The 113,716-nt window shown below is 65.0% G+C and carries 97 protein-coding genes, 1 tRNA gene and 2 pseudogenes (1 of these 100 cut by a window edge); 48 read left to right on the top strand and 52 right to left on the bottom strand.

Annotated elements, in window-relative coordinates:
* Positions 1 to 675 carry the 3' portion of a pirin family protein gene (locus L0U84_RS04340; RefSeq protein ID WP_233848053.1) on the top strand. 36 nt of this gene lie to the left of the window's left edge, so 675 of the gene's 711 nt are visible here — the last part of the coding sequence; its start codon lies beyond the left edge, outside the window; it ends in the stop codon at positions 673 to 675.
* A gap of 153 nt (positions 676 to 828) precedes the next feature.
* On the opposite strand, the gene L0U84_RS04345 is transcribed toward L0U84_RS04340, so the two are convergent.
* Positions 829 to 1,362: a periplasmic heavy metal sensor gene (locus tag L0U84_RS04345; protein ID WP_233848054.1), complete on the bottom strand. Its 534-nt coding sequence runs from the start codon at positions 1,360 to 1,362 to the stop codon at positions 829 to 831.
* A 217-nt stretch (positions 1,363 to 1,579) separates the two neighbouring features.
* Between L0U84_RS04345 and L0U84_RS04350 the strand changes: the two genes are divergently transcribed.
* Positions 1,580 to 2,305 (top strand): response regulator, encoded by a 726-nt coding sequence (locus L0U84_RS04350; RefSeq protein ID WP_018419780.1) that lies wholly within the window; start codon positions 1,580 to 1,582, stop codon positions 2,303 to 2,305.
* Positions 2,289 to 3,605: an ATP-binding protein gene (locus tag L0U84_RS04355; RefSeq protein ID WP_233848055.1), complete on the top strand. Its 1,317-nt coding sequence runs from the start codon at positions 2,289 to 2,291 to the stop codon at positions 3,603 to 3,605. Before L0U84_RS04350 ends, L0U84_RS04355 begins: the two co-directional genes overlap by 17 nt.
* Positions 3,606 to 3,665: 60 nt before the next feature.
* On the opposite strand, the gene L0U84_RS04360 is transcribed toward L0U84_RS04355, so the two are convergent.
* Together L0U84_RS04360 and L0U84_RS04365 are read right to left on the bottom strand one after the other, a co-directional pair.
* Positions 3,666 to 3,932, bottom strand: a complete 267-nt coding sequence (locus tag L0U84_RS04360; protein ID WP_233848056.1) for a double-stranded DNA-specific endonuclease — start codon at positions 3,930 to 3,932, stop codon at positions 3,666 to 3,668.
* 228 nt (positions 3,933 to 4,160) lie between these two features.
* Complete coding sequence (locus L0U84_RS04365; RefSeq protein ID WP_233848057.1) at positions 4,161 to 5,852, bottom strand: sensor domain-containing diguanylate cyclase; 1,692 nt, start codon at positions 5,850 to 5,852, stop codon at positions 4,161 to 4,163.
* 781 nt (positions 5,853 to 6,633) lie between these two features.
* Here L0U84_RS04365 and L0U84_RS04370 point away from each other — a divergent pair.
* Positions 6,634 to 8,385 carry an ABC transporter permease gene (locus L0U84_RS04370; RefSeq protein ID WP_233848059.1) on the top strand — a complete coding sequence of 584 codons (1,752 nt, stop codon included), beginning with the start codon at positions 6,634 to 6,636 and terminating at the stop codon, positions 8,383 to 8,385.
* Between the two features lie 19 nt (positions 8,386 to 8,404).
* Positions 8,405 to 9,751, top strand: coding sequence for an ABC transporter ATP-binding protein (locus tag L0U84_RS04375; RefSeq protein WP_129958878.1), 1,347 nt, complete (start codon positions 8,405 to 8,407; stop codon positions 9,749 to 9,751).
* Positions 9,752 to 9,819: 68 nt separating this feature from the next.
* Here the strand turns inward: L0U84_RS04375 and L0U84_RS04380 are convergent, their stop codons facing one another.
* The 3 genes from L0U84_RS04380 to L0U84_RS04390 all read right to left on the bottom strand — a co-directional run bounded on the left by L0U84_RS04380 (position 9,820) and on the right by L0U84_RS04390 (position 12,334).
* Positions 9,820 to 10,356 (bottom strand): hypothetical protein, encoded by a 537-nt coding sequence (locus L0U84_RS04380; RefSeq protein WP_233848061.1) that lies wholly within the window; start codon positions 10,354 to 10,356, stop codon positions 9,820 to 9,822.
* Complete coding sequence (locus L0U84_RS04385; RefSeq protein WP_233848065.1) at positions 10,353 to 10,931, bottom strand: hypothetical protein; 579 nt, start codon at positions 10,929 to 10,931, stop codon at positions 10,353 to 10,355. The genes L0U84_RS04380 and L0U84_RS04385 overlap by 4 nt, the downstream gene beginning before the upstream one ends.
* A 344-nt stretch (positions 10,932 to 11,275) precedes the next feature.
* Positions 11,276 to 12,334, bottom strand: a complete 1,059-nt coding sequence (locus L0U84_RS04390; protein ID WP_233848068.1) for a sigma-54 interaction domain-containing protein — start codon at positions 12,332 to 12,334, stop codon at positions 11,276 to 11,278.
* Between the two features lie 393 nt (positions 12,335 to 12,727).
* Here L0U84_RS04390 and L0U84_RS04395 point away from each other — a divergent pair, with 393 nt between their 5' ends.
* The 6 genes from L0U84_RS04395 (at position 12,728) to otsA (ending at position 17,551) form a co-directional block, all read left to right on the top strand.
* On the top strand, positions 12,728 to 13,045 hold the full coding sequence (locus L0U84_RS04395) for a DUF883 family protein (protein ID WP_129958882.1): 318 nt from the start codon (positions 12,728 to 12,730) through the stop codon (positions 13,043 to 13,045).
* Between the two features lie 103 nt (positions 13,046 to 13,148).
* Positions 13,149 to 13,400, top strand: a complete 252-nt coding sequence (locus L0U84_RS04400) for a hypothetical protein (protein ID WP_233851931.1) — start codon at positions 13,149 to 13,151, stop codon at positions 13,398 to 13,400.
* 305 nt (positions 13,401 to 13,705) lie between these two features.
* Positions 13,706 to 15,106, top strand: a complete 1,401-nt coding sequence (locus tag L0U84_RS04405; protein WP_233848069.1) for a sigma-54-dependent transcriptional regulator — start codon at positions 13,706 to 13,708, stop codon at positions 15,104 to 15,106.
* Between the two features lie 128 nt (positions 15,107 to 15,234).
* Positions 15,235 to 15,483 (top strand): hypothetical protein, encoded by a 249-nt coding sequence (locus L0U84_RS04410; protein WP_442794024.1) that lies wholly within the window; start codon positions 15,235 to 15,237, stop codon positions 15,481 to 15,483.
* A gap of 197 nt (positions 15,484 to 15,680) precedes the next feature.
* Positions 15,681 to 15,893, top strand: a complete 213-nt coding sequence (locus L0U84_RS04415) for a hypothetical protein (protein WP_129958885.1) — start codon at positions 15,681 to 15,683, stop codon at positions 15,891 to 15,893.
* A 230-nt stretch (positions 15,894 to 16,123) separates the two neighbouring features.
* Positions 16,124 to 17,551 carry an alpha,alpha-trehalose-phosphate synthase (UDP-forming) gene (otsA, locus tag L0U84_RS04420; protein ID WP_233848074.1) on the top strand — a complete coding sequence of 476 codons (1,428 nt, stop codon included), beginning with the start codon at positions 16,124 to 16,126 and terminating at the stop codon, positions 17,549 to 17,551.
* Between the two features lie 156 nt (positions 17,552 to 17,707).
* On the opposite strand, the gene L0U84_RS04425 is transcribed toward otsA, so the two are convergent.
* The 5 genes from L0U84_RS04425 to L0U84_RS04445 form a co-directional block, all read right to left on the bottom strand.
* A complete protein-coding gene (locus L0U84_RS04425) occupies positions 17,708 to 19,126 on the bottom strand; it encodes an MFS transporter (protein WP_233848076.1) in 1,419 nt (472 codons plus the stop codon).
* Between the two features lie 110 nt (positions 19,127 to 19,236).
* Positions 19,237 to 19,740: a YbhB/YbcL family Raf kinase inhibitor-like protein gene (locus L0U84_RS04430; protein ID WP_129958887.1), complete on the bottom strand. Its 504-nt coding sequence runs from the start codon at positions 19,738 to 19,740 to the stop codon at positions 19,237 to 19,239.
* A 241-nt stretch (positions 19,741 to 19,981) separates the two neighbouring features.
* The gene (locus L0U84_RS04435; protein WP_233848077.1) at positions 19,982 to 20,428 is read right to left on the bottom strand and encodes a very short patch repair endonuclease; all 447 of its coding nucleotides are present in this window, start codon (positions 20,426 to 20,428) and stop codon (positions 19,982 to 19,984) included.
* A 30-nt stretch (positions 20,429 to 20,458) separates the two neighbouring features.
* Positions 20,459 to 21,775, bottom strand: coding sequence for a DNA (cytosine-5-)-methyltransferase (gene dcm, locus L0U84_RS04440; protein WP_233848078.1), 1,317 nt, complete (start codon positions 21,773 to 21,775; stop codon positions 20,459 to 20,461).
* A 314-nt stretch (positions 21,776 to 22,089) separates the two neighbouring features.
* Complete coding sequence (locus L0U84_RS04445) at positions 22,090 to 22,416, bottom strand: hypothetical protein (protein ID WP_233848079.1); 327 nt, start codon at positions 22,414 to 22,416, stop codon at positions 22,090 to 22,092.
* 204 nt (positions 22,417 to 22,620) lie between these two features.
* Here L0U84_RS04445 and L0U84_RS04450 point away from each other — a divergent pair, with 204 nt between their 5' ends.
* The 4 genes from L0U84_RS04450 to L0U84_RS04465 all read left to right on the top strand — a co-directional run bounded on the left by L0U84_RS04450 (position 22,621) and on the right by L0U84_RS04465 (position 25,240).
* Positions 22,621 to 22,812: a CsbD family protein gene (locus tag L0U84_RS04450; RefSeq protein WP_233848080.1), complete on the top strand. Its 192-nt coding sequence runs from the start codon at positions 22,621 to 22,623 to the stop codon at positions 22,810 to 22,812.
* Between the two features lie 229 nt (positions 22,813 to 23,041).
* A complete protein-coding gene (locus L0U84_RS04455; protein WP_233848081.1) occupies positions 23,042 to 23,263 on the top strand; it encodes a hypothetical protein in 222 nt (73 codons plus the stop codon).
* 129 nt (positions 23,264 to 23,392) lie between these two features.
* Positions 23,393 to 24,100 (top strand): glutathione binding-like protein, encoded by a 708-nt coding sequence (locus tag L0U84_RS04460; protein ID WP_233848086.1) that lies wholly within the window; start codon positions 23,393 to 23,395, stop codon positions 24,098 to 24,100.
* 300 nt (positions 24,101 to 24,400) lie between these two features.
* Positions 24,401 to 25,240 carry a hypothetical protein gene (locus L0U84_RS04465; protein WP_233848087.1) on the top strand — a complete coding sequence of 280 codons (840 nt, stop codon included), beginning with the start codon at positions 24,401 to 24,403 and terminating at the stop codon, positions 25,238 to 25,240.
* 63 nt (positions 25,241 to 25,303) lie between these two features.
* Here L0U84_RS04465 and L0U84_RS04470 read toward each other — a convergent pair whose 3' ends face one another.
* The 3 genes from L0U84_RS04470 to L0U84_RS04480 all read right to left on the bottom strand — a co-directional run bounded on the left by L0U84_RS04470 (position 25,304) and on the right by L0U84_RS04480 (position 26,955).
* Entirely contained in the window at positions 25,304 to 26,242 is a 939-nt protein-coding gene (locus tag L0U84_RS04470; protein WP_233848088.1) for a class I SAM-dependent methyltransferase, read from the bottom strand.
* A gap of 217 nt (positions 26,243 to 26,459) precedes the next feature.
* Positions 26,460 to 26,534, bottom strand: a tRNA-Arg gene (locus tag L0U84_RS04475).
* Between the two features lie 229 nt (positions 26,535 to 26,763).
* Positions 26,764 to 26,955, bottom strand: a complete 192-nt coding sequence (locus L0U84_RS04480) for a rubredoxin (RefSeq protein WP_129963243.1) — start codon at positions 26,953 to 26,955, stop codon at positions 26,764 to 26,766.
* A gap of 307 nt (positions 26,956 to 27,262) precedes the next feature.
* On the opposite strand from L0U84_RS04480, the gene L0U84_RS04485 reads away from it, so the two are divergent.
* From L0U84_RS04485 to L0U84_RS04505, 5 genes are all read left to right on the top strand, one after another.
* On the top strand, positions 27,263 to 27,664 hold the full coding sequence (locus tag L0U84_RS04485; RefSeq protein ID WP_233848089.1) for a DUF4399 domain-containing protein: 402 nt from the start codon (positions 27,263 to 27,265) through the stop codon (positions 27,662 to 27,664).
* Between the two features lie 166 nt (positions 27,665 to 27,830).
* Entirely contained in the window at positions 27,831 to 29,765 is a 1,935-nt protein-coding gene (locus tag L0U84_RS04490; protein ID WP_233851933.1) for an ATP-binding cassette domain-containing protein, read from the top strand.
* A gap of 475 nt (positions 29,766 to 30,240) precedes the next feature.
* A complete protein-coding gene (locus L0U84_RS04495) occupies positions 30,241 to 32,226 on the top strand; it encodes a DNA topoisomerase IV subunit B (RefSeq protein ID WP_233848090.1) in 1,986 nt (661 codons plus the stop codon).
* Positions 32,227 to 32,297: 71 nt separating this feature from the next.
* The gene (gene parC, locus L0U84_RS04500; RefSeq protein ID WP_233848091.1) at positions 32,298 to 34,622 is read left to right on the top strand and encodes a DNA topoisomerase IV subunit A; all 2,325 of its coding nucleotides are present in this window, start codon (positions 32,298 to 32,300) and stop codon (positions 34,620 to 34,622) included.
* Positions 34,623 to 34,919: 297 nt separating this feature from the next.
* Positions 34,920 to 35,378, top strand: coding sequence for a CopD family protein (locus tag L0U84_RS04505; protein WP_129963239.1), 459 nt, complete (start codon positions 34,920 to 34,922; stop codon positions 35,376 to 35,378).
* 56 nt (positions 35,379 to 35,434) lie between these two features.
* On the opposite strand, the gene L0U84_RS04510 is transcribed toward L0U84_RS04505, so the two are convergent.
* The 6 genes from L0U84_RS04510 to L0U84_RS04535 all read right to left on the bottom strand — a co-directional run bounded on the left by L0U84_RS04510 (position 35,435) and on the right by L0U84_RS04535 (position 43,112).
* On the bottom strand, positions 35,435 to 36,643 hold the full coding sequence (locus L0U84_RS04510; RefSeq protein WP_233848093.1) for a chromate transporter: 1,209 nt from the start codon (positions 36,641 to 36,643) through the stop codon (positions 35,435 to 35,437).
* Between the two features lie 37 nt (positions 36,644 to 36,680).
* Complete coding sequence (locus L0U84_RS04515) at positions 36,681 to 39,044, bottom strand: bifunctional diguanylate cyclase/phosphodiesterase (protein ID WP_233848101.1); 2,364 nt, start codon at positions 39,042 to 39,044, stop codon at positions 36,681 to 36,683.
* A gap of 376 nt (positions 39,045 to 39,420) precedes the next feature.
* Positions 39,421 to 40,320, bottom strand: coding sequence for a PhzF family phenazine biosynthesis protein (locus tag L0U84_RS04520; protein ID WP_233848103.1), 900 nt, complete (start codon positions 40,318 to 40,320; stop codon positions 39,421 to 39,423).
* Between the two features lie 196 nt (positions 40,321 to 40,516).
* Entirely contained in the window at positions 40,517 to 40,981 is a 465-nt protein-coding gene (locus L0U84_RS04525) for a RidA family protein (protein WP_233848104.1), read from the bottom strand.
* Positions 40,982 to 41,084: 103 nt separating this feature from the next.
* Positions 41,085 to 42,281: an aminotransferase-like domain-containing protein gene (locus tag L0U84_RS04530; protein WP_233848105.1), complete on the bottom strand. Its 1,197-nt coding sequence runs from the start codon at positions 42,279 to 42,281 to the stop codon at positions 41,085 to 41,087.
* A gap of 129 nt (positions 42,282 to 42,410) precedes the next feature.
* Entirely contained in the window at positions 42,411 to 43,112 is a 702-nt protein-coding gene (locus L0U84_RS04535; protein WP_442793973.1) for a VOC family protein, read from the bottom strand.
* Positions 43,113 to 43,335: 223 nt separating this feature from the next.
* On the opposite strand from L0U84_RS04535, the gene L0U84_RS04540 reads away from it, so the two are divergent.
* From L0U84_RS04540 to L0U84_RS04555, 4 genes are all read left to right on the top strand, one after another.
* Positions 43,336 to 44,793: an aminotransferase-like domain-containing protein gene (locus tag L0U84_RS04540; protein WP_233848106.1), complete on the top strand. Its 1,458-nt coding sequence runs from the start codon at positions 43,336 to 43,338 to the stop codon at positions 44,791 to 44,793.
* Between the two features lie 126 nt (positions 44,794 to 44,919).
* Complete coding sequence (gene htpG / locus L0U84_RS04545) at positions 44,920 to 46,818, top strand: molecular chaperone HtpG (protein WP_233848108.1); 1,899 nt, start codon at positions 44,920 to 44,922, stop codon at positions 46,816 to 46,818.
* A 198-nt stretch (positions 46,819 to 47,016) separates the two neighbouring features.
* Positions 47,017 to 47,730 (top strand): chorismate--pyruvate lyase family protein, encoded by a 714-nt coding sequence (locus tag L0U84_RS04550; protein WP_233848109.1) that lies wholly within the window; start codon positions 47,017 to 47,019, stop codon positions 47,728 to 47,730.
* Positions 47,730 to 48,206: a DNA-deoxyinosine glycosylase gene (locus L0U84_RS04555; RefSeq protein ID WP_233848110.1), complete on the top strand. Its 477-nt coding sequence runs from the start codon at positions 47,730 to 47,732 to the stop codon at positions 48,204 to 48,206. Before L0U84_RS04550 ends, L0U84_RS04555 begins: the two co-directional genes overlap by 1 nt.
* 167 nt (positions 48,207 to 48,373) lie before the next feature.
* Here L0U84_RS04555 and L0U84_RS04560 read toward each other — a convergent pair whose 3' ends face one another.
* The 4 genes from L0U84_RS04560 to L0U84_RS04575 form a co-directional block, all read right to left on the bottom strand.
* Positions 48,374 to 49,489 carry a succinylglutamate desuccinylase/aspartoacylase family protein gene (locus L0U84_RS04560; RefSeq protein ID WP_233848111.1) on the bottom strand — a complete coding sequence of 372 codons (1,116 nt, stop codon included), beginning with the start codon at positions 49,487 to 49,489 and terminating at the stop codon, positions 48,374 to 48,376.
* A gap of 334 nt (positions 49,490 to 49,823) precedes the next feature.
* Positions 49,824 to 50,300, bottom strand: a complete 477-nt coding sequence (locus L0U84_RS04565; RefSeq protein WP_233848112.1) for a GNAT family N-acetyltransferase — start codon at positions 50,298 to 50,300, stop codon at positions 49,824 to 49,826.
* An 8-nt stretch (positions 50,301 to 50,308) separates the two neighbouring features.
* Complete coding sequence (locus tag L0U84_RS04570) at positions 50,309 to 50,710, bottom strand: cupin domain-containing protein (protein WP_233848114.1); 402 nt, start codon at positions 50,708 to 50,710, stop codon at positions 50,309 to 50,311.
* 81 nt (positions 50,711 to 50,791) lie between these two features.
* Positions 50,792 to 51,619 carry an AraC family transcriptional regulator gene (locus tag L0U84_RS04575; protein WP_233848115.1) on the bottom strand — a complete coding sequence of 276 codons (828 nt, stop codon included), beginning with the start codon at positions 51,617 to 51,619 and terminating at the stop codon, positions 50,792 to 50,794.
* A 373-nt stretch (positions 51,620 to 51,992) separates the two neighbouring features.
* Between L0U84_RS04575 and L0U84_RS04580 the strand changes: the two genes are divergently transcribed.
* Entirely contained in the window at positions 51,993 to 54,233 is a 2,241-nt protein-coding gene (locus L0U84_RS04580) for an NADP-dependent isocitrate dehydrogenase (protein WP_233848116.1), read from the top strand.
* Between the two features lie 85 nt (positions 54,234 to 54,318).
* Here L0U84_RS04580 and L0U84_RS04585 read toward each other — a convergent pair whose 3' ends face one another.
* The 3 genes from L0U84_RS04585 to L0U84_RS04595 all read right to left on the bottom strand — a co-directional run bounded on the left by L0U84_RS04585 (position 54,319) and on the right by L0U84_RS04595 (position 57,147).
* The gene (locus tag L0U84_RS04585) at positions 54,319 to 55,005 is read right to left on the bottom strand and encodes an OmpA/MotB family protein (protein WP_233848117.1); all 687 of its coding nucleotides are present in this window, start codon (positions 55,003 to 55,005) and stop codon (positions 54,319 to 54,321) included.
* Positions 55,006 to 55,067: 62 nt separating this feature from the next.
* The gene (locus tag L0U84_RS04590) at positions 55,068 to 55,832 is read right to left on the bottom strand and encodes a flagellar motor protein (protein WP_233848118.1); all 765 of its coding nucleotides are present in this window, start codon (positions 55,830 to 55,832) and stop codon (positions 55,068 to 55,070) included.
* A gap of 64 nt (positions 55,833 to 55,896) precedes the next feature.
* A complete protein-coding gene (locus L0U84_RS04595; protein WP_233848120.1) occupies positions 55,897 to 57,147 on the bottom strand; it encodes a cyclic nucleotide-binding domain-containing protein in 1,251 nt (416 codons plus the stop codon).
* A gap of 433 nt (positions 57,148 to 57,580) precedes the next feature.
* Between L0U84_RS04595 and L0U84_RS04600 the strand changes: the two genes are divergently transcribed.
* The 4 genes from L0U84_RS04600 to L0U84_RS04615 all read left to right on the top strand — a co-directional run bounded on the left by L0U84_RS04600 (position 57,581) and on the right by L0U84_RS04615 (position 61,915).
* Positions 57,581 to 58,528 carry a spermidine synthase gene (locus L0U84_RS04600; RefSeq protein ID WP_233848122.1) on the top strand — a complete coding sequence of 316 codons (948 nt, stop codon included), beginning with the start codon at positions 57,581 to 57,583 and terminating at the stop codon, positions 58,526 to 58,528.
* A gap of 344 nt (positions 58,529 to 58,872) precedes the next feature.
* A complete protein-coding gene (locus L0U84_RS04605) occupies positions 58,873 to 59,115 on the top strand; it encodes a DUF3311 domain-containing protein (RefSeq protein ID WP_233848123.1) in 243 nt (80 codons plus the stop codon).
* Positions 59,112 to 60,662: a monocarboxylate uptake permease MctP gene (mctP, locus tag L0U84_RS04610; protein WP_233848124.1), complete on the top strand. Its 1,551-nt coding sequence runs from the start codon at positions 59,112 to 59,114 to the stop codon at positions 60,660 to 60,662. Before L0U84_RS04605 ends, mctP begins: the two co-directional genes overlap by 4 nt.
* A 128-nt stretch (positions 60,663 to 60,790) precedes the next feature.
* Positions 60,791 to 61,915, top strand: coding sequence for an FUSC family protein (locus L0U84_RS04615; protein WP_233848125.1), 1,125 nt, complete (start codon positions 60,791 to 60,793; stop codon positions 61,913 to 61,915).
* 54 nt (positions 61,916 to 61,969) lie between these two features.
* Here L0U84_RS04615 and L0U84_RS04620 read toward each other — a convergent pair whose 3' ends face one another.
* The 5 genes from L0U84_RS04620 to L0U84_RS04640 form a co-directional block, all read right to left on the bottom strand.
* The gene (locus L0U84_RS04620; protein WP_233848127.1) at positions 61,970 to 62,389 is read right to left on the bottom strand and encodes a VOC family protein; all 420 of its coding nucleotides are present in this window, start codon (positions 62,387 to 62,389) and stop codon (positions 61,970 to 61,972) included.
* A 254-nt stretch (positions 62,390 to 62,643) separates the two neighbouring features.
* Positions 62,644 to 63,597: a transaldolase gene (gene tal / locus L0U84_RS04625; RefSeq protein WP_233848131.1), complete on the bottom strand. Its 954-nt coding sequence runs from the start codon at positions 63,595 to 63,597 to the stop codon at positions 62,644 to 62,646.
* A 224-nt stretch (positions 63,598 to 63,821) separates the two neighbouring features.
* Positions 63,822 to 65,042: a benzoate/H(+) symporter BenE family transporter gene (locus L0U84_RS04630; protein WP_233848132.1), complete on the bottom strand. Its 1,221-nt coding sequence runs from the start codon at positions 65,040 to 65,042 to the stop codon at positions 63,822 to 63,824.
* A gap of 67 nt (positions 65,043 to 65,109) precedes the next feature.
* Positions 65,110 to 66,285: a vWA domain-containing protein gene (locus tag L0U84_RS04635; protein WP_233848133.1), complete on the bottom strand. Its 1,176-nt coding sequence runs from the start codon at positions 66,283 to 66,285 to the stop codon at positions 65,110 to 65,112.
* 23 nt (positions 66,286 to 66,308) lie between these two features.
* Complete coding sequence (locus L0U84_RS04640; RefSeq protein ID WP_233848134.1) at positions 66,309 to 67,151, bottom strand: AAA family ATPase; 843 nt, start codon at positions 67,149 to 67,151, stop codon at positions 66,309 to 66,311.
* A gap of 374 nt (positions 67,152 to 67,525) precedes the next feature.
* On the opposite strand from L0U84_RS04640, the gene L0U84_RS04645 reads away from it, so the two are divergent.
* Positions 67,526 to 67,894, top strand: a complete 369-nt coding sequence (locus L0U84_RS04645) for a c-type cytochrome (RefSeq protein WP_129959495.1) — start codon at positions 67,526 to 67,528, stop codon at positions 67,892 to 67,894.
* 46 nt (positions 67,895 to 67,940) lie between these two features.
* The gene (locus L0U84_RS04650; protein ID WP_233848136.1) at positions 67,941 to 68,321 is read left to right on the top strand and encodes a c-type cytochrome; all 381 of its coding nucleotides are present in this window, start codon (positions 67,941 to 67,943) and stop codon (positions 68,319 to 68,321) included.
* A gap of 146 nt (positions 68,322 to 68,467) precedes the next feature.
* Here L0U84_RS04650 and L0U84_RS04655 read toward each other — a convergent pair whose 3' ends face one another.
* The 3 genes from L0U84_RS04655 to rsxB all read right to left on the bottom strand — a co-directional run bounded on the left by L0U84_RS04655 (position 68,468) and on the right by rsxB (position 70,652).
* Positions 68,468 to 68,902 (bottom strand): DUF1841 family protein, encoded by a 435-nt coding sequence (locus L0U84_RS04655; RefSeq protein WP_233848138.1) that lies wholly within the window; start codon positions 68,900 to 68,902, stop codon positions 68,468 to 68,470.
* Between the two features lie 159 nt (positions 68,903 to 69,061).
* Complete coding sequence (gene nth, locus L0U84_RS04660; RefSeq protein WP_233848139.1) at positions 69,062 to 69,706, bottom strand: endonuclease III; 645 nt, start codon at positions 69,704 to 69,706, stop codon at positions 69,062 to 69,064.
* A 43-nt stretch (positions 69,707 to 69,749) separates the two neighbouring features.
* Positions 69,750 to 70,652 carry an electron transport complex subunit RsxB gene (gene rsxB, locus L0U84_RS04665; RefSeq protein ID WP_233848141.1) on the bottom strand — a complete coding sequence of 301 codons (903 nt, stop codon included), beginning with the start codon at positions 70,650 to 70,652 and terminating at the stop codon, positions 69,750 to 69,752.
* A gap of 240 nt (positions 70,653 to 70,892) precedes the next feature.
* On the opposite strand from rsxB, the gene L0U84_RS04670 reads away from it, so the two are divergent.
* The gene (locus L0U84_RS04670; protein WP_129959505.1) at positions 70,893 to 71,525 is read left to right on the top strand and encodes a TetR/AcrR family transcriptional regulator; all 633 of its coding nucleotides are present in this window, start codon (positions 70,893 to 70,895) and stop codon (positions 71,523 to 71,525) included.
* Positions 71,526 to 71,644: 119 nt separating this feature from the next.
* Here the strand turns inward: L0U84_RS04670 and L0U84_RS04675 are convergent, their stop codons facing one another.
* Positions 71,645 to 72,922 carry a polyhydroxyalkanoate depolymerase gene (locus L0U84_RS04675; RefSeq protein WP_233848143.1) on the bottom strand — a complete coding sequence of 426 codons (1,278 nt, stop codon included), beginning with the start codon at positions 72,920 to 72,922 and terminating at the stop codon, positions 71,645 to 71,647.
* Positions 72,923 to 73,102: 180 nt separating this feature from the next.
* Complete coding sequence (locus L0U84_RS04680) at positions 73,103 to 74,992, bottom strand: glycoside hydrolase family 15 protein (RefSeq protein ID WP_233848145.1); 1,890 nt, start codon at positions 74,990 to 74,992, stop codon at positions 73,103 to 73,105.
* Between the two features lie 244 nt (positions 74,993 to 75,236).
* Between L0U84_RS04680 and L0U84_RS04685 the strand changes: the two genes are divergently transcribed.
* Complete coding sequence (locus L0U84_RS04685) at positions 75,237 to 75,482, top strand: hypothetical protein (RefSeq protein WP_233848147.1); 246 nt, start codon at positions 75,237 to 75,239, stop codon at positions 75,480 to 75,482.
* Positions 75,483 to 75,782: 300 nt separating this feature from the next.
* Here the strand turns inward: L0U84_RS04685 and L0U84_RS04690 are convergent, their stop codons facing one another.
* Positions 75,783 to 75,935: a DUF3096 domain-containing protein gene (locus L0U84_RS04690; RefSeq protein WP_082194614.1), complete on the bottom strand. Its 153-nt coding sequence runs from the start codon at positions 75,933 to 75,935 to the stop codon at positions 75,783 to 75,785.
* A gap of 267 nt (positions 75,936 to 76,202) precedes the next feature.
* Here L0U84_RS04690 and L0U84_RS04695 point away from each other — a divergent pair, with 267 nt between their 5' ends.
* Positions 76,203 to 77,594, top strand: a complete 1,392-nt coding sequence (locus L0U84_RS04695; RefSeq protein ID WP_233848148.1) for a lactonase family protein — start codon at positions 76,203 to 76,205, stop codon at positions 77,592 to 77,594.
* A gap of 125 nt (positions 77,595 to 77,719) precedes the next feature.
* On the opposite strand, the pseudogene L0U84_RS44140 reads toward L0U84_RS04695, so the two are convergent.
* Both L0U84_RS44140 and L0U84_RS04705 read right to left on the bottom strand, forming a co-directional pair.
* Positions 77,720 to 79,288 (bottom strand): annotated as a pseudogene (locus L0U84_RS44140) (DNA translocase FtsK); the annotation flags it as partial.
* Between the two features lie 2,783 nt (positions 79,289 to 82,071).
* Positions 82,072 to 82,608, bottom strand: a complete 537-nt coding sequence (locus L0U84_RS04705) for an META domain-containing protein (RefSeq protein WP_129959517.1) — start codon at positions 82,606 to 82,608, stop codon at positions 82,072 to 82,074.
* A gap of 237 nt (positions 82,609 to 82,845) precedes the next feature.
* Here L0U84_RS04705 and purT point away from each other — a divergent pair, with 237 nt between their 5' ends.
* The 6 genes from purT to L0U84_RS04735 all read left to right on the top strand — a co-directional run bounded on the left by purT (position 82,846) and on the right by L0U84_RS04735 (position 90,216).
* Positions 82,846 to 84,060 carry a formate-dependent phosphoribosylglycinamide formyltransferase gene (purT, locus tag L0U84_RS04710; RefSeq protein WP_233848150.1) on the top strand — a complete coding sequence of 405 codons (1,215 nt, stop codon included), beginning with the start codon at positions 82,846 to 82,848 and terminating at the stop codon, positions 84,058 to 84,060.
* Positions 84,061 to 84,166: 106 nt separating this feature from the next.
* Positions 84,167 to 84,379, top strand: a complete 213-nt coding sequence (locus L0U84_RS04715) for a DUF6726 family protein (protein ID WP_129959521.1) — start codon at positions 84,167 to 84,169, stop codon at positions 84,377 to 84,379.
* A gap of 102 nt (positions 84,380 to 84,481) precedes the next feature.
* The gene (locus L0U84_RS04720) at positions 84,482 to 84,865 is read left to right on the top strand and encodes an MliC family protein (RefSeq protein WP_233848151.1); all 384 of its coding nucleotides are present in this window, start codon (positions 84,482 to 84,484) and stop codon (positions 84,863 to 84,865) included.
* A 377-nt stretch (positions 84,866 to 85,242) separates the two neighbouring features.
* Positions 85,243 to 86,895, top strand: a complete 1,653-nt coding sequence (locus L0U84_RS04725) for an acetolactate synthase large subunit (RefSeq protein ID WP_233848152.1) — start codon at positions 85,243 to 85,245, stop codon at positions 86,893 to 86,895.
* Between the two features lie 32 nt (positions 86,896 to 86,927).
* Positions 86,928 to 88,364: an aldehyde dehydrogenase family protein gene (locus tag L0U84_RS04730; protein ID WP_233848154.1), complete on the top strand. Its 1,437-nt coding sequence runs from the start codon at positions 86,928 to 86,930 to the stop codon at positions 88,362 to 88,364.
* 379 nt (positions 88,365 to 88,743) lie between these two features.
* Positions 88,744 to 90,216, top strand: a complete 1,473-nt coding sequence (locus tag L0U84_RS04735; RefSeq protein WP_233848155.1) for a DEAD/DEAH box helicase — start codon at positions 88,744 to 88,746, stop codon at positions 90,214 to 90,216.
* A gap of 119 nt (positions 90,217 to 90,335) precedes the next feature.
* Here the strand turns inward: L0U84_RS04735 and gluQRS are convergent, their stop codons facing one another.
* Together gluQRS and L0U84_RS04745 are read right to left on the bottom strand one after the other, a co-directional pair.
* Positions 90,336 to 91,220 (bottom strand): tRNA glutamyl-Q(34) synthetase GluQRS, encoded by an 885-nt coding sequence (gene gluQRS / locus L0U84_RS04740; RefSeq protein WP_233848157.1) that lies wholly within the window; start codon positions 91,218 to 91,220, stop codon positions 90,336 to 90,338.
* 79 nt (positions 91,221 to 91,299) lie between these two features.
* Positions 91,300 to 92,163 (bottom strand): sulfurtransferase, encoded by an 864-nt coding sequence (locus tag L0U84_RS04745; RefSeq protein ID WP_233848160.1) that lies wholly within the window; start codon positions 92,161 to 92,163, stop codon positions 91,300 to 91,302.
* A gap of 323 nt (positions 92,164 to 92,486) precedes the next feature.
* Between L0U84_RS04745 and dnaE the strand changes: the two genes are divergently transcribed.
* A complete protein-coding gene (gene dnaE, locus L0U84_RS04750) occupies positions 92,487 to 96,065 on the top strand; it encodes a DNA polymerase III subunit alpha (protein ID WP_233848161.1) in 3,579 nt (1,192 codons plus the stop codon).
* Positions 96,066 to 96,126: 61 nt separating this feature from the next.
* On the opposite strand, the gene L0U84_RS04755 is transcribed toward dnaE, so the two are convergent.
* Positions 96,127 to 96,888, bottom strand: a complete 762-nt coding sequence (locus L0U84_RS04755) for a glycosyltransferase family 2 protein (protein WP_233848162.1) — start codon at positions 96,886 to 96,888, stop codon at positions 96,127 to 96,129.
* A gap of 241 nt (positions 96,889 to 97,129) precedes the next feature.
* Between L0U84_RS04755 and msbA the strand changes: the two genes are divergently transcribed.
* Together msbA and L0U84_RS04765 are read left to right on the top strand one after the other, a co-directional pair.
* Entirely contained in the window at positions 97,130 to 98,923 is a 1,794-nt protein-coding gene (gene msbA, locus L0U84_RS04760; RefSeq protein ID WP_233848163.1) for a lipid A export permease/ATP-binding protein MsbA, read from the top strand.
* Between the two features lie 170 nt (positions 98,924 to 99,093).
* Positions 99,094 to 100,146, top strand: coding sequence for a glycosyltransferase family 2 protein (locus tag L0U84_RS04765; protein ID WP_233848165.1), 1,053 nt, complete (start codon positions 99,094 to 99,096; stop codon positions 100,144 to 100,146).
* Between the two features lie 43 nt (positions 100,147 to 100,189).
* Here L0U84_RS04765 and L0U84_RS04770 read toward each other — a convergent pair whose 3' ends face one another.
* A complete protein-coding gene (locus L0U84_RS04770) occupies positions 100,190 to 101,197 on the bottom strand; it encodes a glycosyltransferase family 2 protein (RefSeq protein ID WP_233848166.1) in 1,008 nt (335 codons plus the stop codon).
* Positions 101,198 to 101,383: 186 nt separating this feature from the next.
* Here L0U84_RS04770 and L0U84_RS04775 point away from each other — a divergent pair, with 186 nt between their 5' ends.
* Positions 101,384 to 102,478, top strand: a complete 1,095-nt coding sequence (locus L0U84_RS04775) for a glycosyltransferase (RefSeq protein ID WP_233848168.1) — start codon at positions 101,384 to 101,386, stop codon at positions 102,476 to 102,478.
* A 45-nt stretch (positions 102,479 to 102,523) separates the two neighbouring features.
* On the opposite strand, the gene L0U84_RS04780 is transcribed toward L0U84_RS04775, so the two are convergent.
* On the bottom strand, positions 102,524 to 103,825 hold the full coding sequence (locus L0U84_RS04780; RefSeq protein WP_233848169.1) for an O-antigen ligase family protein: 1,302 nt from the start codon (positions 103,823 to 103,825) through the stop codon (positions 102,524 to 102,526).
* A 279-nt stretch (positions 103,826 to 104,104) separates the two neighbouring features.
* Here L0U84_RS04780 and L0U84_RS04785 point away from each other — a divergent pair, with 279 nt between their 5' ends.
* Entirely contained in the window at positions 104,105 to 104,950 is an 846-nt protein-coding gene (locus L0U84_RS04785) for a glycosyltransferase family 2 protein (protein ID WP_233848170.1), read from the top strand.
* 53 nt (positions 104,951 to 105,003) lie between these two features.
* Here the strand turns inward: L0U84_RS04785 and L0U84_RS04790 are convergent, their stop codons facing one another.
* Positions 105,004 to 105,330: a hypothetical protein gene (locus tag L0U84_RS04790; RefSeq protein WP_233848171.1), complete on the bottom strand. Its 327-nt coding sequence runs from the start codon at positions 105,328 to 105,330 to the stop codon at positions 105,004 to 105,006.
* Between the two features lie 72 nt (positions 105,331 to 105,402).
* Positions 105,403 to 105,978 carry an ester cyclase gene (locus tag L0U84_RS04795; RefSeq protein ID WP_233848173.1) on the bottom strand — a complete coding sequence of 192 codons (576 nt, stop codon included), beginning with the start codon at positions 105,976 to 105,978 and terminating at the stop codon, positions 105,403 to 105,405.
* A 192-nt stretch (positions 105,979 to 106,170) separates the two neighbouring features.
* On the opposite strand from L0U84_RS04795, the gene L0U84_RS04800 reads away from it, so the two are divergent.
* Positions 106,171 to 107,106 carry a recombination-associated protein RdgC gene (locus L0U84_RS04800; RefSeq protein WP_233848175.1) on the top strand — a complete coding sequence of 312 codons (936 nt, stop codon included), beginning with the start codon at positions 106,171 to 106,173 and terminating at the stop codon, positions 107,104 to 107,106.
* Positions 107,107 to 107,109: 3 nt separating this feature from the next.
* On the opposite strand, the gene L0U84_RS04805 is transcribed toward L0U84_RS04800, so the two are convergent.
* The gene (locus tag L0U84_RS04805) at positions 107,110 to 108,108 is read right to left on the bottom strand and encodes a FecR family protein (protein ID WP_233848177.1); all 999 of its coding nucleotides are present in this window, start codon (positions 108,106 to 108,108) and stop codon (positions 107,110 to 107,112) included.
* 453 nt (positions 108,109 to 108,561) lie between these two features.
* Here L0U84_RS04805 and L0U84_RS44145 point away from each other — a divergent pair.
* Both L0U84_RS44145 and L0U84_RS04810 read left to right on the top strand, forming a co-directional pair.
* Positions 108,562 to 108,732 (top strand): annotated as a pseudogene (locus L0U84_RS44145) (hypothetical protein); the annotation flags it as partial.
* Between the two features lie 5 nt (positions 108,733 to 108,737).
* On the top strand, positions 108,738 to 109,403 hold the full coding sequence (locus L0U84_RS04810; protein WP_233848179.1) for an EAL domain-containing protein: 666 nt from the start codon (positions 108,738 to 108,740) through the stop codon (positions 109,401 to 109,403).
* A 168-nt stretch (positions 109,404 to 109,571) separates the two neighbouring features.
* On the opposite strand, the gene L0U84_RS04815 is transcribed toward L0U84_RS04810, so the two are convergent.
* From L0U84_RS04815 to L0U84_RS04830, 4 genes are all read right to left on the bottom strand, one after another.
* Entirely contained in the window at positions 109,572 to 110,792 is a 1,221-nt protein-coding gene (locus L0U84_RS04815) for an MFS transporter (protein WP_233848181.1), read from the bottom strand.
* 85 nt (positions 110,793 to 110,877) lie between these two features.
* Positions 110,878 to 111,354, bottom strand: a complete 477-nt coding sequence (locus tag L0U84_RS04820) for a VOC family protein (RefSeq protein ID WP_233848182.1) — start codon at positions 111,352 to 111,354, stop codon at positions 110,878 to 110,880.
* A gap of 68 nt (positions 111,355 to 111,422) precedes the next feature.
* Entirely contained in the window at positions 111,423 to 111,908 is a 486-nt protein-coding gene (locus L0U84_RS04825; protein WP_129959563.1) for a VOC family protein, read from the bottom strand.
* Between the two features lie 149 nt (positions 111,909 to 112,057).
* Positions 112,058 to 113,620 carry an SH3 domain-containing C40 family peptidase gene (locus L0U84_RS04830; protein WP_233848183.1) on the bottom strand — a complete coding sequence of 521 codons (1,563 nt, stop codon included), beginning with the start codon at positions 113,618 to 113,620 and terminating at the stop codon, positions 112,058 to 112,060.
* Positions 113,621 to 113,716 lie beyond the last annotated feature (96 nt).

The following is a 113,716-nucleotide window of genomic DNA, read 5'->3' on the forward strand; positions in this document are numbered from 1 at the left end:
GCCAACCACGGCTGGCTCGACTCGTATCACAGCTTCTCGTTTGCCGACTACCGCGACCCCGAGCACGTGCACTTCGGGCCGCTGCGCGTGATCAATGAAGACCGCATCGCCGGCGGTCAGGGTTTCGGCGCCCACGGGCATCGCGACATGGAGATCGTCACGTATGTGCTCGAAGGCGCGCTCGCACATCGCGACAGCATGGGCAACGGCTCGACGATCCGTCCCGGCGACGTGCAGCGCATGAGCGCCGGCACCGGCGTGCAGCATAGCGAGTTCAACGCATCGCGCGACGAACCCGCGCATCTGCTGCAGATCTGGATCATTCCGCGCCGCGCGGGCGATCAGCCCGGCTACGAGGAAAAGCGCTTCGACGCCGACAGCAAGCGCGGGCGCCTGCGCGTGATCGCGTCGCCCGACGGCCGCGACGGCTCGGTGACGATCCATGCGGACGCGTCGATCTACGCGGGATTGTTCGACGGCGCCGAACATGCGACGTTCGCGCCGCCGGCGGGGCGCCTCGCCTATCTTCACGTCGCGCGCGGCACGTTGAGCGTGAACGGCACGGTGCTCGAGGCGGGCGATGCCGCGAAGCTCAGCGACGTCGACACGGTGATGCTGGAAAAGGGCGACAACGCGGAAGTGCTGCTGTTCGATCTCGGTCAGTTGAACGGCTGATTCGCGCGGCCTGCCTGGAAGGCGGCGAGTAGGGGCCAACCCGCAGGGCCCAACCGCAGCGCCCAACAAAAACGCCACGGAAAACTTCTTCCGTGGCGTTTTTCTATTAGCGAGGCGCCCTCCCTGGCCCACCTCGCGGATGCAACATGCCGCTTACTGATTAGCGGCCGGCGCCGACGCCGCGCCCTTGTGATGCTCCCAGCGCTCGCTCATCTTCTCGTGACGCTGCTCCATTCGCGCGAAGCGCTGCTTCAGCGCCGTGCTGACGGTGGTCTTCTGCTGGTCGTTCAGGCCGTTATAGAACTTCAGCCATGCGTCGGTGGTTTGCTGACGCAGTTGCGCGTCCTTCTGCTCGATCTGCTGATGCGTGGCGGCCATCGCGTTCAGATCGAGGATCGGCTGCTGCTGCGCGGCCTTGAACTGGTCGTGAATCCGCTTGTGATTGGCGCGCATCGCTTCGTGGTTCTGCTTCATCGTATCGAGCGCGCTTTGCCACAGCTTTTCCTGATCCGCGTTCAGCTTCAGCTGGTCGTGGAGTTGGGTCAGTTCCTTCATGAAGTGGCCGTGCCAGCCGCCGGGGCCGCCGTGCGCCTGCTCGGCGGGTTGAGCGGCATAAGCGGCGCCCGCGCCGATGGCGAGAGCGGTGGCAGCAACGGCGAGAACGCGCGACATCTTTTTGGTGGACATATGAGGCTCCTTGTAATGGAATAGCCGACGATGCAACCGGTCTTTGGACTGCCTGCACTCGGTAAGGCACAGCGTAGAGAACCGAGTGCGCCGCTGTGTTACGCGCCCGAAAGCGGCTATTACCAGCAATTACGTGCGCCTTTCACCGTAACACCCGGTAACCCTTGAGGCGGTTCGGAAAACGAAATCCCTTTCTGCTGCGCGTTAAACTTCATTCATGGCTACTCAAATCCTGGTCGTCGACGACGACGTCGAACTGCGCGATCTGTTGCGCGACTATCTCGCCCGTCAGGGCATCGAAGTTTCGGTGCTGCACGACGCGGGCTCGCTCGAACGGCGCCTCGAACGCGAGCGCCCCGACCTCATCGTGCTGGACCTGATGATGCCCGGCGTGGACGGTCTCACCGCGCTGCGCAAGCTGCGCGCGTCGGGCGACGACATCCCCGTCATCATGCTGACCGCGCGCGCGGACGACGTCGACCGTATCGTCGGGCTCGAACTGGGCGCGGACGACTACCTCGGCAAGCCGTTCAATCCGCGCGAACTGCTCGCGCGCGTGCAGGCGGTGCTGCGCCGCCGCCGCACGCTGCCATCGGCGGCCGCGCCCGAGCAGCGCGAGCCGTTCAGCTTCGGCCGCTTCACGCTGGACTTCCAGTCGCGCACGCTGCATCTCGAAGACAAGCCGCTCACGCTGTCGGGCAGCGAGTTCGCGCTACTGAAGATTTTCGTCAATCACCCCATGCGCACGCTCACGCGCGAACGCCTGCTGGAGTTGCTGCACGGTCCCGAGTACGACGGCACCGACCGCGGCATCGACGTGCAGGTGTGGCGCCTGCGCCGCATTCTCGAAACCGATCCATCCACGCCGCGCTTCATCCAGACGGTGCGCGGCCGCGGTTACGTGTTCGTGCCGGACGGCGAGCAGCATGCGTCGGCCCATTGATTCGCTGTTCGGGCGACTCGCGCTGCTAGTCGTGGCGGTGCTGATGCTGTCGCATTTCGCGTGGTATGCGCTGATGCGGCTTGAACGTTCGCAACTGCAAACGCGCTACGCGGTCGAGGAAGCGACCTTCCTCGTCGACGCGGTGCGTCAGCACGTCGCCCGAACACCGGATCAACCGTTGCCGTCGCGCGTGAAGCTGGTCGACCCGGCGAGCCCGGACGTGCCGGCAGCCGGCGCGAACATGCCGCCGCCGCTCGAGCGTTTCGTCGAGGACGTGCGCGACCGCATGCCGGCCAACACCCAGGTGCGCATCGGTCCGCCCGGCGGTCCGCCCACGCTATGGGTGCGCGCCGCGTCCGATCAGAACTGGATCGTCGTGCCCGTGCAACCGCTGCGTATGCCGCGCTCGCTCGACCGCACGGTCTTGTGGCTCGTGATTATTTTCTCGTTCGCGGTGATGGCGGCACTGTTCGCCGCTTGGGCGCTGCAGCGGCCGCTGCGCTTGCTCGCGCAGGCGGTCGGGCGCTTCGGCCGCGGGCTGCCGGTGCCGCCGGTGCCCGAGCGCGGGCCGCGCGAGTTGCGGCAACTCACGCACGGCTTCAATCAGATGGTGCAGGAAGTCGCGCGCACCGAGAACGATCGCGCGGTGATGCTGGCCGGTGTCGCGCATGACCTGAAGACGCCGCTCGCGCGTCTGCGACTGCGCGCCGAAATGATGGACGACGCGAAGACGCGCGACGGCGTCGTGCGCGACGTCGATTCGATGACGCATATCGTCGAGCAGTTCCTGATGTTCGCGCACGACGGCGCGGACCGCAGCGAACCGGTGGAAGTGGATGCGCAGTGCGAACGTGTGGTGCGCAGCTATCGGGCCGTGGCCACCGGCGCGCCGACCGTCCACACGGAACTGAACGCCGGGCCGTCGTTTATGTTGCCCGCCGCCACGCTCGACCGGATCCTGTCGAATCTGCTCGACAACGCGCATGCGTACGGCGCGCCGCCGGTGGTCGTCGCGACCGCGCGCACGCCGCAGGGCTTTACGCTATCCGTCAGCGACAACGGCAAGGGCATCGCCGCCCAGGACCTGATCAACGCGAGCCGGCCGTTCGTGCGGCTCGATCCCGCGCGCGGCGGCAACGGCCATAGCGGGCTGGGCCTCGCGATCGTCGAGCGGCTCGTGCGGCGCGCGGGCGGTGAATGGGAAATCGGCAATTACGGCGGCCGCGGTCTGCGGGTGTTGATGAGCTTTCCGCTCGAAGTGCTGCCGCGGGTCGCGACGGCCTCGGAAAACGCCTGGTAGGAGCAGGGTGTTGAGGTCGCGATGCGGGCGCCGGGCGTCGACATCGCGAGTGGTGAGAGGTCAGTCCGAAAACAACGTATTCAACGCGTTTGCCGTTTCGCTATCCACCGTATTCCACGTCACCGATTCCGCCTCGAAAATATAGTGCGTCGTATATTTGCCGAGGCGCGCGAGAATTTCCTCCTGAATCAGTTCCGGTGCAACCTCCAGTTTCAGATACCACGCGGTCGACGACAGACGCGTCTGGAACGCGCCGTATTCGGCGAGCAGATGGTCGAACGCGTCAGCGTCCTGATCGCGACAGACGATCACCAGATTTCCCTTCATGCGAATCTCCCGTTAGAGCGGTAGTGACAATCCAATATCAGGATTGATGATACCTGCTTAGTTGCGGGAAGCTCGGCGTCGATTTCAGTGCGAGGAGGGTGCCGGCGTGGGGGTGCCGGCGTGGGCTGGCCGGGTAGAGGGGGGATATCGTCGCGCGCCGCGTGTTCGGGCGAGCGTCAGGCCATCATCGTTCGATTGCCGGACACTCACCGGGCAGTCACCAGGTACTCACCAGGCATTCATCGCCGTACGCGTAGGCGGCGCCGTATCGTCGGGCGGCAGTGCTTCGGTTCGGTCGCGGCCGCCGGTCTTCGCCGCGTACAGCGCGGTATCGGCGCGGCTCATCAGGCGCTCGGGCAGATCGTCGGGCGACAGCTCGGTGATGCCGATGCTCACGCTAAGCCCAGCCGACGCCGGAAGTTTCGGTGAGGGCAGCGCTTTCAACCGCAGCCGCAGACGCTCGACGACCTCGCGCCCGCTGGTGAGATCGGTGGACGGCAGCAGCAGGCCGAATTCTTCGCCGCCGAGCCGGCCGATCGCGTCGGAGCCACGCAGCTCGGCGCGACACGTATCGACGAAATGTTGGAGCGCGTGGTCGCCGGCGGCATGGCCGAAGCGGTCGTTGATCTGCTTGAAGTGGTCGAGGTCGGCGATCGCCATGCACAGCGGCTCGCGGCCCGCGTGCGCGCGATCGATCTCGTGGCGTAGCAGGTCGAGGAAGTAGCGCCGCGACAGCGCGCCGGTCAGCGCATCGTGCCGCGCCTCCGCCGACAGCAGCGTGTTGGCCGACTGCAATTGCTCGGCGAGATCGCGTGTCGCGCGATGGTGGCGCCGCTCACGCACGTAGGACACGGTAATCACCCACGCGAGCGCGACGGTGCCGGCCAGCGTCAGGAACACCAGCAGATGGTCGCGCTTGTGGTTGCGCAGTAGCTCCGGCCACGCGGCGAGCGGATCGACCAGATGCGCGGAGAGCCCCGAATTCAGTCCGCCGCGGTTCTGATAGAGCGCCGGGGCCGGCTGTTCGATCATGCCGAACAGCTGCGCGGCGACCGACGCCGGCACCCACGGCGCCTGCTCACGCACTTGCGTGTCTTCGCGGATCAGCATGTCGGGGAACGTGTCGCGGCGATAGATGATGCGCCGCTCGGCGGCGCTCATCTGCGTGACGCGCGAGTTCGGCAACGCATGGCCTTCGAGCGCGCTGTTGTGCGCCATGATGATGACGCCGTTGTCGTCGGACACGAAGGTGCCCGCGTGCGCGACCCAGTGGCGCAATCGCGCGATTCCCACCTTCGCGACCACCGCGCCGACCAGCAGCCCGTCCGAGTACACCGGCGCGGCGATGAAGATGCCCGGCTCGCCGCTCGATCGACCCACGCCGTAGGCTTCGGAGAATGCGCCGAGCAGCGCGTTGGTCAGATAGCCGCGTGCCCGCATGTCCACGCCGACGAACGATTGCTGCGCGCCCTCGGGGTTCGACATCGTGCTGCTCGACGCGACGCAGATGCCGTTCGCGTTGACGATCCAGACCTGATCGAGGCCGGAGAAGCCCTGCGCGTCGTGCAGGAACTTGCTGACCGCTGCCATCTGCTGATCCTTCAGCAACGCGGCTCGCAACGCGGGTTCCGCCGCCTCGCTGTTCGCGGCATAATTCTGCGATTGCACGAGGGCACGCTGGACCACGTCCATTTCGGCCATGGTTGCGGGGATGGCGCGGGACATCGCGAGGTCGCTGGCAATCACTTCGGCCATGTTGTCGACGATCGACGTGGACATTTGCCGCTGCGTGTGCAACGCCGCGTCCAGCTCTTGCTGTACCATCCGGTCCGCGACCATGCCAGCCACGAACCAGCAGACGAGTACGATCAGCACGAAGCTGATCGGCCCGGCTACCTGGCGCAGGGTTGTCCTGTTCATCGACCCTCTGATCCGTCTGGCTGTGACATGCAACTTGCTCGTTGGTGGGCAGCGCTCTCTCAACGCTGTGTCATTTCTTGTGCTGGCTGCGGTTTCGTCCGGTCACGCGCTTCGTGCGCTGCGCCGTCGCCATGTCCGGAATGAGCCGCTTATAAACAGGTACGACGTTTCCCGATTTTAACCGTCGCGGAGCACGTTGCCACCGTTATTGCTGGGATGCCGTCCGCATATGCCGAGCCGATCAGATTCTTAACGGCAGCCGCGCCGCATTCTTGATAGCTGTGCGGGCTAATGGGGAGATCGAGCGAGGACGGGCGGGGCGACGCGCCGATGTGGCTTGCGCGCCACGCCGCGAGACGGTGTCGCGACGTGTCACGCTGAAGTACGCGGGAGCAGGATACAGTGCGGCGCGGCGACGCGAGCGGAGGCTTGCTGGAGCCTTACGCCACGGCCTCGCGACGCCATATCACAATTTGCGGCGAAAGGTTGTGCCTGAAACACAGGATGGTGTAGTGTCGTGCCGTCCAAAACGAGGAAAGCCCGCCAGCCCTCGGGCGGCGCCCGCGGCGACAGGAGTCCGGCGTGATGGTTGCGGTCGTGGATGACGCGTCCACGAACATGCCCATTGCCGGCCCACGTGTCTCCAACACTAACGATTTTCCACGCACGCGCGTTTTGCCATGCCTGATTTCCGCTTTCCGGACCGACCCATAGACCGCCGCGCGGTAGCCGCGGCATCCTTCGAGCGTTCGAATGCCTGTTTCAATGGGGAGGGCATCTGATGGATTTCAGCTTCGACCTGAAGCGCACCGCCAATGCATCGGCATGGCGCGTACTGCCCAACCGCTGGGACTTCGTCGCGTTCCCGCTGATCATCTGTCTGATCGCGATGGCGTCGATCGGCTTTCACGAGACGCTCGCGCCGATGTCGACGTTAAAGACTCAGGCGATTTCGCTCGATCCGGCCAACCTTCCCGAGTACGCGATGCGCACCACGCTGCGCATGCTCGCGGCGATGGTTGCATCGCTGATCTTCACGCTCGTGTACGGCACGCTCGCCGCCAAGAGCCGCCGCGCCGGTCTCGTGCTGGTGCCGATTCTCGACATCCTGCAGTCGGTGCCGGTGCTCGGCTACATCTCGTTTACCGTCACGTTCTTCCTCGCGCTGTTCCCGGGCCGCGTGCTCGGCGCCGAGCTCGCCGCGATCTTCGCGATCTTCACGAGCCAGGCGTGGAACATGACGTTCAGCTTCTATCAGTCGCTGCGCACGGTGCCGCGCGATCTCGATGAAGTGTCGCGCGGCTTTCATTTGACCTCATGGCAGCGCTTCTGGAAGCTCGAAGTGCCGTTCTCGATGCCGGGCCTGATCTGGAACATGATGATGTCGATGTCGGGCGGCTGGTTCTTCGTGGTGGCTTCCGAAGCGATTACGGTCGGCAACAACACGATTACGCTGCCGGGTATCGGCGCGTATCTGGCGCAGGCGATCAGCGACAAGAACCTGCACGCGATCGGCTGGGTGATCCTCGCGATGACGGTCGTGATTCTGGCCTACGACCAGTTCCTGTTTCGTCCGCTCGTCGCGTGGGCCGACAAGTTCCGCATGGAGACCACCAGTTCAGGTAACGCGCCGGAATCCTGGCTGCTCGACCTGATCCGCCGCACACGGCTGATTCACCGTCTGCTCGTGCCGCTCGGCTGGATGCTCGCGCGTGCGGCTCGCCTGCGCTTCCAGCTGCCGGCGTTCAGCGCGCCGCGCTTTCACATTCCGCAGAGCGAGAAGAGTTCGAAGCTCGGCGACATCATCTGGGCGGCGATCGTGCTGGTGGCCACGGTGTACGTGGTGTACCGCGTGTTCCTGTATGTGCGCACCGGCGTGTCGATGGACGAAATTGGGCACGTGTTCGTGCTCGGCCTGATCACGCTGCTGCGCGTGGTGCTGCTGATCGCGATCGCTTCCGTGATCTGGGTGCCGATCGGCGTGCTGATCGGCCTGCGGCCAGCGCTCGCTGAAAAAGTGCAGCCGCTCGCGCAGTTTCTCGCCGCGTTCCCCGCGAACCTGCTGTTCCCGGTGTTCGTGATCGTGATCGTGCGTTTTCACCTGAACCCGGACATCTGGCTGTCGCCGCTGATCGTGCTGGGCACGCAGTGGTATATCCTGTTCAACGTGATTGCCGGTGCCAGCTCGTATCCGAACGACTACCGCGAGGCGGCCACCAATTTCCACATTCGCGGCTGGCAGTGGTGGCGTCAGATCATGTTGCCGGGCATCTTCCCGTACTACGTGACCGGCGCAATCACCGCGTCGGGTGGTGCGTGGAACGCGAGTATCGTGTCCGAGTTCGTGCAGTGGGGCGATACCAAGGTCGCCGCGCACGGTCTTGGCGCCTATATCGCGCAGACCACCGCCGCGGGGGATTTTCCGAAGATCATCGTGGGCATCGCCGTGATGTCCCTGTTCGTGACCCTGTTCAACCGTCTGCTGTGGCGTCCGATGTACGCCTACGCCGAAGGCAAGCTCCGTCTAGATTGAGAAATGAAGGCTTAACGCGATGCAAAATCCTAAAGCTGCTATGACTGCCGCGCCGATCCAGACGCCGCCGAAGCCTCCGCGCCTCGGCGAGGAAATCCTGCGCGTGAAGGACGTGTGCCGCGGCTTCAACAAGACGCAGGGCGAACTGCTCGTTCTCGACGACGCGAACCTGTCGCTGCGCGAGGGCGAGATCGTTGGTCTGCTCGGCCGTTCGGGCTCGGGCAAATCGACGCTGTTGCGTATCATCGCCGGCCTGATCGAGCCGACCGACGGCGAAGTCACGTACATGGGCAAGCCGCTCGCAGGCCCGGCAAAGGGCGTCGCGATGGTGTTCCAGACCTTCGCGCTGTTTCCGTGGCTGACCGTGCTGCAGAACGTCGAGGCGGGTCTCGAGGCGCAAGGCGTCGGCGCGTCGGAGCGGCGCACGCGCGCGCTCGCCGCGATCGACCTGATCGGTCTCGACGGTTTCGAAAACGCGTATCCGCGCGAACTGTCGGGCGGGATGCGCCAGCGCGTTGGTTTCGCGCGCGCGCTCGTCGTCGATCCGACGCTGCTGCTGATGGATGAGCCGTTCTCCGCGCTCGACGTGCTGACCGCCGAAACGCTGCGTACCGACCTGCTCGATCTGTGGACCCAGGGGCGCATGCCGATCAAGGCGGTGCTAATCGTCACGCACAACATCGAGGAAGCGGTGTTCATGTGCGACCGCATTCTGGTGCTGTCGTCGAACCCGGGCCGCGTGATCGCCGAGATCAAGGTGCCGTTCAAGCATCCGCGCAATCGTCTGGACCCGGCGTTCCGCCGCCTCGTCGACGAGATCTACGCGAAGATGACCGCGCGTCAGACCGACGAGAAGACCAAGAAGGGGCTCGAGCTCGGTAGCTGGCTGCCGCACGTGTCGACCAACCTGATGGCTGGTCTGATCGAGACGCTCGCCGCCGCGCCGTATCACGGCCGTGCGGACATGCCGGAAATCGCGCGCTCGCTGCATCTGGAGGTCGACGATCTGTTCCCGATCGCTGAAGTGCTGCAGCACCTCGGTTTCGCCGACGTGCGCGAGGGCGACATTTTCCTGACGCCGCCGGCGCGGGTGTTCTCCGAGTTCGGCACGCAGGAACGGAAGATGATGTTCGCCGAGCATCTGCTGCGGCACGTGCCGCTCGCGGCGCGGATCAAGAAGGTGCTGAACGAGCGGCCGGGGCATCGCGCGCCGCGGGTGCGCTTCGAGCAGGAGCTGGAAGACTTCCTGTCGGATAGCGCGGCGGAAGAGACGCTCGACGCGGTGATCAACTGGGGCCGTTACGGCGAAATCTTCTCGTATAACGACCAGACCGAAATCTTCAGCCTGGAAGACGTGGAGGCTTGACCCTGCGTTGCCGCGGACAACACTGCGGCTCAGACCAAAAAAGCGGCGAGGAAAACCTCGCCGCTTTTTTATTGCAGATTGCCCCAGCGTGCGACCGCCGGCTCGGCCGTCGCCCACTTCCAGCCCTTGTCCTGCTGGCACGCGCTCGCCGTGAACCACCTCTCGGGCGAGTTCGGGGCGTCGCCGTCCTGCACCGAGAACACGAAATCTTTACACAGCGCGAGCGCCGAGTTGATCGTGCGAGTCACGCGCACCTGGCCGTGGCCGTTTTCGATCGGCAGCGTGTGCTTGACCGACCACGGTTTCGTTTCGCCGACCGGCATCGTGCCGACCAGCGCCGCCATCAGATCCTGCTGATCCTTGTGCATGCTGCGCATGTAGCGCGCGACCGCTTCGTCGGTCGCGGCCTGCACGGCCACGCCGACGCCGAGCGCGACGGCCGGATTACTGGTGACGATGCCCGACGCGACACCCGCCGCCGCGCCGCTCGCGGCGCCGATCGACGAGCAGCCGCTCGCCAGCAGACTTGCGCCGACGCATAGCGCGCCTGCTGCGACGAGCCGCAGCCGATCCCCCATCGCAACGCCAGGCGAACGCAATTTCATTGCAGCGCACCCCAGCGCTCGGTGGCGGGTTCGGCCGATGCCCAACGCCAGTCCTTGCCATCACGGCAAACCGATGCGATGTAGAAGGCGCTGCTCGCGGGCTTGTCGCGCGTCGCGGTCTGGTCGACGGAGAAGACGATTTCCTTGCAGTCGAGCGCGCCGGTGCTGATCAGACGGCTGACGGTCACGCGGCCGTGCTCGTCGTCTTCGATCGGGAACGAGTGGGTGATGGTCCACGGGGCGACTGCGCCGACCTCGAGCGGACCGGCCGCCTGCGCGATGCTGTTCTGCGTATTCGTGTGGACCACGCGCTCCGAGTACTGCACGCCGGCGCGCGCGGCGGCGACCGCGCCGAGACCGATACCGGTCGCGACCGCGGCATTGCTGGTGACCTTGCTGGCGACCGCGGCACCCGCGATACCGGCGCCCGCGACCGCGCCTTCCGAGTACAACGAACTACAGCCGCTCAATGCCGACGACACCACCAGCGCCAGCGCGATCAACGTCGTTACGTGGGGGCGTTTGATTGCGACAACGGACTTCGCGTCGTCAGCCCACACCATGTTCTTTTGCATTTCTCCCGTCCCTGCCCGTACAGGTGCCTGCGTTCACGCGTCGCGCGTGTAAACGAAGGACACGTCGTTTATTACGCTGCCGCATTGTGCAGGATGCGTTTTGTAATTGGCAGCGAAAAAATGCAAGAAATTGCAAAACATCGTGCGCTGCGATGTTTTCTGTTGCATGGGTGGGCAGTTTTACCTGGCTGTGCCAGGTATTTGGGACGTGAGGCAAATTTGCCGCGGGTGCGAGAACTGGAGGAGGTGGATTCGGTGCCGCGAAAAGGGGAGGGGAAAAGATCACGGCGAACGGCGCGACGGCGGCCGCCGCCATCGGTGAACGGCCCGCCGTTGCAAGACGCCTAGGAGTCGGCTTCGTCTTCCCCGCTGTCGTCGCCGTATGCGCTCAGCCGGTTGTACAGCGTTTTGAGGCTTACGCCGAGCGCTTTGGCCGCACGCCGCTTGTCGCCGCCGCAGTACTTCAGCGTGCCGAGAATGATCTGCTTCTGAGCGTCGGCAAGCGGGGTGCCGATCCACACGCTCATCGCATCGCCTTGCGTGACCGCTTTCTTGACTCGCGACGCAAGATGCGGATGCGGCAATTCGACAGTTTTCTCCGCGAGAATGAACGCGCGATACACGGCGTTTTTCAGTTCGCGCACGTTGCCCGGCCACGACCAGGAGCGCAGCGTTTCGATCGAGCGTTTGCTGAAGCTCTTGCTGGTGCCTTCCTGCTGATTCAATTGCGCGAGGAAGTATTGTGCGAGCAGCTCGCGGTCGTTTTCGCGCTCGCGCAGCGGCGGCGCGCGCAGCGGAAACACCGCGAGCCGGTACATCAAATCCTCGCGCAAGCCGTTTTCCTTGACGGCCACCGCGGGGTCGCGATTGGTCGCGGCGATCACGCGCACGTTGCCGCTGATGAGCTCGTTGCCGCCGACTCGATAGAACGTGCCGGTTTCGAGCGCGCGCAGCAACTTGACCTGGCGCACCGGCGCCATTTCGGTGATTTCGTCGAGAAACAGCGTGCCGCCGTTCGCGTGTTCGAAGTAGCCGATGCGACCCTGCACCGCGCCGGTGAAGCTGCCTTTTTCGTGGCCGAACAGTTCGGCTTCGATCAGCTCATCGGGAATCGCGCCGCAATTCACGGCGACGAACGCGCCTTCCTTGCGGCCGCTGCGCTCGTGGATGGTGCGGGCGATCAGCTCCTTGCCGGTGCCCGATTCGCCGATGATCAGCGCGGTCGCGTCGGTATCGGCGACGCGTTCGATCTGTTCGTACAGATCGAGCATCACCGGCGACGAGCCGTACAGCAGGCCGTACGATTTCAGTCCCGCGACGGCGTCCGCGCCGCGCTGCTTCGCTTGTGGCGAAGCACTGCCGCCGGCGGACACGGTGGGCGAGTCCAGATCGATTGACGCCATAAAAGGGGGAGTCCTGTGCAAATGAAGTTCGTGTTGCGGCGCGCAGGCCTTGAATGCGATAGACCAGCCACTATCTCATAAAAGACGATTTAACCACTTCGACGCTGGTTCCGGCAATCGAACTGGCAGACGCTGAAATAGCCGGGCGCGAATTCGGTCGAAAGTGCTCGAAATTGGCCTTTTTCAGCGCACTAAAGCGGTAAATATACCGGGCACGTGCTTTGCAACATTGACCGTTTGATCGAGTCGTGCGAGCTTTCGACGGCTACGTCGGATCGCTATCGCCGAGGGCGAACCGGCAACCCGCATCGGGCGCCGAAGCCCGAACGATTGCGCCGGTCGACGCGCCGATTCCGCAATCGCACGACCGCCGAAACAGATGAGGAGTGAACGATGACTGACACCACGCAACAACTTGCACTCGGCGGGCAGAAGATCGTCGAGGATCTCCGGGTACTGCTGAGGGACTCGGAGGAAATGCTGCGGCTCGCCGCCAACGTGCCGGGTGAGGGCGTCGATGCGTTGCGCGACCGGCTCGGCACGCATGTGGAAACGCTGCAATCGGCACTCGGTGACGCGCAACGCAATGTGCATCGCCGCTATCGCGAGGCGACGGTCAGCACCGAGCATTATGTGCGCCATAACCCGTGGCGTTCGCTCGCGCTCGCGGCGGGGACCGGTTTTTTGCTTGGCGTGCTGGTCGCGCGTTAGACGCGGCGGCGCCACGAGCGATGCTCGCATCGGCTCGCTATAAGACGCGGCGCACGCCTCGCACGGCCTGCGCTCATCCGCATCACGATCCAAGGAGTTCATGATGACACGACCCACGATTGGCTTTTTCGGCGCATTGATGGCACTCGGCGGCTTTCTGGCGGTTCGCTACGTGCAGCACAAACGCGCGGGCCAGGTTTCCCCGGTGCGGGAGCTTAGCCGCTGGGAAAACGAGGGCGGCGCGGTGGCGGCGCCGACGACCTTGTCGAGCGAGTTGGCGCCCGCCTCGAGCAGCACCAACGGCTCGGGACAGGTCAATGGCGAAAACCGTGCATGGCCGTTTCCGCGTGGCTGACGCGGCGTGCTCGCAGGCAAGGCCGGCGGCGGCCGCGGGCGCCGGCGCCGGTGCCGCCAGATTGGCGGTCGGCGCCGTGAAAGGGATTGTTAAACGAATCCTATAAAGCCGTATAATAGGTAAATAGACAACAATGACACGGAAATGTGCCGATTATTACCTGTTATTGTTGCATTTTTTCATTAAATAGTCGGCCGGGACGGGAGCACGTGGATTCCGCGTCATGCGGCCGACCTGACCAGCGGCATGCCGATTGGCATGTTCCGTATATTTTCTGACCCACGCTTGCAGGCTTTCGAAACGCGATGCCACATGTACTGATTGTCGATGACGACGCAGGTACCCGCGAGGCGCTTTCCGCCATCATCGGGGAAGACGGGCTGACCACCGCCACCGCGGGCGATCTGCGCGAAGCGCGTATTCAACTGATCCGGCAGATGCCGGACGTCGTATTCACCGACCTGAAACTGCCTGACGGCAGCGGGGTCGATCTGTTCGAAGATCTCGATCCGCGCTCCGGCGTCGAGGTGATCGTGATCACCGGCCACGCGACGGTCGAGTCGGCGGTCAGCGCCTTGAAAATGGGCGCGGCCGACTACCTCGTGAAGCCGATCAACATGCAGCGCGTGAAGGCGATCCTGTCGCGCCTGCCGCGCGCCGGCGACCTGAAGGCCGAGATCGGCACGCTGCGCGGCGAATTGCGCCGCATGGGCCGCTTCGGTCTGATGCTCGGCAATTCGCCGGCGATGCAGGAGGTCTACGACCAGATCAGCCGCGTCGCGCCGACTGCCGCCTCGGTGATGCTGGTCGGCGAATCGGGCACCGGCAAGGAAGTCGCCGCGCAGACTCTGCACGAGCTGAGCCTGCGTCGCAAACATGCGTTCCTCGCGGTCAACTGCGGCGCGATTTCGCCGAATCTGATCGAATCGGAAATGTTCGGTCACGAGCGCGGTTCGTTCACCGGCGCGGACCGGCAGCACAAGGGCTATTTCGAGCGCGCGAACGGCGGCACGCTGTTTCTCGACGAAATCACCGAGATGCCGATCGAGCTGCAGGTGAAGCTGCTGCGCGTGCTCGAGACTGGCATGTTCATGCGCGTCGGCACGACCAAGGAAATCGAAACCGACGTGCGCTTGATCGCGGCCACCAATCGCGATCCCGAACAGGCGGTGCTCGAAGGCAAGCTGCGGCTCGATCTTTACCACCGGCTGAACGTGTTTCCGATCAGCCTGCCGCCGCTGCGCGAGCGCGGCAAGGACGTCGAGCTGCTCGCGCAAGCGTTCCTCGACGACCTGAACGAGCGTCACGGCACGAAGAAGCACTTCCCGGCCGCGGTGAAGGAGATGCTGATGTCGTATCCGTGGCCGGGCAACGTGCGCGAACTTAAAAATTACGTGCAGCGCGCGCACATCATGTCGAGCGCGGACTCGGATAGCACGGCGAGCGTGCCGTTGCAGATCACGCTGTCGAAGCCCGCGGCCGGCACCGCGATCACGATCCCGTTCGGCACCTCGCTCGCGGAAGCCGATCGCCAGCTGATTCTGGCGACGCTCGAGCAGTGCGGCGGCGTGAAGACGCGCGCCGCGGAGATTCTCGGCATCAGCCTGAAGACGCTGTACAACCGGCTCGTCGAGTACGGCAACGATGCGCGCGAAGACGGCGATCCCGCCGACGAATCGCGTGCGCTCGGCGACGCGGACGCCTGATCCGCGCCCGTTCGCAGGTCGTCCTCAGTATCAGCGAGCTCCCGCCCGGGCTTCCGGGCGGGCAGACTGACGGCACGGGCCTTGCTGCGCTCCCATGGAACGCAAACGAGGTCCCTGACATGCCGCACTTGCCGCATTACGCTGCCGTTTCCGTGCCTTCCAGGCCACTGCACGCTCACCGGCCCGAACCGGTCGAGCCGCCCACCGCGCCCCCTATCGCGCCGCCGGATCCGGCCGAGCCCGACACCATCCCCGGCCCGACACCCGATCCGATCGAACCCATCGAACCGGTCGCGCCGCCGATCGGCGATCCCCCGCCGCAGCCAACCCAAACGCCTCAGGCCGCCGACCGTCCGTCGCGACCGTTGCAATGCTGATGCGACCCTGCATACCGGCCGCCCCGCACCCGATGCGACCACACCGGCACCGCACGCGGCCAATTGCCCCGTTCCGGTGCAGCGCCTTGCTGTACTTGTTACAAAGCCGGCGCATGTTTTACCGGCAATTTACGGTTTCGCCCCCTAGACTGTAGGGATGCCGCAACAAGCGGCAGGCTTCCCCCGGAGGCACGATCATGAGACACCCCGCATTGCGACGTTCCGCGCGGCACACGAAGCGCGGGCCCCGGCCGGCCGACGTCAAGACTGAGCCGGCGGAGTCGCCGGACCCGGCCGCGCAGAATCGGATCGCGCCGCATACGCCGCCGGACGGCGAGCACAACCAGGGCGGGGTGCGTCAGGAAGGCCTCGAATACCAGCGCGATCTGGGCTCGGAGCAGGACGCCTGAAGCAGCGTCGTACGGGCGGGGTGCCCCGACGGCCGGGATGCCGGTAAGAAAGACCTCCGCTATCGTCGGATTTAACAGAAAAATTTTCTTCGCGATCTGTGATGATTGCGGGGATTCGCTCGTTCGTCACATTTTCATACAACTTTATTTCCGCCATCTCAAATATCGGCACGGGGATTGCATGCACCGTTTTGGCACATTTCCGCATACAACGAAACAATGGAGCACTGATGAGCAGATTGATCGTGGTATCGAATCGTGTCGCACCGATTCAGGAAGCGCGCCCGGCCGCCGGCGGGCTCGCGATCGGCGTGCTGGACGCGCTGAAGGAGACCGGCGGCGTCTGGTTCGGCTGGAGCGGTGAAACGGTCAGCGAGCCATCCGCACCCGTGATCGAGAAGCAGGGCAACGTCACCTACGCGACGGTGGGCCTCACCAAGCGCGATTACGACGAGTACTACCGCGGGTTTTCGAACACCACGTTGTGGCCGACTTTCCACTATCGCAACGACCTGTCCCGCTACGACCGCGAGGACTATGCGGGCTACCAGCGCGTCAACGCGACGCTCGCGAAGCAGCTCAAGGAACTGCTCAAACCCAGCGACATCATCTGGGTGCACGACTACCATTTGCTGCCGTTCGCGCGCTGCCTGCGCGAGCTCGGCGTGAAGAACCCGATCGGCTTTTTCCTGCACATTCCGTTTCCGGTGCCCGAAGTGCTGCGCACGATCCCGCCGCACGAGGAACTCGTCAAGGCGATGTGCAGCTACGACGTGATCGGCTTTCAGACCGAGGCGGATCGCCAGTCGTTCGTCGACTATATCGAGCGCGGTCAGCACGGCACGTCGAGTGAAGATGGCATGGTGCACGCCTATGGCCGCTTCCTGAAGGTCGGCGCGTACCCGATCGGCATCTATCCCGATGCGATCGCCAAAGCCGCCGAGCAGTTCACCGACCGCAAGGCGGTGCGCAGCCTGCGCGACGGCATGCGCGGGCGCAAGCTGATCATGAGCGTCGACCGGCTCGATTATTCGAAGGGACTGGTCGAGCGCTTCCAGGCATTCGAGCGGCTGTTGCAGAACGCGCCCGGCTGGCATGGCCGCGTGTCGCTCGTGCAGATCGCGCCGCCGACCCGCGCCGACGTACAGACCTACCAGCGCATCCGGCAAACGCTCGAAGGCGAAGCGGGGCGCATCAACGGCCGGTTCGCGCAGCTCGACTGGACGCCGATCCAGTATCTGAATCGCAAGTACGAGCGCAATCTGCTGATGGCGCTGTTCCGCCAGTCGCAGGTCGGCTATGTGACGCCGCTGCGCGACGGCATGAATCTGGTGGCCAAGGAGTACGTCGCGTCGCAGGATCCGGCCGATCCGGGCGTGCTCGTGCTGTCGCAATTCGCGGGCGCCGCCGAGCAGTTGCCGGGCGCGCTCGTCGTCAATCCGTTCGATCTGTCGCAGATGGCCGAAGCGCTCGAGCGCGCGCTATCGATGCCGCTCGCCGAACGTCAGGCGCGTCACGCGGACATGATGGAACCGATGCGCGAGAACAATCTGTCGGTATGGCGCGATACGATTCTCGACGATCTGCGCAACGTCGCGACCGCCGCTTCGGTGACGGCCAAGGCGGTAAAGCTCGCTGACGTGACGGCATCGTCCTGAGCGGACAGGCGCGGCCCGCGCGTGCGGGTGGCGCCAGTGCCGGTCACGTCGTGACTGGAGTGACAGGGAAGATCGCAGCAAAAAGGGCGTGCATCGCGTCGTGCGATGCGCGCCCTTTTTTTCGTATTTGCCTTGCGCGTGTAACGACCACCACTCTCAGGCGGGCTGCGCCACCTTCTGCATGACCCGCATCGTGCTGACGACCGCCGCGACCGCCGAGAACCCCGCGGCCACATACAGCGCGACGATCGTCCCGCTCTGCGGCGCGATGCCGAAGATCAGCGCGACCAGCGCCGCGCCGAGCGTTTGCCCGGTCAGGCGCGCGGTGCCGAGCATGCCACTTGCACCACCGCTGCGTTCGCGCGGCGCGGACGACAGCATCGTGCGATTGTTCGGCGACTGGAAGATGCCGAAGCCCGCGCCGCACAGCGCCATGCGCCACGAAATCTGCAGCGCGTCGGGGTGAGGCCCGAGCGTCGCGAGCAGCAGCAGGCCGAGCGTCATTGCGGCGAGCCCGACGCCGCCGAGCCAGCCGGCCGATATCCGGTCCGACAGCACCCCCGACACGGGCGCTGCGATGATGATGATCGCGGGCCACGGCGTCATCAGAAGACCCGTTTCGACCTGCGACATGCCGAGCGTTTCCTGCAGCAGGAACGGCAGCGACACGAACGCCAGCATCTGCGCGCAGAACGAGCAGACCGACGTGCCGATCGACAGCGCGAACACCGGAATCCGCAGCAGGTCGATCGGCAGCAGCGGGGCGGGTCGCGTTAGCTGCCGGCGCACGAAGAAGTAGCCGATCACGAGTGCGCCGAGCGCTTCGAGCGTCACATAGCCGAAACGCTCGCCGTGGCCGAGGCCATCGACCGCGAAAATCAGCAGGCCGAACACGAACGCGTTCATCACCGCGCTCAGATAGTCGTACGGCGATTCGTGGCCGGGGTTCATCGGCAGCGCCCTGAAGCCGCCGACGATCGCCGCGATGCCGATCGGCACGTTGATCGCGAACAGCCACGGCCACGTCGCGATCGCGAGCACGCCGGAGGCGACTGTCGGCCCGACCGCCGACGACACCGCCACCACCATCGCATTGATCGCGACGCCGCGCCCGAGCTGCGAGGGCGGATAGATCATGCGCACGATCGCAGTGTTCACGCTCATGATGCCGGCCGCACCGAAACCCTGGACCACGCGCGCGAGCGCGAGCGTTGCCAGCGAGTTCGACAGCGCGCAGCCGAACGACGCGACCGTGAACAGGATCAGGCCCGACAGATAAATGCGCCGGTAGCCGATGCGGTCGCCGAGCGACGCGAGCGGCAGCAGCGTGATCGTGATCGCGAGCTGATACGCGTTGACGACCCAGATCGACGCGGCGGCGCTGGCGTTCAGGTTGCGCGCGATCGTCGGCAGCGCGACGTTGGCGATCGCGCTGTCGAGCACCGCGAGGGTCAGCGACAGCGCGATGACGAGCATCGCCCAATACCGTTGTGGAACCGGTAGGCCCAGTTCCTTGCCTTCGAAGCGGGGAGTGGAGGGCACAGGGCCATCCGTGGGCGGGGAGGGTGCGTGCATTTGATTTGTCGGAGATGTTGGCGCGCCTGTGCGCGGCTCACGCGCTGGCCGCTGCGGCGTATCGGTCGGCGCGGCGCCGGCTTGACCAGGGCGCCGGCGCCGCGTGCGCGTTATTTGAGTTCGTAAAGGCCCGTGTGGGTCGTCGAATCGATTTCGTTCAGGTGAGTCATGAAGCGCGCGACCGCATTGGTGGTGTCCGCGCTGACCGGCAGATGCGGCACCTTCAGCGCATGCAGCCGGAAGATGTAGCGATGCGTGCGATCGCCGCGCGGCGGCGCGGCGCCGCCGAAGCCGACCGTCCCGTAGTCGTTGCGCACCTGCATCGCGCCTTGCGGCAGCAGCGAGCCGTCGGCTTTGCCGGCGTTGCGCGGCAGCGAGCGAGCGTCGGCCGGAATGTTCACGATGACCCAATGCCAGAAGCCGCTGCCGGTCGGCGCGTCGGGATCGTGAACGGTGAGCGCGAAGCTTTGCGTGTCCGCGGGCGGCGCTTCCCATTGCAGCGACGGCGAGATGTTTTCGCCGTCGACGCCGAACGCCTTGTCGTCGTACTCGTGGGCTTTCGGCATGAAGCCGTTGGTGGGAAAGTCGTCGGACCAGAGACGGAAGTCAGCCATGATGTGCCTCCCTTGTTGATTGGTTCTGGGTTCGTCGGAGTGCGCGATGTCGCTGCGGGCGAGGCGCATCTCGCGGCATGCCGAAGCGGGTGAGAAGATGCCGTGATAGCGCCGGGAAAGCACCCGGAAAACGCCGCCGGAGCGTGCCTCGAAGGCATCTCGAAAGCGCGCCCGATGAGCTTTTCGAGTGTATCACCAGCGGCCGCGAGTCTCGCGCGAGCCGGGCAGCTCGCACGTGGTTTCAGCCGCATTCCTCGAACTCCGGCGCGTCGCTTCTGATCCAGGCGACGAGCCGCTCGATCACGCCCGCGATATCGCGATTCGCGCCCCGCAAAGCGCATTCCCACACGACCGCCACGCGCCAGCCGCTCGCGAGCAATGCGGCGCGCACCTTGTCGTCGTTGCTGCGATTGCGGCCGATCTTGTCGCGCCAGAAGTCGGGCCGCGTCTGCGGCCATTTGAACAGATGACAGTCGTGGCCATGCCAGAAGCAGCCGTGCACGAGCACCACCGCGCGATGACGCGGCAGCACGATGTCGGGGCGGCCTGGCAGATCGCGCGCGTCGAGCCGGAAGCGCAGGCCCTGGCGATGCAGCAGGCTGCGGATCAGGATCTCCGGCTTGGTGTTGCGGCCGCGAATGCCGGACATCATCCGGCTGCGCGTCGCGCTATCGACGATATCGACCATCGTCAGCGGGCCAACGCGTTGCGCGAGCGCTCACGCGTAGAGCGGCAGGGAGTGTTTCGACGCATCGCGGGTCGGATGGGCAAGCAGGGTTTGCACATGCGGCAGCATGATACGCGCCACTTCGCGCATCACCGGCATCACGACGCTGTTGCCGAACTGACGGTAGGCCTGCGTATCGCTGACCGGAATCCTGAAGGTGTCGGGAAAGCCCATCAGGCGCGCGCATTCACGCGGCGTCAGACGGCGCGGGCGCAGCGCCTCGCCCTGATGGACGAGAATTTCGGAGCCGTCCTTGTGATAGCGTGCCGACAGCGTGCGCGTCACGCTATCCGGATACGCCATGCCGAAACCGAAGCCGTTGCCCGCCGCGCGATGCTTGGCCGCGTAGTTTTGCAGATATGCCCACAGCTTCGGCGTGAGTGTGTATTTCGGCTGCACGCGGTGCGAGGTGTGGTCGAAGAAGCGGTCGTGGTCCCATGGCAGCACCGGCTCCGTGCCGTCCGTGCGATGCAGGATCGCGCCGAGCCGCGGACCCTGTTCGGGAAGGCGCAGGTCGTCCCAGCTGAACGCGGTCTTGCCGCGAAAGCCGACGATGATGATGCGCTCGCGATGCTGCGGCGTGAAATGCTGACCATCGATCACGCGGTAGTGCACCTCGTAGCCGAGCTCGTCGCGCAGCGTTTGCAGGATCACGTCGAAGGTGCGGCCCTTGTCGTGCGACAGCAGGTTCTTCACGTTTTCGAGCAGGAACGCGGCTGGGCGCTTCGCGGCGATGATGCGTGCGACGTCGAAAAAGAGCGTGCCCTGGGTCGTGCATTCGAAGCCGTGCGGCCGGCCGAGCGCGTTCTTCTTGCTGACGCCGGCGATCGAAAACGGCTGGCACGGAAAACCGCCGAGCAGCACGTCGTGGCTCGGCACGTCTTCGGCGGGAAACGTGACGATGTCGCCGATCAGCGCGTGCGCGCCGTCGCTCGCGGAGTTGTCGGCGTAGTTGTCACCGTAGTTGTCACCGTAGTTCTCACGATAAGTCCGCGTCGAAAACTCGTTCCACTCGCTCGTGAACACGCATTCGCCGCCGTGCGCCTCGAAGCCCATACGAATTCCGCCGATACCCGCGAACAGGTCGATGAAGCGGAAGCGCGCCGGGTCGCCCGCGTGTTGCGCTTCACGCGCGCCTTGTCGCAGCAGATCGCGCAACGCGGGTTCCAGCATCGCGGGACAAGGCGTTTCACCTTTTTCCCAGCGACGTACCGTCTTGATGTCCTTGCCGACATGCGCGGCGATTTCGCGTTGGGTGAAACGGGCGCGCGCCTGCTTGAGCAGGTCGAACGGGGCGACGAGGGTCACGTGGCGTCCTTGCTGGGAATTTTTGCGGACATTATGACCTAAGGTCGTCCCCTTTCCCTACTTTTGGTGCCGAATGATCGGGAATTTTTCGCGATACGTCGCGCGGCTGTGTTTGTCTGCGGCGAAACGTGCTTGTCACGAATGCGCAGGTACGCTCGTCGAGTGACGCTCGCTTCCCGCGTTGCGACGTGTGTTGGCGGCCGCGACCTGGTGCGCGGCCGTTTATTGCGGCACGTGTGCGGGTGGAGCGGGCGCAGCGCGCTCAGCGGGCGCAGAGGCGTTGAGGTGTTGAAGCAGTGTGCGGGTCGGCGAAATCAGGCCGACTTCGCCTTCTTCACTGGGCCAGCCGGCTCGAACCGCGTGGTCGGGGCGGGCGCGAAGCGTTCCCACTCGGGCGGTGGCGTCGAGGCGAGCCGATCGAGTTGCAGCAGCAGGCCGTCGACCTTGTCCAACTGGGCGGAAGAAAGCTGGCCGCCGTCGAGTAGCGCGGTCAGCCGTTTGTGCCAATAGGTGGCGGGCAGGATCGGACCGCCGAAATCGCCACGCAGCGATAGGTGCATGACGCGCGCGATGTGCGCGATGTCGTGGTCGATCAACGCAGCCTGCGATGATCCAGAAATCGTGGTCCCCGTGTGGTCCATGGCTCCTCCCTGAACGCTTTTACGGCGGTCCGCGGCAAGACTTTAGGCCTTTTGAATAAAAAATTTGCCGGATCGCGCGCCGGCGTTCATCGATGGCGCGGCGCCGCGCGCGGAACAGCCCCCGGGAACAGCCGTTGCTGCCTCCCAGATACCGGCGAAATACCGCGCCGGCATCTCTGTCGACTACGTATATGGGAGCCGAGCATGAACAAGGATCAAGTGAAGGGCGTTGGCGAGCAAATCAAGGGCAAGGTCAACGAGGCCGTCGGCAAGGCCACGAACGACCCTGCGAAGGAACTCAAGGGCGACATGCAGCAGGGCGCCGGCAAGGTGCAGAAGGCCTATGGCGATGCGAAGGAAGCCGCCAAGGACAATGCAAAGCGCGGTCATCACTGAACCTGTGCGGTATAGATGGCCGTAACGGCGGAGGCGTCGCGATCGTCGCGGCGCCTTTGATTTTTGCACGGCGCAGGTCGGGCGCGACACGTCCGATTTCACCATTTGGGTCGGGGCTGAGGTTCACGCGGCGGCCGGCCTGGGAGTAACCCGTGATCGCGATCATCGGCATTCCGCACCCGCGGTGAGCCCTTTAGACTTGGCGCAATCCCACCACGAGGTCGCGCCAATGACACCCGAAAAGATACTTTCGATGTTCGAACGGCAGTACCTGGAAGGCAAGGCGCCGCCCGATCTCGAAGTGACCTGCGCGAATCTCGCGACGTGGCTCGCCACCGCGTGGGAACTGCTCGACGGCACCGAGAAGGCGCTGCTGCTGACGGTCGGCGCGGCGCTGTGGCGTGAAGGCTTCAACGTGCGCGCGGGCACGGCGACGAAGGACTTGTGGTGAAGCGCCGATCGTGAACGGCGCTGTGGCCGCAGCGTTTGTAAGGTCTTCTCGCGGCGTCGCACGCGTTGCGGCGAGTCGGTTTATATTGGGCGGTCTTGTAATTTCTGTCCGTTAGGGCGACCCGAACCCATGACCGATTTATCCACTTTCGCGATCACGAAGAAATGGCCGGCCGAGCATCCGGACCGGATTCAGCTCTATTCGCTGCCGACCCCCAATGGCGTAAAAATCTCGATCATGCTCGAGGAGACCGGCTTGCCGTACGAGCCGCATCTGGTGCGCTTCGACACCAACGATCAGATGACGCCGGCGTTTCTGTCGCTGAACCCGAACAACAAGATTCCGGCGATCCTCGATCCCCACGGTCCCGACGGCAAACCGCTGCCGCTGTTCGAATCGGGCGCGATCCTGATTTATCTCGCCGACAAGAGCGGCAAGCTGATCCCGCAAGACGCCGCTGGGCGCTACGAGGCGATCCAGTGGGTGATGTTCCAGATGGGCGGCATCGGTCCGATGTTCGGCCAGGTCGGCTTCTTCCACAAATTCGCCGGCAAGGAGTACGAGGACAAGCGTCCGCGCGATCGCTACATCGCCGAATCGAAGCGGCTGCTCGGCGTGCTGGAGCAGCGGCTCGAAGGACGCGCATGGGTGATGGGCGATCAGTATTCGATCGCCGATATCGCGATCTTCCCGTGGGTGCGCAACCTGGTCGGCTTTTACGAGGCGGGAGAACTCGTCGGCATTCAGGACTTCCCGAACGTGCGGCGCGTGCTGGCTGCGTTCGTCGAGCGGCCGGCAGTGGTGCGCGGCCTGAATATTCCGCCGCGTCCGGCCTGATCGACCTTAGCGTTTCTCGAGCTTGAGCGCTCGGCCGGCGGCGAGAGCCGGCCGCCCCCGGGCCGCCCCCGGGCCGCGCCCGGGCCGCGCCCGGCCGCGCTGCATCGTGCGACGCCGGATTGCCTTGGGGAAATGCGGTAGCGCAAGCGAAGCGGTAAGCGCGCTTTGACGGTTTTTCGTGTCCTTGAAATCAATATCGCTCACCGCGTATAACCTTTTAGGTAAGTAAAGTTCCTGGCGGTTTTTCGGGCGAGTTTCGCGCGGCAGCGCTGTGATGCGACAGGACAGAAAGGTGAAGCAATGAGCGCCGTTACCTTGTTCGCATGGTCCGTTCCGGCGTACTTCCAGGATTCCGTGGTCGACCACACATGGGTGACGACCTACGACAGCCGCGTGAAGATTTACCCGGCGCTGGCGGATGTTCTGATCGCTGGAGAGCACTATTGGTACAGCTGGGGCAGCTTCCACGCCCAAGGCGGGACGCCGGTCAGCGCGGATGGATTTTTGGCTTCCGCCGTGGCAAATCTACTTTATGCTGGTTGTCTATGTAAGCCCGATGTGGACTCGAGCATCGATCCGGCCGCTCGGGGAACGATATTCAGCTATGGTCGCGATGGCGTATGCCATCAGCTGTCGAACCAGATTCTTTGGGCGACCGGCGGCGGTGGAGTGGCTCCGGTTACGGTCCGCCTGTCCAGGGGTTACTGGTTGAGCAACGCGATCTTCGGAACATACGGCAAGCAGCATGCTGCATGGGCGAGCAAAATGATTCAGTGCTCGACACCAGGCGGGAGTAACACCATGAAGCCAGGACATCAGGAGTCCGATGTCGACGATTTTCAGCAGCATCTTCAGGCGACCTTGAAGGGGCCTGACGCGGACGCGAAGATCAAGGCGTTGATGACGCATCGGCGCGCGTTCATGGTGCAGGTCGAGCGCTTGCAATACGCCCCGCAGGGCAGCGATGCTCCGTCGGCCTCGGAGCTGAACCAGGCCTATTCGTCTTTTCTCCGCGATGCTGCCGACATTCTGGGTGCCGAAGACTTCGAGCGCGTCTTCGGCGAACGCCCGAAGGATCAGATGAACGTCGTCGATCCTTCGGTATACGAGCAAAGTGTCCATCGGCCGCTGCCAAAATGATCGAGCCATGGTTGGACTTGCGCGTTCTTCGCGGAGGAAGTTGGCCGCTTCGGGGAGCGCGTCTCAGACGCGTTTTGCAATCACGGTCGTCGAACTCGCAATGTCGAGATTCTTTTTTGCGCTTAGCTGCTTCACGAACGATCGATTCAGCAACGTCGGCGGTCCCTGCAGAATTTCTTCGACCGTGAGCGCCTTGAATTCCTTCAGGGCATCTTCGTCGAGACCTTCCGCCCATTCGCTCATGATCCAGTAAATCGACCAAATGGCCGTGGTCGATTCCGGCACGTACACGCGTTCAGCTTTGATCGCGGATCCGAAGAGATTGAGAATCCCCTCCGCCGTCATGTTGTAGTAGTGATGCGGGTAGCCGTGAGTGGGTTGGGTGAGCGGAACGACCACGACGAGATCGCCTCCCGGCTTCAACACGCGAAGAATTTCTTTGGCCGCGGTGAATGGGTCCTTCACATGTTCGAGCACATTCAGCGACAACAGGCCATCGAACGATGCGTCTTTGAATGGCAGAACTTCGCCGACCCCTCGCACATCAGTTGAGGGATAGTTGGTGATATCGAAATTGATCACATTTTCGTAGACCGCGGGACGGCTGCCGGCCCCACAATCCAGAATGATCCCCGACGGATGGCGCTCGATCATGCTCAGCGCGTCCTGGTCGTACAGATTGCTTCCAGCCAGCTCAGAGTCATAAATGTCGAACTGGGAGCGCAGATCGGGCGACAAGAAATCGAAGAACTTTCCGTCGTCACTGAATGGCATATCGGTGCGAAGGACAGACTCGATTCTTTTCCTTCGTTCCAGCCTGGACTGAGCGGCCACCTGCGCATCTTGCCTGCGATGACTTTCGGAGATGCCGAACACTTCGAAATGCGATCTTCCCGATCGTAATGCGCCGAGCCTGATAGCCTCAGCGACATCCGGATTTGCGGCGAGATAGGCCTGCTCGCAAAAATTCAACGCGGTAACGCATTCAAGCGCTTGATCCATGTCGGTCCTCGGAAACGTTTGGAATTCGGCTCGCCGATTATAGCGATGTGAGATTTCCGGGAGCGGCTGGTTTTTTGTCGTTGTCGAACGGGGTGGTTCGAGGGAAGTGCGGGGCGCTTTGGTCCCGCATGGAAGGCAGATAGGCAACAAAAAGCCCCGCAGCGCGACGCGTACGGGGCTTTTTATGAGCGAACCTGGGAGCCGGTTGGGCTCTGCTTGGTCCCCCTGACAGGAATCGAACCTGTATCTAGCGCTTAGGAGGCACTTGTTCTATCCATTGAACTACAGGGAGAGGGCCGGACAGCTCGGCGAGAACTCGTCGAGTCCAGACTGACCAGCGAGCGCAGAGTATATCAAACCGGCGCGGGCAAAAGGAGAGCCACGCCAGGGGCCGCCCGCGCCTCCCACGAATGCCAGAAAAACAAACGGCCCCGCAGACATCGCCTGCCGGGCCGTGCAAACCACCTGACCATCTGGCGAAGCGCTCGCAACCGCGCCCATCGCCCGATGTCATCCCAACTTTAAAACTCCACCACCGCGAACTCCGCCTTGCCCACGTCGCACAGCGGGCAGCGCCAGTCTTCGGGGATGGCGGCGAAACGCGTACCCGGCGCGATGCCTTCTTCGGGCAGACCGTCTTCCTCGTTATAGATCCAGCCGCAAATCAGGCAGACCCAGCTCTTGTATTCCGTCACTTCGATTACTTCGCTCACGACACACTCTCTCGTTCAATGCAATGGCCGGCTTACTCTGCCCCTTTTTGGGGCGCGCGGCGACCCGCAATATTACCGGAATTTGTCAAATCAGCCGCAGACGACCGACGCGGCTCCGCCGCAACGCATCGGCGGCGTGCCCGCGCTCGCGCGACGGGCCTCGTCACACAAGGCGTGTACGCTTCCATCTGCAAGCTAACTGATTGGACAGAAGTGGCGCCCGGCTGGCATCTATTGCGACCATCGGTCTCAGGCGAGGCCGCTGGCGGCGCCGGATCGCCGGATTTCGTTTCCAAAGGAGAAAACCATGTTTAAAAACAGGTGGTTGGTCGGCATCGCGGCAACTGGGCTGCTCGCCGCGTCGGGCGTGGCGCAGGCGGCGGGTGTGTACTTCGTGCAGCCGGCGGACGGCGCGACCGTCAGCAATCCGGTGCACGTCGTGTTCGGCCTCGACGGCATGAAGATCGCACCCGCCGGCACGATGACGGAGGGCACCGGCCATCATCACCTGCTGATCGACGGCAAGCCGCTGCCGAAGGGCGAGGTCGTCCCCGCCACCGACAAGTCGCTGCACTTCGGCAAAGGCCAGACCGAGACCGATCTGACACTGCCGCCGGGCGACCATACGCTGACGCTGCAATTCGGCGACGGTGCGCATCGCTCGTATGGCCCGGAGATGAGCAAGACGATCACGGTGCACGTCAAGTAAGCCGCTGTCCGAAAGGCGGGCGCGCGTCGCTCGCCCACGCCGCACGCGTTGCCCGTCGCGGCGCGGGCCGCATTGTGCGCGTGTGTTCCCGCCCGGCGTACAGGCGAGCGGCGCCGCGCCCGGTACAATGAGCAGTTCCGACTCATTGCTGTCTTCTTCCATTCCCATGTCGCTTTACACCATTACCGGAGCCCAGCTGGCGTTCGGTCACGTCGCGCTGCTCGACCACGCGGACTTCTCGCTCGAAGCGGGAGAGCGAGTCGGGCTGATCGGGCGCAACGGCGCGGGCAAGTCGTCGCTGTTGAAAATCGTCGCCGATCTGACCAAACCCGACGACGGCCTCGTCACTCGTCAGCAGCATCTGAGCACGGTCTACGTGCCGCAGGAGCCCGAGTTCGACGCCGACGACACCGTGTTCGACGCGGTCGCCGCCGGTCTCACCGAGGCGCGCGCGCTGCTCGACGAATACGACGCGGTCGCGCATCAGCTCGCCGACACACCCGAGGGCGCCGAGCACGACGCATTGCTCGCGCGCATGAACACGCTGCAATCGTCGCTGGACGCTGCGGACGCATGGAACTGGAGCACCCGCGTCGCGACCACGCTGCAGCAGATCGGCCTGAACGGCGAAGCGCGCGTCGGCTCGCTGTCGGGCGGCATGCAGAAGCGCGCCGCGCTCGCGCGCGCGCTCGTCGTGCAGCCCGATGTGCTGCTGCTCGACGAGCCGACCAACCATCTCGACTTCGACGGCATCCGCTGGCTCGAAGATCTGCTGGTGTCGCTGCGCGCGGGGCTGCTGTTCATCACGCACGATCGCGCGTTTCTCGACCGCGTCGCGACGCGTATCGTCGAACTCGATCGCGGGCGGCTGCTGTCGTATCCGGGCAATTTCTCCGCGTACCAGACGCGCAAGGCACAGCAGCTCGAAGTCGAGCGCATCGAGAACGATAAGTTCGACAAGCTGCTCGCGCAGGAAGAAGTGTGGATCCGCAAGGGCGTCGAGGCGCGCCGCACGCGCAGTGTCGGCCGGATCGCGCGGCTCGTGCAGATGCGCAACGATCGCGCCGAGCGCCGCAATGTGCAGGGCAACGTGAAGCTCGACGTCGGCCAGGGCGAGAAGTCCGGCAAGATCGTCGCCGAACTGACGGACGTGACGAAGCGCTACGGCGAGCGCACGGTGGTGGACCGCTTCACCGCCACAGTGATGCGCGGCGACAAGATCGGCTTCGTCGGTCCGAACGGCGCGGGCAAGACCACGTTGCTGAAGCTGATCCTCGGCGCACTCGCGCCGGACGAGGGCAACGTGCGTGTAGGCACGAATCTGCAGGTCGCGTATTTCGATCAGATGCGCGCGGCGCTCGATCTGGAAAAGAGTCTCGCCGACACGATCAGCCCGGGCAGCGAGTGGGTCGAAGTCAACGGCCAGAAGAAGCACGTGATGAGCTATCTGGGCGACTTCCTGTTCGCGCCGGAGCGCGCGCGCTCGCCGGTCAAGTCGCTCTCCGGCGGCGAGCGCAACCGGCTGTTGCTCGCGCGGCTGTTCGCGCGCCCGGCCAACGTGCTGGTGCTCGACGAACCCACCAACGACCTCGACATTCCGACGCTCGAACTGCTCGAAGAATTGCTGATCGACTACGACGGCACGGTGCTGCTCGTCAGCCACGACCGCGCGTTTCTCGATAACGTGGTGACGTCGGTGATCGCATCGGAAGGCGGCGGCAAGTGGCGCGAATACGTCGGCGGCTTCACGGACTGGCAGACGCAGCGCGATCGCTCCGAGCAACTCGCGCGCGAAGCGCAGAAAGAGGCGAGCAAGGAAGCGCCGAAAGAAACGGCAACGAAGGAAAGCACGGCGGGCCGCAATGCGCAGCGAACGGTGAAGCTGTCGTTCAAGGAGCAGCGCGAACTGGAGGCGCTGCCGAAAATGATCGCCGACCTCGAAGCCGAGCAGAAGGCGATCGGCGCGCAGCTCGAAGACGGCTCGGTGTTCGCGAAGGATGCACGCGAAGGTGCGCGTCTGACCGAGCGCTATGCCGAAATCGACGAAGAGCTGATGCTCGCGCTCGAACGCTGGGACGAACTGGAAAACCGCGTCAAGTGATGCAACGCGGTGCGGGCGCCGCGCTCTGCTCGCATGATCCGACGCGGCGTGCGCGGCCGGCACAAAAACAACAGAAAACGCCGCCGCGCACTGCACGGGAATTCGGCGGGCGCACGCCCGTGCAATTCCGCCGACACCTATCGCGCCGCCATCCCGCGCGCCTTCCATCCTTCGGCGCGTGTCCTGCGGCGCTCGCCGCGCCTTATCCGGTCGGCCAATTCAGCGCGACGTCAATTGCCGCCGTGTTCTAAATCAGTACAATACCCCGCGAACGGGCTTCCCCAGCGGGCTGTGCGTCTACGTCCGGCCTTCGAGCGCGTCAGCGCAAGCCGCACGACAAAACAGCTTGCCCGCATCGTGGGCGCCCCACCTAACCCCGTTGTTTCGTTTCGCTTTTTTTGAAAACTCAACGCATTGTCCACGGCCCTGTCCACAGGACCTGTGGACAACGATGAACCGACGCACCGAGTCAATCATGTCTACGAAAAAGCCAAACGCCGCGTATAGCGAAGCGTCGATCAAGGTGTTGAAGGGTCTGGAGCCGGTCAAGCAACGACCCGGCATGTACACCCGCACCGAGAATCCGCTGCACATCATTCAGGAAGTCATCGACAACGCATCGGACGAAGCCCTCGGCGGCTACGGCCGGCAAATCACGGTCACGCTGCACGCGGACCATTCGGTCTCGGTCGACGACGACGGCCGCGGCATTCCGTTCGGCCTGCACCCCGACGAGGGCGTGCCGGTCGTCGAGATCGTTTTCACGCGCCTGCATGCGGGCGGCAAGTTCGACAAGGCCGCCGGCGGCGCCTATACGTTCTCGGGCGGTCTGCACGGCGTCGGCGTGTCGGTCACGAACGCGCTGTCCACGCGGCTCGACGTCACCGTGTGGCGCGACGGCAAGGTCGCCGAATTGAGCTTTGCGCACGGCGACGTCGCGAAGCCGCTCGAAGTGCGTGCCGCCACCAGGGCCGACAAAAAATCCGGCACGCGCGTGACCGCGTGGGCCGATCCGAAATACTTCGATTCGCCGAACCTGCCGCTCGGTGAATTGCAGCGTCTGTTGCGCTCGAAGGCGGTGCTGCTGCCGGGCGTCGAAGTCACGCTCGTCAACGAGAAAACCGGCGAGCAGCAAAGCTGGAAATACGAAGACGGCCTGCGCGGCTATCTGCTCGAAGGCATGAACGGCAGCGATCTGCTGATCCCGCTGTTCGAGGGCGAGCGCTACGCGGAAAGCTCGCGTTCGAGCGAAGAGACGTTCGCCGAAGGCGAGGGCGCGGCGTGGGTCGTCGCGTGGAGCGAGGAAGGGCCGCTCATGCGCGAGTCGTACGTGAACCTGATTCCGACGCCAGCGGGCGGCACTCATGAGTCGGGTCTGCGCGACGGTCTTTACCAGGCGGTCAAGAGCTTCGTCGAGTTGCACAACCTGCAGCCGAAGGGAGTGAAGCTGCTCGCCGAAGACGTGTTCGCGCGCGTGTCGTTCGTGCTGTCGGCAAAGGTGCTCGATCCGCAGTTTCAAGGGCAGATCAAGGAGCGCCTGAATAGCCGCGATGCGGTCAAGCTGGTGTCGTCGTTCGCGCGGCCGGCGCTCGAACTGTGGCTGAACCAGCACGTCGAGCACGGCAAGAAACTCGCGGACCTCGTGATCAAGCAGGCGCAGGCGCGCACGCGCGCGGGGCAGAAGGTCGAGAAGCGCAAGAGCTCGGGTGTCGCGGTGCTGCCCGGCAAGCTGACCGATTGCGAATCGACGGAAATCGCGCGCAACGAACTGTTCCTCGTCGAGGGCGACTCGGCGGGCGGCTCCGCGAAGATGGGTCGCGACAAGGAATACCAGGCGATCCTGCCGCTGCGCGGCAAGGTGCTGAACACGTGGGAAACCGAGCGCGATCGCCTGTTCGCGAATAACGAGGTGCACGACATTTCGGTGGCGATCGGCGTCGATCCGCACAATCCGGACGACAAGGTCGATCTGTCGAATCTGCGCTACGGCAAGATCTGCATTCTGTCGGACGCGGACGTCGACGGCTCGCACATTCAGGTGCTGCTGCTCACGCTGTTCTTCAAGCATTTCCCGCAGCTGATCGAGCGCGGCCATGTGTGCGTCGCGCGTCCGCCGCTGTTTCGCGTCGATGCGCCCGCGCGCGGCAAGAAGCCCGCGCAGAAGCTCTACGCGCTCGACGAAGGCGAGCTCGAGGCGATTCTCGACAAGCTGCGCAAGGACGGCGTGCGCGACAACCAGTGGTCGATCAGCCGCTTCAAGGGTCTCGGCGAAATGAGCGCCGAGCAGCTGTGGGACACGACGATGAATCCCGACACGCGCCGCCTGCAACCGGTCGCGCTCGGCGAACTCGACTACGACGCGACCGTCGCGCGCATGACGATGCTGATGGGCAAGGGCGAAGCGGCGTCGCGCCGCAGCTGGCTCGAAGAGAAGGGCAACGAAGTGGAAGCGGACATCTGAGCGCGTTGCGCCTCGGTTTCAACTTCATGCGGCATACGACACTTCAAGCCAAACACGGACACGGAATCTAGATGGACGACGATAACACTCTCGACCTTTTCAACGAGCCGCCTCCCCCGGAAGGCGACTATCTGACGCTCGGCAACTACGCGGAGCGCGCGTACCTCGAGTATGCGGTCAGCGTGGTCAAGGGCCGCGCGCTGCCCGATGTCTGCGACGGCCAGAAGCCGGTGCAGCGCCGCATCCTGTTCGCGATGAACGAGATGGGTCTCGGCGACAACGCGAAGCCGGTCAAATCGGCGCGCGTGGTCGGCGACGTGCTCGGTAAGTATCACCCGCACGGCGACCAGTCCGCATACGACGCTCTCGTGCGTCTCGCGCAAGACTTTTCGATGCGCTATCCGCTGATCGACGGCCAGGGCAACTTCGGCTCGCGCGACGGCGACGGCGCGGCGGCGATGCGTTACACCGAAGCGCGCCTCACGCCGATCGCGAAGCTGCTGCTCGCCGAAATCGACCAGGGCACGGTCGACTTCATGCCGAACTACGACGGCTCGTTCGAAGAGCCGAAGACGCTGCCGGCACGTCTGCCGTTCGTGCTGCTCAACGGCGCATCGGGTATCGCGGTGGGTCTCGCAACCGAAATCCCTTCGCACAACCTGCGCGAAGTCGCGGGCGCGGCAGTCGCGCTGATCCGCAATCCGAAGCTGTCGCATGCCGAGCTGATGCAGCATGTGCCCGGTCCTGACTTCCCCGGCGGCGGCCAGATCATTTCGAGCGAAGCGGAAATCGCCGCGGCGTACGAAACCGGCCGCGGCAGCCTGAAGGTACGCGCGCGCTGGAAGATCGAAGACCTCGCGCGCGGTCAATGGCAGCTCGTGATCACCGAACTGCCGCCCAATACGGCCGCGCAGAAGGTGCTCGAGGAAATCGAAGAACAGACCAATCCGAAGATCAAGCTCGGCAAGAAGGCGCTGACGCCCGAGCAGTTGCAGACGAAGCAAACGCTGCTCGCGCTCGTCGACGCGGTGCGCGACGAATCGGGCAAGGACGCGCCGGTGCGCCTCGTGTTCGAGCCCAAGTCGAGCCGCATCGATCAGACCGAGTTCGTCAACACGTTGCTCGCGCATACGAGTCTCGAATCGAACGCACCGTTGAACATGGTGATGGTCGGCGGCGACGGCCGGCCGCGTCAGAAGGGCTTGAGCGAAATCCTGCACGAGTGGATCGCGTTCCGTTTCGCGACGGTGACACGCCGCACGCGGCATCGTCTGTCGAAGGTCGACGACCGGATCCATATTCTCGAAGGCCGGATGATCGTCTTCCTGAATATCGACGAAGTCATCCGCATCATTCGCGAATCGGACGAGCCGAAGGTCGCGCTGATGGCCGCGTTCGGCCTCACCGACCGCCAGGCCGAAGACATCCTCGAAATCAGGCTGCGTCAGTTGGCGCGCCTCGAGAAGATCAAGATCGAGAAGGAACTGGCCGAACTGCGCGAAGAGAAGACCAGGCTCGAAGAGTTGCTCGGCAGCGAGTCGGCGATGAAGCGCCTGCTGATCAAGGAAATCGAAGCCGACGCGAAGCAGTACGGTGACGAGCGTCGCACGCTGATCCAGCAGGAAAAGCGCGCGACGTTCGAAGCGCGCGTGGTCGACGAGCCGGTCACGGTCGTTGTATCGCAGAAGGGCTGGGTGCGCGCGCTGAAGGGCCACGGGCTCGACACCGCGGGCTTTACCTTCAAGGCCGGCGATGGCCTCTACGCAGCGTTCCAGTGCCGCACGCCGGACACGCTGATCGCGTGGGGCAGCAACGGGCGCGTCTATTCGGTCGCGGTCGCTCAACTGCCGGGCGGACGAGGCGACGGCGTGCCGGTCACGTCGCTGATCGAGCTCGAATCGGGCAGCCATCTGATGCACTACTACGCGGCGTCGGCGGAACAGGCGCTGCTGCTCGCGTCGAGTAACGGCTTCGGCTTCATCGCGAAGGTCGGCGACATGGTGAGCCGCGTGAAGGCCGGCAAGTCGTTCATGACGATCGACGCCGGTGCCGCGCCGCTCGCGCCGATGCCGATGCTGCCGGATGCCGCGCAGGTTGCGTGTCTGTCGTCGGGCGGGCGTCTGCTCGTGTTCGGCCTCGACGAGATGAAGACGTTGTCGGGCGGTGGCCGTGGCGTCACGCTGATGGCGCTCGACGACACCGAAACGCTCGTGCAGGCGCTCGCGATCAACAAGGCCGGCGTGATGCTGATCGGCACGCGCCGTGGCGGACGCGTCGACGAGGAGAAGCTGGCCGGCGCCGAGCTTGCGGCGCATGTCGGCAAGCGTGCGCGCAAGGGACGCGCGCCCGACAGCAAGATGAAGCTCGACGGCATGCGTCCGGTGCTGCCGGCTTAGTCGTAAAGTGGTGTCGATTTAACGAAGTTTGACGCTGTAAAACCACGGGCGCCTGCTAGCATGCGGGGCACTCGCGGTCTGTCGCAATAAAGTCCGTCGCGCGAAGGGTGTGGAAGCAAACGGGGCGCGGCGGCCTCGCGGTCGGATCATGGTGCCGCGATCACCACCACAAAATACGACGCAATAGACGTCGATACCCGGAACTGCCTGCATCACGTATGGTCGAACGCGCTCAGTTGCTGCTGAGCGGGATCAAGTGTCCTAAACGGTGTGGCGTCGTCGGGAGAGGAAAACTATATGAACAAGGCTATCGAAGTCGCGCTTTTTCTACATCTGCTCGGGGTGGCGGTGTGGGTCGGCGGTATGGTGTTCGCGCATTTCTGCCTGCGCCCGGCGCTCGGCGATCTGTCGCCGCAACTGCGCCTGCCGCTGTGGGAGTCGGTGTTCGGCCGCTTCTTCAACTGGGTCGGGGTGTCGGTACTCGTGATCCTGATCAGCGGCGGCTTCCTGCTGATGCAGTTCGGCGGCGGTCATGCTACCTGGCCGCTGCATGCGATGGCCGGTCTTGGCATCGTGATGATGCTGATCTTCGGGCATATCCGCTTCGCGGTGTATCCGCGCATTCGCCGCGCGGTGCAGGCGCAGAAGTGGCCCGATGGCGCGCAGGCGGTTGCTACGGTCCGCCGTCTGGTGCTGATCAATCTCGTGCTGGGTGTCGTGACGATCGGCGTCGCGGTGCTGTCGCGCGGATTCTGATCCTCTGATCGCCTGACTACGAACGGCGCATCAGGCGTCGTGCGGCCCGCGACGCGTCACGTCGTGGCGCCGTACGCGAGCCACAAGCCGCACGCCACCGCCACCGTTCCGTACACGGCATACACCGGCACCTTCAGCTTCGCGAAGCACATCGCGGAGAACGTCGCGGTCAGCAGATAGATCGGCTCCAGCGGTACGCGCACCGCAATGCGCAGTACCGCGACCGCGAGAAACGCGGTCGTGACCGCGCGCAGAATCCTCATGCCGTGCTCGAAGCGCGGGTTCGCCTTCAACTGATGCAGATGCCGCTGCGCGAGCACCACGAGGCAGCCCGACGGCACGAACAGCGCGAGCGTCGCGATCAGCGCGCCGAGCCAGCCATCGACGAGATAACCGAAGAACGGCACCACGTTCAGCAAGGGTCCAGGCGACAACGGCGACAGCGTAAACGCGAGCGTGAAGTCGTTATCGGATACGCCGATCGCGGGCGTGACGAATAGCGTCTTCAACACCGGCAACGCCGAGAAGCCGCCGCCGAACAGCGTCATGCCGGCGCCCGCGAGGCGCGGCCACAGCAGCGCGAGGTCATAGCGATGCGGCAGCGGCAGCGCAAACAGCACGAGCAGCGCGCCAAGCGCGGCCAGCAGCCGATAGTCGCCGCGTTGGAACGACAACGCGAGTCGCGAGTCGCGCTCGGGACTCGCGACCCAGCCGGTGCCGAAGGCCGCGCCGAGCATCATCACATACGCCGCGGCGCTGTGCGCATAGAACAGCGCGACGCTGCCGAGCAGCGCCGCCGTCCATTCGAGCTTGCCGCGCACGAGCGCGCGCGTCTGCTTGTACCAGGTGACCGCGATCAGCGTCGCGAGCACGACGCTGAAGTGATGCAGCAAGGTTTGCGATGCGATCGTGTGCACGATGGGCGTGCGGTAGAAGATCGCGAACAGCGTCATCAACGTGAAGAAGGGCAGCACGCTCGCGACGCCGGCGACCCACGCGCCCGCGCGTCCGCGCAGCGCGTGCCCGAGTTGCACGGCGACGTTGCAGCCGACGGGTCCCGGCACCATCCACGCGAGCGCGATCAGATCCGAGAACGCCATGCGCGACAGCCGCCCCTCGCGTTCCACGTAGTGATGCTCGAGCTGCGCCATCAACGCGAGGCCGCCCCAAGACAGCGCCGACAGGCCGCACACGACCCGGAACAGCGTCCATAGCGGCTCCCGTTGCCCCCGGCGGGCAGCTTCCTCGCTGGTGATGGTTTGCATCGGCGCTGCGGGGGCCCACGGCGCGGGCGCCCGTCCTTTAATTGTTGGTGCTGGATACGCTGCTTGCGCTGTCGGCTTCGTGCGTGGCGCGGCGGCCGCTGACGTTGTTCATACCGCATACCCCGAAGCGTTCAAGCAGTGCCGGGATCGCCTCCACCGGCACCGGACGGGAGAACAGGAAGCCCTGCGCCTCGATATGGCCGAGCGCGGCCAGCCACGCAATCTGCTCTTCGGTCTCCGTGCCTTCGACCACCACCGTGAGCCCGAGCGAGCGCGCGAGGTTGACGATCGCGGTGACCATCACGCAGACGCTGCGGTCGCCCGGAATCGCCTGGACGAATGAGCGGTCCACCTTCAAGGTATCGACGGCGAAGCGGTTCAGATAGGAAAGCGAGGAGTAGCCGGTGCCGAAATCGTCGAGCGCGATGCGTACGCCGAGACGCTTCAACGCGAAGATTTTTTCGGAGACGACTTCTGGAAATTCCATCATCGCCGTCTCGGTGATTTCGAGTTCGAGGCGGCGCGCGGAGATGCCGGTTTCCTCGATCGCGCGCGAGATCGTTTCGAACAGGTCGCCGCGCCAGAACTGCACCGCCGAAATGTTCACCGCGAGCGACAGCGTGTCGTAACCCTGCTGCTGCCATTGCGCGAGCTGACGGCAGGCGGTCTCGATCACGAAGTCGCCGATCGGCACGATCAGGCCGGTCGACTCGGCCACTGGGATGAATTCGTTGGCCGGGATCAGTCCGTGCTGCGGATGATTCCAGCGCACCAGCGCTTCGAAGCCGGTGATGCAGCGGCGCGTCAGATCGATTTTCGGCTGATAGGCGAGAAACAGTTGCCCCTCGGCCAATGCGACGCGCAGCTGCTGTTCCCACTTCATCAGATGGTCCGCGCGATGCGACAGATGCGGCGAATAGAACTGGTAGCAGTTCTTGCCGGCGTCCTTCGCGCTGTACATCGCGAGGTCGGCTTTCTTCAGCAGGTCGATCTCGCTTTCGTTGACGACCGAGTACAGCGCGATGCCGATGCTCGCATGCAGCACGAAAGAGCTGCCGCGCACCTCGAACGGCTTCGAGAACGCAATGCCCGCGGCTTCGGCGAGAGTGACCGCGCGCTTCTCGACATCGTCGCCCTTGATCACGACGACGAACTCGTCGCCGCCGATGCGCGACAGCGTGCCGTTGTCGCCGACCGCGGTGGCGAGACGCGAGGCCGTCATCTGCAGCACGATGTCGCCGGCGTTGTGGCCGAGCGTGTCGTTGACGGTCTTGAAGTTGTCGAGGTCGATAAACAGAATCGCTAGGCGGCCCAGATTGAACGGCTGCGCGACGTCGTGGCGCAGCGCCTGCAGCGTCGCATAGCGATTGCGCAGGCCGGTCAACAGATCGTATTCGACGAGGTGGGTCATCTCGCGCTCGCGGCCGAGCAGCTTGCCGATCAGGCCGGTTGCGACCGCGAAGAAGCTGAGCATCGCGAGCGAGATGAAGCCCGCCATCAACAGATAGACGTTGCGCGTGTGGTTGTAGTCGGCGAATTCTTCGCCCTGCGAAAGACCGACGAGCACGCCGAGCGGATAGCCGTCGATGTGCCTGTACGACACGATACGCGTGACGTTGTCGATCGAATCGACATAGGTGCCCGACACGTGCTCGGAGGTCGGATACGTGCCGCTCGCGGTGAACGTGCCGCTCGCCTTGTTGGCGTTGCCGGTGCGCCGCGCGAGCACGGTGCCGTTGTCCGAGATCACCGCGATCACGCCTTCGCGGCCGATCGCCGCGTTGTTGTAGAAGTCCGACGTGAAGTAGCTCGGGTCTTCGGAGACCACCACGACGCCCGCGAACGAGCCGTCGGCATGGTTCAGACGCCGCGTCATCTGCAGCGTCCAATGACCCGACACGCGGCCGAGCACGGGCTTGCTGATATACAGCTGGTCGTCGTTCTCGTGCTCGTGAACCTTGAAGTGCTCGCGGTCGGACAGGTCGATGTGAGCGGGGTTGAGTTCGGCCGTATTCGCGATCAGTCTGCCGTGCTCGTCGATCAGCGACACCTGCACGAGCGTTTCGCTTTGCACGACGCCTTTTTCGACCGTGCTCGCGAGATCGAAATGATTGGGCGTCTTTTCGAACTCGTACTTGACGAAGCGCGTGATCTGATCGACCTGGTGAATCGCCTTGATGGTGTGCTGTTCGAGCGCGGCGGAAAGAATTGCGGAAGACGCCATCGCTTCGCGGTACGTCGCGTCTTTCTCTACCGACAGACGCGCGAAGATCACGGTCCACAGCAGGATCAGCACGAGTACGCCGAGCGCCGGAATGACGAGCAACGCGCGTCGGCGCGTGATCATCGGATCGCGTCGCGGCCTGGCTTCGCGCGGGTCGGAGAAGCGGGACTGCGTCATCGAGCAGCCCTTGGCTGAGTGCGGGCCGCTTGCAAATGCACGGGCATCGACTGCGCGAAATAGATGGATGGCTGCATGGTGACCAAGGTGCCAAAGCTGCTGCGCGGGAGGAGAGGGCGTGGCGCCGCGGCGGACCGTCCACAGGTCATCGGATACGGTTCGATATTACTTAATGCCACTGGATTAAGGAAGCGTCCGGGCATGGGGTATACGCGGGCGCGGCGGGGGCGCTGTCCGGCTATTCATGAGGCCGGTAGGGCCGCCCCGATGAATTCGGACAACCAGGTATGGCGACGCAATAGTGCTGCGGCTTTTTGTGGTGCGAAGCGGCGACATGCGGCATTTCGCCGTGCCTGGTGCGCGAAGCCGGGTCCGCTTACGCGAGCCGGCACGTGCCGTCGACGATCGTCACCGAAGGGCCGCCGATCCAGATCTTGCCGCGCGCATCGTCGTAGTGGACCGACACGTCGCCCGCGCGCCCGAGCGCGGTGCCCTGACGTGCCGTGTAGCGCGCACCGGGCCGACGTTGCTGCAGGCTCAAGAGACCCGCGAGCGCGGCATTGGCGCTGCCCGTCACCGGGTCTTCACCGACGCCGAAGCCGCCGCCCGCCATCAGGCAACGGACCTCGAACGTTGCGGGGCCGTCTGCGTCGTGCGGTCCGTACACGGCGACGCCGTGCGTGTCGACCGCATGCACGAGCTCCGCGAGCGCCGCCGCATCAGGTTCGAGCGCGAGGCAGGCGCGCGCCGAATCGAGCCGCACGACGAGCCACGGCGCGCCGTTGTCGACCGCGCAGGGCGGCGCGCTGAAGTCGATCGCCTGACTACGTAAAGCCGTAGACAACGCCTCGTAACGATGCTCGGCGAGCGGCGTCACGCGTGCGGGCGGCGCGGCGAACGCCCATGCGCCGTGCGTATTTTCTGCGCCGTCGAGCGCTTCGAGTTCGACGAGACCCACACCGCATTGCTGGATCAGCTTGCCGGTCTGCTTCGGCTGGTAGCCGCTTTCGCGCAGAGCGTGCGCGGTGCCCAAGGTCGGATGACCCGCGAACGGCAACTCGCCGCCCGGCGTGAAGATGCGCACGCGATAGTCGGCGGCCGCATCGGTGGGCTTCAGCAGAAAGGTGGTTTCGGACAGATTGGTCCAGCGTGCGATGGCCTGCATCTGCGCGGTATCGAGCGCATCGGCGTCGAACACGACGGCAAGCGGATTGCCCTTGAACGGTGTCGACGTAAACACGTCGACCTGTTTGAAACGAACGGTGTGAGCGGACATCGACTGGCCCCGGCGCAATGGACATTGAGGGAGTTCGCGGATTCTATCCGCCCGCGCGGCGGCGATCCACCGTCGCCATAAAACAAAAACGCGCCGCCGGTGCGTGACACCCGACGGCGCGTTTGAGTCGCAATGCGTCGTGAATCACGGATGAATGTCACGCGAATTCACATGCAATGCCAAACCACTGCAAAGCTTATTCGACCTCGGCGATCAGTTCGATCTCGACGCACGCGCCGAGCGGGATCTGCGCGACGCCGAACGCCGAGCGTGCGTGCTTGCCGCGCTCGCCGAACACGTCGGCGATCAGTTCCGACGCGCCGTTCGTGACCAGATGCTGCTCGGTGAACTCGAGCGTCGAGTTGACGAGGCTCATCAGCTTGACGATGCGCGTCACGCGGTTCAGGTCGCCGACGTGCGCATGCAAGGTGGCGAGCAGATCGATCGCGATCGACCGCGCGGCAGCCTTGCCTTCGTCGGTGCCGAGCGTCGCGCCGAGCTTGCCGACCCACACCTTGCCGTCCTTCTTCGCGATGTGGCCCGACAGGTACACCGTGTTGCCGCTTTGCGCGCTCATCACATAGGCCGCTGCCGGTGCACCCGCCGTCGGCAGTTCGATGCCGAGTTCCTTGAGCTTGTCGTACACATTCGATTGAGCCATGTCGTGTCCTCGTTTCGGTGAGATTGCATGAATGCAGGCGGGGCGAAGTCCGCACGCAACACGCGTGCAAACTTCGCCCCGATGACAGTGCGGCTAACGCCGTTCAGATTTTCGCGCGCACGAGTGCGGCGAGACGCGCCACGCCTTCGTCGATTTTAGCCGGTGGCACCGTGACGAACGACAGACGCAGCGTGTTGTGCTGCGGCTCGCTCGCGAAGAACGGGGCGCCCGGCACGAACGCGACGTTTTGCGCGACCGCTTCCTCGAGCAGCTTCATGGTGTCGATCCCCGCCGGCAGATTGACCCAGATGAACATGCCGCCTTCCGGACGGTTCCAGCTGACGCCTTCGGGCATATATCGTTCGAGTGCGGTCAGCATCGCCTCGCACTGGTTGCGATACAGCTCGCGGATGGTCGGCACGTGCGTGTCGAGGAAGCCGTCCTTGATCACTTCGTGCACGATGCGCTGCGTGAAGCTCGGCGTGTGCAGGTCGGTGGCCTGCTTGGCCTGCACGAGTTTGAAGATCAATTCCTCGGGCGCGATGATGAAGCCGACGCGCAGACCCGGCGCGAGCACCTTCGAGAACGAGCCCAGATAGACGATGTGATCGGGCGCCATCGACAGCATGGTCGGCAGCGGTTCGCCCGCGTAGTCGAGTGCGCCGTAGGGGTCGTCCTCGATCACCGGGAACGGCGCGGTCTTCGCGAACTCGGCGAGCGCGCGGCGGCGTTCGACCGGCAGACGGCGGCCCGTCGGATTCTGGAAATTCGGCTGCGCGTACAGCAGACGCGCGCCCTTGATCAGTTCCGGCTGCAGACCTTCCGGGATCAGGCCCTGATCGTCGGTCGGCACCTGCACGTAGTGCGGCTCGTACATCGAGAACGATTGCAGCGCGCCGAGGTAGGTCGGCGTTTCGACCAGCACCGGGCTATCGACGCAGACGAGCACCTTGCCGAGCAGGTCGAGCGCCTGTTGCGAGCCGGTCGTGATCAGCACCTGCGACGCGCGGATCTGCGCGCCGTTGGTCGAGTAGCGCTGCGCGACCCATTCGCGCAGCGGCAGATAACCTTCGGTCGCGCTGTACTGCAGCGCCGCGGCGGGCGTGTCGCGCAGGATGCGGTCGGACGCCTCGCGCATGCGCTCGGCCGGGAAGGTGGCCGGCGAGGGCAGGCCGCCGGCGAAGGAGATGACTTCGGGCCGTTCCGTGACCTTCAGGATCTCGCGGATCGCGGAGCTCGTGAGCTTGCGCGCGCGTTCGGACAATTGCCACGTCGGGGCTTTCAGGTCGCTTTGGTCCATGATCTCCTCTGCTGGTGTTTCTGGAACCGGTCAAAAACTTCAATTATCGCGCGACTGGGCTACTGGTGCCGCTGGGGGGCCATCGGGGTTGCCACCAGGTTGCCACTGGAGCGCCCAATCACGCGCTGCTTATCCGAGGGTTCGCGGACCCTCGGGTGTTTCAAATTCGGCGACGAGCGCCGCGGCGCCGTCGGTCGGCTGAACATCGAGCAGGTGCGCGGCGCCGAGCCAGCGCAGTTGCTCGCCGATCAGTTCAGGCCGTGGATGCACGGCTTTCAATGCTTTCAGCGCGAGGTTCGTCGGCGCCAGCGACTGCGACGGATGCCGCGTCGAATCCCATTGGATCAGCGAAGGCAGCACGCCGTCGCCGGCGCCTTGCCACGCGGGGAACGACCCGTCGTCGGGCACCGTCAGGCCCCACGTGAAATCGCCGCGCGTCATCGGCACGACCGGCGCGATGCGCTGCGGATACTGCGCCTGCCACGTCGCCAGATGCTTCGGCCGCTCGACGCGCGCGACCCAATGCGACAGATACGGCCCGTTTTCGAGTCGTGCCCGCGTCGCCGGGTCGTCGAGCGCGAACAGGCGTGGGCGCGGTGCGACGCCGTCGGCTGCGTCGGCCGAGGCGCGCGGATCGATCGCGATCACTTCCAGGTAGACGCCGCCCCACAGGCCCAGCAGGCGATTATGGGTGCGCATCAGCGGATGCGCGCCGCCGCCGGCCGGGGTGACGCCGAGCGTATCGGCGACGTACTGGACGCCTTCGTCCAGCGTGCGCGCGGAGACGACGAGATGATCGAGACTGAGCGATTGGGCTGTCAGGGCTGTCATGACGGATCGACGGAAAACGCTGTTCTGCGCAGGGGCCGGTTGCGCGCCATGCTTGAAGGTTGCGCTGCCGGGGCCGTAAGCATAACCGTTTGCCGGATCGGCGGGCCATGCGGATGGTTCCGCGTTGCGTCACCACCCTTCGCTGGATTCAAATGTAACGGCCGTGACCTGCACAGTAACGGTACAATCGACGCGATACTGTTCGGTACAGTTGGAGCCCGTCATGTCCGTCCCGCTTGCGCAGATTCCCGCCCCGCACGACACCGCGTCGCTGACGCTGGTCGAACAGCTGGTCCAATGGGCGCGACGCCGCATCGAGGAGCGCGTGTTTCGCCCCGGCATGCGCATGCCGTCGATCCGCAAGCTCGCGCTCGACAAGGGCGTGTCGCGCTTCACGGTGGTCGAAGCGTACGAGCGGCTCGTCGCGCAGGGTTTTCTGGAGTCGCGGCGCGGCTCCGGCTTCTATGTGCGCGAGCGCCAGGGCGGCGCGGCGACGGTCTCCGAGCTGCGTCCGCGCGCCGAGCCGCTGCCCGCGCCGGCCAATATCGATGTCGTCTGGCTGCTGCGCAACATGCTGCACACGGGTGCCCGGCCCGAGCGCAGCCCGGGGCTTGGCTACCTGCCGGCGCGCTGGCTCGACGGCGACCTGATCACCAACGCGTTGCGCACGCTCGGCCGGCAAAGCGGCATGCAGATGCTCGGCATCGGCACCGCGCAAGGTTTCCTGCCGCTGCGCCAGCAATTGCAGACGCGGCTCGAGGAGCTGGAAATCGGCGCGTCGCCCGAGCAGATCGTGATGGTGTCCGGAATCACGCAGGCGATCGACCTGATTTCGCGCATTTACGTGAAGCCGGGCGACGCGGTGATCGTCGGCGATCCGGCCTGGTTCCAGATGTTCGGCTGCTTCGCGTCGCAGGGCGCGCGGCTCGTCGGTATGCCGTACACGCCGGACGGCCCCGATCTCGACGCGCTCGAAGCGTTAGTTCAGGAATGGCGCCCCAAAATGCTGGTGATCAACTCGGTGCTGCAGAACCCGACCGGCACGTCGCTGAGCGCCGCGCAGGCGTTCCGCATCCTGCGGCTTGCCGAGGCGTACGACTTCATCGTCGTCGAGGATGACATCTACGGCGACCTGTGCCCGCCCGGCTACCCGGGCACGCGGCTCGCGAGCCTCGATCAGTTGAAGCGCGTGATCTACCTCGGCAGCTTCTCGAAGACGCTCGCGCCGAATCTGCGCGTCGGTTTCATCGCGTGCGCGCCGGAAGTGGCGATGGTGGTCAGCAATCAGAAGATGCTGGTCGGCATGACGAGCCCCGAGTTGAACGAGCGCGTGATCTACAAGATTCTGACCGAGGGCCACTACCGGCGGCACGTCGAGCGCATTCGCGCGCGCCTCGACGGCGTGCGGGAGAGGGCCGTGCGGATGATCGAAAAGACCGGCATGAAGCTGTTCCTGACGCCAACGGCCGGCATGTTCCTATGGGCCGACACCGGCGTCGACGCGGGCGCGCTCGCCGCGGCCGGGCACGAAGCCGGCTATCTGCTGACACCGGGCGGCCTGTTTTCGCCGCAGCAGTCGCCGAGCACATGGATGCGCTTCAATATCGCCAATTGCGGCGATCCTGAATTGCCGGCGTTTCTGAGCCGCTATCTTGACGGCGTCGCGCGCCGCGCCTCTTGAAACCGCGCCGGATCGTCCCCATTTGCGCGGACGATCCGGCGAGCCGGCACGGCAGGTCCGAAGCGCGGTTCGAATCCGCTTCGGCCGCCGCCAACCCCCCATTCGCAACAGAGAGGAAGTCCGACCATGGCACAAGAAACCATGAGCTTTCAGGCAGAAGTGAAGCAACTTCTGCAACTGATGATCCATTCGCTGTACAGCAACAAGGAAATCTTTCTGCGCGAGCTGATCTCGAACGCGTCCGACGCGGCCGACAAGCTGCGCTTCGAGGCGATCGAAAACAGCGCGCTGTACGAAAACGATCCGAACCTGCGGATTCGCGTGTCGTACGACAAGGCCGCGCGCACCGTCACGATCGACGACAACGGCATCGGCATGAGCCGCGACGAAACGATCGCGCACCTCGGCACGATCGCGCGTTCGGGCACCAAGGAATTCTTCGGCAAGCTGTCGGGCGACCAGCAGAAGGACGCGGCGCTGATCGGCCAGTTCGGCGTCGGCTTCTACTCGGGCTTCATCGTCGCGGACAAGATCACCGTCGAGACGCGCCGCGCCGGCCTGGCGGCCGCCGAAGGCGTGCGCTGGGTCAGCGCGGGCGAGGGCGATTTCGCGGTCGAGACGATCGAGCGCGCCGCGCGCGGCACGACCATCACGCTGCATCTGCGCGCCGATGAGGACGAACTGCTGTCGTCGTATCGGCTGAAGTCGATCATTCAGAAGTACTCGGACCACGTCGCGCTGCCGATCCTGATGCAAAAGGAAGAGTGGGACGCGGAAAAGAGCGAGATGGTCACGAAGGACGAGGACGAGACCGTCAACCAGGCGAGTGCGCTGTGGACCCGTTCGAAGAACGACATCACCGACGATCAGTACAAGCAGTTCTACCAGCACATCTCGCACGACCATCAGGACCCGCTGACGTGGACGCATAACCGCGTCGAAGGCCGCAGCGAATACACGCAACTGCTGTACGTGCCGGCGCACGCGCCGTTCGATCTGTGGAACCGCGAGCAGCGCGGCGGCCTGAAGCTGTACGTGAAGCGCGTGTTCATCATGGACGACGCCGAGCAACTGCTGCCCACGTATCTGCGCTTCGTGAAGGGTGTGGTCGATTCGGCCGATCTGCCGCTCAACGTGTCGCGCGAAATCCTGCAGGAAAGCCGCGACGTGAAGGCGATCCGCGAAGGCGTGACCAAGCGCGCGCTGTCGATGCTCGAAGAACTGGCCAACGCGGACAACGACGCCGATAAGGAAAAGTACGCGGGCTTCTGGAAGGAATTCGGCCAGGTGCTGAAGGAAGGCATCGGCGAGGACTTCGCCAATCGCGAGCGCGTCGCGAAGCTGGTGCGCTTTGCGACGACGCATACGGGCACGGCCGAGCAGACCGTGTCGCTGGCCGACTACGTCGCTCGCATGAAGCCCGAGCAAACGAAGATCTACTACGTGACCGCCGACACCTGGCAGGCCGCGTCGAACAGTCCGCATCTCGAAGTGTTCCGCAAGAAGGGCGTCGAAGTGCTGCTGCTAACCGATCGCGTCGATGAATGGATGCTGTCGTTCCTCAACGAATTCGACGGCAAGCCGCTGCAAAGCGTTGCGCGCGGCGACCTCGATCTCGGCGCGCTGAACGACGAAGAAAAGCAGGCGCAGGAAAAGATCGGCGAGGAGTTCAAGCCGCTCGTCGAGAAGATGAAGGAAGCGCTGAAGGACAAGGCGAAGGACGTGCGTCTGACGTTCCGCCTGACCGACTCGCCGTCGTGCCTCGTCGCCGACGACGGCGAAATGAGCGGCTACCTGCAGCGCATGCTGAAGGCCGCGGGCCAGCAGGCACCGGAATTCCATCCGATCCTCGAAGTGAATCCCGAGCACGCGCTCGTGAAGGGTCTGCATGCCGATAGCGCGAATTTCGACGACTGGTGCCATCTGCTGTTCGATCAGGCACTGCTCGCCGAAGGCGGCGCGCTGGAAGATCCGGCGAGCTTCGTGAAGCGGACCAATGCGTTGCTGCTGTCGCGCGCGGGTTGAGCGAGAGCGAACGTGAGCTGGGAGCGTTGATGACGTGGTTCGATTGACGCTTCGTGGTTGAGAAATGCGCTGCTTCGGCAGCGCATTTTTTTTGGCCGTCCGGTTTGCGCCGGCTTCTTGCCCGGAGCAGCGCGCACGATGAGCGCAAACCTTGCCGCGAAAAATTGCCGTCGGAGCGCGCCGCTATAATCCGACACCATGCCTATCCGTTTCGATCCCGCCGACGCCCACTGGCGCGTCGCGCCTTTGCCCACTTTCAGCGCTGCCCAGAAAGACTGGCTGACCCGCGGCGGTTCACTGACCGCGCATCTGCGCGCGCTCGGCGCGGTCGCGGTGCGCGTGACGCGCGAAGCGGTCGCGCTGCCCTGGCCCGACGAAGCCGCCGCCCTCGCACTCGCGCCGCGCGCGCCCGTGTGGGTGCGCGAAGTGGTGCTGTCGGTCGATGGCGTGCCGTTCGTCGCCGCGCATAGCGTGACGCCGCGCGCCGCGAGCGTGGGCATCTGGCAGGCGACGCGGCGGCTGCGCACGCGGCCGCTCGCCGAGTTGCTGTACAGCGATAGCAGCGTCGCGCGTTCGTCGCTGGTGAGCCGCAGGGTGGGGGAGCGCCATCCGTTGTTTCGGCTGGCCGCGCGTGAGATCGGCGGTGGTGTGGATGCGCCGCATGCGCTGGTCGCGCGGCGCTCGGTGTTCGAGCGGCATGGCGCGCCTTTGATGGTGACCGAATGCATGTTGCCGGCACTGTGGGAGCATCTGGCCCGGCGGACCCAGGCGGAGCGCTCGGGCGCCGCGACCGAGCCGGTTTCAGGCGCGCATGTCGCGCACGCGCGGATACGCGAACACGGCCGTCCGCTCGATCACACCGCGTCGCGCGCACATGCCGCGCCGCGCACGTCGGACGACCGGAGCCGCTGATGTTGCGCGGCTTTCCCCCGGTCGTCGCGGCCGACACGCACACGCTGATACTGGGCAGTTTTCCCGGCGAAGCGTCGCTGGCTGCGGCGCAGTACTACGCGCATCCGCGCAACCAGTTCTGGAAGCTTTTGGGTACGGTTCTAGGTGAACCTGAATTGCATGAGCTTGCTTATGACGCACGTCTCGAACGCGTGCTGAAGCACGGCATCGGCATCTGGGACGTGCTCGACGCATGCCATCGCGAAGGCAGTCTCGACTCGGCGATCCGCCATGCGCAGCCGAACGACTTCGAATCATTGAGAGAGCATGCGCCGTTGCTGAAAAAAGTTTGCTTCAACGGCAAGAAGGCGGGGCGCTTTGCCGACGTCATTGGAGAGGCAGGGTACGAGACGCTCGTATTGCCTTCGTCGAGCCCCGCGAATGCGACGCTGTCGTTCGAGCAGAAGCTCTCGTGTTGGCGGGAGATTCTTTCCTGACGACATTCGGATGGAGGGTGGCGCAACGTTGCGCGGCATGCGTTGCGATCCATGACGAATCCGATCATCCGATGACGGAAGGGCGTCGAGTCGCCCCTCCCGTTTCTCCAGCGTTTCGGACGCAGACCAATAATCGCCGGTGCGCCGGGCCGCTTCACGAAAACCGCTTAGTTCGGCAGCAGCGAGCCGCTCCGAATGGGCTCGGCTCCAGCGACACACGCGAGCTCCAGCCCCGCCGTGGCGAAGCGCGCGCGTTGCCGCGCATATAGCACGCCGGCGACGGAGTTCGTGATCGTGACGACGCGACCGGTCAGCGGGTCGACGATATCGGCGATTGCCTCGCCAGGATCGACCCAGACACCGAGCGGCGCGCGGAACACGAGCACGCCGGAGATCGGTGCCACGAGCGGCTCGCTGCCGGAGAAAGGTGTGGCCTTGAACGCGAGCTCCGGCAACGGCGCGGGTGTGCCGTCGATGACGCCGCGAAACCTCAGGTATTCGACGATTGCGTTCGCGTCGCGCTCGGCGAACGCGTAGCTCACATCGGCCTGGCCGCGCAGCTCGATCGTTACCGAGATCGACCCGTTCGGAATCGGATAGCGCTCGCCGTAGCGGGCACGCAACTCGGACCAGCTGAAGCTGTGAATCTCGTCGAACGGATTGCCGATCGAATTGAGCGCGAGCAGCGAAGTCTTCGCGTCGAGGTAGCGCGCGAGTGGCTCGACGTCGGGCCAGGTGTCGGGATTCGTGAACAGATGCATCGCCGCTTCGAAGTCGCAGTGCAGGTCGAGCACGACGTCGGCATCATATGACAGGCGCTGCAGCGCGAGGCGCTGCGATTCGAGCTCGGTGGTCGGCGTTTGCTCGGCGAGCGCCTCGCGCATGGCGGCGCGCACGGCGAGCAGGTTCTGTTGCGCGTCGGCGGTCAGATGAGGCTCGATGCGCGGCATCACGAGCTCGGCCAGATTATGGAAGTTGCGATTGAAGTTCGCCGCGGTGCCGCTTTCGAAGCGGCCAACCATGTGTCCGAGCACCCGCTGGTTGAGGCCGATCGGATTGGGTACCGGCACGATGACGATTTCGCCGCGCAGCCGGCCCGCCGTCTCGAGGGCGGCGAGGCGTTTGCGCAGTTCCCATGCGACCAGCATCCCCGGCAGCTCGTCGGCATGCAGTGACGACTGGATGTAGATCTTCTGTCCGCCCGTCGGGCCGTAGTGGAAGCTCGTCAGGTACCGCTCGGTGCCGAGCGACGGGGAAATCAACGGATGGGTTTGTGTTTGCATGATGGTGTGAATGTGCCGGACGCCGTACGGGCGCGGGATGCTCCCGCGCCATTGCCTGTCAGCCGCCGTACACGTCGAAGCTGAAGTAGCTGGCTTCGATCTTCTTGTACGTTCCTTGCGCAGGCCCATGGCGGCGCCGCTGCCGAGTGCGCCCTTCGGATCGCTGAGGTAGTTGTATAGACAAGATAACGAATTGAAGATGGTGGCGGAAGTAGGGTTTCCGCTGACGACGTACGGCTCGCCTTCAAAATAGGCGGGATTTTCGCGTGAAACGAAGTTTCAACGAGAAATCGAAGCGAGCGTTGCAAGAAATAAATGTATATGCAACTTGCCGTCAAAGCTCGAGCGCAAGAAATCGCGTGCCCTCGACCGGATTTGCGTAGTAGGGCGCAGTTTCGACGAATCCCAGGCGCTCGTAGATGCGCTGTGCGAAAGCGGTTTTCGGTACCGAGTCGAGGACCAGCTTCGAGAAGCCCAACGATTTTGCTTTCCCGATCACCGACGTCACCAGCGTTTCGCCGAGACGCATCCCTCTGAATGCGTCGCGAACGAAGAGCCGCTTGATTTCCGCGGTCCCGGTGCTATGGCGCAGCAGCCCCGCGCAACCGGCGAGTTCGCCACCGGCATCGGCGACGAAAAACATGCCGGACGGCAACGTGTAAACCTCCTCGAACGCTTCCATTTCGGCATCGAATCCACGGTACGACAGATCCAGATCCAGCCAGTGCACGTATTCGCGGATCAGGGCGACGAGGCCGCGCGTATCGGCGGGGAAAACGGCTTCGCGAATGACAGGCTGTGGCGTTTGCATGGCGGCTCTCAGATCCATACGTCGTTTTCGGCCGTTCTTTCGTTGACGGTATCGCCGGTGTTGACGACGCCACGCGGTTCGATCAGCAGCAGCTTCACTTCGGACCCGGCATACGGCTTGTGCTCGACTCCCTTAGGAACCACCGCCATTTCTCCAGCAGCCAGTTCGATCGAGCGGTCGCGGAAGTCGATGCGCAACCGGCCATCGAGGACGATGAAGGTCTCGTCGGTGTCGGCGTGCTGGTGCCAGACGAAATCGCCCACAATCTTGACGACCTTGAACTGATAGTCGTTCATTTCGGCAACGACACGCGGCTGCCAGTGGTCGTCGATCTGACGGATCTTGTCGAGCAGGTTGATCGTCCTGTATTGGCCGCGTTGCTCGGGTGTCGGCTCGGAATCGCTGTGCATGGTGGCGCCATTCGGGTGATACCTCGAACGGAGCTTAGTCCGGCCGCCAGCGCGTGTCTTGAACGATCGTGCAAGCTTGCGCTAGCCGGCGCGTCGATCGCGCATCATCGCGAGCCAACGTGCGGGAGGGATGCCGTATGCGTGGCGAAAATGTCGGGTCATGTGGCTCTGGTCGGCAAAGCCGGCGGCCGCCGCCGCATCCACGAGTGAAACGCCGCGCAGCATCATCGCGCGCGCGGCTTCGAGCCGTCGCATGACGAGGTAGTGATAGGGGCTGGTACCGTAGAAAGTTCGGAAATCGCGCGACAGGCTCCAGCGGTCCTGTCCGCTGACGGCGGCGAGTTCGTCCAGCGTGACGACACGGGTGCTCGAAGCGTGCAGATATTCCCGTGCCCGCTGCGCCGCCGCGAAATCCGCGGACTTGCGCGCCGCTCGCGCGCCCGCCGCGCTATCGAGCGCGAGCGCGAGGCCGGCGAGCGCGTCGTCGCGTTCGAGCGGTTCCGCGTCGCCGCGCATCTGGCGCAGCGCTGTCTTCGTCGCTTCGAACAGCCGTGAGTCGTTCGTGACGCCGCCTTCGACGAATGGCAACGGCCGGCCGCCCAGCACTTCCTGAATTGCGGCGGGCTGCACGTAAATCATCTGATAACGGAATCCATCTTGCGTGCCGGCCTGACCGTCGTGCACTTCGTCGGGATGCAGGACCATCGTCTGTCCGGGCAGGCTGGTGCGCAAACCGCGCCGGTAATGGAAGCACTGAACGCCTGCAAGAGTCAGGCCGATCGCGTAGGTGTCGTGCCGATGCAGTGAATACGCGTTGCCGTGGAAAAACGCTTCGATGCGTTCGACTCCACCGCTGGATTCCGAACGGGAAATCCAGTCGGATTGGGCATTGCTGGTATCGCCGTCCATTACGCTCTCCGGCTCCGTTTGGCAGTTCTGCGGGAATCTCCGTATCGGATCATTGTATCGGTGTGGACGTTCGACGCACCGTATGACAGCCTACCGGCAAATTGCACCGCACCACGAACGCCGACTAAACGCGGCGAAGTCGCACGCTTTTCCGTCGGCCCAAAAATAAGGCAGAATCCAGACGTGCGATCCGCCGCGCGACGCGGTCCGCCGTGTTCGCTTAAACGTTGCGCTTTGGCGTTCCAGGACCCCGCATCGCCATCCGCCGCGCACAGCGTTTGTGTCCTAGTGTTGTCGTTTTCCTGATCGACGTTTGCGCATCCTGCCGTCTCACGTGCGAGATGCCTTTCAACCGCCCGCCCAGAGCCTAGCAATGACGACCCAGCAACCGACCATCATCTACACCCTCACCGACGAGGCCCCGCTGCTCGCGACCGCCTCGTTCCTGCCGATCATCCGGACCTTCACGAGGCCGGCCGGCATCGAGGTCGAGACCAGCGACATTTCGGTCGCGGGCCGCATCCTCGGCGAGTTCCCGGAGTTTCTGACCGAAGCGCAGCGGGTGCCGGACAATCTCGCGCAGCTCGGTCGCCTGACTTTGTTGCCCGACACCAACATCATCAAGCTGCCCAACATCAGCGCATCGGTGCCGCAACTGACGAGCGCGATCAAGGAACTGCAGGCGAAGGGCTACAAGGTGCCCGACTATCCGGAAGATCCGAAGACCGACGAAGAGAAGGCGATCCGTCAGCGCTACTCGAAGTGCCTCGGCAGCGCCGTGAACCCGGTGCTGCGCGAGGGCAACTCGGACCGTCGCGCGCCGGCCGCGGTGAAGAACTACGCGCGCAAGCATCCGCACAGCATGGCCGAATGGAGCATGGCGTCGCGCACGCACGTCGCGCACATGCGGCACGGCGACTTCTATCACGGCGAAAAATCGCTGACACTCGATCGCGCCCGCGACGTCAAGATGGAACTCGTCACGAAGAGCGGCAAGACGATCGTGCTGAAGCCGAAGGTCGCGCTGCAGGACGGCGAGATCATCGACAGCATGTTCATGAGCAGGAAGGCGCTGCTCGCGTTCTATGAAGAACAGATGGAAGACGCGCGCAAGACCGGCATGATGCTGTCGCTGCACGTGAAGGCGACGATGATGAAGGTGTCGCACCCGATCGTCTTCGGCCACGCGGTGAAGGTGTTCTACAAGGACGCGTTCGCGAAGCACGGCAAACTGTTCGACGAACTCGGCGTGAACGTCAACAACGGCCTCGTCAATCTGTACGAGAAGCTCGAGACGCTGCCGGAGTCGAAGCGCGAGGAAGTGATCCGCGATATGCACGCGTGCCACGAACATCGTCCGGAACTGGCGATGGTCGATTCGGCCAAGGGCATCTCGAACCTGCACGCGCCGAACGACGTGATCGTCGATGCGTCGATGCCGGCGATGATCCGCCTCGGCGGCAAGATGTGGGGCGCGGACGGTCGTCCGAAAGACACCAAGGCGGTGATTCCCGAGAGTACGTTCGCGCGCATCTACCAGGAGATGATCAACTTCTGCAAGACCAACGGCGCTTTCGATCCGGTCACGATGGGCACCGTGCCGAACGTCGGTCTGATGGCGCAGAAGGCGGAAGAATACGGCTCGCACGATAAGACTTTCGAAGTGCCGGAAGATGGCGAGGCGCGCATCGTCGATCTCGCGAGCGGCGAGGTGCTGCTCACGCAGAACGTCGAGCAGGGCGACATCTGGCGCATGTGCCAGGTGAAGGACGCGGCGATCCGCGATTGGGTCAAGCTCGCGGTCACGCGCGTGCGCAACTCGGGCACGCCCGCGGTGTTCTGGCTCGACCCGTATCGTCCGCACGAAGCGGAACTGATCAAGAAGGTCGAAGCCTACCTGAAGGATTACGACACCACGGGCCTCGACATCCAGATCATGTCGCAGGTGCGTGCGATGCGTTACACGCTCGAGCGCGTCGTGCGCGGGCTCGATACGATCTCGGTCACCGGCAACATCCTGCGCGATTATCTGACCGACCTGTTCCCGATCATGGAACTGGGCACGAGTGCGAAGATGCTGTCGATCGTGCCGTTGATGGCGGGCGGCGGGATGTACGAGACGGGCGCGGGCGGTTCGGCGCCGAAACACGTGAAGCAGCTCGTCGAAGAGAACCATCTGCGTTGGGACTCGCTCGGCGAATTCCTCGCGCTCGCGGTGTCGCTCGAAGAACTGGGCATCAAGACCGGCAACAACCGGGCGAAGATCCTCGCGAAGACGCTCGACATCGCCACCGGCAAGCTGCTCGACAACAACCGCAGCCCGAGCCCGAAGACCGGCGAGCTCGACAATCGCGGCAGCCAGTTCTATCTGGCGATGTTCTGGGCGCAGGAGCTGGCCGCGCAAACCGACGATGCCGAGCTTGCCGCACAGTTCAAGCCGCTCGCGACGCAGCTGACCGCCAATGAGCAGGTGATCCTCGCGGAGCTGGCGGCGGTGCAGGGCACGCCGGCCGACATCGGCGGCTATTACAAGCCGGACTTCAACAAGCTCGACGAGGTGATGCGGCCGAGCCGCACGCTGAACGAGGCGCTCAAGGCGGTTCGTGTCGAGTGAGATGAGATGAAGTGACAACGAGCCGCTCGTTGCGTGCGGGCGGCTCGTGGCAGGCAAGGGCGGCGAACGCTACCTGCGAACGCGTTCAATACTGCACGACGATCGCGACGCGCCGGTTCGCCGCTCTTGCCGCCGCGTCGTCGCCGGCGACCAGCGGGAAATTATCGGCCCGGCCGATCGCGGCCAGCCGATGCGGCTCGATCCCGCGCTCGACCAGATACCTGACCACCGCCCCCGCGCGAGCCGACGACAGCTCCCAGTTGGACGCATACTTCGCCGTCGAGATCGGCACGCTGTCGGTATGTCCTTCGACGAGCACATTGCCGGTCGTATCCTTTTGCAGCACTTGCGCGATCCGGTTCAGGACGTCGAACGAATCGGGCAGCAGTCGCGCATCGCCGGCGTTGAACAGGATCTTCGCGTTGACGCCGATTTCCAGGCCGTGCGGCACGTCCGTCACCGTGATCAGCCCTTCTTCGCGCAGCGCTTCGAGCCGCGCGCTCAGCTGCTTGCGCGCATCCCGTTGCGCGCCGTCCGCTGGCGCGGGCGCGCTCTGCAGCGCCGTTCTCGTTTCGAGCGTCTGATAGCGGAGTTCGAGCTGCTTCGATTTCGCCAATTGCATCACGTACAGCGCGAGAAACAGCACCATCATCGTCGTGATGAGGTCCGCGTACGAGATCAGCCAGCGGCCGCCTTCCGTGCCTTCGCCGCCGTGCCCGTCGCGCTCGTCCGCGCCACTCGATGCGCGTTTGCTGCCAGACGTCGTTTGCATACTTGATTAGTCCGCTTCCAGATGACAGCGCGGCGCTCCGCGCTCGCGCTCTACCGCGAGGCTCAGGCCAGCGACTCCGCCGCCCGCCCGCGCATTTCGCCCGTCAGGCGCGTTTCGATCATATGCGGCGACTCCTTGCGCGAAATCGCGAGCAGTCCGTCGAGATAAAGCCGGCGAAACCGCACCTCGCTGTCGACCTGCGCCTGCAGTTTGCCGTATAGCGGCAGAAACACCAGATTCGCGAGCGCGAGGCCATACAGCGTCGCGACGAACGCCGTGGCGATGCCCGAGCCGAGTTGCCCCGGATCGAGAATGTGATTGGTGACCTGGATCAGCCCGAGCACCGAGCCGAGAATACCGAACGTCGGCGCATAGCCGCCCGCCTGCTGCCACACGCGCGCCGCAGCCATGTGATTGCGCTCGTACGCGTCGAGCTCGCGCTGCAGCGCATCTTCGAGCACCGGGGTCGAGACGCCGTTCGCGAGCAGTTCGAGTCCCCGTCTGGCGAACGGATGTGTGCCGCTGACGTCCATCGATTCGAACGCGAGCAGGCCGTTGAGCTTCGCCTGATCGCCCCATTCGAGCAGGTCGGCGAGACTCTTCTGGTCGACCCGCCGCGCGCGCGTGAACGCGAGGCCGAGCAGCTTCACCGCATCGAAAAAGCGTGCCCACGTGGTCTGGATCATCACCGCGCCGAGCGTGCCGCCGAGCACGATGACGAACGCCTCGTACTGGAACAGCGTCAGAAAATGCCCGCCTTCGAGGGCGAAGCCAAAAACGATTGCCGCTCCACCGAACAGCACACCAAATAGCGTCAACAGATCCATGCTTTTCCTCGAACGGCGCCGCGCTCACGCTGTACGCGTGAGCAGCGTCGCGCAGTCAAACCGCTCAGTGCGCGGCGTTCTGCAGCGTCGCGTGCGGCGCGGACGGTGTCTTCAGTGCTTTCACCGCATCGAGCAGCCGTTGCTCGATGTCGCCGACTTCGATCGCATCGATCTTGATGTCGCGCCGCATGACCCACGACACCTCGTTGCGGCGTACTTCGGTCATCACCGACAGCAGGCGCTCGGCCACCGGTTGTCCTTCGACGCTGACGAGCAGCTTCGCGAGATCGTAGGTATCGAAGCCGCTGACGACTTCGAACAGCGTGCGCTGATCGACGGACGCGAGATCGTCGAGCGAATCGAGGGCGCCGCTGCGGCGCGTATTGCGACGCGAGAAATAGGCGACGCCTTGCTGCTCGACATAGGTCAGCACTTTCGACTTGCGGAACGCGAACACTTCGTCGGCAATTTCGCCGTGCGACAGCTTGTTGAGGATCAAGGTCCTGTCGACGCCGATCAATGCCTCCAGATCGGTCAGCTCGATCAGCTCGAGCTCGCCGCTCACGGCGATATCGAGGTCGCCGTCCGCGACCTGCTGCGCGCGATCGACGATGCGCGCAGCGTCGAACGTGACGACCTGGCGCGCGGCCGCGCCGTCGTACGCTGAGTATTCGGTCGAGACGTTATTCAATTGCCCGGGCTGCGCGGCCTCGATCGTCACGAGGTTGAGCTTCTCCATGCGCTTGAGCATCGCCATCACGTGAGGACGCGAATGGCCGGCAATCGCGCGGCACTTCTTGATCACTTCGACGAGCGGCACCGAGGTTTCCTCGGCCTGCGCTTGCAATGGACGGCGGCCCCAGCTGTCGCCCGCCTCGCGCCGCTCGCCATTCGACATCAACGTGAGCACGTGCGCGTACGACAGCACGCCCGGCAGAAAGTCGGCGTGCGTGTAGGTGGCGAGCAGATCGTCCTTGCGCTTCACGCGACGAATCAGCGTGCGCGTGATGTGACGCAGCAGCGGCGATACGCGCTCGATTTCTTCGTCGAGCATGCCAGCCGGCACAACGCTCAGCTGACAGAACGTCAGCGCCTTCGCGGTGTTGCTGCGCGGCTCGGCGGGGAGCAACGCGGCCTCGCCGAAGAATTCGCCCCGGCCCAGTGTCGCGACGACGACCTTCTTGTCGTCGCAGCGAGTGGAAAGTTCTACCTTGCCTTCCGTGATCAGGAAAACGACGGGTTCACCCGAGTAGCCCTCGGAGTAGATGATCTCGCCGGGCGCTGCTGTGCGCGTCCACGACTGTTGACGATTCAAAGTAGTTCCCCTGCAGCGCTGTTTTGTTTTCGCGGCCATGCGATGCGATGCGATGCCTTGCATCGCGTGATCGACGGCCATTACCCGTACGCCCGTTTACGTCATCGCGCAGGGACTCTTTAACGGCCAGGAGCGTGGCGGACCGGGGCGAAATGCGCTGCCGGCCGTGGCCAACGAAGAGAACGGCGATAAAGCGATCAGTGAATCGTTTGCGCACGATGTGATCACGCATAAATGACGCGCCGTAGCCACCCAAAATTTTTTTATCGACACGGCTCGGCAGCGTTTGCGCGACGTTGCACGCAAGGCGTTTCAAATCGTCCGATCGTTCGATAACGGCTCGTGCCGTCGCGCGCGCTGAATGGGCGAGCCCCGGCGAATGCTATGCTCTCGCTCGACTGAATATATGGCGCCTGCGGCGCGACATCCACACATGACGAAACTGATCAAGCGCGCTTCGGCCGAGGCGCGTGCTTTCCGTAACCGGGACGCCGAAGGCATCGGCGGCAGGCAGAAAATGGCGCCCAAAAAGACGCGCAACAACACGCGCAACAACACGCGCGACGCGAGCGCCGCCGTCGAGCACGACGCGCACGACGCGCCGCAAATCGAAGCGCCGCGCAAGCCGCGTTTCGCACCGGTGACGTTCTCCGAAGAAGGCGGCGTGCGCTACCTCCATTTCGGCACGGAATGGGTGCAAGGCGCGATGCGTCTGCGCAAGCCCGATCACATCGAACTCGAATACGCGCAGCAGATGATGGCCTGGCTGCTGTTTCTCGAAACGCCGAAGCGCATCGTGCAGCTCGGGCTCGGCGCGGCGTCGCTGACCAAGTTCGCGCACCGCTTTCTGAAGAGCGCGAAGGTCGAGGCCGTCGAGCTAAACCCGGCGGTCGTGGTGGCCGCGCACACGATGTTCGAGTTGCCGCCCGACGACGCGCGTCTGACCGTGCACGAAATCGACGCATGGGACTTCGTCAACGAGAGCGCGAACCACGGCACCATCGGCGCGCTACAGATCGACGTGTACGACGCGACCGCGCGCGGTCCGGTGCTCGACAGCGTCGGCTTTTACCGTGCGGCGCGCGCGTGTCTGACCGACGCGGGCATCGTCACGGTGAATCTGTTCGGCGATCATCCGAGCTTCGTGCGCAACATGAAGTGTCTGAACGAGGCCTTCGACGGCCGCGTCGTCGCGCTGCCCGAAGTGCACGACGGCAACCGCATCGCGATCGCGTTCTCGGGCCCCGCGCTCGACGTGCCTTTCACCGCGCTCGACGCGCGCGCGAAGCTGATCGAAGCCGAACTCGGCTTGCCGGCTCGCAAGTGGATCAAGGGCCTGCGCGAATCGACGGGGCAGACGGGCGCCTCGTTCGCGATCTGAGCGATGGCTCCATTTCGCTGAAGCGAAGCGCCGAGCGCTGAGTGCAGATCAGCGCGGAGAACGAAGCGGCCGTGCCGACGTATCAGTCGGCCCGGCCGTTTCACTTCCGGAATATTCTTCATGTCCACGCTGCAACGTCATTCAGCCTGCATCTTTGGCGCTTATGTCGTGTCGTTGGACGCCGATGCGCCTCGGGTCCGCCCTGCTTGACCGGGCGTTCGCCACTCCTATACTCTTTCGAAGCTTTCGGGGCGCCCGTGGCCGATCGCGGGACGACCACCCGCTGAGTTCCACCTCCCGTCGACCACGGGCAGACAAATTCTAAATAGGAAACAGGAGACGTCATGGCTCACGACGCCGACGTGAAGAAAGCCAGCAAGCACTGGCTCTGGCTTTTGCTGCTACCCTGGATCGCGATGATCTGGGTACCGTCCTACAACCGGATCGAGCCGCAACTGTTCGATTTCCCGTTCTTCTACTGGTATCAGCTGCTGTGGGTGCTGATTAGCGCCGTCATCACCGCGCTTGTCTACGTGAAGACCAAGTCCCGTTATACGGGTCGCACGAACGGGGGCGCGCAACGATGAACCCGATTGCAACTTTCGTCTTCGTTCTGTTCTTCATCGGCGTCACGATTCTCGGTTTCGTCGCGGCCCACTGGCGGCGCGGCGACCTCGCGCATATCGAAGAGTGGGGTCTCGGCGGCCGGCGCTTTGGCACGATCGTCACGTGGTTCCTGCTCGGCGGCGACCTGTACACCGCCTACACCTTCATCGCGGTGCCGGCACTCGTGTTCGGCGCGGGCGCAACGGGCTTTTTCGCGCTGCCTTACACGATCCTGATCTATCCGTTCGCGTTCGTCGTGTTCCCGAAGCTGTGGAGCATCGCCAAGAAGCACGGCTACGTGACCTCGGCGGACTTCGTGTCGGCCCGTTACGGCAGCCGCATGCTCGCGCTCGCGATCGCGGTGACCGGTATCGTCGCGACGATGCCGTACATCGCGCTGCAGCTGGTCGGTATCGAAGTGGTGATCGGCGCGCTCGGTTTCGACACGACCGGCTTCGTCGGCGATCTGCCGCTGATCATTGCGTTCGCGATCCTCGCGGCCTACACGTACACGTCAGGCCTGCGCGCGCCGGCCATGATCGCGGTCGTCAAGGACATCCTGATCTACGTGACGATCTTCGCCGCGATCATCGTGATTCCGCCGCAGCTGGGTGGCTTCGGGCATATCTTCGGCGCGGTGCCTCCGGCCAAGCTGCTGCTGAAGTCGCCGGACGTGTCGAGCCTGAACGGCTATAGCGCGTACGCGACGCTCGCGGTAGGTTCGGCGCTCGCGCTGTTCCTGTATCCGCACTCGATCACCGCGGTGCTGTCGTCGAAGTCGGGCAACACGATCCGCCGCAACATGGCGTTGCTGCCGGCCTATTCGCTGGTGCTCGGCCTGCTCGCGCTGCTCGGCTTCATGGCGCTCGCGGCCGGCGTGAAGGACATGCCGGAGTTCGCGCCGTACTTCAAGGCCTTCGGCCCGAACTTCGCGGTGCCGGCGCTGTTCCTGCACTTCTTCCCGTCGTGGTTCGTCGGCGTCGCGTTCGCGGCGATCGGTATCGGCGCGCTGGTGCCGGCGGCGATCATGTCGATCGCGGCGGCGAACCTGTATACGCGTAACGTGCACAAGGAGTTCATCAACCGCACCATGTCGCACGAGCAGGAGACCAACGTCGCGAAGCTGGTGTCGCTGATCGTCAAGGTCGGCGCGGTCGCGTTCATTCTCGGTCTGCCGCTCACGTACGCTATCCAACTGCAATTGCTCGGCGGGATCTGGATCATCCAGACGCTGCCGGCCATCGTGCTCGGTCTCTACACGCGCGTGCTCGACTACCGGGGTCTGCTGATCGGCTGGGCGGCCGGCATCGCGACCGGCACGTGGATGGCGATTTCGCTGAAGCTGGCGAGCTCGATCTTCACGATCCATCTGTTCGGCATGGCGATTCCGGGCTATGCGGCGGTGTGGTCGCTGATCGTGAACCTCGTGGTGTCGGTGGTCGTGAGCCTGATCGTGCGCGCGGTGGGCATGCAGCGCGGCGAGGACCGCACGCATCCGGAAGACTACCTGGACGTAGTCGAAGGCTGATCCGGCTGCAACTTCACGCTTTGAAAAACGCAACGCCCGCCGACGAAAGTTGGCGGGCGTTTGTGTTTGCGGGGCACTCCAGGGCACGATAGCGGAACCGTCCTCTCACGCGTTCGCCGCGCGCCGCCATGGCTGCTGCCGATACCCCCAACGTGATCCCCCGCCTCGCGGCGCTCAGCCGGATGGTGCGCGCGGTCACCTCGCCGTATTACCGCTACCGGCACGCGAAGATGCTGCACAGCCTGCGCGTCGGCCTCGCGATGCTGGTGTCGATTCTCGCCACGACCGGCATCGATATTCCGCACGGCATCTGGTCGTCGGTGACGCTGCTGGTGGTGATCGGCGGCTTGCAGCATCACGGCAATATCCGCAAGAAAGCGGCCGAGCGCGCGGCCGGCACGCTGCTCGGCGCATCGATCGGGCTCCTGCTGATCGTGCAGCAGAACTTCATTGGCTCGTTGCCGCTCACCTATGTGCTGATGGCGATCATCGCGTCGATCTGCGCGTGGTTCGCGATCGGCTCGTCCGGGTATATCGGGCTGCTGACCGCGATCACGATGTGCATCGTCGCGGGTCACGGCGACAATCTGATCGACGTCGGCCTGTGGCGCACGCTGAACGTGCTGATCGGTATCGTGATCGCACTGGCGTTTTCGTTCGCGTTTCCGCTGCACGCGACGTATTCGTGGCGCTACGGGCTCGCGGCCAATCTGCGCGAATCCGCGCGCATCTACGCGCGGCTACTCGGCGGCGAGACGATCACCGAGGAGGAGCAGGTCAAGCGCTTCCTGCAGATCAACAGGCGGCTCGTGCAACTGCGCTCGCTGATGCCGTCGGTCGCGAAGGAAATCGATGTGCCGCAGACGAAGCTCGAGGAGATCCAGCGGCTGCATCGCTCGGTGCTCAGTTCGCTCGAACTGCTGGCGACGGGCCCGCTGATGAACGCCGATGCCGCCGCGCGCACCGCTTATGCGGCGTATTGCGGCGCCGAGGTGCGCGCCGTGCGGGCGATCCTGCTGTCCACCGCGCGCGGGCTGCGGTTTGGCCGTCCGTCGCGCTTCGGCATTCCGGCCGCGGCGCCGTTCGCGAGGGGGCATGGCGACGTGGCCACCGCGTTGCCGCCCGACTGGCAAGGACCGTACTGGCTCGGTCAGCGGCTCGCGGAGCAGGTGGACCGGTTGCGCGCGATATTGCTGGAGACCGAGCCGAACTGGAATATCGAGCGGCACGAGCGGGCGACGCGTGGTGGGTAGGTGGTGGGGCTGGCACGGGCCCCAAGCGTCAAACCTAAGCGTCAAACCTAAGCGTCAAACCTGCGGCGGCAGCGTGATCATCCACATCAGGCCGAAGCGGTCCACCACCATGCCGAAGCCCTTGCTCCAGAACGTTTGCTGGAAAGGCATCACGACCTGGCCGCCATCGGCGAGCGCGTTGAAGCATTTTTCCGCCGCCGCGCCGTCTTCCACGGTCAGCGACAGGCTGAAGCCATTGAACGGACCGGCCGCTGGATCGCAGTTGCCGTCGGAAGCCATCCACGTGCTCGAGCCCAACTGCACGTTCGCGTGCATGATCTTGTCGGCGAGTTCGGGGCGCGGCGGGTTGTGCGCGTCGGGTGGGGCCTCCTTGAACAGCATCTTGAAGGTCACCTGGGCGCCGAGCTTGTCGGTGTAGTAGTCGAGCGCTTCCTGGCAACGGCCGTTGAAGAACACGTAGGGCTGAACGTACATGATCGTCTCCTGGGGCAGGCGTTGAGCGGGCGCCGTCGTTCCTCGCCGGCGGAGGCGGGGAGGGGCGTGGAGTCGATTGTAGTCGGCGGCGGCGCGTCGATTGTGACGCTATGTCGTCAGCGGCGGCGCAAGGTATACGGAAAGCGGCGCTGAATCGTGAGATTCAGCGCCGCCTGTCATGGATGGCTCTAGCGCGGATGAGCGCAGCGAGCGTGAGCGTCACTCAGCAAGCCACGCACACCGCCCGCAGCACCTCAGCGCAGCGTGTCGATCAGCTTTTCCAGCTTCACGGCGTCAGCGGCGAACGTGCGGATGCCTTCGGCGAGCTTCTCGGTCGCCATCGCGTCTTCGTTGACGAGGAAGCGGAACGACTTCTCGTCGACCGGGACGCGCTCGATGTCCGCGTCGTGCGATGCCTCCGGCGACAGCTTGCGCTCGATCTTGTCGGTGCTGTCTTGCAGCTTCTGCAGCAGGTCGGGGCTGATCGTCAGCAGATCGCAGCCGGCCAGTTCCAGAATCTGCGAGGTCGAACGGAAGCTCGCGCCCATCACCTCGGTCTTGAAGCCGAACTTCTTGTAGTACCCGTAGATGCGGCGCACCGACTTGACGCCCGGATCGTTGGCGCCGCCGTCTTTCGCTTCGTCCCACGCGCTGCCGGCGCTTTTCTTGTACCAGTCGTAGATGCGGCCGACGAACGGCGAGATCAGTTGCGCGCCCGCTTCCGCGCAGGCTGCGGCCTGCGCGAGCGAGAACAGCAGCGTCATGTTGCAGTGGATGCCTTCCTTCTGCAGCACTTCGGCGGCGCGCACGCCTTCCCACGTCGACGCGAGCTTGATCAGCACGCGGTCGCGTTCGATGCCGTGCTCCTTGTACAGCGCGATCAGCTCGCGGCCTTTCGCGATCGAGCCTTCGATGTCGAACGACAGGCGCGCGTCGACTTCGGTCGACACCCGCCCCGGGATGATCTGCAGGATTTCGGTGCCGAACGCGATCAGCAACTGGTCGATGATCGCACCGACCGGCTTCGACGCATGCGCCTTCACGGTCTTTTCGAGCAGCGGCCGGTAGTCGTCTTTCTGCACGGCCTTCAGAATCAGCGACGGATTGGTGGTCGCGTCCCGCGGCTTGTACTGCGCGAGCTGCTGGAAGTCTCCAGTGTCGGCCACCACGGTGGTGTATTGCTTGAGTTGGTCGAGTGCGGTTGTCATGTTCGGGCCTTCAAAGCGCGTGTGCGCCATGGTTCAGGAGAAATGAGGACGCCGCCGCGCCGGCTGGACAAAACAGAGGAATCAGCCGGCGCCGGCGGCCGCGGGTCAAGCCGCAGCGCGTCCCGCGATGGCGCCGGGAAACGCTGCCGGATGCATCTATTCTATGGCGGATCGCCGGGGACGGTGCGAACACCGGGTATCGACACCAGCGCGCGGCGATCCGTTCACGTGCGCCGCGCGTTCAGCACGACTTGCGTCACCACGCCGGCGACCAGCCCCCAGAACGCCGAGCCGATCGACAGCAGCGTGAGCCCCGAGGCGGTCACCATGAACGTGACGAGCGCCGCCTCGCGCTGCCGCGTGTCCTGCATCGCATTGGCGAGCCCGCTCATGATCGAGCCGAACAGCGCGAGCGCCGCGACGGATACGACCAGCTCCTTCGGGAACGCCGCGAACAGCGCGGCGATCGTCGCGCCGAACACCCCCGCGAGCAGATAGAAAATGCCGCCCCATACCGCCGCCGTGTAGCGCCTCGCGGGGTTTTCGTGCGCTTCGGGGCCGGTGCAGATCGCCGCCGTGATCGCCGCAAGATTGATGCCGTGCGAACCGAATGGCGCGAGCAGCAGCGACGCGACGCCGGTCGTCGCGATCAGCGGCGCGGACGGGGTCGTATAGCCGTCGGCCCGCAGCACCGCGATGCCCGGCACGTTCTGCGAGGCCATCGCGACCACGAACAGCGGAATCCCGATGCTCACGCACGCCGCCACCGAAAACGACGGCATCGTCAGCACCGGATGCGCGAGCGCGACGTGAAAGTGGCTGAAATCGAGCAGCCCGAGGCCGCCGGCCGCGGCCGTGCCGGCCACGAGAGTGGTCGGAATCGCGTAGCGCGGCACGAACCGTTTGACGATCAGGTAGGTGAAGAACATCGTCAGCACGAGCGCGGTCTGGAACTGCGCGGCGCGGAAAATCTCGATGCCGATCTCGAACAGGATGCCTGCGAGCAGCGCCGACGCGAGGCCGGACGGAATCCGCTTCATCAGCGCGTCGAACCAGCCGGTGACACCGACCAGCGTCAGCAGCGCCGCGCAGAAGATGAACGCGCCGATCGCCTGCGCGTACTCGACATGCGGCAGCGACGAGACCAGCAGCGCCGCGCCCGGCGTCGACCACGCGATCACGATCGGCGCGCGAAAGCGCAACGACAGGCCGATCGTGCAGAGGCCCATGCCGATCGACAGCGCCCAGATCCACGACGAAATCTGCGCGTCGCTCAGATGCGCGGCCTGGCCCGCCTGGAACATCAGCACGAGCGAGCTCGTGTAGCCGGTCATCGCGGCGACGAAGCCGGCGACGATCGTCGACAGCGACGTATCGGCGAGCGGATTGAAGCGCCTGGGCGACGTAGTGGCGGGGGACAACTGGGGCGACGGGGACGAACTCATGCGAAGACTTTGTTGTTGTGGAAGTTAAAGCGTCAGGACGTGGATGACGTCAGGAACGAGGGCGGGGTTACTTGCTCAGCACCCGCATGGCCGTCTCGAGGCCCGCGAGCGTCAGCGGATACATGCGGTGGCCCAGCACTTCGCGGATCGCGCTGACCGACTGCCGGTACGGCCACAGGGCTTCCGGCTCCGGGTTCAGCCACGCGAAGTGCGGGAAGTGATCGGCGAGCCGGCGCAACCACACCGCGCCGGCCTCGGCGTTGTTGTACTCGACCGAGCCGCCCGGCTGCAACACTTCGTACGGGCTCATCGTCGCGTCGCCGACGAAGATCAGCTTGTAGTCGGGCGTGAACTTGTGCAGCACGTCCCACGTCGGCGTGCGCTCCGCGTGGCGGCGGCGATTGTTCTTCCACAGGAAGTCGTACACGCAGTTGTGGAAGTAGTAGAACTCGAGGTGCTTGAACTCGGCCTTCGCGGCGGAGAACAGCTCCTCGGTGCGTTTCACGTGATCGTCCATCGAGCCGCCGACGTCGAGCAGCATCAGCACCTTCACGTTGTTGTGCCGCTCGGGCACCATCTTCAGATCGAGCCAGCCGGCATTCGCGGCGGTGCTGCGGATCGTGTCGGGCAGGTCGAGCTCTTCCGCGGCGCCTTCGCGGGCGAAACGGCGCAAGCGCCGCAGCGCCACCTTGATGTTGCGCGTGCCGATTTCGACCTGGTCGTCGTAGTCGCGATACGCGCGCGCTTCCCAGACCTTGACGGCCGTGCGATTGCCGGCCGCGTCGCCGCCGATGCGCACGCCCTCGGGGTTATAGCCGCCGTTACCGAACGGCGACGTGCCGCCCGTACCGATCCATTTGTTGCCGCCCTGGTGACGCTCCTTCTGCTCGTCGAACAGTTCCTTCAGGCGCTCCATCAGCTTGTCGATGCCGCCCAGCGCCTCGATCTGCGCCTTTTCCTCGGGCGACAGATCGCGTTGCAGCTTCTTCTTCAGCCAGTCGAGCGGGATGTCGAACGCGAGCTCGGAACTCGCCGCGACACCGTTGAAAAAGGCGCCAAACGCCTGGTCGAACTTGTCGAAGTACTGCTCGTCCTTCACGAGCGTGATGCGCGACAGGTAGTAGAACTCGTCGAGCGACGGCGCGATCACGTTGGCCTTCAGCGCTTCGAGCAGCGTCAGGTATTCCTTCACCGAGACCGGCAGTCTGGCGGCGCGCAGCGAGTAGAAAAAGTCGATCAGCATGCTGGATGTCCTGCGGCGCCCGCTCAACGGTTGTTGCGGTTCATGAACAGCAGCCGCTCGAACAGGCTCACGTCCTGTTCGTTCTTCAGCAGCGCGCCGTGCAGCGGCGGCACGATCTGCTTCTGATCGGCCGAGCGCAGCGCTTCGGGCGGAATGTCTTCGGCGAGCAGCAGCTTGAGCCAGTCGAGCAGTTCGGACGTGGACGGCTTCTTCTTCAGCCCCGCGACGTTGCGCAGTTCGAAGAAGCTCTGCAGCGCCGCGGCGAGCAGATCCTTCTTGATGCCGGGGTAGTGCACGTCGACGATCTGCTGCATCGTCGTCGCATCGGGAAACTTGATGTAGTGGAAGAAGCAGCGGCGCAGGAACGCGTCGGGCAATTCCTTCTCGTTGTTCGACGTAATGATCACGAGCGGGCGATGCTTCGCGCGCACCAGCTCGCGCGTCTCGTACACGTAGAACTCCATGCGGTCGAGTTCGCGCAGCAGGTCGTTCGGGAATTCGATGTCGGCCTTGTCGATCTCGTCGATCAGCAGCACGCTCTGCTCGTCCGATTCGAACGCCTGCCACAGCACGCCCTTGACGATGTAGTTGCGAATGTCCTTCACGCGCTCGTCGCCGAGCTGCGAATCGCGCAGACGCGACACAGCATCGTATTCGTACAGCCCCTGCTGGGCCTTGGTAGTCGACTTGATGTGCCATTGCAGCAGCGGCATGCCGAGCGCGGCGGCGACTTCCTCGGCGAGCATGGTCTTGCCGGTGCCGGGTTCGCCCTTGATCAGCAGCGGACGCCTGAGCGTCATCGCGGCATTGACCGCGAGCTTGAGGTCGTCGGTGGCGACGTACTGCGATGAGCCTTCGAAACGCATGGCGAGATGCTCTTATGCTGAAAAAACCCAGTATAAGTCAGAAGACCTGTTGGCCTGAAACCCGCTCACGTATGGTGTCAGCCGCGGGTGTCAGCCGCGGGTGTCAGCCGCGCCGTGATGCGGCGATGGTGCCGCTGTGGTGGCGCTACGGCGTTGCCATGGTGCCGCGGCGACGCTGTTGCGAAGCCGCCGCGGGCACGGCGTGGGGCCCGCCCCGGCGGGCGTTGCGCGGCTCCCGTGTCTGGTGGACGTTCGGCGTGGCGTCGCGGTACAATGAGCCCGATTTTTTTGGCCTGCGTGGCTACCCTACAAGAAGAACGGCGCGGACCGCTGCCTTTGTGGGCACCCGTTTCCCCTCAAGCCAGGTTACATCTATGAATAAATTCGTCGGCAAACACGTCGTGATCGCAGCGCTGTCGGTGCTTGCGGGGTATGTGGCCAGTGCGCAGGCAGCGGATGTCGTAGGCAACGCCAAGGCGGGCCAGGGCAAGGTCGCGATGTGTATCGGCTGCCACGGCATCCCTGAATACCGCACGGCTTACCCGGAGGTTTTCCGCGTGCCGAAGCTTGGCGGCCAGAATCAGCAGTACCTCGAAAACGCGCTGCACGCCTACAAGAAGGGCGACCGCCATTTCGACACGATGCACGCGATCGCGGTGACGCTGTCGGATCAGGACATTGCCGACGTCGCCGCGTACTACGCAGCGCAAAATGCCGCTTCGAAAAACAATCCCGACAAGTGATCGGCGTCGGTCACCAGCACATCCAATTCGCGGGATAGGAGATTTCATGATCAAGCCCCAACAGGCACTCCACACGGTATTCAAGGCGGTCGGCGCGGCGGCGGTAATCGGTCTGGCCATGGCCAACGCGGCGCACGCGGCCGACGCCGGCAACGGCAAGGTGCTCGCCGACAGCCACAACTGCTCGGCCTGCCACGGTGTCAACCTGAACAAGCCGGTGAGCCCGGAGTATCCGAAGCTGGCCGGTCAGCACTCTGACTACGTGTTCTGGGCGCTGCGTCAGTACCAGATGGGCACCGGCAATCCGCACTTTGGCCGCAATAACGCGATCATGCAGGCACAAGTGCAGAGCCTGTCGCTGAGCGACATGAAGGACATCGCCGCTTACGTCGAATCGCTGGACGGCGACCTCGTGCAGAAGAAGTAAGCGTCGGTCGCGGTTTTTCGCGCCAAAGCTTCAAAAGCAAAACACCCCGCCTAGGCGGGGTGTTTTGCTTTGCGGCATCGTACCCAGGGCGTGCCTCGGGTGGCGCGGCGCTGGGCTTGTCATCCGCGCTGGTCGCTTCAGTCGCTTCAGTCGCGTGTCGCGCGCCGTTCGATGCGCTGCAGATACGCGTCCGTGTCCGGTGGCGTGCCGGTGCGTTGCGCTTCCCAGATGGTCTCGCCGAGGCAGTCCATGATCGCGTGCTGTGCCTCGTGCGTCGAGCCGAGGCGCGCGGCGAGTCGCTCGTGCGCGGCGCGAATGCCGGGCGGCTGGTCGATCGACAGCTGCTCGGAGATCGCCAGATGCATCGACAGGTGCAGGAAAGGATTGGTCTGGCCGCGCTCCGGCGAATAGTCCTGCGCCTGGGCGGCAGGGCCGTCTGAGAGCTCGGCGTGATACTCCGGATGCTCGACGATCCAGTCGGCGGCGATCGCCTCGAGCGGTGTCAGAATCTCGCCCTGGCGCTGTTTGCGCCAGGTGTCGGTGAAAAAGAGGCGAACTTCGTCGCGGCTGGGATTGAACATCGTGGAACCGGTACGTGGGAGTAGGGCGCGCGCGGAGCGCGTTGGTGCGTGTACGCAGTGCGCACTGCGGGAAACCACTATTTTACGCGGCGGCCGCGCGGGCTGCAGGCGGCGGCCTCAGTCTCGGGCTTTGAGCTCGGGGTTTGACCTGGCCCGCGCTTAGAGATCGGGAGGCGGCGTCTTCGGCCGGAACTCGCACAGCGGCTCGATCACGCAATGCCAGCATTCGGGGCGGCGCGCCTTGCACACGTAGCGCCCATGCAGGATCAGCCAGTGATGCGCGTCCTGCCTGAACTCGGCGGGCGTGAATTTTTCGAGGGCCGCTTCGACCGCGCGCACGTCCTTGCCGGGCGCGAGGCCGGTGCGGTTGGCGACGCGGAAAATGTGCGTGTCGACCGCGATGGTCGGATGGCCGAACGCGGTGTTCAGGATCACATTGGCGGTTTTGCGGCCGACGCCCGGCAGCCCTTCGAGCGCCTCGCGATCCTCGGGCACCTCGCCACCGTACTGGTCGAGCAGGATGCGGCAGGTCGCGATCACGTTCTTCGCCTTCGTGCGATACAGACCAATCGTCTTGATGTAGCCCGCGACACCTTCCTCGCCGAGGTCGAACACCTTCTGCGGCGTGTTCGCCACCGGGAACATCCTGCGCATCGCCTTGTTGACCGACACGTCGGTCGCCTGCGCCGACAGCAGCACCGCGATCAGCAGTTCGAACGGCGTCGTGTACTCGAGCTCGGTGGTCGGATGCGGATTCAGGCTCTGGAGCGTTTCGTAGATCGCGCGGCGTTTGTTCGCGTTCATGCGGAGCGGGTCCGTGTGGGGTGGGCGGGCTGCGCCGGCGTGGTCAGCGCGCGGTCGGCGGCGAATTGGACGGCGGGTTCGACTCGCTGGACTCGTTGGACGATTGCTCCGAGTCGCGCGTGTTCTCGCCGCTGGCAAGACCAAGACGGTGGCGGCGCGCTTCGGCGGCGTCGATCTGTGCCTGCACATCGGCGCTGACGTTCTCCGTATTCAGTGGTCCCTCGCCTTTCGCGGCCAGTTCTTCCTTCTTTTTGCGCGCGCGTTCGAGCGCGGCCTGGATGATCGCGCGCTTCTTCGCCGCGGCATCGTCCGCAACCGGGGCGGCAGAGATGTCGGACGGCGCGGTTGCGCCGGTGGCCGGTACCGCGCCCGGCGCAGCCGTCGGCACGCTCGCGCTCGCGGCTCGCCGCGCCGCAGCACGCGCTTCGGCGGCGTCGCGCTCGCGCGTTAGACGGGTCTCGTGGCGGTTGTGACGCGCCCGCGCCGCCTCGGCCAGGCTCTGGTTCCAGGCGTCCCAGCCGGTAGCCTCCCCGGTCACTGGCCGCATCGCGATGCAGTCGACCGGACAGGGCGGCACGCACAGGTCGCAGCCGGTGCATAGCTCGGCGATCACGGTGTGCATCTGTTTCGGTGCGCCAACTATCGCGTCGACCGGACACGCCTGCATGCACAGCGTGCAGCCGATGCACACCTGTTCGTCGATAACCGCCAAGGGACGCGGACGTTCGATGCCATTGGCGGAATTGAGCGGAATCACCGGTTTGCCGAGCAGCGTGGCAAGACGCGCGATGCCCTCGGCACCGCCGGGCGGGCATTGGTTATAGTTCGCCTCGCCGCTGGCGACGGCTTCGGCATACGGACGGCATGCGGGATAACCGCACTTCGTGCATTGCGTTTGGGGTAGCAGATCTTCGATGCGATCCGCGAGTGTTTTGACGTCTGTCACGGTTACGGCGCGGGGGTTTGCCGTGCGATCGCACGACCTGAACTAAATAGCACATTATCGCCGATTTCCCGGATTGCCATTCGCAATCCATGTGCCATAATCGAAGCGCTTCATTCGAAAGACCGCAGAAAAGGGTGTGTTTCCCAACCACGACGCGCCCGCTAAACGCCGCCACGCAAAGGCTCGAGGAGAGGCCGGCGGCGCGATCCGGACAACGCGGCTCACGAAGACGATGCCACCATGAATCAGCCGAAAATCAAAAGAGATCCTGAAGGCACGAGGCGCCGCATTTTGCTTGCGGCGGCGGAAGAGTTTGCAAATGGAGGACTGTTCGGCGCGCGAGTCGATCAGATCGCCCGCCGCGCGGAAACCAATGAACGGATGCTCTATTACTACTTCGGTAGCAAGGAGCAGCTATTCACCGCAGTACTCGAGCACGCGTTCAGCGCGCTCAACGAAGCGGAACGCACGCTCGAACTCAATGGAATCGCGCCCGTCGAGGCGGTTACGCGTCTCGCGCATTTCGTGTGGGACTACTACCGCGATCATCCCGAGTTGCTGCGACTCATCAACAACGAGAATCTGCATGAAGCACGCTATATGCAGAAGTCGACGCGGATACGCGAAATGATCTCGCCGATCGTCGCCACGCTCGGCGGCATTCTCGAACGTGGGCAACGCGCGGGACTGTTTCGCACCAACGTCGACCCGCTGCGTTTTTACGTCACGCTGTCGGGCATGGGCTACTACATCGTATCGAACCGTTTCACGCTCGAGGCGACGCTCGGCCGCGATTTCAGCAGCGCGGCCGAACGCAGCGAGGTGATCCAGATGAATACCGAATTGCTGCTCGCGTATCTGTTGAGAAAGTAACGGCCGGTGCCGCACTGTTGATGCGGTAAAAGATCAGTATCACGAACAAAGCGCGATAAAAAAGCCAACGGCCTCGAAGGAGGCCGTTGGCTTTTTAAATGCTATTGCAAGTTTAATGCTCAGGCTTCGACCTTTTCTTTCGTCGGTCTTGCTGCCTTGTTGTGCTCGAGAATGAAGTCGCGCAATTGCGGATAAATGATCGTGCGCCAGCGGCGGCCCGAGAAAATGCCGTAGTGGCCGCATTTTTCCGCGGTGAAGTGACGCTTGTTCTTCGCCGGAATGCCGCCGCACAGGTCATGTGCAGCATAAGTCTGGCCGTCGCCGGAAATGTCGTCGAGCTCGCCTTCGATCGTAAACAGCGCGGTCGTCTTGATGTCCTGCGGCCGCACCGGCTCGCCGTTGACGACCCAGGTGCCCTCGGCAAGACGGAATTCCTGGAACACGACGCGGATCGTGTCGAGGTAGTAGTCGGCGTCCATGTCGAGCACCGCGTTGTACTCGTCGTAGAAGCGGCGGTGCGCTTCGGCGTCGTCTTCGTCGCCGCGCAGCAGGCTCTGGTAGTAATCCCAATGCGACGCCGCGTGACGCTCCGGATTCATCGCGACGAAACCGGTGTGCTGCAGGAAGCCCGGATAGACCTTGCGGCCCGCGCCCGGATAGTTCGGCGGCACCGTGAAGATCACGTTGTTCTCGAACCACTCGTACGAGTGCTGCGTGGCAAGCGAATTGACCGAAGTGGGGCTCTTTCGTGCGTCGATCGGCCCGCCCATCATCGTCATCGTGCGCGGCGTGTCCTCGCCGCGGCTCGCGAGCAGCGAAATGGCGGCGAGCACCGGCACGGTCGGCTGGCATACCGAGATCACGTGCAGATTCTTCGCGCCGATATGGCGAATGAATTCCTGGATATACGCGATGTAGTCGTTCAGACCGAACTCGCCGGCCTCGAACGGCACCATGCGCGCGTCGATCCAGTCGGTGATGTAGACCTTGTGGTCTTGCAGCAACGTGCGCACGGTGTCGCGCAGCAGCGTGGCGTGGTGTCCTGACAACGGTGCGCAGACGAGCACGACCGGCTCGTCTTTCAATTGGGTGACAGCGTCGCTGTCGTCCGCGAAGCGCTTGAAGCGCATCAGACGGCAGAACGGCTTCTCGATGAACGTCTGCTCGACGATCGGAATGTTATGACCGTCTTTGACAATCTGGTGAATGTTGAACTCGGGCTTTTCGTAATCCTTGCCGAGCCGGTAGAGCAGTTCGTAGCCGGCGGAAAGGCGCGTGGCGCCCGGCACATAGGCTAACGGACTGGCCGGATTCGCAAATGACTTCGATGCGGCCTGAGCCCAGGCGGTGAGGGGGCTCAACATCGCCCGCTGGAATTCGTGAAATTGATAGAGCATGTTTGCTCCGTTTTAAGCGGTTCGCATTGGGCTTCGCAAACACGCGTGAGGCGTTGCGGCGGGCCATTGTGGTTGTGGGCACATTGTTGTTGGCCGACAGTCGGATTCGATAATATCGAACAAAGCAAATTTGTGCAATGCAACAATTCTCGCATTCAGTGTACGCAAACTGTCACGGCGTCATGCTAGAGGCGATGCTGCTCCGCCGCTATCAGGGGTTGCCTGAACCTCAAGCTCCATCGCGTGAATGCCGTTATGCACCGGATGGCCGGTCGCCTGCGCCATTTCCTGCTCGTGCTTCATCAGGTTCAGGCCGGTGTGCACCAGCGCCACGTGCGAAAACGCCTGCGGAAAATTGCCGACCAGACGTTGTGCGGCCGGATCATACTCCTCGGACAGCAGGCCGACGTCGTTGCACAGCGCGAGCAGCCGCTCGTACATCTCGATCGCTTCCTGCACGCGGCCCTGCAGCGCGAGGTTATCCACCATCCAGAACGAACACGCAAGAAAGGTGCCTTCGCCTGGCGGCAAGCCGTCGTCGAATTCGGTGGTGCGGTAGCGCATCACGAAGCCGCCGTGCATCAGATCCCGCTCGATCGCCTCGACGGTCCCCTTGATGCGCGGGTCCTGCGGCCGCAAGAAGCCGACCAGCGGCATCAGCAGCACGCTCGCGTCGAGCTGGTCGCTGCCGTAGAACTGCGAGAACGCGTAGAGCTGCGGATTCCACGCCTTCTCGCAGACCTCGGCGTGGATCGTATCGCGCGTCGCGCGCCAGCCGTCAAGCGGACCTTCGAGGTTGAACATTTCAGCCGAGCGGATCGCGCGGTCGAACGCGACCCACGCCATCACCTTCGAGAACGTGAAATGCTGGCGGCCGCCGCGCGTCTCCCAGATGCCTTCGTCGGGTTCGCGCCAGATCGTGGTCAGATGCTCGAGCATCGCGCACTGCACGCTCCACGCGGTCACATCGGCCTGCAGGCCGCCCACGCGCGCGAGATGCAGCGCGTTCATCACTTCGCCGTAGACGTCGAGCTGACGCTGCCCGACTGCGTTGTTGCCGATGCGCACCGGTTTCGCGCCCTCGTAGCCGGGCAGCCAGTCGATTTCGGATTCGGGCAGGCGCCGCTCGCCGCCGATGCCGTACATGATCTGCAACTGGTCCGGCGCGCCCGCCATCACGCGGCCGAGCCAGCTGCGCCAGGCGCGCGCTTCGTCGTAGTAGCCGCCGCGCATCATCGCGAGCAGCGTGATGGTCGCGTCACGCAGCCAGCAGTAGCGGTAATCCCAGTTGCGCGTGCCGCCGAGCTGCTCGGGCAGCGACGTGGTGGGCGCCGCGACGATGCCGCCGGTCGGCTCGTAGGCGAGCGCGCGCAGCGTGATCAGCGAGCGGCGGATCGGTTCGGCCCAGCGTCCTTCGACGGTGCCGCGCGCCGCCCATTCGAGCCAGTGGTTCTCGGTGCGCGCGAGCGACGTGTGCGGATCGCGCGCGGGCGGAATGCGCAGATGCGATGCCGCGTACGCGAGCGAGAAGGGCACGCGCTCGCCTTCGGTCACGGTGAATTCCGCGACGGTCTTCATGTCTTCGCCACGCAGCTCGACCGGTGTGCGCAGCACCGCGTTGTCCGGGCCGACGATCGCCTTGATGCCGCTGTCGTGCTTGAGCTTGTCGACCCACGGAATCGAAAAGCCGTAGTCGAAGCGCAGCACCAGTTCCATCTTCATGCGCACGGTGCCGCGCTTGCCGACGACGATGCGAATCAGTTCCGACCAGCCGTTGCCAGGCGGCATGAAATCGATCAGCGTGACGGCGCCGTCGGGCGTTTCGAAGTCGGTTTCGAGGATCAGCGTTTCGCCGCGATAGCGCCGCGTGATGGTCGGCGCGGCGTCCTCGCCCTGGGTGGCGGGGGCGATCAGCCAGCGGCCATTCTCGGGCGTGCCGAGCAGCGCGGCGAAGCAGGCGCCCGAGTCGAAGCGCGGCCAGCAGAGCCAGTCGACGGAACCCTCGCGGGAGATGAGCGCGGCGGTATGGCCGTCGCCGATGAGTGCGTAGTCTTCGATGTGGGCAGGCATGGAAAGCGTGTCGGAAAACGAGTCGTTATTACGGACGGCGACAGCAGCCGCGCTTCGAGTGGGTGTTATTACCGGACCACGAGCAGCATTGTTTGGTTCACCGCACACTGCGGCAAAACGCTGGTTGGAAAATTGTCAAATCCATGCATACAATCAAACTTCATGCCGATGTTCGGCGACCTGCCGGACTGCTAATTGGCCTTGCTCATGGCGCATGCAGACGCCGTTTCCGAGGACGAAAGCCATGCTGAACCCTTCGAAATCCGATTGCATCACGATTCTCTCGGCCGCCAGCCAGCTTGCCGGCGACTCCATGTTGCCACTCGATCATGGCCGGCTCGGCCTGAGCCGCAATGGTATGCTGGCCGCCGCGTCCTTTCTGGTCGAGCGGGCCTGCTTCCGGCGCTATCAGCAGGATGCCGACCATTATGCGGTCGGCGCGCTGTCGCTGCAGGGGCGGCTGCGGCTCGACCAGCTGGCGAACGGTTGACAGGTAGCGCCGGGCGTTCGCAGCGCAGGTTCCTCGCGTATCCGCGCCGCGCAGTCGACGCATTGCTTCATACCGCGCCTTCGCATTCCGTACCCTATCTTTGTCCTGCGTCGCGTCACGTCGATGGTTCGCGTGGCGCGGTGCGCTCGCGCGCGTCTATCTTGTGCGCGACGTCCCTGCCCGCGTATGTCACGACGTGACATTTGCCGCGGCGCGGGCATCTCCGCGAACCATCCCTTCGGGCGAATCCACCTCGACACCGGACGCAACGGTTGCGCCCGGTGTCGCGCCGCCTGTCGCTCACAGATGCGACGAGCCCACGCCGAAGATGCCGATGATGCCGATGATGATCAGGTAAAGCGCGACGATGTAGTTCAACAGGCGCGGCATGACCAGGATCAGGATGCCGGCGATCAGCGAAACGAGCGGGCCCAGACTGAGAGTGACGTTCATGGAGACTCCGTGGTTGAGACGCGTGATGCGCGATTGAGAAAACGATTGAAAAAAGTCCCGGCGCGCGAGACCAAAGCCGCTGCCGCAGGTCGCGCGGCAGCGGCGGATTCACTGCATGATCCGACGTAACGCTCTTATACTCACTTCGACAACAACAACGCGGAACGACGCTCGATTCGCGGCGCGGCAGACCAGACACCGTTACCACCGTTCGTACCCAGGCTCGTACGCGAGCCCGTACCAGACAACCGATGTCGAGGAGGTCTCATGCTTCACAGTCGCCGTGCCGTCGGGCCTGCTGCCGTGCGCCCAGTGCCGACTTCCGTTTTTACTTCTGTTCTTGCCAGTGTTGCCGTTCAGGGTTCCCGTCCGCATGGCGCTGATCACACCGCTCGCTCTGCCGCGGATTGCAGGGCGCAAAGCACCGCGCGGCGCGCGAGGCGGCCAGCGCCCTTGCGGGCCGCCCATTCGATAATAAAAGGTTTCGTGCTCATGGTTTCGATTGTTGCTTCGCACGCATATGCGCAAGATTCCGGCCCGGTCCCCGCGGACGGCGTCTATACGATGCTGGTCGGTACTTACACCAGCGGCAAGAGCGAGGGCATCTACGTCTTTCGTTTCGATACGAAGACCGGCGCGGCGACCCAGGTGTCGGTCGCGCAGACGGTCAATCCGTCCTATCTCGTGGTGAGCCGCGACCGCCGCTTCGTCTATTCGGTCAACGAGCTGCCCGGCGACGACGGCCCGGCCACGCAGCGTGGCGGCATCAGCGCGTTCGGCTTCGATGCCGCGCGCGGGCAGCTGACGTTTCTGAACAAGGTGTCGTCCGATGGTAATGATCCGTGCTACCTGAGCATCTCGCCGGACGGCAAGTATCTGCTGAGCGCGAACTATTCGGTCGCGTCCGATCCGGGCGGCAGCTTTGCCGTGTTTCCGCTGCAGGGCAACGGCCAGGTCGGCACTTCGGTGCAGACCGTGCATCACGAGGGCGGCGGTCCGGTGAAAGGGCGGCAGGACAACTCGCACGTGCATTCGACCGTGTTCTCGCCTGACGGCCACTATCTGTTCGCGCAGGACCTCGGCGCCGACAAGCTGTACTCGTACCGCTACGCACCGCTGAGCAGCGCCGGCGCGGGCCCATTCGTCGCGACGGACTGGGGCTACACGCAGCAGAAGGCCGGCACGGGTCCGCGCCACCTCGTTTTCAGCGCGGACGGCAGACACGCGTATCTGACGAGCGAACTCGCGGCGACCGTCAGCACGTTCGACTACCACGACGGCAGGCTGAAGCTCGTGCAGACGCTGCCCTTGAGCGAGCCCGGCTTCAAGGGGAAAGTGGGCGCGGCGGCGATTCATATGTCGCCGGACGGACGTTTCGTGTATGCGTCCAATCGCGGCGACGCGAACGAAATCGTGATCTTCTCGGTCGATCCCGCCAATGGGCATCTGAAACAGATCGGCCGGCAGTCGAGCCTCGGCAAATCGCCGCGCGAGTTCACCATCGATCCGACCGGCAACTGGCTGATCGTCGGCAATCAGTTGAGCGACACGGTCTATGTGTTCAAACGCGATCCGCAGACGGGGCTGCTCGATCCGAATCCGAAGCAGCACTTCGAACTCGGCTCACCGGTGGATTTCAAGCTGGTATCACCGTCGTGATGCACGGCCGGCGCGGGTAAATAAAAACGGACAGCTCACATCGTGAGGCTGTCCGCTTTTTTCATCCGCGGCGCGCGGCAGGTCATCGTGCCGGTGACGACCCACCTCGCCGATTCACCGGCCGCTCATTCCGCCGGCCCCGGCGCCAACACTTCGCGGCTGCCGTTGATGCTCATCGCCGAGACGAGTCCGGCCGTCTCCATCTGCTCGACGAGCCGCGCCGCGCGGTTATAGCCGATGCGCAATTGCCGCTGCACCGACGAGATCGACGCGCGCCGCGTGCGCACGACGAACGCGACCGCTTCGTCGTACAGCGGATCGGCTTCCGCGTCCGGCGCCTCGCCGAACAGGTCCTGGGCCGCGCCGCCATCGGCGGCCGGGCCATCGAGAATGCCTTCCTCGTACTGCGGCTCGCCGAACTGCTTCAGATACTCGACGATCGCATGCACTTCCTCGTCGGCGACGAACGCGCCGTGCACGCGCTGCGGGTAACCGGTGCCCGGCGGCAGGAACAGCATGTCGCCCTGGCCGAGCAGCGACTCGGCGCCCATCTGGTCGAGAATCGTGCGCGAGTCGATCTTCGACGACACCTGGAACGCGACGCGCGTCGGAATGTTCGCCTTGATGAGACCGGTGATCACGTCGACGGATGGCCGCTGGGTCGCGAGGATCAGGTGGATGCCGGCCGCGCGCGCCTTCTGCGCGAGCCGCGCGATCAGCTCCTCGATCTTCTTGCCGGCGACCATCATCAGGTCGGCGAGCTCGTCGATCACGACGACGATCAGCGGCAGCGGTGCGAGCGGCTCGGGTGCATCGGGCGTCAGCGAGAACGGGTTGCCGAGCTTCTTGCCCTTCGCTTCGGTGTCGCGGATCTTCTGGTTGAAGCCCGCGAGATTGCGCACGCCGACCGCCGACATCAGCCGGTAGCGCTTCTCCATTTCGCCGACGCACCAGTTCAGCGCGTTGGCCGCGAGCTTCATGTCGGTGACGACCGGCGCGAGCAGATGCGGAATTCCTTCGTAGACCGAAAGCTCGAGCATCTTCGGGTCGATCATGATCAGACGCACTTCCTCGGGTGTCGCCTTGAACAGCAGCGAGCAGATCATCGCGTTGATCGCGACCGACTTGCCGGAACCGGTAGTGCCGGCCACCAGCATGTGCGGCGCCTTCGCGAGATCGGCGACGACCGGGTGTCCGGTGATGTCCTTGCCCATCGCGAGCGTCAGTTGCGAGTGCGAGTTCTGGTAGACGCTCGCTTCGAGAATTTCCGACAGGCGGATCGTCTGGCGCTTCGCGTTCGGCAGTTCGAGGCCCATGCAGGTCTTGCCCGGAATCGTTTCGACCACGCGGATCGACGTGAGACCGAGACCGCGCGACAGGTCCTTCATCAGACCGACGATCTGGCTGCCGCGCACGCCGAGCGCCGGCTCGACTTCGAAGCGCGTGATGACCGGACCTGCCGACGCGCCGACCACCGTCACCGGCACCTTGAATTCCTGCAGGCGCTGCTCGATCAGCTGGCCGGTCTCGCGCAGCTTGTCGTCCGAGATCGGTTCGACGTCGGCATCGGCGGGGGCGAGCAGATCGAGCGTGGGCAGTTCGACCATCGATGCGGCCGGCGCATGGAACTCGAAGCCGTTGACCGGCGTGTGACCTCGCATCGGCGCGCGGGCGGCGGCGGGCTCGGTGGAGGGTTGGTCCGCGGGTTGGGCCTGCGGTTGCGGTGCCGGCGCGGGTGAAGGTGTCTGAGCGGGCGACGGTTCGGTGGCCGGCAGGTTCGCGACGGGCGTTGCGTTTGCGCCTACCGGAGGCTCGCTGCCCGCCGGCGCGGCGAAGCCCGGGAAGCGGACTACGTTCGAGACGACCGGCGGTGCGGATGCCAGCGCAGCGGGGTTCGCCGCGCTCGTTGAGGTCGACGATGGTGAGGCGTTCGTCGGCTCGTTCGTCGACTGGTTCGCGGGCTGGGTCGCAACGGGCAGGGCAGGGGCCTGCGGAGTCACGGGCTCTGTTGCAACGGGCAGGGCATCGGCGTGCAGAGTTGCGGTCGTCGGCCGCGGTGCGGCCTCGTCCGGGAGCGTGCTTGCGCCCGCGGCGTCCGATGGCCACGCGTCAGACCACGGCGGCACGCTTGCGCTCGACGGTGCGGCGGTCTCGGACTGCGGCGAGTGCGACGGCGCCGCAGCGCGTTGAGCCGCTGCGGGGCCGAGCTTGCTTTCCCACGGCACGAGCGTTTTGTCGATGACGATTTCGGTGACCGGCGCCAGCGCTTGCAACGGCGTCGCGGTGTCGGCGGGGGCCGGTTCGGCGGAGCGCGCGGAGTCGTCCTTCTGCGATGCGGGGACGCTGGTGGTCGTGGCTATGGGCGTCGTCGCTTGCGCAGTGGTGACCTCGGTTTGCGCCTGGCTGTCGACCTGTGGCACCGTCCGCGTCGAATCGCTTTCGATCGCCGGCGCGTCTTCGTGCTGGGCATCTTCCTGCAGGCTTGCTGCGAAGCGCTGGAACGGCGTCGCCGTCCGCGTTTCATGTTGCGGCGCGCTGGCGGCAGATATCGACGGCTCGACAGCCGCGGGCGTGGCGGGTACGGGATCCGCAGGCGCGGCTTCGGCCGGCATTTCGGCAACAGCAACCGACTCTACAAACTCGGATTCAACAGCAGCTTCGACCGCCACGTCGGCCACCGACCCGATCGCAGCCGTACGCGGCGCATGAATGACTGGCGGTTCGGTCGGCCATTGCGCAACCGCTTCGTTGCCGCCCTCGGTAGGCATCTCGGCCCCGGCCTCTGCATGCTCAGCCGGCAACTCGACCGGTGTGCCTACTTGCTCCGACTGCGCCGGCGTCACCACCCGCGCCGAACTCCCCACGCTCGGCGCATGAGGCGCCGCAACCGTCTCGCCGGTTTCGACAGGCAGCACATCCCGTTGCGCCGGCGGCACATCGAACGCCGTCGTCGCACGCTCCACGTCGCCGATCCTCGCACTATCGGCGCCACGGCTGCGCGCGAGGCTCACGCCGGCCATGTCGGTCCAGCGCGCGGTGTTTTCCGCGATGCTGCGCAGCGTTTCCTCGACGCTCGCGGGCGGCGCAGCCGCCGACGTGTTCGCCATCGTTCGCGTGAAGTTCGGTGTAGACCCGCCCACGGTCGACGGCAATGTCACGCCGTTGGCGCGCGCAGCGGCCGGGAACGGTTGACGCGAAGCGGCGCCGCGATTGAGCGGCACGCTGCCGTCGGCCGGACGTTGCAGCGACACCGGACGGCTGCCGCGGCCCGCGGCATTCATCGATCCCGCCGTCATGCCGATACCGGCTCCCGACGCGGCGGAGCGACCCGCCATCGCCTGTGCCGCTCGCGCCGACACGCCGGACGCGGCGGCGGCCGTCGCCGCCAACGCGGCACTCGAGCCGAACGGCGCGCTCGAGCGCTGTTCGCCGACCGAGCGCCGACCGACCTGCGCCGCGCCATCACGAGCCGATGTGACCGATGCACCCGATGCACTCGTCGCACCCAGCAATCCCGTCGCCGTCGCCGCACGCGGCTCGGCCGTGCGCAGCCAGCCGGCCGGCGCGACCGGCTCGGTCGGCACGAACGGAGCGGCGGATCTGTCCGCGGCTTGGTCGAGCTGCAGCGCCTGCGTTGACGTCGGCGCTGCCGGACGCGCCGGCCCGCTGGCTGCGCCCGACCCCGTACGCATCACCGGCTCGATCTGCTTGACCGGCCCGCGCGCCGCGCCAGCGGCCGCATCGGCCCGCCAGCTTGCGCCGGCACCGCGGGCGGAAGCCTCCTTGCTACCCGCGATGCCGGCCGCCGCGGCGCCCGCTGCAGCGGCGGAGTTTGCGGCGCGCCCGCTCGCAGGCGGACGCCAGACCGTCGGCCGGGCGTAGCGACCCTTGCTGTTGCGCGGCGCCATCGTGTTGGTAGCTGGTGAAAGATGCGTCGGCGCGCCGTCGTCGACGGTGCGGTGGCGGCGCGCATCCTCGTCGCGCTTCGCGAGTCCGCGCGACAGACCGAGGCCGAACGCGCCGTCGGCCCAGGCGGCGAGCTCGCTCCAGCGGAACTCGATCAGCCACGGCAGGCTGATCACCAGCAGCGCGAGCGCCGCGAGCGGCGTGCCGATATGGCCGAGCAGATGACCAAGCCCCGCGGCGAGCGCATGACCGAAACCATTGACGCCGGCGATGCCGATCAGCGAACCCTCGAGCGTGCAACTCGCGATCAGCACGCAGACGAAGCCGAGCCACAGCCGGATCGTGCCGGGGCCGCGCAGACCCGCGCCGCCCGGCAGCATCGACTTCACGAGGCGCCACAAAAGAGGAATGAACCAGACGGCCGACCCGCCGAACCAGCCGAAAACTACCGTGTGCATACCAGACATCTACGAATGACGGAGCGCGCGAGAGGCGCAATCCGTCGAGTTTAAACGGCGCAGCGCTCGGCTCCGAAGGCCGGCGTGGAGCGCGAACGCAGCGCGAGCTCGCATCATTTGTCGCTGCGATCGAACGTCAAGGCGTCGCCGTTGTCGAGGATCAGCTGCATCTGCTGCGGCGGCCGCATCTGCACGCCGGTGCGATCGATGCGTTCGAGCGCGGCGAGGAACGGCTTCTCGATGTCGCCGCCCGGTGACACGCATGCCTTGCGCGTGCCGGCCAGGGTACCGAAGCTCAGCTTGCCGTCCTTCAGCATGTACGAACCCATGAAGCGGTTGCAGCCGGAAAAACCGCTCGCATGCCGCTGGCCGCCTTCGGTCGACAACGTCAGCGTGAGCGGCCCCTGATCCTGCGCCGGCACCGCGCGTGCCGTACCGTCGGCGTTCTTCCACGAGCTCAGCACCCAGCTGGTGTCATCGAGCAGTTGCGCGGCGGCGGGATTGAACGGGTCGGGCGGCGGCGCCGACGCGTCCGGATGCTTCGGGATCGCGCAGGCACCGAGCAGCGCGGCGATGCTCAACGCGGCGACGGCGGTGCGCAGGCACGGAGTGATGCGCGCAAGACGTCGCGGGCGGGAGCGGATGAGCATGGCGTCGTTCCTGTTCAAACTGGCGAAGGCGTAAGGGTAACGTACTAAGCTTGTCGTGCGCGAGCGATGCGCGCGGCGACGTGATCGCGGGTGCGAACGTCGAAGCGGCGGCGCGGTTCCGATCGACCGCCATGGCCTCGTGAGCGCACCCGTCACCGCCGCGCGGCAAGGGGGCCGCATGTTAACATCGCGGTCTATCCAATCCCACTCTCATCCCGACTTTTATCTGGAGTTCCCATGCAGATCGGCCAACGGATCGGCACGCCCCTTTCTGAATCCGCGACGCGCGTGATGCTGCTCGGCGCCGGCGAGCTCGGCAAGGAAGTGATCATCGCGCTGCAACGGCTGGGCGTCGAAGTGATCGCCGTCGACCGTTACCCGAACGCGCCGGGCCATCAGGTCGCGCATCGCGCCCACGTGATCGACATGACCGACCGCGCCGCGCTGCGCGCGCTGGTCGAGCAGGAGCGTCCGCATCTGATCGTCCCCGAAATCGAGGCTATCGCCACCGACGAGCTCGCCGCAATCGAGACCGAGGCGCTCGCCGAGGTGATCCCGACCGCGCGCGCCACCCAACTGACGATGAATCGCGAAGGCATCCGCCGCCTCGCCGCCGAGGAGCTCGGCCTCGCGACGTCGCCGTACGCGTTTGCCGATTCGCTCGACGAACTGCGCGCGGGCATCGCGAAGGTCGGCTATCCGTGCGTCGTGAAGCCGGTGATGTCGTCGTCGGGCAAGGGACAGTCCGTGCTGCGCAGCGACGCCGACGTCGAACCCGCATGGCAGTACGCGATGGCGGGCGGCCGGGTGAATTTCGGGCGCGTGATCGTCGAGGGTTTCATCGACTTCGAATACGAAATCACGCAGCTCACCGTGCGCGCGATCGACCCGGCGAGCGGGGCGGTCAGCACGTACTTCTGCGATCCGATCGGCCACGTGCAGGTCGCGGGAGACTATGTCGAATCGTGGCAGCCGCAGCCGATGAGCCCGCTCGCGCTCGAGCGTTCGCGCGAGATCGCGCACAAGGTGACGACGGCGCTCGGCGGCCGCGGCCTGTTCGGCGTCGAACTTTTCGTGCGCGGCGACGACGTATGGTTTTCGGAAGTCAGCCCGCGTCCGCATGACACCGGGCTCGTCACGCTATGCTCGCAGCGCTTCTCGGAGTTCGAGTTGCATGCGCGCGCAATCCTCGGCCTGCCGGTGGATACTTCGCTGCGTGCGCCGGGCGCGTCGGCGGTGATTTACGGTGGTCGCGACGAGGCCGGCATCGCTTTCGAGGGTGTCGCCGCAGCGTTGGCTGTACCGAACGCGGATCTGCGCCTGTTCGGCAAGCCGGAGAGCTTCGTCAAACGACGCATGGGCGTCGCGCTCGCGACCGGCGAGAACATCGACGAAGCACGCTCGCGCGCGAAGCAGGCCGCGGCGGCGGTGCGGCCGGTGTCGGGCAAGTAAGAGGTGAGCGGCGACGCGCGGCGTGCAAGTGTGCGGGACGCACACGGTCGCGCCCGCCGCATTCGTTTTGCCTTATCGAAGCAAAACAATCGGAGTAGAGGATCGTATGGCGCCTGAATCGCGCAGCAATCTGTGGCGCGGCGCGCTCGGCCGTGCCGGCGCGCTCGGTGTGGTGTTCGCGCTGTGTGCCGGCATCAGCGGCTGCGGGCTCGCGGCCGCGCCGTGCCGGATCGCCTCGGCGGGATTGAAGATTGTGCCGGTCGTCGGCCACGTCGCCGCCGCGCCAACCGATGCGTGCGCCGGCGTGATCGATCCTTGAGCCGTCGTCGAGCTGTCCACGAATTGCCTGTGACCCGTCTGTGACCGGCGTGGCGGCCGGTCTGCCTTCCCTGCCTGACTCCCGCAACGATCGAGGTGTTCGATGAAGACATGGCGTGTTGCAATCCTGACGGCGGCAGCATCGGTGGTAGCCTGGTTGGCGGCATGTTCCGGCGGCGCATCGGCCGCGCCGTTGCAGTTCAAGCACATCGAGGGCAAGAACCACCAGACGCGCAAATACACGTGCGCGACCGGCAACATCCTGCAGGTCACCTATTGGAACGCGCAGAACGGACAGAGCTTCGCCGTGCTGCCGGTGAATGGCACGTCGATGCTGTTCGTCAACACGATCTCGGCGTCCGGCGCGAAGTACCAGGCCGGCAGCTACACATGGTGGACCAAGGGTCCGCGTGCCAATCTGTATGACCTGACGGGCGGCGAGAATGCGCCGCCGATTCTCTCCGACTGCGTGACCGTGATCCGCTGATCCGCTGATCCGCTGATCCGCTGATCGGCCACACATGGACCTCCCGCGGCGGCTTCTTCCTCTGCCGCCGTCCGCGTCTTCACGCGCACTTCTCGCGCCACGCTTCCTGTTCTGCGCGCCGCCTCGTCCGCTCGCGCGCAGCGTTTCCGTTCGAGTAGTAAGCTGTCCGGCATGGCGTTAGCCGTGCCGTTTGCCATGCCGCGCGCGCGGTGTCGTGTTCCGCGTGCGGCCGTCGTTGTCGTCTTCGATCGTCCGGTTCCGGACCCTAGTGGTGCAACAGCGGGTGCAACAGCGGGTGCAACGACGGGTTCAGGCAGCGAGCCGAATCCGCCGCTTGAGTCCGCTGTTTGTCCCCGCGTCATCAAGCGAGACCCTCAATGAAAGCATCGGACCTGTTCGTCAAATCGCTGGAAGCCGACGGTGTCGAGTACGTGTTCGGCATCCCCGGTGAAGAAAATCTCGATCTGCTCGAGTCGCTGCGCCGCTCGAAAATCCGTCTGATCCTCACGCGCCACGAACAGGCGGCCGGCTTCATGGCCGCCACCTACGGGCGGCTTACCGGCCGCACGGGAGTATGTCTGGCGACGCTCGGCCCCGGCGCGACCAACTTCGTGACCGCGGCCGCTTACGCGCAGCTGGGCGGCATGCCGATGCTGATGGTCACGGGCCAGAAGCCGATCAAGTCGAGCAAGCAGGGGCACTTCCAGATCGTCGACGTGGTGCGGATGATGGAGCCGCTCACCAAGTACACGCGGCAGATCGTGTCGATCGGCAATATTCCGGCGGCGGTGCGCGAGGCCGTGCGCCGCGCCGAGGAGGAGCGGCCCGGCGCCACTCATCTCGAACTGCCCGAGGACGTCGCGCACGAGGAGGGCGACGGCAAGCCGATTCCTAAGAGCTACAGCCGCCGTCCGGTCGCCGAGGAGAAGGCGGTCGCGCGCGCGGTCGAGGCGATCACCGCCGCGAAGCATCCGCTGCTGATGATCGGCGCGGGCGGCAACCGCAAGACCACGACGAAGATGCTGCGCGAGTTCGTCGACCAGATCGGCATTCCGTTCTTCACGACGCAGATGGGCAAGGGCGTGATCGACGAATCGCATCCGATGTGGCTCGGCAACGCGACGCTCTCCGACGGCGACTTCGTGCACCGCGCGATCGAGCACGCGGACTGCATCATCAACGTCGGTCACGACGTGATCGAAAAGCCGCCGTTCTTCATGCGCAGCGGCGAGTCGGGCGAGAAGACCGTGATCCACGTGAACTTCCTCGGCGCCGAAGTCGACCCCGTGTATTTCCCGCAGATCGAAGTGGTCGGCGATATCGCGAATGCGGTGTGGCAGTTGAAGGAGAGCCTGAAGACCCGCAAGGAGCATTGGGACTTCACGCGCTTCAAGGAGATCAAGGAGCACTTCGAGGCGCATCTGGTGAAGGGCCAGCACGACGACCGCTTTCCGATGTATCCGGTGCGGATCGTCAACGACGTGTACGAGACCACGCCGGTCGACGGGATCGTGTGTCTGGATAACGGCATGTACAAGATCTGGTTCGCGCGCTACTACCGTGCGCACGAGCCGAATTCGCTGCTGCTCGACAACGCATTGGCGTCGATGGGCGCGGGGCTGCCGTCGGCGATCGCGAGCAAGATCGTGCATCCGGAGCGCAAGGTGATCGCCGTATGCGGCGACGGCGGCTTCATGATGAACTCGCAGGAGCTCGAAACGGCGGTGCGCATGAAGCTCGATCTGGTGATCCTGATCCTGCGCGACGACGCGTTCGGCATGATCCGCTGGAAGCAGGAGAACATGAATTTCCCGGACTACGGCATGACGCTTGCGAACCCGGATTTCGTCGCCTATGCGCAAAGCTATGGCGCGCAGGGGCATCGGGTCGAGGCGGCCGAGCAGTTCGCGCCGCTGTTGCGCGAGTGTTTCGCGACGCCCGGCGTGCACGTGATCGACCTGCCGATCGACTATTCGGACAACGAGCGCGTGCTCAATCGCGAGATCAAGCGGTTGTCCGCGCGGCTTTGAGCCTCTGTGCAGCGAATCCAGGAGAACTCGACATGTTGCAGAAAACCTATCCGTACTACCTGGCCAACGAGGCGGTGGCCGCCAACACCGATCTCGAAGTCACCGACAAATTCAGCGGCGAAGTCGCGACGCGCGTCGCGATGGCCGACGCGGCCGCGATCGACAAGGCGATCGGCCACGCGGTCGATGTGATGCCCGCGATGCGCGCCTACCCGCCGTTCAAGCGCCAGGCGGTGCTCGAACACTGCGTGAAGCGCTTTCGCGAGCGCTACGACGAACTCGCGCTCGCGCTGTGCATCGAGGCGGGCAAGCCGATCAACGATTCGAAGGGCGAAGTCACGCGCCTGATCGATACGTTCAAGGTCGCCGCGGAGGAGAGCGTGCGGATCGACGGCGAGATCATCAATCTGGAGATTTCGCCGCGCGCGAACGGCTATCACGGCTACGTGAAGCGCGTGCCGATCGGGCCGTGCTCGTTCATCTCGCCGTTCAATTTCCCGCTGAACCTGACTGCGCACAAGGTCGCGCCGGCGATCGCGGCGGGCGTGCCGTTCGTACTGAAACCGGCGAGCCGCACGCCGGTCGGTGCGCTGATCATGGGCGAAATCCTCGCGGAAACCGATCTGCCGAAGGGCGCGTTCTCGATTTTGCCCGCGCATCGCGATGGCGCCGACCTGTTCACGACCGACGAGCGCTTCAAGCTGTTGTCGTTCACGGGGTCGCCGGCGGTCGGCTGGGAGTTGAAGCGTAAAGCTGGCAAGAAGAAGGTGATTCTGGAGCTGGGCGGCAACGCGGCGGCGCTCGTCGATGGCGATCAGGGCGGCAAGCTCGACTACGTGGTCGAGCGGCTCGCGTTCGGCGCGTTCTACCAGTCGGGGCAGAGCTGCATCGGCGTGCAGCGGATTCTCGCGCATGCGAGCGTCTACGACGCGCTGCGCGAGAAGCTGATCGCGAAGACGAAGTCGCTCGTGATGGGCGATCCGAAGAACGAAAAGACTTTCGTCGGACCGATGATCTCCGAATCGGAGGCGAAACGGCTCGCCGGCTGGATGGAAGGGGCGGTGCAGGCGGGCGCGAAGATCGTCGCGGGCGGCAAGGTCGACGGCGCGATGTTCGAGGCGACGCTGCTCGAAGGCGTGAAGCGCGACACCGATCTGTATCGCAAGGAGGCGTTCGGGCCGGTCGCGATCCTTGAGCGCTTCGACGATTTCGAGGCGGCGCTCGCTCAGGTCAACGACAGCGACTTCGGCCTGCAGGCCGGCATATTTACCGATTCGCTCGCGCATGCGCATCGCGCGTGGGATGCGCTCGAAGTGGGCGGCGTCGTGATCAACGACGTGCCGTCGTTCCGCGTCGACAACATGCCGTACGGCGGCGTCAAGGATTCGGGGCTCGGGCGCGAGGGTGTGCGCTACGCGATCGAGGATATGACCGAGCTGCGGCTGATGGTGATGCGAGAGACCTGGTGAAGCGATCGATCTGACGTGAGCGGGGGTGCCCCGGCGGCTCGCGATGGCGCTAGTGCGGGCCCGAGGTTGCTGGCGGAAGGCGCCCCGGGGCCGCCGCGCGCCAAAGCGCCCGGCTGTCACGCCACTGTCGTCTGCGCGCACTACGCTGCGAGCGAAGCGCCGGCCGAGAGCCGCCAGCCGGCGGTCACGAGCCTTTTTGCTGAAGTGTTACAATGCTGGGCTTTCGGCGGGTGTTTCCGCCAGCCGGAGCCGGCCGCATTATCCGAACTCAGACGGGTCTCGCGCGGAACGACGTGGCTCCGCCCTCATCCTGATGCCCTCCGCGGTCCCGACCGCTGCCGCGCGCATCGCGCCACGCGCCTTTTTAGCGAAAGCCACCATGTCCGACACCGCCGTCACGCCCAGCACCGAGACTTTTGATCAATTCGGCCTCGCGCCCGACATCCTGAAGGCCATCAAGGAATCGGGCTACACGTCGCCCACGCCGATCCAGGCGAAGGCGATCCCGGTCCTGCTGGCGGGACGTGACGTGATGGGCGCGGCGCAGACCGGCACCGGCAAGACCGCGAGTTTCGCGCTGCCAATCATCCAGCGTCTGCTGCCGCAGGCCAGTACGAGCGCGTCGCCGGCGCGCCATCCGGTGCGCGCACTGATCCTCACACCCACCCGCGAACTCGCCGACCAGGTCGCCGCGAACGTGCAGGCCTACGCGAAGCACACGGCGCTGCGCAGCGCGGTCGTGTTCGGTGGCGTCGACATGAATCCGCAGTCCGACCAGTTGCGCCGCGGCGTCGAAATCCTGATCGCGACGCCGGGCCGTCTGCTCGATCACGTGCAGCAGAAAACCGCGAACCTGGGCCAGGTGCAGATGCTCGTGCTCGACGAAGCCGACCGCATGCTCGACATGGGCTTCCTGCCCGACCTGCAGCGCATCCTGAACCTGCTGCCGAAAGAGCGCCAGACGCTGCTCTTCTCCGCCACGTTCTCGGGCGAAATCAAGAAGCTCGCCGCGACCTATCTGCGCAACCCGCAGACCATCGAAGTCGCGCGCAGCAACTCGACCGCGACCAACGTCACGCAGGTCGTCTACGAAGTCGCGGAGGGCGACAAGACTGGCGCGGTCGTGCAGCTGATCCGCGAGCGCGGCCTGAAGCAGGTGATCGTGTTCTGCAACAGCAAGATCGGCGCGAGCCGACTCGCGCGCAGCCTCGAACGTGATGGCGTGGTCGCGACCGCGATTCACGGCGACCGCTCGCAAGGCGAGCGGATGCAGGCGCTCGACGCGTTCAAACGCGGCGAAGTCGAGGCGCTGGTCGCGACGGACGTCGCCGCACGCGGCCTCGATATCGCCGAACTGCCGGCGGTGATCAACTTCGATCTGCCGTTCAACGCCGAAGACTACGTGCACCGGATCGGCCGTACGGGCCGCGCGGGCGCATCGGGCGACGCGCTGTCGCTGTGCAGCCCGAACGAGCGCAAGCAGCTGGCCGACATCGAGAAGCTGATCAAGCGGCCGCTCGACTTGCAGCGCCTGACCGTCGAGGCGCCGGTGCGCCATCATCACGAGGATCGTTCGCTGCGCCGCGAGCGCAGCGAATCGCGCGACGAGCGCAGCCGCCGTCGCCCGGGCGGCGCGTCGGGTTCGTATGACCGTCCGCATCATCATCATCATCGCGCGCAGCCGATCGACGATTTCTTCCTGAAGCCGTACGAGCCGTCGCCGGCATCGGTGCGCAAGGTCGAGGAGTCGGCCACGGCGAACGCCGCACCGCAAAAGGCGGCGCCGAAGCGGCAGCTGGCCGCGTTGCTCGGCGGGTTCGGAATGCCGAGGAAGACGCCTTCGTCGTCGTAAGACGGACTGTCGGGTTCAGCGCTCGGGGTGCAACGCCTCGGGCGTAAAAGGCGGGGAGCCGCGCAGCTCGATGTTTTGGACAGCGCAGAAGGCTCAACGCATGCGCATCATGCCGATGTTCATCCCCGTTTCGCCCAAGCCGCGGCCCAGGCCGCGGTCGCGACGCTGTAGAACTGCTCTAGCGTCGCAGGCGGCTCGCTCCCCAGCTCCAGTCCCAGATGCCGTGCCGCGGCGCCCAGTGCCTCCAGCGGTTTGTCGCTGTCGAGCGCGGTCGCGCCGTTCTGCTTGCTCAGTTTCTCGCCGTGCTCGTTCGTGACGACCGGCACATGCAGATACTCGGGCGTCGCCACGCCGAGACAACGCTGCAGATAAATCTGCCGCGCCGTCGAATCCATCAGATCCGCGCCGCGCACGATGTGCGTGATGCCCGCGTCCGCATCGTCCACTACCACTGCGAGCTGATACGCCCACTGATCGTCCGCCCGGCGCAGCACGAAATCGCCGACCTCGGTCGCGAGGTTTTGCGTCTGCGGACCCTGCCAGCGGTCGTCGAACGTGATCACGGCCGCGTCGCCGTCGGGCACACGCAGGCGCCACGCGCGCGCCGGCTTGCCGTGCAGCCCCTTGCGGCACGTGCCGGGGTAGGCGAGCGTGGTGTTGCGCGCGTGCGCGTTCAACAGCGAATCGGCGATTTCCTTGCGCGTGCAGCCGCACGGATAGACCAGGCCGGTCGATTTCAACTGCTCGAGCGCCTGCTGATAGCGCGCCATGCGCTGGCTTTGCCAGACCGGCGCCTCGTCGGCACACATGCCGAAGCGTTCGAGGGTCGCGAGGATGTCCTCGGCGGCACCGGGCACCGTGCGCGGCCCGTCGATATCTTCGACGCGCACGAGCCACTCGCCGCACTGCGCGCGCGCATCGAGCCAGCTCGCGAGCGCGCTGACCAGCGAGCCGAAATGCAGCGGGCCGGTCGGCGACGGTGCGAAGCGTCCGCGATAGGTCATGGTTTGGAGGCGACGGGCGAGTCGCCGGCACGGGTTGCCGCCCCGGCTGTCCCGCTCGTCCGGGTCGTCCCGGTCGTCGTTAGGCAGCGCACGCGGCCGTGCCGTCCGGATGGCACGCCGGACAGGTCTTGCCCGCGACGTACATCGGCGATTGCTGTTGCTCGGGCGTGACCACCGCGCGGCAGCCGAAACATTGCCGGGTCGAGGTCGGTTCGAGTTGCGGATTCAGCGCGGTGCGATAGTCGAACACGAAGCAGTCGCCGTGATAATGCGCGCCGCCCACTTCCTCGAAGTATTTGAGGATGCCGCCTTCGAGTTGGTACACGTTCTCGATGCCGACGTCCTTCATGTGGATCGCCGCCTTCTCGCAGCGGATGCCGCCCGTGCAGAACGACACGACCGTCTTGCCTTCGAGATCGGCGCGGTTGTTCTCGATCACCTCGGGGAATTCGCTGAACTTCGTGATCCGATAGTCGAGCGCGTTCTCGAAGGTGCCGACGTCGACTTCGAACGCATTACGCGTGTCGAGCATCACGACCGGACGGCCTTCGTCGTCGTGACCGCGGTCGAGCCAGCTCTTCAGCGTGGGCGCGTCGACGAACGGCGCGCGGCCGAGCTCGGGGCGGATCGCCGGCTTTTTCATCGTGATGATTTCGCGCTTGAGCTTGACCAGCATGCGCGTGAACGGCTGCTTGTCCGACAGGCTTTCCTTGAACTGCAGATTCGCAAACTTGCCTTCGAACAGCGGATCGTGGCGGATGTAATCGATGAACGCGTCGGTGTTCTCGCGCGTGCCGGCAGTAAACAGGTTGATGCCTTCCGGCGCGAGCAGGATCGTGCCGCGCAGGCCGAGCGCGTTGCAGCGCTCGGTGACGAGCGGGCGCCACGCGGCGGTGTCTTCGATGGTCGCGAATTGATACGCGGAGAGATTGACGATACTCATATGTGTTCAGCGGTAAAGATGGCCGGCGTGGCGAGGGGCGGCGGGCGGCGCGTGGTGCCGCCGCTGTCGCGCCCCGTATAAGACCCGCGATTTGGCGCGCGGGTTGCCGCACGGGTTCCTGCGCATTTTCGCGCGCATTTCCACGGTACGCGGCCACGTCGAAACAGACGAAACCTCTATTATCCCTCAACCTGGCATTTCCCCCGACCTGGCCGAATGGCCAACGGTTTGCGCTAGCGCAAACAGCGCGCTTGCCGACCCCGTGCTGGCCGGATGGCCAACGCGCCGTTTTGACCTGAAAACTGCGGAAGGCTGGGGTTACAATGTCGCCCATGTCAGATCCCCGCTTCGTTCATCTCCGCGTTCACTCCGAATTCTCGATTGCCGACGGCATCGTGCGTCTCGACGACATCGTCGCGGCGGCGGCCAAAGACGGTCAGGGCGCGCTCGCGCTCACCGACCTCGGCAACGCGTTCGGCCTCGTCCGTTTTTACAAGGAAGCGCGTGGCAAAGGGGTCAAACCCATTGCCGGCTGCGACGTCTGGATCACCAATCCGGACGACCGCGACAAGCCTTCGCGTCTGCTGCTGCTGGTCAAGGACCGCGGCGGTTATCTGAACCTCTGCGAATTGCTCAGCAAGGCCTCGCTGACGAACCAGTATCGCGGCCGCGCGGAAATCGAAGCCGGCTGGCTCGAAACTGGTTTGGGCGAAGGACTGCTCGCGCTGTCGGGCGCGCAGCAGGGCGACATCGGCCTCGCACTGGCGGCCGGCAACGAAGAGGCGGCGAAGCGCAACGCGCGGCATTGGGCGAAGGTGTTCCCGGGCGGCTTCTATATCGAGCTGCAACGCTGCGGTCAGCCCGGCGGCGAGCAGTACGTGCAGCAGGCGGTCGCGCTCGCGGCGGCGCTGAAACTGCCGGTCGTCGCGACGCACCCGATGCAGTTCATGACGCCAGACGACTTCACCGCGCACGAAGCGCGCGTATGTATTTCCGAAGGCGACATTCTCGCGAATCCGCGTCGCCAGAAGCGCTTTACTGCCGAGCAGTATTTCCGCTCGCAACAGGAAATGGCCACGCTGTTCGCGGACATTCCTTCGGCGCTCGCCAACACCGTGCAGATCGCGAAGCGCTGCAATCTGACGCTGGAACTCGGCAAGCCGAAGCTGCCGCTCTTTCCGACGCCCGACGGCATGTCGCTCGACGACTATCTCGTGCAACTGTCGAAAGAGGGCCTCGAAAAGCGGCTCGAACAGCTGTTTCCGGACGAAGCCGAACGCGACGCGCAACGCCCCACGTATTACCAGCGCCTCGAATTCGAGTGCGGCACGATCATCAAGATGGGCTTTCCGGGCTACTTCCTGATCGTTGCGGACTTCATCAACTGGGCGAAGAACAACGGCGTGCCGGTCGGTCCGGGCCGCGGTTCGGGCGCGGGCTCGCTGGTCGCTTATGCGCTCGGCGTGACCGATCTGGATCCGCTGCGCTACAACCTGCTGTTCGAGCGCTTCCTGAATCCGGAGCGGGTGTCGATGCCCGACTTCGATATCGACTTCTGCCAGCACGGCCGCGATCGCGTGATCCAGTACGTGAAGGAGAAGTACGGCGCGAACGCGGTGTCGCAGATCGCGACGTTTGGCACGATGGCGGCGAAGGCGGCGGTGCGCGATATCGGCCGCGTGCTCGATCTCGGCTACATGTTCACGGACGGCATCGCGAAGCTGATCCCGTTCAAGCCGGGCAAGCACGTGACGATCGCCGACGCGATGAAGGAAGAGCCGCTGTTGCAGGAGCGCTTCGACAATGAAGATGAAGTGCACCAGCTGCTCGAACTCGCGCAGCGCGTCGAAGGCTTGACGCGGAACGTCGGTATGCACGCGGGCGGCGTGCTGATCGCGCCCGGCAAGCTGACCGATTTCTGCCCGTTGTACACGCAGGGCGACGAAAGCGGCGTAGTCAGCCAGTACGACAAGGACGACGTCGAAGCGGTCGGCCTCGTCAAGTTCGACTTTCTGGGCCTGACCACGCTGACCATTCTGGATTGGGCCGAGCGCTATATCCGCCGCCTCGATCCGTCGAAGCAGGACTGGTCGCTAGGCCAGGTGCCGCTCGACGACCCCGCGTCGTTCTCGATCCTGAAAAAAGCGAATACGGTCGCCGTGTTCCAGCTGGAAAGCCGCGGCATGCAGGGCATGCTGAAGGACGCCCAGCCTGACCGCTTCGAGGACATCATCGCGCTCGTCGCGTTGTACCGTCCGGGCCCGATGGACCTGATCCCGAGCTTCTGCGCGCGTAAGCACGGCCGCGAGGTGGTGGAGTATCCGGACCCGCGCGTCGAACCTGTTCTGAAAGAGACCTACGGCATCATGGTCTACCAGGAGCAGGTGATGCAGATGGCGCAGATCATCGGCGGCTACTCGCTCGGCGGCGCCGACCTGCTGCGTCGCGCGATGGGTAAGAAAAAGCCCGAGGAAATGGCCAAGCACCGCGAAATTTTCGCGGAAGGCGCGGCGAAGAACGGCCTCACGCGGGAGAAGGCGGACGAGACCTTCGACCTGATGGAGAAGTTCGCGGGCTACGGCTTCAACAAGTCGCACGCGGCCGCGTATGCGCTGCTCGCGTACCACACCGCGTGGCTGAAGGCGCACCATCCGGCCGAGTTCATGGCGGCCAATATGTCGCTCGCGATGGACGACACGGACAAGGTCAAGATCCTGTTCGAAGACTGCCTCGCGAACAAGATGGCCGTGCTGCCGCCGGACGTGAATCTGTCCGCGTACCGCTTCGAGCCGGTCGCCGAAGCCGACGGCAAGCGCTCGCGCACGATCCGCTACGGTCTCGGCGCGATCAAGGGCAGTGGTCAGAACGCGATCGAAGAAATCCTGCGCGCGCGCGAAGAGGGTCGCTTCATCGACATCTTCGATTTCTGCAATCGCGTCGATCGCCGCATCGTCAATCGTCGCACGATCGAGGCGCTGATTCGCGCCGGCGCGTTCGACACGCTGCATGCGAACCGCGCGCAGCTGATCGCATCGGTGTCGCTCGCGATGGAAGCGGCCGAGCAGGCGGCGGCCAATGCATTGCAGGCGGGTCTGTTCGACATGGGCGACGCGCCGTCGCAAGGCCACGAACTCGTCGACGAGCCCGAGTGGCCGGAAAAGCGCAAGCTGCAGGAAGAGAAGGCCGCGCTCGGTTTCTACCTGTCGGGCCATCTGTTCGATGCCTACAAGGACGAAGTGCGTCGCTTCGTGCGCCAGAAGATCGGCGAGCTGAAGGAAGGGCGCGACAAGCTGGTCGCGGGTGTGATCGTGTCGTTGCGCACGCAGATGACCCAGCGCGGCAAGATGCTGATCGCGCTGCTCGACGACGGCACCGGCCAGTGCGAAGTGACCGTCTTCAACGAGGTCTTCGAAGAGCACAAGCAGCTGTTCAAGGAAGACGAACTGCTGGTCGTGCAGGGCCAGGCGCGTAACGACGCGTTCACGGGCGGCATCCGCTTCACGGTCGAAACGGTGATGGATCTCGGCCGCGCGCGCTGCCGCTACGCGGACTCGCTGAAAGTGCAGATGAACGGCAATGCGGACGCGCAGGCACTGCGCCGGGTGCTCGAAGCGCACACCGCCGGCAAGGACGAGCCTGCCACGGCAGCCGCGCCGGCGGCAGCTACACGTGGCAACGGCGGCGGCAATGGCGGCGGGCGGGGCGGCTTCGGCGGCGACGGCGGCCGTCAGCGTCAGGCGGTGCAGATTCCGAACGGGCTCGCGGTGCAGGTGGTTTATCGCAGCGAGCATGCGCAGGGCGAAATGCGTCTCGGCGACGCGTGGCGCGTGAAGCCGACCGATGAACTGCTCGCCGCCCTGCGCGGCGAGTTTGCGGGAAGCTCGATCGAGATCGTGTATTGAGCGATGCCGATGCTGCAGTCGGCCGGTGCCGCGTGTACCGGCTAACCTGACCTCAGCCAGCTTACCGCCCGCCCGTTTTTTCCAGACGCGCCAGCTTCAGAAACCGGTAGTACACCGTCTCCGCATTGAACAACGCGATCATCAGCCCGGCGCGGCCATCCAGAAAGCCGCGCCGCAGCAGATAGGTCCGCACGAACGCCCACAGGCCTCGTCCGACCGCGAGGCGTACGCTGCCTTTCTGCCCGGCCTCGTAGCGCTGCCGCGCGCCGGCTGTCGAATACGCGTCGAGCTTGCGCAGCACACCCTCGTAGTCCTCGTACGAGTAGTGCATCAGCTTGCCGCTCAGGCGTTGCGCGGGCGTATCGAACACGAGGCGCTCGTGCACCAGGTCGTCGGAGAAACGCGCGGTGCCGCGTTTGAAAAGGCGCGGAATCCAGTCCGGATACCAGCCGCTGTGGTGGACCCACTGGCCGCAGAAGCTCGACAGACGGTCCACCGCGTAGACGTCGGCGGCGGGCGCGGCGAGCGTCGCGCGAATCGATGCGGCAAGCTCCGGCGTGACGATTTCGTCGGCGTCGAGCGACAGGATCCAGCTGGTCGTCAGTGCCTCGACAGCGCGGTTCTTTTGCGGGCCGAAGCCCGGCCAGTCGGTTTGTTCGATGACGCGAGCGCCGTGCGCTCGGGCGATGTCGGCGGTGCCGTCGGTGCTGCCGCCGTCGATCACGACGATCTGGTCGGCAAAGGCCACGGCTTGCAGACATTCGGCGAGCCGCGCCGCCGCGTTCCGGGTGATGATGGCAACGCCAAGAGTGGTTTCTTGCATACCTGAGTTGCGTGGAGGACGAAGTGACGGAGCGGGCCGCGACCCGGCAATCGAGCAGCGAGTATACACACCTCATCCGGCCCCACACCACAGCCTCGATCCGCCAGGTGTCGCGCGCATGCCGTCGCGCGCCGAGCGTCGGCCGTCATCTGCAACCGATTACAATGCTCTTTTTCGATATTCCACGCGGCGGCCCGACCATGCGCCGCGTGCTCGCCGTTCCGCATTTCCAGAGGATTCCTTGAGCGCGAAGCCAACGTTAAGCAAACCCATGGGTTCAGGCGATGCGTCGTCGCCCGCCGTCGTCCTGCGGCGCCTGTGGCCTTTCATCAAGCCGCTGCTGTGGGTCGTGGTCGGCGCGATCGTCGCGATGGCAGTGAGCGCGGGCACCGACGCCGCCATTCCCGCGCTGCTCAAGCCGCTGCTCGACAAGGGCTTCGGCTCGCACGCGGTCGACAAGACCAAGTGGCTCGTGCCGGTCGCGGTGATCGGCCTCGCGCTGATTCGCGGCGTGTCGCAGTACGCGTCCGGCTATCTGCTCGCGTACGTGTCGAACAAGATCCTGCTCGAACTGCGCCTGAAAATGTTCGATCGCATGATCCACACGAGCGTCGCGTTTTTCCAGCGCGAAACCGCGAGCACGGTGATCAACGCGATCGTCTTCGAGGTCAACCAGATCCTGAACGTGTTGCTGAGCGTGATGGTCACGCTCGTGCGCGATTCGCTGACGGTGATTTTCCTGCTCGGCTATCTGTTCTATCTGAACTGGCGCCTGACGCTGATCGTCGCGGTGCTGCTGCCCGGCATCGGCTGGCTGGTCGGCAAGATCAACCGCCGGCTGCGGCGCCTGAACCGCGAGCATCAACTGCTGACGAACGAGCTGTCGTACATCGTCGAGGAGACGGTCGGCGGCTACAAGGTCGTCAAGGTGCACAACGGCGAGCAGTACGAGATGGACCGCTTCACCGAGATGAGCCGGCGCCTGCGCGGCTACGCGATGCGCATGACGGTGTCCGGCGGCCTCGCGCAGCCGTTGACGCAGTTCCTCGCGTCGATCGCGCTCGCGGTCGTGATCACGATCGCGGTGGTGCAGTCGTCGTCGGATCAGACGACGGTCGGCGGCTTCGTCGCGTTCGTCACGTCGATGCTGCTGATCATCTCGCCGCTCAAGCATCTGATGGACGTGAACCAGCCGTTGCAGCGCGGCATGACCGCGGCCGAGCTGATCTTCGGTCTGATCGACGAGCCGGCCGAGCCGGAAGGCGGCGGCAAGCCGCTCGCGCGGGCGCGCGGCGAGGTCGAGTTCCGCGACGTGTCGTTCGCCTACGGCACCAACTCCACGCACAACCGTCACACGCTCGACCAGGTGTCCTTCAAGGTTGCGCCGGGCGAGATGGTCGCGCTCGCGGGTCCGTCGGGCAGCGGCAAGACCACGCTCGTGAACCTGCTGCCGCGCTTCTTCGACCCGACCGGCGGCGCGATTCTGGTCGACGGCGTCGCGCTGCCCGAATACGGCCTGCATGCGCTGCGCAGCCAGATCGCGATGGTGAGCCAGGACGTCGTGCTGTTCAACGACACGATCGCGAACAATGTCGCCTACGGCCAGACGGCCGATGCCGAAAAGGTCAAGGCGGCGCTGCGCGCGGCGAACCTGTGGGACACCGTGCAGGCGATGCCGCAGGGCATCGAGACGCTCGTCGGCGACAACGGCATGATGCTCTCGGGCGGCCAGCGCCAGCGTCTCGCGATCGCGCGCGCGATCTACAAGGACGCGCCGATCCTGATTCTCGACGAAGCGACCTCGGCGCTCGATTCCGAGTCCGAGCGCCACGTGCAGGCGGCGCTCGAAACGCTGATGAAGGGCCGCACCACGCTCGTGATCGCGCACCGGCTGTCGACGATCGAGCGCGCTGACCGCATCCTCGTCATGGAAGCGGGGCGGATCGTCGAGCGCGGCAGCCATCGTGAGTTGCTGGAGCACGACGGCCTGTACGCGCATCTGCATCGGATCCAGTTCCAGCAAAGCGCGGTTTGATCCGGTGCGTGGCGGGCAGGGGCTAGCGCGTATCGCCGCGGCCCCGCCCTTGTTTTTTTTGGCCCATTTTTGAGACAGTGTTGTGTTTAAGTCTCAATTTGTTGCGCTCTTTCAGCACTAACAGCATGCTGGCGGGCAATGACAGTCCGTCTTGCGGAAATCGACTGCCCATGTCTCACGACGATCCGAGCAAACCGCTCGTCTCCATCGCGCTCGCGACCTACAACGGCCGCACTTATCTGCCCGAGCTGCTGGCTTCGCTCGACGCGCAGAGCTGGCCCCATCTCGAAGTCGTGGTATCCGACGACGCCTCCAGCGACGGCACCCGCGAACTGCTCGCGTCCCATGTGGGACGCGTGCCGGTGCGGCTGGTCGGCGATGGCACGCGGGCCGGCATCGTCGGCAATTTCGAGCGCGCGCTCGCCGGCTGCCGCGGCGACTACATCGCGCTCGCCGACCAGGACGACGTCTGGGCGCCCGAGAAAATCACCGATCTGATGCGCGAGCTGCGGCGCGCGGAAAGTGCCGGCGGCTGCGCCGCGAAGCCGGCGCTCGCATTCTGCGACATCGAGCTCGTCGACTCGACGCTGTGTTGTCTGTCGCGCTCGTTGTTCGAGATCACCGCGAAGTCGCGCTGCGCGACGCGACTGCGCGATTTTCTGCTGAGCAACCATGTGCCCGGTTGCGCGATGCTCGTCAATCGAGCGACGCTCGAACGCGCGCTGCCGTTCCCGCCCGGCATCGTGATGCACGACTGGTGGCTCGCCATGGTGGTCGCATCGTTCGGCGAGATTCGCCATGTCGCGGCACCGCATCTGAAATATCGGCAGCACGAAAGCAACGCGGTCGGCGCGAGCGCGACCAACGAGCGCGGCGCGGCGCGCGAAGAATGCGGCGCCGAGGCGGCACGCCGGCGCGGCGCGAGCCGGCGGCGGCAGATCGAAGCGATCGCGGACCAGGTGCGGGTGTTCGCGCGACGCTTCGGCGCCGAGCTCCCCGTCGACGCGCGCCACGACATGCATGCGTTTTCGCGTGGCGTCGCGAGTTGGCGCGGCGCGTTCGAGTTCGTGATGATCAGCCACACCGGCGAGACGTTCGTGCGCTCGGTGAAGATGCTGCGGCGCTTGCGCGCGAGCGTGCTGAGCTTTGGCGTCGAGACGCGACGGCCGAGTCTCGTACGACGCTTGCGGCAGCGGCGCGGTGCGTCGCGCAGACTCTCGTGACCCGTGTCGGGTCGCAAAGCACCGCCAGATTGCACCGTCGTCTTCAGGCCTTGCCGCGCCGCACGACCCGCTTGATCCAGATGCCCGGCGCATAGACCACCGGGCAACTCGCATACACAAACATCCGCATGCGCAGCCCGAGTTTCACACCGGCGCTGCGCGTCACCAGCCCGATGCGTTCGCCGAGGCTGCCTGCCTCGAACATTGCGTGGATGAACTGCTCGCGCGCGAGCTTCGACGCCATCGCCGAGCGCATGCGTTCGCCGACCCCGGCGATCTCGGCGTCGCGCTGCAGCTGCGCGAGCTCCGCGAGTCCGTAGCGATTGCTCTGCCGCATCCGCGCGATCAGCTCGTCGACCGACTGGTAGCGGCGCTTGCGCGAAAGGCCGCCGCGCCGGTAGCGCACCAGCGGCTCGCGCAGACTGATCGCGCCACCCGACAGGATCGCGCGCAGCACCATGATCTGATCCTCGGCCGCGGCGCCCGGCAGCATCGGCCCGAAGCGCTCGATCAGGCGTCGCGACCACGTGTGCGCCGCGCCGATCAGCCACGGACGCTCGACGAGCCAGTCGTCGAAGCTGCGATAGCGGTCGAGCTCGGTCGGGCTCACGCGCTCGTGCACGTGACCCGTTTCGTCCATGTCGGCGAGATCGGTCGCGATCAGGTCGGGGCGGCGCCCATGCGCGAGCCAGCAGTCGACCACGCGCGCGCAGCGTTCGGGTGCCGACATGTCGTCGCCGGCGGCGACGAACAGCAGCTCGCCGTGCGCGAGCTGCGCGAGTTGCGACAGGTGCGCGCTGATACCCTGGTTCACGGTGTTGCGCCGCGCGATCACGCGATGTGGCCCTGCGTAGCCGGCAAGCGCCGCTTCGATCGCAGCGTAGGTCGCGTCGCTGGACGCGTCGTCGGAGACGATGATTTCGAGCGGCTCATAGGTTTGCGCGAGCGCGCTGCGCACGGCGTCGCCGATCTGCTCTGCCTGGTTGTAGGCGATCACCAGCATCGAGACGAGCGGGCGGGTGGTATCGGCGGGCGGCAAGCTATCGGTCATGGAGTCGGGGCGAAGGCGATTGGCCTAGATTCTAGCCGCTGACGAGCGCGCCGCGCCGCTCGACCCACGCGCGAAATCGGAGCGCCGCGACCTGAGTTCCGCGAAACCCATCCTTTACAATTGCCGCTGCCCCGAAACTGCGCGCCCACGGCTTGACCCGCGCGTGCATCTCACCGAGACCAATCCTTGTCAGAGCCAACCCGCGACCCGAGCCGCCGTCCCCTCACCGACCTCGCGCTGACCGCCCAGGCGCTGAAGAACAGCGGCGGCGCCGAGCGCTACACGCGCGACGTGATCGCCGGCCTGCATCGGCTGGGACTGCGCCCGACGCTGTTCGCGCGCGAGATCGACCGCGCACTGCCCGAGGCCGCGTGGATCGATGCGCAGCCGCTCAATGTGCGCTGGGCGCCGCGCAAGCTGCGCAACCTCGCGTTCGACTGGCGTCTGAAGCAGCGTTTGAAGCGGCATCGTCCGGACTGCGTGTTCTCGATCAATCACTCGACGCATGCCGACGTCGCGTTGTGCGGCGGCACGCACCCGGGCTCGCTCGAAGCCGCGGGCCGCGCGCCGCGCCGCAGCGACGCATGGCAGATCGAGCTCGAGCGGCGCGTCTACACGCGGGCGCGCTCGATCGTCGCGCATTCGCAATTGATGAGCCGCGAGTTGCAGCGTTTCTACGGCGTGCCGGCCGAGCGCATCGACGTGCTCTACCCGCCGGTCGACACCGAACGCTTCAGGCCGCTCGACGCCGCCGCGCGCGCGGCCGTGCGCCGCCAGCTCGGTGTGCCCGACGATCGCGTGATGTTCGTGTTCTCGTCGACGAGTCACGAGCGCAAGGGCTATCCGCTGCTCGAAGCGTTTTTCTCGCGCACGACGCTGCCGGTCTGCCTCGTCGTCGCGGGCCGTCCGGTGCCGAAAACCGGCGACACAATTCGTTACGCGGGTTACAGCAAAGACATCGAGAAGCTGTTCGCGGCCGCCGATTTTACGGTCGTCGCGTCGGCGTACGAGCCGTTCGGGCTGGTCGGCGTGGAGTCGGTGATGTGCGGCACGCCGCTCGTGATCGCCGACAACGTCGGCTCGGCGGAGACCGTGACCGGCGCCGCGAAGATCGAGTTCTCGCGGCAGTCCGAGGGTAGTTTCGAGCGCGCGATCGGCCAGGCGCTCGAACGCGTGAAGAGCGGCGGCGCGCGCATCGCGGCGCCGCGCGACAGCCTCGTGTACGACCCGAGCGTCGACGCGCACGTCGCGGCGCTTTACGAGGTGTTCACGCGAGGATGACGGCGGCGGTCCGCGCTCGGCGCGCCGCTTCCCGTCAAAACAGCATCAATCGCCCGGCTGCGTCTCGCGCACGACCGCGGCTGACGTCGGCGTAGCCCGCGCTTCACCGCGCAACTCGCGTTTGCGCGCATCGATCACCGCCAGCAGCGTCGCCAACAGCGAGGCGAGCAGCACCGTCACCATCATCGGCACCAGCACGTCGATCGTGAGCCCGAAGATCACCGTGCTCGCCGCGACCGCGAGGCCCGCGTACGACGCGGCGCGAATCGCCGGATCGGTCGCATGCCGGTGTCGCCAGAAATACACCGTGATGCCGTAGTAGAACAGCAGCAGGCAGATCACACCGATCGTGCCCATCTCGGCGAGCGTCGAGAAAAAGTCGCTATGCGCGCGCTCGTTGACGATCTCGGCCTTCACTTCGCCTCGCCTCGCCATCGCGCCGAGCTCGTTGACCAGATGGCCTTTGCCGACGCCCCAAACCGGATGCCGCTCGAACATCATCCGCGACGCGTTCCACAGTTGCAGGCGCAGGCCGGTGGCCGTGTCGTCCTCGCCCTTGTGCATCATCGACACGTCGTTCGGCACCTCGGCAAAGCGCTTCTGCACCCGCTCGGTCGACAGCACCCCGCCCGCCACGATCAGAATCGCGAGGGTGGCGATCAGCAGGCGCTTCTTCTGCGAGAACCAGCGGTACTGGATGCCGAGCAGCACGACGAACACCGGCACCGCGAGCCAGCCGCCGCGCGAGCCCGACAGAAACGACGCATAGCCGCCCGACACCAGCGCGAGCACGCGCGGCACGAGCACCCGCCAGTCGCGCGGATTGTCCCAGCCGAGCGTGAACACCGACAGGAACGCGAGCAGCAGCGCCGTATCGCCGAACGGAATCGCGTTCGTGTACGAGTTGTTCAGGCGGTTCGCGTCGGTCCAGCCGCCGGGCGGCTGGGTGATGATCGCCCATGCGCCGACCGCGAGCGCGCCGGCCGCGCAGCCCCAGCCGATCATGCGCAGATTGCGCGACGGCAATTGCCGCAGCAGCAGGAACACCAGTAGCGCGAGCACGAAACGCGACGCGTTGTCGAACTCGCGTGGCAGCCAGTAGCCGAGCACCAGCTGCTGCGTGCCGATCCCGACCACGAACGCGAGCATGCCGATCGTGAACCAGCGATAGGTGCGCAACGCGGAGAAATAGCCCGGCATGCGCCGGTTGACGATGGCCGCGCCGAGCGCGAGCGCGACGAGCGCGAAAAAGCAGTAGCCGGTGCCGCCGCGCCACGTCAGATTGACGGCGGGCGCGAGAAACAGCAGAGCCGACGTGAGCCAGACCAGACTGGAAGCAAAAATCATAGGTCTACGTTATCGATGAACACACTACCGTTGCGGTGGTGAAAATTGCAGGGGGCGCCGGACCATTCGAGTCCTTCAAGACGGTAGAGCGATCCGGATTATAACCATGCACTTCCTTGCGAAATGCTTGCTGCCGCACGCGGTAAGGTGTCGCTGGCGAGCGGCATGCGACCCGGGGCGGCTGTCGTGCGAGCAGGCGGGGGCGGTACAATCGCGCGACATTCATGGCCGGCGCGCGGCGCATGCCGCGCCCCGTGCCCAGCTCAACGGACCGACTCGATGTTCTCAATCATCATCCCGACGTGGAACAACCTGCCTTATCTGCGCCTCGTGATCAAAAGCCTGCGACGTCATTCGACGCATCCGCACCAGATCATCGTGCACGTCAACGACGGCTCGGACGGCACGCTCGCGTGGGTGCGCGACGAGGGCATCGAGCATACGGCGTCGCCCGGCAATATCGGCATCTGCCACGCGGTCAATATCGCGGCGGCGCGCGCGACGCAGGACTATATCGTCTACATGAACGATGACATGTACTGCTGTCCCGGCTGGGATGAAGCGCTCGTCAAGCGTCTCGCGCAAATGCCGGCCGACAACCTGTTCATGCTGTCGGGCACGATGATCGAGCCGGTCGATTCGGGCAATCCGTGCGTGGTCGTGCGCGACTTCGGCCGCGACGCGCAGGTGTTTCGCGCCGACGAGCTGATCGCGGCAACCCCCAGCCTCGTGCGCGCCGACTGGCGCGGCGCGACATGGCCGCCGACGCTTGTGCATCGCGACTGGTGGTTCAAGGTGGGCGGCTACAGCAGCGAGTTGAGCCCCGGCATGAGCAGCGACAACGATTTCTCGATGAAACTGTGGGACGCCGGCTGCCGCGTGTTCGTCGGCGTCGGCGACAGTCTCGTCTATCACTTCCAGCAGAAGAGCACCGGCAAGATCGTGAAGAACGACGGGCGCCGCCAGTTCCTCAACAAGTGGGGGATGACGCAGGCGACCTTCGACCGCTATTACCTGCGCCGCGGCACTGCGATCGACGGCGCGCTCGCGGTCAGCGAGCCCGAGCGCACCGGCCGGCTGCGTCGGGCGCTGCTGAAGTCGCGCATCAAGCGCGCGTTGGGCTGATGGGCGTCGAGCCGTAAGCGCTTGCTCGACGCATGGCGTGTGTCGAACGCCTGTCAAACGCCGCCCGTCACGAGCGGCAGCACCGTCAGATCCGGATGCGTGCCGTCGACGATGCTGCGCCCCACGTGCACCGCTTCGTATAGCGCGTCGTCGAGGCTCGCGAAGCTCTCCTCGCCGTCCGCGTGAAACGGCACAGCATGGCCCGGAAGATTGGGGTTGGCCCCCGGATGGCAGACGTAGCCCCGGTACGTATAGCGGCTGCTTTGCGCGGCCGGATCGGCGGCATGCGCCGGGTCGGGCGGGTCCTTCGGGACAGGCGATACGTGAATCTCGAAGCCCTCGTATTGCACCGTCTGCCAGTTTGCGGTTTCGTCGGCCATGACCGCCTCCGTCTGGGTCTGTTCTGTCCAAAAAGTCTAGGTGATTTGCCGCCAAAACGCGCGGGCGCGTGGCTACGGTTTGATCGCGCCGAGTTGCTTCAGCAGCGTCAGGTTGTCCTCGAGATGCCAGTTTTCGACGATCCGGCCGTCCTCCACGCGATACAGGTCGAACGCCTGGAAGTCGACGGTCTGGCCGTTGCCCTTCAGGTTCTGGAACTGGCCGGTGAAGTGGCCATGAAAGTGCAGATGCACCGATGCGCGGTCGCCGGCGACGACGAGATCGTCGATGTCCGCGTGCAGGTCGGGCACCGCCGCGCGGAATCCCTTCGACGCCTGCAGCGGACCGTTCGGGCCTTGCGGGCGGCCGTCCGGCAGCGTCCGGTCGATGAACGCGGGTGACAGCGCGAGCCGCGCGTACGCTTCGTCGCCGGTGTTCCAGAACCCGGCGTAGCGGCGCGCGGCGAGCACGACCGCGGCGCCTTGCGCAGAGGTGCTGTCGAGAGCGAGATGGTGTGGCGTGGGCAGCGCGGCGTCGTTCGCGGCTGGCGCGGAATCCGCGGCGTGTGCACCGCTTGCGACGATTGCGCCGGCGAGGCTGACGGCGACTAGAGCCTGGCGGGCAAGACGGGAAATCGTTGCGTTGCTCATGATGCGCTCCTCCGAAGTGGTTGATGAAGCGCATTCTGCTGACATCGGCTGTATTTGATAATTAGCCTGAAGCTGGAAGGATTTTCATTTTATTTTTGAAAATAGATTGTCGCCGGCATCGCGTCTGCCAGTACGCCTCGACCCCTTCTCGTCGGATAAAATGCTGCGCTTTACCTAAATCCGACTTCGCTCATGTGGTTCAAAAACCTTCAGCTGCACCGTCTGCCCGCTCCGTGGTCCGTCACCCCTGAACAGATGCAGAAATGGCTCGCGCCGTACGCGTTCGCGCCCGGCCAGAGCGTCGAGATGCAAGCCCAAGGCTGGGCGCCGCCGCGCGACGGCGACTCGCTCGTCTACGCGATGAACGGCCAGATGCTGCTGACGTTCCGTGCCGAGAAGAAGCTGCTGCCCGCGTCGGTCGTCACCCAGGTCACGCGCGAGCGCGCGGCCGAGCTCGAAGATCAGCAGGGCTTCAAGCCGGGCCGCAAGCAGATGCGCGACCTGAAGGAGCAGGTCACCGACGAGCTGCGGCCGCGCGCGTTCAGCATCCGCCGCGATACGCGCGTGTGGATCGATTGCACGAATGGCTGGCTCGTGATCGACGCGGCGTCGCAGGCGCTCGCCGACGACGTGCGCGGTCTGCTCGCGAAGTCGATCGACCAGTTGCCGCTGATGACGGTGCGCGTCGCGCAGTCGCCGGTCGCGGCGATGACCGGCTGGCTGCTCGACGGCGATGGGCCGGCGGGATTCACGCTCGATCAGGACACCGAGCTGCGTTCACCCGCCGAGGGCAACGCGACGGTGCGCTATGTCGGACATGCACTGGACGCCGAAGACATGCGCCGCCATATCGAGGCGGGCAAGCAATGCATGCGGCTTGCGATGACGTGGAACGATCGCGTGTCGTTCGTGCTGACGCCGTCGCTGACGATCAAGCGCATCACGCCACTCGACGTGCTCAAGGAAGCGAGCGACCCGACTGCGCAGAACGACGACGAACGTTTCGATTCCGATGTCGCACTGATGACGGCCGAGCTCGACCGCATGCTGCGCGATCTGATCGATGCGCTGGGCGGCGAGCAAGACGGCATCGAAGGGTTCGCATTGCCGCAGGCCGTGGCGGCCTGAGCGTCAGATTCTCGCGCTGTCCAGCGCTTCGACGAGAGTCCAGTACGGCGTGATCGAGCGCAAGCGGATCGGATAGGTCCGCTGCAGCAGCGCGAGCGTCGCGTCGGTATCGGTGAGCTGATAGATGCCGGACACGCGCAGATCGGCGACGTCGTCGGCATAGCGCAACACGCCGGCGTGATAGCGCGCGAGTTCGTCGACGAGGTCCGCGATACGCATGTCGTTCGCGTAGAGCAGGCCACGCGTCCACATCGCCTCGCGTGGGTCGAGCGCTTGCGGTGCCGCGATGCCGTCGCGTGTGAGCCTGCACCATTGGCCTTGCGTCAGCATCAGCGCCGAGCCCTCCGCCGGCGTCGCCAACGCGTCGCCGCGAAACGCGGCCACGCGTGTGAAACCATCCCGTTGCCTCACGCTGAACTGTGCTCCGCGCGCTTCGACGGCACCTTCGGCCGTCTGCACGAGCAAAGGCGTAGCAGTCGTTGCGGCGCCTGCTGGGCCCCGCACGTCGCTGACGGGCCGCACCATGATTTCCCCCGCGAGCAGATGAATGCGCCGAACGTTCGGCTCGAACGCGACGTTGATCGCGCTCGCGCTGCCCAGCGTGATCTGGGAGCCATCCGCAAGCAGCACGTCATGCAGTTCACCGGTCGCGGTGCGAAAGTCGGCGCTCCACGTGCGCCACGGCAGGCGGCTCGCGAGCCAGCCTGCGGGCGCGGCGATTGCGAGCCACGACAGCGTTTTCAGCGCGCGCCGTCGCCCCGTCGACACGCCGGCGCTACCCGCGTCTTCGCGTAGTGCGGGGCCGCCGTCAGCGGGCGGGGTGCCAGTCTCGTGCCGCAATTGCTGAGCGAGCACCCAGGCACGTCGATGCGTGTCGCTCTGTTCGCGCCAACGCTCGCCGGCCGCGTGGTCCGCCGCGCTCGCGTGCGCCGAGTTCAGCCGAACCAGCAGACGCGCCGCCTGGCTCAGGATCTGTCGGTCAACAGCGGACGTGCTGGTCATGATTGGCCTGTTTTTCCGTATTCGTTTTTCGCGAAACATTTTTGTTAAATGCGCGATACTCCGAAATGCATTTGACAAATGTGATTTAAAAGTTGAATTTAACAAATCACATTTAACAATTCCTGTCTGTTGAATTAGCTATTTTCGGTGAAAATCAGACCGGAGTTCCAATCGGATTTAAGCAATACGTTTATCCTAAGCGGAAGCGACTCGCTCAACCAATTTCTCCATTGCTGAGCAGGGTCGAATTCACCAGGATGGTGCGTACGTTCAGTCATTTCAGAGCGGGATGACGCATTGTCATGGATACAAAAAAATTACGCCACGCGTATGCCTATTATTTTTTTCACGAATGCTTTTCATGAAATCCGGCTAATTGCGCCACAAGCGAACGCAGCCTTTTTGTCACGAATTGCAGTGTGCCGGGTTTAGCTGACGGGCGTGTGAAGCCTGATGAAACTATTCGCCGGGTCATCGAGGAGGCGGACTGTGGGTGAAAAAAAAGACGTTGAAGCGCGCAAGCGCGCATTGCTCGGCGCGCGGATCATCGCTGGGCTGCGCGCGGGCGAGTTCACGGTCGCGTTTGCCCCGGTCGTGCATGCGCAAACACGCGCGCTGTTTGGCGTCGAGTGTCTGTCGCGCTGGCGGCATCCGCAGTACGGGTTGCTGCTGCCCGGCGCATTCGAGTCGGCCTGCATGATCCGGCGGTCGCGCACGAGGCGACGCGCTTCGTGCTCGACGTCGCATGCCAGCGGCTGCGCGACACACTGCGAACCGGCGGCGCGCTGCCGCTCGTTGCGATCAACGTTCAACCGTGCCAACTGTTGGACGACTCGCTCGTGCGCACGATCGACGAGCTCACACGCCGTGATGGCGTGCCTGCTTCGCGTATCGAACTCGAACTGGTCGAGAACGAGGAGACGCTTGCTGTCGTCGCGACGCGCGAGTTCACCGCGCCGCTGCGCTCGCTCGGCGTGCAGCTCGCGCTCGACGACTTCGGCACCGGCTATTCGTCGCTCGCGACACTGGCCGGCGCGCGGGTCGATGCGGTGAAGCTCGCCCGCGAGTTCTTTCGTCATGGTTCGCTGCAAGCCGATTCGCGCGCCGCCTGCGTGATTCGCGGCGTGATCGATATCGTCGAGCGGCTCGGCATGCGCGTGGTCGTCGAAGGCGTGGAGAGCGCCGCGCAGTTGGCGTGGCTGGCGGCGCTGCCGACGCTGCCGACGATCTACGCACAGGGGCATTACGTCGGCAAGCCGATCTACGAGTTTCCGGCCGCGCATGAACCCCGGTAAAACTCCGTGCGCTGCCGCACCTTCGATGCAGACGGAAAAACGACAGCCGTATCAAAGGCTTGCAGATTTTTCCGGAAAGTTATGCACAGATTTGCCAACAAAAACTGTGGGTAACTTTGCGCGTGTCGTCGCGCAAGGAGCTGCGCTGCGTCGCGCATCGAAGCGTCGTCAGTCTTCGAGCGCCCACGCGCGCTTGCGGCGCAGCAGCGCCGAGCCGATCGATACCGCCGCGCCGATGCCGCCCATCGTCAGCGACAGCGCGACGATCAGTGGGCCGGTTTGCGTGCGCGCGGAGAACACGCCGACGAGCAGGCCGGCGAGCGGCTGCGTCAGGTTGTTCAGCAGAATCGCGACGCCGATCGTCTTGCCGTAGTCCTCGGGCGGAATGATTTGCAAACGCGCGCTGCGGATGTAGACGTTGAACATCTTGTCGAAGCCGACGATCAGCAGAAAGCCGAGCGCATAGCCCCACGGCGACGCGCTCGCGCCCGCGATCACGCCGCCCGCGCAGATCGTCACGAACGCGACGAGACCGAGCACGCGCGCGGGCCAGCCGGCGCGCGCGACCGTCAGCAGCACCAGCACCGTGGCGATCGCGCCGGCCGTTTGCAGACCCGCGTAGTAGCGGTTCGACTGCGCATGCAAGCCCGTCACCATCGCCGCCGATGTCGCGAGCGTGACGCCGATCACGAGGTTCTCCGCGGCCGCGAGCATGATGACCTTCTTCAGTCCCGGCAGCGTCCACACGTGATTGAGCGCGATGCGCAGCGGTGTGCTCCAGTGAGCGGTGGGCACGAATGAATCAGCGGACCTTTGAGCGGGCGCGCGAAAACCGCTCAGTCGCTGCCAGACGAACAGCGCGGCGTCGGCGCACAGAAACAGCACGCCGGTCGCGGCGACCACCCATTCCCAACGCCACACACCGAGCAGCAGTGCGGCGAGCATCGGCCCGAGCACGAAGCCGAGCTGATCGGCCAGTTGCGAATACGCGAGGACCTTCTGGATCTGCTGCGTGCTGAAGATCTGCGGCAGCATCACCTCGCGCGCGACGAGCCCCTGGCTCGTCAGCACGCCGCACGCGGCCGACAGCGCGATCAGCCAGCCGATGCCGCCGAACAGCGCATACGCGGCGATACCACCGAAGCATGCGAGCGCGCGCACGGCCTGGCTCAGGCGCATCAGACGCAGCGGCGGGAAGCGGTCGCAGAGCGCGCCGAAGAACGGGAACACGAGGTAACGCGGCAGCGTTTCGATGAAGAACGCGAGGCCCGACCACGAGACCTGGCGCGTCGTTTGATAGACGACGAGCGGCACCAGAAAGAGCAGGATCTGATCGGCGAGACGCGCGATGAACAGCGAGCAAAAGAAGGCCTGATGGTTGACGCGCACCGTGGTTGTCTCGCCGTGTTGGGGTCGAGACCGATCCTATCAAAAGATCGCGCGGGCGCGGCGCGCGCACGCGCCGTGCACCGTCTTACTCGCCTCGATACGCCTGTTCGAGGAGCGCGATATCGAGCTTGACCATCTTCATCATCGCCGCCATCACGCGGCTAGCCTTCTTGCGATCCGGGTCGAGCACCATCTCCAGCAGCACGCTGGGGGTGATCTGCCACGACACGCCGAAGCGGTCCCGCAGCCAGCCGCAGGCCACCGGCTCGCCGCCGCCGTCCAGCAGCTTCGACCAGTAGCGGTCGACTTCTTCCTGCGAGTCGCAGTGCACCAACAGCGAGATCGCCGGCGTGAATTTATATTGAGGGCCACCGTTCAGGGCCATGAACTGCTGGCCCTCGATCTCGAACGTGATGGCCAGGACTTCGCCTTCCGGTCCTGGACCGGCATCCGTGTAATGCAGCGTGGTGGCGATGCGCGAAGCCGGAAACACAGATGTGTAGAACTCCGCGGCTTCTTCCGCGTTGCCGTCGAACCACAGGCACGGCGCGATTTTCTGCATGACGTTGCTCCTTCGTGATTTGCCGACGGCGGGCGCGGGCGTGCGTTCGCCCGACGCCCACCGGCCTCTCACTTCTTCTCTTCGGGCGCGCAGTTCATTGCTGCCATCGCCTGCTGGATTTCCTCGGCGCTCAGGTCGCGCTTGTGCGTCGCGAGCGACCAGCTGTGGCCGAACGGGTCCTTGACCTGGCCGTAGCGGTCGCCCCAGAACATGTCGGTGACAGGCATCGTGACGGTCGCGCCCGCGTCGACGGCCTGTTTGAAACTCGCGTCGACGTCCGGTACGTAGTAGTGAATCGTGACCGGTGTGCCCTTCAGCGTGTTGGGGCCGAAGCTCTGATGCTCGGGCCATTCGTCGGTCAGCATCAGCATCGAGTCGCCGATTTTCAAGGTCGCGTGCATCACCTTGCCGTCCGGGCCCGGCAGACGGATCTGTTCGACGGCGTTGAAGGCTTTCGTGTAGAACGCGATCGCTTCGGCGGCGTTCTTGCAGATCAGGTATGGCGTGAGCGAGTGCATCCCGTCCGGGATCGGTTTGACAGCGGCGCTGGACATGACGGTGACTCCTTGAAGTAACGGTTCCTCAGTGGAAAGACCGGCTGCGAGAGCTGGGTCTTCAACGTTACGACGAGTTTGTGACCGTCGGATCGACACTCCGAGAAAAATATTTTTTGGTCGAGGGCGAGGGCGAGGGCCCTCGCCATTCACCCCGCTGGATTGTCCTCGTCCGCCGGCGGCGCGGACGATGGCGCCGCGCTGCCCGCCGGTGCGCCGAGGATGCTGATCTGGAACGTATGGGTCGCGGCAAGCGACTGCAGCGTCGCGTCTTCGGGGACGTGCTCGTCGAGCGGCAGGATCACCGAGCCGCCGATCACCGCGCGCCGGCTGTTGTCGGCCGGACGCAGGCCCCATACGTCCTGATAGACGACGGGAACCGTGACGCCGTCGCGTGTCGTGTTGCCGAGGTACAGCATCACGTGGCCGCCGATATAGATCAGCGTGCGCAGCGGCACCCCATGCCGCGCCAGATAGTCGAGCCGCTCGGCGGGCGTCGAGTCCGACAGATCGACCATGCGGCCGGCGCTCATCTGCGTCGACGAATGGCGCGGCAGCCACACGCCGAACGCGGCGAAGATGCTTTGCAGTTCCGACGAGCAGTCGTTGTAGAGCCCGCTGTTGCCCCAGCCGTACGGCCGGCCGATCAGCGCCTTCAATAGCATCGCGAGGTGGCGCGGCGTCGCGGCGAGCGGCATCGGCGTGATCTGTGTGGGGTCGAGCGACGCGCTGCGGATCAGCGCGCGGCCGTCGACGTCGCGCGCGGGAACGAGGAGCTCGCGCGTGACCGGGTTGGTGCTGGCCGTGGCCGGTGACGCCAAGGCACCCGCCACCAGCGGCAGCATCGTCCCGGCCGGCGCGGCGAAGCGGAACACGCCATGGCTGTCGCTGATCGCCGCCGACGCGACGATCACCGTCCCCAGCGACTTTCCGGCCGCCGCGCGCCATTGATCGATGAAACGCTCGTCGGCGAACGCGACGCCGTCGCTGCGCACCCAGCCCTGCACGTCAGGCGTCTGCACGTAATGCCACGCGCCGTCGACGCTGCGGCCGAGCACGTAGAGCGGCGTGCCCGGACGCACCGCCGAGATCTGCAGGTTGTCGAACGGATAACCTTCGCCGGCCAGATGATGGTCGTAAAAAGACGGATCGGTGGTCGGCAGCTCGCGCACCATCAGGTTGCCGGTCGCGATCGCGCGCCGCTCGGGCTGGTAGACCGGCGTTTGGGTGAACTGCGCGAGGTTGATGTTGCGCGCGATCGCGTCGATCCACGCCTTGTCGTGCGGCCGGAAGTTTTCGCCGTAACCGATGACGCTGCCATGCTTGCCGGTGTTGTCGAACTTGTCGATGCGGCGCTGTTGCAGTGCGGCAATGTCCTCGCCCTGTTCGCGAAACACGCGGCTGGTGACCCACGTGGGATTCCACGGCGACGGCGCGTTCTCGCCCGTGCCGAAGTAGCGCGCGAACAGCGCGTCGAAATGCGCGCGCTGCTCGGCGGCGCTGAGAAACGGCCGATCGTAGTCGGGGCTGTTCGGATCGAGCCAGTGATCGACGTTCTGGTCGTAATGGGCGAGCGGAAACAGCGTGACGTTGTCGACGAACGCGTGCGTGTCGCTCGGCGGCGACGGCGTGCTGCATGCGACTAGCGTCGTGACGGCGGCGCACAGTAAGACGGCGCGGCAGGCACGGCGGGAGAGTACGGCGACGGGCATAAAGATCCGGCGTAGGTGGTCCAAGGCCACGATGATACGGTGTCGGCGATGCCCACGGCGCACTGGATTTTGCCGGCGCCCCACGCAGCTTCAATT

It is taken from the genome of Paraburkholderia sp. HD33-4 (genome assembly GCF_021390635.1).
Taxonomy (GTDB): domain Bacteria; phylum Pseudomonadota; class Gammaproteobacteria; order Burkholderiales; family Burkholderiaceae; genus Paraburkholderia.

What these genes read in the sequence shown, in the direction of transcription:
- L0U84_RS04780 (WP_233848169.1), bottom strand. Translation starts at nt 103,825, where the DNA reads ATGATTTTTGCTTCCAGTCTGGTCTGGCTCACGTCGGCTCTGCTGTTT.
- L0U84_RS04455 (WP_233848081.1), top strand. Translation starts at nt 23,042, where the DNA reads ATGACACCCGAAAAGATACTTTCGATGTTCGAACGGCAGTACCTGGAA.
- L0U84_RS04620 (WP_233848127.1), bottom strand. Translation starts at nt 62,389, where the DNA reads ATGTACGTTCAGCCCTACGTGTTCTTCAACGGCCGTTGCCAGGAAGCG.
- L0U84_RS04430 (WP_129958887.1), bottom strand. Translation starts at nt 19,740, where the DNA reads ATGGCTGACTTCCGTCTCTGGTCCGACGACTTTCCCACCAACGGCTTC.
- L0U84_RS04445 (WP_233848079.1), bottom strand. Translation starts at nt 22,416, where the DNA reads ATGGACCACACGGGGACCACGATTTCTGGATCATCGCAGGCTGCGTTG.
- L0U84_RS04795 (WP_233848173.1), bottom strand. Translation starts at nt 105,978, where the DNA reads ATGAGCAACGCAACGATTTCCCGTCTTGCCCGCCAGGCTCTAGTCGCC.
- L0U84_RS04355 (WP_233848055.1), top strand. Translation starts at nt 2,289, where the DNA reads ATGCGTCGGCCCATTGATTCGCTGTTCGGGCGACTCGCGCTGCTAGTC.
- L0U84_RS04790 (WP_233848171.1), bottom strand. Translation starts at nt 105,330, where the DNA reads ATGGCCGACGAAACCGCAAACTGGCAGACGGTGCAATACGAGGGCTTC.
- L0U84_RS04540 (WP_233848106.1), top strand. Translation starts at nt 43,336, where the DNA reads ATGTCCGTCCCGCTTGCGCAGATTCCCGCCCCGCACGACACCGCGTCG.
- L0U84_RS04820 (WP_233848182.1), bottom strand. Translation starts at nt 111,354, where the DNA reads ATGCAGAAAATCGCGCCGTGCCTGTGGTTCGACGGCAACGCGGAAGAA.
- L0U84_RS04555 (WP_233848110.1), top strand. Translation starts at nt 47,730, where the DNA reads ATGTTGCGCGGCTTTCCCCCGGTCGTCGCGGCCGACACGCACACGCTG.
- L0U84_RS04585 (WP_233848117.1), bottom strand. Translation starts at nt 55,005, where the DNA reads ATGCAAACGACGTCTGGCAGCAAACGCGCATCGAGTGGCGCGGACGAG.
- L0U84_RS04465 (WP_233848087.1), top strand. Translation starts at nt 24,401, where the DNA reads ATGAGCGCCGTTACCTTGTTCGCATGGTCCGTTCCGGCGTACTTCCAG.
- L0U84_RS04675 (WP_233848143.1), bottom strand. Translation starts at nt 72,922, where the DNA reads ATGCTCTATCAATTTCACGAATTCCAGCGGGCGATGTTGAGCCCCCTC.
- L0U84_RS04460 (WP_233848086.1), top strand. Translation starts at nt 23,393, where the DNA reads ATGACCGATTTATCCACTTTCGCGATCACGAAGAAATGGCCGGCCGAG.
- L0U84_RS04450 (WP_233848080.1), top strand. Translation starts at nt 22,621, where the DNA reads ATGAACAAGGATCAAGTGAAGGGCGTTGGCGAGCAAATCAAGGGCAAG.
- L0U84_RS04735 (WP_233848155.1), top strand. Translation starts at nt 88,744, where the DNA reads ATGTCCGACACCGCCGTCACGCCCAGCACCGAGACTTTTGATCAATTC.
- parC (WP_233848091.1), top strand. Translation starts at nt 32,298, where the DNA reads ATGGACGACGATAACACTCTCGACCTTTTCAACGAGCCGCCTCCCCCG.
- L0U84_RS04825 (WP_129959563.1), bottom strand. Translation starts at nt 111,908, where the DNA reads ATGTCCAGCGCCGCTGTCAAACCGATCCCGGACGGGATGCACTCGCTC.
- tal (WP_233848131.1), bottom strand. Translation starts at nt 63,597, where the DNA reads ATGACAACCGCACTCGACCAACTCAAGCAATACACCACCGTGGTGGCC.
- L0U84_RS04670 (WP_129959505.1), top strand. Translation starts at nt 70,893, where the DNA reads ATGAATCAGCCGAAAATCAAAAGAGATCCTGAAGGCACGAGGCGCCGC.
- L0U84_RS04830 (WP_233848183.1), bottom strand. Translation starts at nt 113,620, where the DNA reads ATGCCCGTCGCCGTACTCTCCCGCCGTGCCTGCCGCGCCGTCTTACTG.
- L0U84_RS04375 (WP_129958878.1), top strand. Translation starts at nt 8,405, where the DNA reads ATGCAAAATCCTAAAGCTGCTATGACTGCCGCGCCGATCCAGACGCCG.
- L0U84_RS04350 (WP_018419780.1), top strand. Translation starts at nt 1,580, where the DNA reads ATGGCTACTCAAATCCTGGTCGTCGACGACGACGTCGAACTGCGCGAT.
- L0U84_RS04550 (WP_233848109.1), top strand. Translation starts at nt 47,017, where the DNA reads ATGCCTATCCGTTTCGATCCCGCCGACGCCCACTGGCGCGTCGCGCCT.
- L0U84_RS04680 (WP_233848145.1), bottom strand. Translation starts at nt 74,992, where the DNA reads ATGCCTGCCCACATCGAAGACTACGCACTCATCGGCGACGGCCATACC.
- L0U84_RS04515 (WP_233848101.1), bottom strand. Translation starts at nt 39,044, where the DNA reads ATGACGCAGTCCCGCTTCTCCGACCCGCGCGAAGCCAGGCCGCGACGC.
- L0U84_RS04395 (WP_129958882.1), top strand. Translation starts at nt 12,728, where the DNA reads ATGACTGACACCACGCAACAACTTGCACTCGGCGGGCAGAAGATCGTC.
- L0U84_RS04415 (WP_129958885.1), top strand. Translation starts at nt 15,681, where the DNA reads ATGAGACACCCCGCATTGCGACGTTCCGCGCGGCACACGAAGCGCGGG.
- L0U84_RS04560 (WP_233848111.1), bottom strand. Translation starts at nt 49,489, where the DNA reads ATGCAAACACAAACCCATCCGTTGATTTCCCCGTCGCTCGGCACCGAG.
- L0U84_RS04520 (WP_233848103.1), bottom strand. Translation starts at nt 40,320, where the DNA reads ATGTCCGCTCACACCGTTCGTTTCAAACAGGTCGACGTGTTTACGTCG.
- L0U84_RS04405 (WP_233848069.1), top strand. Translation starts at nt 13,706, where the DNA reads ATGCCACATGTACTGATTGTCGATGACGACGCAGGTACCCGCGAGGCG.
- L0U84_RS04390 (WP_233848068.1), bottom strand. Translation starts at nt 12,334, where the DNA reads ATGGCGTCAATCGATCTGGACTCGCCCACCGTGTCCGCCGGCGGCAGT.
- L0U84_RS04380 (WP_233848061.1), bottom strand. Translation starts at nt 10,356, where the DNA reads ATGAAATTGCGTTCGCCTGGCGTTGCGATGGGGGATCGGCTGCGGCTC.
- dnaE (WP_233848161.1), top strand. Translation starts at nt 92,487, where the DNA reads ATGTCGCCCATGTCAGATCCCCGCTTCGTTCATCTCCGCGTTCACTCC.
- L0U84_RS04650 (WP_233848136.1), top strand. Translation starts at nt 67,941, where the DNA reads ATGATCAAGCCCCAACAGGCACTCCACACGGTATTCAAGGCGGTCGGC.
- L0U84_RS04655 (WP_233848138.1), bottom strand. Translation starts at nt 68,902, where the DNA reads ATGTTCAATCCCAGCCGCGACGAAGTTCGCCTCTTTTTCACCGACACC.
- L0U84_RS04435 (WP_233848077.1), bottom strand. Translation starts at nt 20,428, where the DNA reads ATGGTCGATATCGTCGATAGCGCGACGCGCAGCCGGATGATGTCCGGC.
- L0U84_RS04630 (WP_233848132.1), bottom strand. Translation starts at nt 65,042, where the DNA reads ATGAGTTCGTCCCCGTCGCCCCAGTTGTCCCCCGCCACTACGTCGCCC.
- gluQRS (WP_233848157.1), bottom strand. Translation starts at nt 91,220, where the DNA reads ATGACCTATCGCGGACGCTTCGCACCGTCGCCGACCGGCCCGCTGCAT.
- L0U84_RS04720 (WP_233848151.1), top strand. Translation starts at nt 84,482, where the DNA reads ATGAAGACATGGCGTGTTGCAATCCTGACGGCGGCAGCATCGGTGGTA.
- purT (WP_233848150.1), top strand. Translation starts at nt 82,846, where the DNA reads ATGCAGATCGGCCAACGGATCGGCACGCCCCTTTCTGAATCCGCGACG.
- L0U84_RS04345 (WP_233848054.1), bottom strand. Translation starts at nt 1,362, where the DNA reads ATGTCCACCAAAAAGATGTCGCGCGTTCTCGCCGTTGCTGCCACCGCT.
- L0U84_RS04695 (WP_233848148.1), top strand. Translation starts at nt 76,203, where the DNA reads ATGCTTCACAGTCGCCGTGCCGTCGGGCCTGCTGCCGTGCGCCCAGTG.
- L0U84_RS04730 (WP_233848154.1), top strand. Translation starts at nt 86,928, where the DNA reads ATGTTGCAGAAAACCTATCCGTACTACCTGGCCAACGAGGCGGTGGCC.
- L0U84_RS04705 (WP_129959517.1), bottom strand. Translation starts at nt 82,608, where the DNA reads ATGCTCATCCGCTCCCGCCCGCGACGTCTTGCGCGCATCACTCCGTGC.
- L0U84_RS04575 (WP_233848115.1), bottom strand. Translation starts at nt 51,619, where the DNA reads ATGGACGGCGATACCAGCAATGCCCAATCCGACTGGATTTCCCGTTCG.
- L0U84_RS04470 (WP_233848088.1), bottom strand. Translation starts at nt 26,242, where the DNA reads ATGGATCAAGCGCTTGAATGCGTTACCGCGTTGAATTTTTGCGAGCAG.
- L0U84_RS04800 (WP_233848175.1), top strand. Translation starts at nt 106,171, where the DNA reads ATGTGGTTCAAAAACCTTCAGCTGCACCGTCTGCCCGCTCCGTGGTCC.
- L0U84_RS04600 (WP_233848122.1), top strand. Translation starts at nt 57,581, where the DNA reads ATGACGAAACTGATCAAGCGCGCTTCGGCCGAGGCGCGTGCTTTCCGT.
- L0U84_RS04485 (WP_233848089.1), top strand. Translation starts at nt 27,263, where the DNA reads ATGTTTAAAAACAGGTGGTTGGTCGGCATCGCGGCAACTGGGCTGCTC.
- L0U84_RS04490 (WP_233851933.1), top strand. Translation starts at nt 27,831, where the DNA reads ATGTCGCTTTACACCATTACCGGAGCCCAGCTGGCGTTCGGTCACGTC.
- L0U84_RS04690 (WP_082194614.1), bottom strand. Translation starts at nt 75,935, where the DNA reads ATGAACGTCACTCTCAGTCTGGGCCCGCTCGTTTCGCTGATCGCCGGC.
- L0U84_RS04570 (WP_233848114.1), bottom strand. Translation starts at nt 50,710, where the DNA reads ATGCACAGCGATTCCGAGCCGACACCCGAGCAACGCGGCCAATACAGG.
- L0U84_RS04725 (WP_233848152.1), top strand. Translation starts at nt 85,243, where the DNA reads ATGAAAGCATCGGACCTGTTCGTCAAATCGCTGGAAGCCGACGGTGTC.
- L0U84_RS04635 (WP_233848133.1), bottom strand. Translation starts at nt 66,285, where the DNA reads ATGCTGATCGACTTTTTCTACTCGCTGCGCGCCGCCAGACTGCCGGTC.
- L0U84_RS04770 (WP_233848166.1), bottom strand. Translation starts at nt 101,197, where the DNA reads ATGACCGATAGCTTGCCGCCCGCCGATACCACCCGCCCGCTCGTCTCG.
- L0U84_RS04745 (WP_233848160.1), bottom strand. Translation starts at nt 92,163, where the DNA reads ATGAGTATCGTCAATCTCTCCGCGTATCAATTCGCGACCATCGAAGAC.
- L0U84_RS04360 (WP_233848056.1), bottom strand. Translation starts at nt 3,932, where the DNA reads ATGAAGGGAAATCTGGTGATCGTCTGTCGCGATCAGGACGCTGACGCG.
- L0U84_RS04715 (WP_129959521.1), top strand. Translation starts at nt 84,167, where the DNA reads ATGGCGCCTGAATCGCGCAGCAATCTGTGGCGCGGCGCGCTCGGCCGT.
- L0U84_RS04685 (WP_233848147.1), top strand. Translation starts at nt 75,237, where the DNA reads ATGCTGAACCCTTCGAAATCCGATTGCATCACGATTCTCTCGGCCGCC.
- L0U84_RS04370 (WP_233848059.1), top strand. Translation starts at nt 6,634, where the DNA reads ATGGATTTCAGCTTCGACCTGAAGCGCACCGCCAATGCATCGGCATGG.
- L0U84_RS04615 (WP_233848125.1), top strand. Translation starts at nt 60,791, where the DNA reads ATGGCTGCTGCCGATACCCCCAACGTGATCCCCCGCCTCGCGGCGCTC.
- L0U84_RS04590 (WP_233848118.1), bottom strand. Translation starts at nt 55,832, where the DNA reads ATGGATCTGTTGACGCTATTTGGTGTGCTGTTCGGTGGAGCGGCAATC.
- htpG (WP_233848108.1), top strand. Translation starts at nt 44,920, where the DNA reads ATGGCACAAGAAACCATGAGCTTTCAGGCAGAAGTGAAGCAACTTCTG.
- L0U84_RS04565 (WP_233848112.1), bottom strand. Translation starts at nt 50,300, where the DNA reads ATGCAAACGCCACAGCCTGTCATTCGCGAAGCCGTTTTCCCCGCCGAT.
- L0U84_RS04510 (WP_233848093.1), bottom strand. Translation starts at nt 36,643, where the DNA reads ATGCAAACCATCACCAGCGAGGAAGCTGCCCGCCGGGGGCAACGGGAG.
- L0U84_RS04805 (WP_233848177.1), bottom strand. Translation starts at nt 108,108, where the DNA reads ATGACCAGCACGTCCGCTGTTGACCGACAGATCCTGAGCCAGGCGGCG.
- L0U84_RS04385 (WP_233848065.1), bottom strand. Translation starts at nt 10,931, where the DNA reads ATGCAAAAGAACATGGTGTGGGCTGACGACGCGAAGTCCGTTGTCGCA.
- otsA (WP_233848074.1), top strand. Translation starts at nt 16,124, where the DNA reads ATGAGCAGATTGATCGTGGTATCGAATCGTGTCGCACCGATTCAGGAA.
- mctP (WP_233848124.1), top strand. Translation starts at nt 59,112, where the DNA reads ATGAACCCGATTGCAACTTTCGTCTTCGTTCTGTTCTTCATCGGCGTC.
- nth (WP_233848139.1), bottom strand. Translation starts at nt 69,706, where the DNA reads ATGAACGCGAACAAACGCCGCGCGATCTACGAAACGCTCCAGAGCCTG.
- L0U84_RS04785 (WP_233848170.1), top strand. Translation starts at nt 104,105, where the DNA reads ATGTTCTCAATCATCATCCCGACGTGGAACAACCTGCCTTATCTGCGC.
- L0U84_RS04525 (WP_233848104.1), bottom strand. Translation starts at nt 40,981, where the DNA reads ATGGCTCAATCGAATGTGTACGACAAGCTCAAGGAACTCGGCATCGAA.
- L0U84_RS04605 (WP_233848123.1), top strand. Translation starts at nt 58,873, where the DNA reads ATGGCTCACGACGCCGACGTGAAGAAAGCCAGCAAGCACTGGCTCTGG.
- L0U84_RS04400 (WP_233851931.1), top strand. Translation starts at nt 13,149, where the DNA reads ATGACACGACCCACGATTGGCTTTTTCGGCGCATTGATGGCACTCGGC.
- L0U84_RS04765 (WP_233848165.1), top strand. Translation starts at nt 99,094, where the DNA reads ATGTCTCACGACGATCCGAGCAAACCGCTCGTCTCCATCGCGCTCGCG.
- L0U84_RS04640 (WP_233848134.1), bottom strand. Translation starts at nt 67,151, where the DNA reads ATGCGTTTCGAAGGCTCATCGCAGTACGTCGCCACCGACGACCTCAAG.
- L0U84_RS04495 (WP_233848090.1), top strand. Translation starts at nt 30,241, where the DNA reads ATGTCTACGAAAAAGCCAAACGCCGCGTATAGCGAAGCGTCGATCAAG.
- L0U84_RS04505 (WP_129963239.1), top strand. Translation starts at nt 34,920, where the DNA reads ATGAACAAGGCTATCGAAGTCGCGCTTTTTCTACATCTGCTCGGGGTG.
- L0U84_RS04365 (WP_233848057.1), bottom strand. Translation starts at nt 5,852, where the DNA reads ATGAACAGGACAACCCTGCGCCAGGTAGCCGGGCCGATCAGCTTCGTG.
- L0U84_RS04580 (WP_233848116.1), top strand. Translation starts at nt 51,993, where the DNA reads ATGACGACCCAGCAACCGACCATCATCTACACCCTCACCGACGAGGCC.
- L0U84_RS04535 (WP_442793973.1), bottom strand. Translation starts at nt 43,112, where the DNA reads ATGACAGCCCTGACAGCCCAATCGCTCAGTCTCGATCATCTCGTCGTC.
- L0U84_RS04425 (WP_233848076.1), bottom strand. Translation starts at nt 19,126, where the DNA reads ATGCACGCACCCTCCCCGCCCACGGATGGCCCTGTGCCCTCCACTCCC.
- L0U84_RS04755 (WP_233848162.1), bottom strand. Translation starts at nt 96,888, where the DNA reads ATGCAAGAAACCACTCTTGGCGTTGCCATCATCACCCGGAACGCGGCG.
- L0U84_RS04645 (WP_129959495.1), top strand. Translation starts at nt 67,526, where the DNA reads ATGAATAAATTCGTCGGCAAACACGTCGTGATCGCAGCGCTGTCGGTG.
- L0U84_RS04530 (WP_233848105.1), bottom strand. Translation starts at nt 42,281, where the DNA reads ATGGACCAAAGCGACCTGAAAGCCCCGACGTGGCAATTGTCCGAACGC.